Below are 110,890 nucleotides of genomic sequence, written 5' to 3'. Positions count from 1 at the left end.
GAGCGGGAAAACGGTAGCGGCGACGTCAGCGCGAAGTCTCGTATCCTCACACTAAAGTGCCGAAAATGGCCAGTATAAACGGTCCTGAACGGTTCGAAGGGAGTGTATATTATATGTCCAGACTTCCCGTCACGCTCTAGTAGTGATGGTCGAGACAGTCGGAACGGTGCTGGTGGTCGACGACGAATCGGACTGTCGAGCGCTCTACCGCATCTGGTTACGGGAGGCGTTCGACGTAATGACGGCGAAAGACGGCGTCGAGGCGCTCGATCAGTTCGACGAGACCGTAGACGTCGTGATCCTGGACCGAGAGATGTCTCGGAAAGACGGAACCGAAGTGGCGACCGAACTCGCCGCGCGCGACGCCGACGCCTTCGTCGCCATGGTGAGCGGCGTCGAGCCGGGAACGGATCTCCTGGAAATTCCCGTAGACGAGTACCTACAGAAACCGGTCGGTCGGGAGGACGTGCTCGGCCTCGTCGACCGGGCGATGGCGCTCGGTCAGTATCGGGACCGCTTCCGCCGTTTCTGCTCGCTCGCCGCCCGGGTCGCGACCGTCGAGCAACGCGTCCACCGGACCGAACTCGACGGGGACGCGACGTACCGCGAGGCGGTCGCCCGCCTCGAACGGGAGCGGCGGACGGTCGAAGCCGCTTCGCTCCCCGGCGACGCGGTCGACGAACTGCTGCCGAGCTCCGGAGACGCCCCGACCGCGCAGGAATCGCTCTAACGCGACGGAACGAGACGAACAGGTTTTAGCCGTCGGGGTGGCACCGTAGCGCGTATGGAACACGTAGACGTGGCAATCGTCGGCGGCGGCCCCGCGGGGTCGTCGGCCGCCGAAGCTGTCGCCTCCCGCGGTGCCGACGCGGTCGTCCTGGAGAAGGGGGTTCCCCGGGCCGACCGCGCGGCCACCGGCCCGGATTCGACGGACGCCGCCGGCCTCCTCGACTACTGGCTCGACATCATGGAGTTCGACTTCGAGGAGTTCCCCGACGACGTGGTCCTCAGCGAACTCGACGGCGCGAAGTTCTACGGACCCGACAGCGAACTCGCGCTGACGGAGACGGGGATCGACGCGAGCTACGACGGCTTCGGCTTCACGATGCACCGCGCGAGGTTCGACGACTGGCTCCGCGAGCGGGCCGAAGACGCCGGTGCCGACTACCGAGTGGGCGTCAGCGTCACCGGCGTCGAGACGGCCCTCGCCGGCGACCCGCGACACACCGTCCAATTGGCCGGCGGCGAAAACATCGAGACCGACCACCTGATCCTGGCCGACGGCCCACAGCGGACCGTCACCGGCGGCGCGCTCGACCAGTTCCTCCCCGCCGGGCGGAAACTGAGCGACCGGATGCCCTCGACGGAGGCCAACCACATCGCCTATCAGGAACACCGCCGGATGCCCGAGGAGCTGTTCGACCCCGACTTCATCGAGTTCTGGTGGGGTATCATGCCCGGCCACACGGCCTATCCGTGGATCTTCCCGAACGACGCGCCGGTCGCCCGCATCGGCCTGACCATGCCCATCGGGCTGGACATCGCCGACTACGACAAGCGCGAGTGGGCGCTGCTGCGCGACGACGACGAGGGGATACCCCGCGGCCGCGAGTACGTCGAGCGATTGCTCGAACGCCAGTTCCCCGACTACGAACTAGAGGACTTCCCGCTCGTCACCGACCGCGGGAAGTCCGGCGGCACCGAGACCTACCCCATCTCTTCGACGCGCCCCATCGAATCGCCGGTCCGGGCGGGCATCGCCGTCACCGGCGGCGCGATGGGCGCGACTTCCGCGTTCCACGAGGGCGGCGACCACGTCGCCGTCAGGACCGGACGGATCGCCGGCCGCCTCGCCGCCGAGGACCGCCTCGAACGCTACAACGACGAGTGGCAGGCCGCCATCGGCGACGAGGTCCTGCGCAACGTCACCTTCGCCGATCTGGTTCGGGACTGGGGGCCGACCGACTGGGACCGCGCGTTCTCCACCGCGAAGGACCTGATGGACGCCCGCGGCATCAAGGCCGACGCCGCGCTCAAGGGCGGCCTTCACGGCCTCGATCTGGTCGCCAGCTACAAGTGGGGGAAGTTCAACAACCGCAAGGCCCGCTACGTCCAGTTGCGCGAGGACGACTACGCCGTCTGAACGCCACCCTTAGATACGAGCGCCGACTAGCGCCGCTGCGTGCCTTCAATCCCCGGCCGAGGCCCGTCACCGGGACGATGACAGTCCGGAGAACCCGGGCGCGCGACATCCGGCGGCTCACGCCGCCCGGTTGGCGGTCGTAAACCGCCTCGGTAATCGTCGTCCTGACGGACGACCGCTCGACGGCTAGCGCCGTCTTAGCGATCGGTGACCTGACGGTCACCCGCCCGGCACGAGGGTTTGCCGGCTGACGTGGCACACGGCCGAGGATGACGCCGGTCGTTAGTGTTCCGGGCGCACATTTTCGACGGCGAAGATCGCCGTCACCCGTCTCCCGTTCGTAGAGAGAAATCTCGAAGCGGATCCGACCCTCACTCGACGCGGTCGTCGGCCCATCTCGAAGGGAGGACGCGCAGTAGGCCGTCGGCCGCGAGACTGTCGGTAGTGACGAACAGAACGTCGTCGCCGCCGGTGACGGACGTCTCCTCGTCGAGCACGTCATTCCAGTGGTTGAGGATGGCGTCGGGGATCGGGAGCTCGCGGACGTCCGCCCCGATCTCGCTGCTGGCGACGTAGTGGACGCCGTCCCGCTCCTCGACGGCATCGTAGTCCTGAGAGACGAATACCGCGTTATCGCCCGAACGGATCCCCCAGAACGCCTCGGCCGAATGCGCGAGGAAACCCCGGTCGAACGCGCTCTGGGGGGCCGGCACCTCCCGGCTCTGTCCGTCGAGGGCCGCCTCTCCCAAGCGGTCGACGTCCTCCGTCTCGCTGTCGTCGGCGTCTTCCGACCCGGACTCCGTCGCCTCCCGCAAGTCCTCGCTGTCGACGCCGGTGTCGGCGACCTCGCGCTGGCCGACTGCCGCCGATTCGGCGTCGCTCTCGGATTCGGACTCGGCGTTCGATACCGCTCCCTCGACGTCCGGAGACGTATCGACGGCTTCCGCGACCGCCTCGTCGGTAGCGCCGTCTCCCCCACCGACGCCGCCGGCCTCGTCGGCGACCGCCTCGACGTCCGGGCCGGTGTCGGTCACGTCGGTCTCCTCGATGGCTTGTTCCTCGCCGCGGTCGCGGAACCGCCGCCGGGCGAGCGTGAGCGCGACGAACCCGGTACCGACGACGAACCCGACGAGCCCGCGGCCCCGGTCGCCGTTCCGGAGCGCTCTGAGGCCGCCGAGTAGACTCGTCCCGCCGACGGTCGCGGTCACCGCGTCCGATTCGACGCCGCGCCGGAGATACGGCGCGGCCTTCGAGAGGAACTCCCGGCCGCGTTTCGCCGCGGTCCGCGCGGAGTCGACGCTCGGCTGGTCCGACTGCGCGCTGGTATCGGTCTGGTTCACGTCGGGCCGTTCGGTCCCGACGCACAAACTTCCACTGCCGGCTCTCTCGTCGTTCGAACCGCGCTCGCCTCGGCGACGTCCTCCGGACGTATCTGCCCGATTCGTGTCGGTTTCATATTACGTAGATTCGCGAATACCTTATTTCAGCCGGCGCGGTGACGTATCGGTCATGGAAAAGAGAGCAGAGAGGAGTTCTGGCGACGATACGGCCACTCGATCGCGACGGCGATTCCTCGAGACCGTCGGAGCGACGGGGGGTCTCCTCGCAGTCGGCAGCGGGCAGGGCGTCGCGAGTACCGACCCGTCCGCGGAAGAGGCGTCGCTCGAGGCCGTCGGGAGGGACGGGACCGGCGGCGACGCCGTCGGGTCGCTCACCGGCCACGAGATATCCTCCTGTACGACTATCACGTCGCCCGGCACGTACGACGTCGTCGACGACATCTCCTCGGCGGGGAGCGGCGTCTGCATCGACGTGCGGGCCGACGACGTGACGATCCGGGGTAACGGTTACGCGCTCAGCGGCGACGGAGGCGGGACCGGCGTCGGCGCGAACCTCGGCGCGACGAGCGGCGGGCCGATCACCATCCGCGAGAATGTCGAGGTCGAGGACCTCACCGTGAACGGCTTCGAGACCGCGGTCGGCTACGAGGAGGTCACCGGCGGCCGGGTCGAAGGCGTCACCGCCCGCGGGAACGGGACCGGCGTCTCGCTCCGATATGGCGTCACGGATGTGACCGTCCGAAACTCGACGCTCGCCGATTCGGGCGTCGGGTTCAGGACCGTCGGCAGCCCGAACGTCTACGGCGGCCCCGAGAACAACACGTTCGAGTACAACGACGTCGAGTCCAACGACCGGGGTATCTGGCTGGGGCTCATCACTACCGACCACGACATCTCCTGCAATCGAATCGTCGGTAATCGCGGCGGTGCCTTCCACAGCGGCGGCGAGACGCGCGGGCACGTCTACGACGGGAACGTTATCTGTAGCAACAGCGAGTACGGGTTACGCAACGTGGACAACCCGCCCGAAGACGGCATTCCGGCCTTCGAGGACGTCGTCGAGGCGACGGGCAACTACTGGGGCGCGTCGGACGGCCCGTCGAGCGTCGGCGACCCGGCGACGCCGTACGAGGACCCGGTGACCGGTGCCCTCGCCGACGGCGGCGGCGACGGCGTCAGCGAGTCCCTCGACGCCGGGATCGCGAACGTCCACTTCGACCCGTTCGAGGCGTCGCAGCCCGCGGGTGCCGGACGGCGGTGAGCCGCGGGTAGCCGCGGCTACGTCGGTTTCAGTACCCGCCACGCGATTCCCGGCCGCAGGAGCGACGTCGGCGGCACCTCCATCATGATGACGCGATAGAGCGCGTCCCGGAGCACGCCGTCGGTGTGAGCTTTGCGAGTGAGACGGGAGAGATACCGGTTGAAGAGTTCGGACCCCCGCGGTTTCCGTCCGTCGGTCGCCGGGAACTGGAAGTCGGCGCCGACCGCCAGCAGCCACGCGTCGTCGATCACGCTCTCGGCCCGTTCGAAGAACCGGGGGGCGAGGTCGGTTCGGCCGCCCGCGGCGAGGGCGTGGTGGAGCACGAGCGCTTCGAGCGCCGCCACGGACATCCCCTGGCCGTAGATCGGGTTGAAACTCGCGATCGCGTCGCCCAGCACGAGAAGGCCGTCCGGGAACTGATCGAGCGCTTCGTAGTGGTAGCGGCGGTTCGACGGGAACGGGTACTGCGCCACCTCGTCGGAGACCATCGGGTGCGTCTCGAGGAGGTCCCGAAATTCGGACGTCGATAGGCCCGCGGCGAAGTCCCGGACGCCCGCTACGTCCGCTGGCGGGTTGTCGCCGTGTACCCCGTGGAGCGTCACCAGCCAGCGGTCCCCCTCGACCGGTAACGCCACGCCGCCGCGAGTGTGGGGCGGCGAGGCGGGCGCGAAGACGGCGCGCCGGTCGTCGGGCGGCCGCCGAACGTCGACGGTGGTGTAGCGGACGTCTACCTCGACTTCCTCCCTCGGCGGCTTCTCGAAGCCGTGTTCGTCCAACCACGTCGGCGTCCGACTCGTCCGGCCCGTGGCGTCGACCACCAGATCGGCGGGAACCGTCGTCTCCTCGTCTCCCGAACCCCGAGCCCGTATCCCGGTCACGGCGGTCGCGTCGCTCTCCGTGAGGTACTCGACGCACTGACACTCAGAGCGCAGGGTCACGCCGTCGAACTCGGCGAGCCGCCGTCGGGCGACGTACTCGATGAGCGGCCGCGTCGCGATGTACTGGGGGATCCGCTCGGGACCGTCCGCGAGGAAGCCGCCCTCGTCGTAGAACTCGACGTCGCTGGCACCGTCTATCAGCACGCCGCCCTCCGAGAGCAACTCCTCGCAGTAGCCGGGAAAGAGGTCCTCGATCGTCGCGCGGCCGGCCTCCAACAGCGCGTGGGGATGTTTCGACTGCGGGACCCCCTTCCGCGGGGTCGAGTCGTCCGAGAGCGAGTCGCGCTCGACGACGGTGACTCGCTCGAAGCCGTCCGAGAGCACGCGAGCGGCGAGGAGGCCGGCCACGCTCGCGCCGACGACGACGGCGCGGTCGCCGACGGCGGCGACCCGCCCGCGCTCGTATCGCGGCACGCTCGACAGCGTCATGGTACTCGGGTCGCGTATCTGCTTCGTTTGCCGTCGCTGTTCGGTCCGGCGACCGCGTCGTCGGTAGGTGATATGTCCATCGTATCTCCTCGTCTACCACTCGTCTCCTCCGGCGTCGCATCGGGTCGCCGATGCGACCGCGGCGAACGCGCACTGACCGATGGGTCGGTTATTGCAATCCCAGCGCCGAACGAATAAATATCCTCCGCGTAGCGGTCGGATACGAGCCCCGGTCGGACGCTCCCGGGCGTTGCCCGGTGGAGCCGCCGTCAGTCCGCCGCGTGCGCGTGTCCGCCCTGTTCGCTTCCCGCCGAATCCGAGCTGTGGAGCCAGTAAAGGAACAGGAACAGCCCGGTAGCGAGGACGTTCAGCACCATCTTGTAGTTCATCTCGATCTCGATCTCGGCGACCTGGACCGAGGACGGGTCGGGGATGAGCCCCATCCCGAGGAACAGGAAGTGGATGATGATGCCCGTCAGCACGGCGGTGACGAATATCATCCCCGAGAGCAACGCCGCGAATTTCGTCCCGTAGTAATCCCGGTAGGCGTCCATGATGGGCGGGACGATGAGGTCCGCGTAGATGTAGCTCAGGACGCTCCCGAACGGCAGGCCGTTGGAGAACAGGACCGCGCCGAACGGCACGTTCCCGACCGAGCAGACGAACGTGGCGACCCCGATGAGCGCGCCGACGACGGCGGTCCAGAAGACGTACACCGGCAGGCCGAACGTCGCGCCGGAGAACACCGTCGTCCACACCTGTTCGGGGATGAATCCGGCGATGAGGCCCGCGAAGATGAAGCCGATAGCGATCTCGTCCCAGAGCATGCCCCACTCCTTCCACTGCTTGTCCGCGAGCGCCTTCCAGCCCGACATCGAGGTGGCCTGCTCGCGGATGGTCGTGTTGGCCTCCTCGGGATCGAAGCTCTCCTTACACGACTCCGAGCAGAAGTAGTAGGTCTCGCTATCGTGTTCGATGGAGTGGTCGGCGTCGTCGGGGTTCACTTCCATCCCGCAGACCGGGTCTTGCACCGTCCGCTCGGCGTCGTCGAGGACGTTCTCCCGGGCCTCCTCGACGACGTCGTCGGGGACGAGATAGGTGAACGCGAACGCCATCATCCCGATGAGGATGAACCCGCCGACGACGTCGGCGAGCAGGAACTGCCACCCGAGCAGAATCCAGATGACCGCGCCGATCTCGATGACGAGGTTCGTCGAGGCGAACATGAACGCTCCGATGGTGGCCGCCGCGGACCTGCCCTTCTTGAAGAGGTTCTTCGCCGTGGCGATGGCGCTGTAGGAACACGACGAGGAGACGAACCCGAACAGCGTCCCGTAGCCGATCTCACGGGGACCGTGACCCTCCAACAGGTCCGAGACCTTCTCGTCGGAGGTCCACGCCTCGACGCCGCCGGCGATGGCGAACCCGACGACCAGCGCCCACCACGTGATCCACGCCATCGCGGCGGTGGTCGTGAGAAACTCGCGCGTGCTCTCGACGAAGAACGTCGAGAGCGGTTACGAGGTGGTGAATACGCCGACCGCGACCGTCGCGAGTGCGATGACCGCCAAGATCGCGTATTCTTTCTTTTCCATGGACGGGGGATACGCCTTCCAGTTTTAACCGGATTTTGTCTAGCGAACCAAATCCCCTCTCGACCCATCGATCGTTCCGGCGTCAGGGCCGAAATGCGCCGTCGACTGCGGGGATTCAGCCGGTCGGCTAACCGGTTTGATGTGGCGGTTCGTCCGGTGACGAGACCTTGTCTTCGAAAGTCGGCCGGCGAAGTAGCGAGAGAAGCCCCGAGACCGACATTCTGCTCCGACGATCACGACCACCTGCTCAGGGTTCGGGAGGCACTCGGAGACGAGGTGGTTCGAACGGTACCACGGACCGTACGCTTCGGGTAACCACTGCCGAGAAGCGGGGTTCGGAATGTTAGCGGAAAGACATGAAAACCCCCCGGTCGAACTACGAGACGCATGTCCCTGTCAGAGACAGTGTCCGAGATCGACCGGCTGAGCGAGGAACAGCGCGAGTGCATCGAACTCTGTACGCGGGCCGCCGAGGTCTGTGAGTGGTGCGCCGACGAGTGCCTCGGGAGCGAGGACATGGAGGAGTGCGCCCGGCTCTGTCGGGACGTCGCCGACATCGCGTCGCTGCACGCCCGGTTCATGGCCCGCGATTCGCAGTTCAGTTCCCATCTCGCCGAGGCCTGCGCGGACGCCTGCGAGGCGTGTGCCGACGAGTGCGAGCAACACGACGCCGACCACTGTCAGGCCTGCGCGGAGATCCTGCCGGAGTGCGCCGAGAGCTGCCGGAACATGGCCTGAGACCTCACGGCGCTCACCGGGGAACAGAACCCGAGTCGCCGACACTCCAGTCACCTCACTTTTTCCCGACGCGCCGCCTCCGCCGTCGTATGACAGAGGACGCCGACCCCGAAGCGAACCTCCGGGAGTGGAAGGAGGCGATGCGGGCCGAACACGACGACGCCATCGAGAACCCCGCGCCCGACGAGCGACACCGGATCGAGGGCGTGGCGCAGGTCAGCTACCGCGTCTACTTCGAGTACGACGAGGAGAGCGACGCGCTCTCGCGCACGCGGCGCGAGCAGGTCGAGGACTTCTCGGACCCCGAACTGCTCTCCTGTGCCTGCGGCGTCCGGGGGATGACGCCCGAGGAGGCCAGACGGCACGTCCGCGCGGCCCGGGAAGCCCGCGACGGGGAGTAGCGCCGCCGATCAGACCCGCTCGAACACGTCCTCGGCCAGTTCTGTGAGTTCGCGCTCCGGGTCCTCGCCCGGCGTCGAGACCACGACGTGGTCGACGCCCATCGAGTCGAGCGTCCGGAAGTACTCGACGAACCACTCGCTGCCGGCCCGATACCCCTGATGGACCGGTTCTGCCGCGGCAGTCGGGTCGTCGGCGAGGACCGTCCGGACGACCATCGCGTAGGGTTTCTCGCCCGCGGCCTCGCGCCACTCGTCGAGATAGGATTCGAGCGTCCCCTCGGGCAGGTGATAGAAAAGCCAGCCGTCGCCGTTGTCGGCGATCCACTCGACGGACTGACGGGCGTTCCCGGTCGGTAACAGTGGTATCGTCCCCGCGGTCGGCTTCGGCACGAGGTCGAGGTCGCCGTCGAGACGGCCCCACCGACCGTCGGCCTCGGGGAACTCCTCGCGCCAGACCGTTCGGAGGAGTTCCACCGACTCGCGGAACAGCGCGCCGCGGTCGTCGGCCTCGACGTCGAAGGCCGGGTACTCCGGGTCGCGGTCGCCGGTGGCGACGCCGAGCACGAGGCGGCCGTCGGAGAGGCGGTCCACGGACGCGGCCGATTTAGCGACGTGGAGCGGGTGTCGCAGCGGCAGAACGACGCTCGCGGTCCCCAGCGCGATTTTCTCGGTGTGGGTCGCGGCGGCCGTGAGCCACGTCCAGGGGTCGAACGTCTGGCCCGCGTCGCCGAATCGTGGCCAGTACAGCGGCACGTCTCTGGCCCAGAGCGCGTCGAAGCCGAGGTCCTCGGCGCGGCCGGCGAGACGCAGCTCCGCCTCGTGGTCGGGGCGGGATTCGCTCGCGTCGGTCAGCGGGAAGCCGACGCCGACGGTGAGGTCGTCAGTGCCGAAAATACGCTCGTAGCCGGCGTTCGCGTGGTCCATCACGGTCTCAGAACGGGGCGGTCAGTAGCGCTTGCTGGGCCGCTGCGAACTGGTCGCTGTACTTCACGGTGACGTACAGGATCGTGAACAGCGTCGCGTTGTAGACCCCGTGAATCAGCGACGGGACGACGATGTTGTCGGTGTACTCGTAGCTGACTCCGAAGACCAGCGCCGGGACGAGGAGGACGCCGAGCGCCACGAAGTTCCCGCTCGCCGACCCGCCGGTGAGCGCGAACCAGTGGAGGCCGGCGAAGATGGCGCTCGGGACGAGGATGCCCGGAACCGGGCTGAACACCTCGCGGATGCGCCCCTGCACGACGCCGCGGAACAGCAGTTCCTCGCTGGGACCGATGACGAGGATCGACGCCGGAATCAACAGGAGCAACACCTCTGGATTCTCCATCCCTATCTGAGCGGCCTGATTCGTGCCCGTCTCCAACTCCGTTCCGGTGAGTTGCTGTGCGAGCGTGATGAGAACCGAGCCCAGGATCGCGCCGCCGAGCGCGACGCAGTACCCGACGCCGACCGTTATCGCGTCACGGAGGTCGGGGATCTCGGCGGGGATGTCGAATACCGACGACTCCGCGACGATGCCGAGTTTCGACCGAATCCACGGAGCGACGGCCGGGCGAGCTTTCACGTAACTGAACGCGACGCCCGCACAGCCGACCCCCTGGATGAACAGCAGACTGAGGACGATGTTCAGTGACGGCGTGAGTTCGAGACCGACGAGCGTGAGCGCGATGACGGCCGGAATCATCAGCCCGAAGCCCAACAGCAGGCCGCCGGCCCCGAGAAGGAGGGCAGACAACAACGCCACGGCCGATTGGAGGAGCGGGCGGTTGCTAGACGCGGTGGACATACGCCCCCGTAGCAGCGTCACGGTGAAAACAGTTCGCTCGTGGGTCAGGGCGTCCGCTCGCCGGCCTCGATCGCCACGTCCAGCCAGTTGGTCTCGGGCGGGAGCGGACAGTCGAAGGTGTCGCTGTAGGCGCAAAACGGGGAGTACGCGAGGTTGAAATCCAGCGTGAGGGCCTCGCCGTCCTCGAGGTCGTCGGTCGCTTCCAGTTCCATGTAGCGGCCGCCGTCGTAGGTCTGCTGGCCGGTCGTCTTATCGCGGAACGGGACGAACAGCGTCCTCGACTCGTCGGCCGCCTGCCGGTATCCCGCCAGTTCGTACGCCTCGCCGTCGAGTTCGAACGAGAGCGTGGCGAGGTGGAGGTACCGGACGGTGCGGCCCTCAGTCGTCTCCATCTCCACCGGGTCCGGTTCCTCGTGGCGCGAAACGGTCGCCTCGACGCGGTAGGTCCCGTCGGGGTCGAAGTAATCCAGCCCGTCGAAGGCGTCGCGATCCTCGGGCGGGATCGGCGACTGCTGGTGCTCGGCGAAGAAGTCGTCTTTCTCGGCCCGCTTCCGTCGAAGCCGCTCGGCCCAGTCGTCGGTCATACGTCCGATAGCGGGCCGTCGCGTTTGAGTCCGGCGACTCGACCGCGGCTAACAGCGTATCTCGAACCGCGCGCCGCCCGCCTCGCTCTCGGCGACGCGGATCTCCCAGCCGTGGGCCTCGATTATCTGGTGGACGATGGCGAGGCCGAACCCGGTGCCGCTCGCCGAGAGGGTGTAGCCGAAGTCGAAGACGTTCTCCCGTTCTCCTTCGGGGATGCCGGGGCCGTCGTCCGCGACGTACACGCCCGAACCGTCGTCTAAGTCGCCGACGCGGACGCTGGGGGCGTCACCACCGTGAGTGAGGGCGTCGTCCAGCAGGTTCTCGGCGACTCGCCGCAGACGCTCCCTGTCGGCCTCGACCGCGCGCTCGGTCGTCACCGTGAGGTCGGCGTCGCCGGTCTGCAGCGCCTCCCAGCACCCCGAGACGAGCGAGCGAACCGACACGGTCTCCGTCGCGTCGACCGCCTCCCCGTCGCGGGCCCACGTCAGGACGTCGTCGATGAGCCGCGACATCCGGTCGTGGGCCGCTTCGACGCGTTCGAGGTGGTCCTCCTCGTCGTGGCCCTCGACGGCGAGTTCGAGGTGGACGGACGCCAGGTCCAGCGGCGTCCGCAGGTCGTGGCTGACGATGGACGCGAACTCGTCGAGTCGCTCGTTCTGCCGGGCCAGCGCCCGTTCTCGCTCGCGGAGGGTCTGCTCGCGTTCGACCTGCTGAAGCGCCGACTGGATGGTCGCGGCGAGGACGCTACCCAGCGAGACGTCGGCGTCGTCGAAGGCGTCTACCTCCGTCGAGGAGAGGAGCAAGACGCCGCGCTCGCCCAGCGGCAGGACCATCTCCGAGCGGAGGGGCGTCTCCGGGTTGAGGACGTCGGGGTCATCCCGAACGTCGGGACAGACTCGCGCCTCGCCGCGCTCGTAGGCGTTCCACGCGATGCTCTCGCCGTCTTCGGTGAACGTCGGCACGTCGTCGAGGAGGGATTCGATTGCCTCGGTCGTCACCGCCGGGGCCAGTCCCCCCGCGGTCTCGTCGTAGAGGTGTATCGCGTTGAGGTCGTGACCGAGGATATCGCGGGCGGCCGCGAGCCCGACGTCGAGCACCGCGTCGCCGGACTCGGCGGCCATCAGCCGACGGGCGGTCTCGTGCAGTTCGGTCAGGCGGCGGTCGTAGTTCATCCGCTCGGTGATGTCGGTGTAGATGCCGTACGCGAGCGGGTCGCCGTCCGGTCGGTCGACCCGGACGTTCCGGAACAGGAAGTCGCGCCACTCCCCGTCGGCGGTCCGTCGGCGCACCTCGCGACAGCCGTCCGTACCGTCCGCGAGCGCGGTATCGAGCGAAGTCGCTTCTGCGTCTCGCTCCGGTGAGGGGAGCAACTCGGTGACCGACGCCCCGACGGCGGTCTCGCCGTCGTATCCGAAGACGCGTTCGAAGGCGTCGTTGACCCGTCGAATCCGCGAATCGCCGTCCTCGACGTCGAGGACGACGGTCGGGTCCGGGAGATCGTCGAACAGCGCTCCGGCGCACTCGTCGGCGGCGTCGTCGGAGCGGCGCGGGCGACGGCTACTGGTCAGGCTCCGGATACGCGCCGCCAGCGCGTCGTACTGATCCTGACCCCCCTTCCGAAGATAGCCGGTGACGCCCGCGTTCAGCGCGTCCGCCGCGACGCGTTCGCTACCCTGCTCGACGAAGAGGATGAACGGGAAATCCGGGCGGTCGAACTGCGAGGAGAGCCGGTCGTACAGTTCCAGCCCGTCGATTCGGGGCATCTCGTAGCCGCTCACGACGCAGTCGTACGTCGTCGGGTCGAACCGGTCGAGCGCGTCGGTCGGCGAGTTGCTGCTGGTGACGCGGAACTCGCCGTCCCGTTCGAGTTCTCTCGCCGCGCTGTCGGTGACGGCTTCGTCGTCGACGTGGAGGACGTGGATGTCACCGGCGGCCATTGGTCACGCTACTCCGACTAAGCACTTGAACGCGGTGGGCCAGTTATCAAAATCCATATGCAGCCGCTGTCGGGGGCCGCGGGCGGTACTCGACCGCTCAGTTCCCGGCGTTGTATTCGTCGCCGTAGATCGACCGCAGCTTCGCCTCGAACTCGCCTCTGATGTTGCGCCGCTTCTTCTTCATCGACGGCGTCAACAGGTCGTTCTCCGCCGTCCACTCGGCGGGCACCAGTTCGAACCGCTTGATCCGCTCGACCTTCTCCAGCTCCTCGTTCGTCTCGTCGACGGCCGACTGCACCCACGCCCGCACGCGGTCGTCCTCGCACTTCGCGTAGTCGTCCTCGGGGAGATCGATGCCCTCGGCGTCGGCCCACCGTTCGAGCTCCTCGAAGTTCGGGACCACCAGCGCGGCGACGAACTTCTGGTCGTCGCCGACGACCATTATCTGCTCGACGCGGTCGCTCGTCGAGAACATGTCCTCGATGGGCTGTGGCGCGACGTTCTTCCCCGTCGAGAGGACGAGCAGTTCCTTCAGGCGGTCGTGATAGACCAGGAAGTCGTCGGGCGTCCGTTCGACGATGTCTCCGGTTCGGAACCAGCGCGTCCCGCCGATCTCGGTGAACGCCCGCTGGGTCGCGCCGGGTTCCTCCCAGTAGCCGGTGGTCACGTTCGGCCCGTCCACGAGCAGTTCGCCGAGCGGGCCGGTCACGTCCTCGAACTCCGAGGCGTCGACCACGCTCTCGTCGATGCGGACGTCCACGTCGGCGACGGGGATTCCGAGCGTTCCCGGGCGGATATCTTCGGGCGGATTGACCGAGATGACCGGGGCCGTCTCGGTGAGGCCGTACCCCTCGACGATGGTCAGCCCCATCCCGAGGAACGTCTCACAGAGGGTCTTCGAGAGGCTGCCGCCGCCGCTGACCATGAACTCGATCTCGCCGCCGAGCTTCTCCTTCACCGTCGAGTAGACGAGTCGGTCGGCCAACCCGCGCTTGGCGTTCAGCACGGGACCGGGATCCTCGGCGCGAGCGTACTCGCGGGCGACGTCCATCGCCCACTCGAAGATGCGCTGTTTGACGGGCGACTCGCTGGCCTGCTCGCGCATGTTGCCGAAGATGCGCTCGTACACCCGCGGGACGCTCGCGCCGGTGTTCGGCTGAATCTTCTGGATGTCGTCGGCGAGCGTATCGGGGTGTTCCACGTAGCCGACGGCCGCTCCGGAGCCGTACATGAAGAAGTGACCGGCCAGTCGTTCGAAGACGTGCGCGAGCGGGAGGAACGCGATCGAGGTCGTCTCGGACGTGACCGCCGGCAGGTCCGGGTGTTTGTCCGCCCGCGGCGCGAGGCGCTTTCTGGTCTGGTTGACGTTCGCCCGGAAGTTGCGGTGGGTCAACTGGACGCCCTTCGGCTGGCCGGTCGTCCCCGACGTGTAGATGAGGCTGGCGAGGTCGTCCGGGTCGCGCTCGTCGAGCCACGAGCGGTAAGCGTCCTCCTCGAAGGTCGCCTCGCCGCGTTCGTACACGTCGGCGAGCGAGTGGACGTCCTCTCGGTCGGTGTCGCACTCGTCCATCACGACGATGAAGGAGAGCGAAAGCTCGTCCTCGACCGACAGCACGCGCTCTAAGAGTTCCGCGTTCTCGACGACGACGGCCTCGGCACCGGGGTCCGAGAGGAGGTACTCGACCTGTTTGGGCGAGGATTCGGTGTACACCGTCGTCACGACGCCGCCGGCCGACAGCAGCGCGAAGTCCGACAGCGCCCACTCCATGCGCGTGTTCGAGAACAGCCCGACGCGCGTGTCCGGTTCGACGCCGAGTTCGCGGAACCCCGCGGCGAGGCGCTTGACGAGCTCGTGCATCCGCCCGTAGGTAATGCTCGCGTACTCGCCTGGCGGCGCGGCAGACAGGATCTCGTCGGTCAGTGACCGGTCGTAGACGCCGCCCTTGTACAGCTGAGCGTCGCTCTCGGCGTTCCGCTCGGCGCTCGCCGCGAACAACTCTCCAAGCGTGTCGTCACCGATCACCTCGTCGGTGTAGGTCGCCTCCGCCTCGCGCCAGCTCGGTGTCCCTGCCATGCCACTCGCTATTGCCGGCGAGGGCAAATACATAAGGGATGTTCATGCTCGACCCGTTTCGAAAAGTTTTCTCGGAGAGCATGGCCGCGCCGGCCACGCTTCGCTCACTCGATGTCGATGCTGTTGCCCTCGTCGGACTCCGCTTCGACGGTGAACCGGACTTCGAGCACGCCGTTGCGGTAGGTGGCGCTCGCGTCCTCGGCGTCGACGTGCGTCGGGAGGTCGATCGTCTCGGAGACGGTCCGCCGGCGGTAGGTGGACCCCTCGCCGACCTCGTGCTCGCCGCTGAGGTGGAGTCGGTCGTCGCGGACCGTCAGCGATAGCTCGTCGCGTTCGAACCCCGGGAGGTCAGCGAGCACCACGAAGCCGTCGTCCGTCTCCTCGATGGAGACCCCGGCGTCCCAGCCGCTGGAGTCTTCGAGAGCCGGACCGCTCGCACCGCCGAACATCTCTCGGCGCATCTGGTCGAACAGTCGGTCCATGCCGTCGAAGGGGTATCGTTGTCCTCTCATAACAATCACATATACGCGGTGGTAGAATATAAACGCGTATGGATACGTGATAGCAATGGGTAACCTACGACGTGTATTCTACGCTGCGGACGGCGAAGGATGACACCTATACCCGTCTGCCCACTCATCCCACGACCGAAAACACGGGAGCCCGGTTCGCGGGGCCCAACCCCGACGACCGAACACTCCGCCTGAGCACCCAGAAACAAGGAGGGCAGGCAGTTCAGGCGCGTAAGGTCGATATCGGTTCGAGGCGGCTGAGGCGCCAGCCAGCGGCGATCGCGCCCGCGACGCTCGTTCCCAGAGCGATACCGAAGCCGACCGGCAGCAGTAGCGGTGGCGTGTGAACGAGATTTTCGAACCCCACGATAGCTTCGGTCACGTAGTTGAGGCCGACCACGACCGGGTACGTCGTCAGCAGACCGACGACACTGCCGACGGTGCCCAGCAGGATTGCCTGTGAAACGACGACGCCCGTTAACGTCGTCGATGAACAGCCCAGCGCGTTGAGCGCGGCGAGCTCACGTCGTTGCTGATAGACGAACGAGAGCAGCAGATTCACCGTGAGGGCCGTCCCGGCGAGCACCGCGAGCACCACGAGGCTGATACCGCTGGCCACGACGAGCGCTTGCCGTTCGAGCGTCGCTTGCAGTTGCTCGCGGTTCGTTCGAACCGTGTATGTCGGGTACTGTTGCTGGAGCGTCTGTTTGACCGGGCCAGCGCTGACGCCATCTTCGAGGCGGATCGTCACGAGGGTCGCTCGGTCAGCACCTGCGGTCCCGGTAAGGGACTGTAACTCGCTTAGGTGCATCGTCGCCGTGCCGGTCCCGAGGAATCGAGAGTAGGTGGGCGAGATGCCGACCACCGTGAACGCGTTCTCCTTTGCGCCTGCAACCGTGCCCCCGACGTACAGTGTGTCACCGGGTTCGACACCGAATCGCTGTGCAGTCTGTGGGTCGAGAACGACCGCGCGAGTCATCGGCCCGTCGTAGGTGCCGTTCGCGTAGTGAACGTCGTCTCGTTCGAATCCCGGCCCCTCCGTGATGTCGACCGAGGGTCCACCCCCTGGCACCCCTGCGGCGACCACCGTCTCGAACTCAGAGGTGTTTGTCCCGACGTACACTGTCTGAAAGGCAAGTGGGACGGCTGCCCGCACTTCCTTTCGCGACTCGATTTCAGCCGATACCTGATGGGCATCCACAATGCCGTTTTCGACGCCACCAACGCTCCCCGGAGCGAATCGAATCGGTCCTCCGGTGACCCAGAGATCCCGATCCGCGGCGTCGAACTTCTCCGTGCCGGTATCGATGACGCCGACACCGACGCTCGCTAAGACAGTCGTAGCGAGGACTGCAACGGCGACGCCGATCACAGCGAGGAGAGTCCGTCCACGGTCGTGGCGAAGGTGTGCAACCCCGAGTCCGAGCATTGCTCTGAGACGATGGAGTATGCGGGTCATTGGAGGAGATCCTCCTTCCCCAGTGTCCGATGCGAGAGGAACACGGGATAGGGAGCAGCAAAGAGGCCGATAAGAATCGCGATGCCGATGCCGTAGGCGATGAGTGCGGGGTGGAACCGAGCGACTGCCGGGACCGGGAGATACTGTTCGGCGAGGAGGTTCGTCACCGCGATGCCCCCGCTTCCGAGCAGCACGCCACAGCAGCCACCACAGACGGTAATCGAGAGCGTCTCAGCGAGGATGACCTGCGCACGCGACCACGGTGAAAACCCGATCGCGTCGAGGACAGCGAGTTGTCGTCGGTCGGCGGTGATCTCCAGCCCCATCATCGTCGCGACGAAGAGCACGCCGATGACGAACACGACGAGAAACGCGGCGACACCAACGGCTAGCGCGAGGTTGGACGTGCCGAGTCTGCGAGCGGAGAGGTCGCCTTTCGAGACGACCGTCGTCCGCGGATAGGTCCGTGCGAGCCGGCTCTCGACGCCCGGTGCGTCAGTGCGGACGAGAATCTGATTCGCCTGGTCGGACGCCTCCGCTCCGGTGAGTGACTGGAGTTCGCTCAGATGGACGAGCATTACCGGCACTGACCCACCACCTGTCGAGAGGCCTGCACCATCGACATGCGTGACAGTGAATGAACGCGACTGCTCGTCCGTTTGCGGGTGGATCGAGTCTCCCTCGGCAACACCGAGGAGTTCGGCAGCCGCGTCACTGACGACCGCTTCGCCGGTCCAGGGGCCGTCGTACTGGCCATCGGCGTAGTGCGGATCGGCCGGTTGTAGCGGCCGCGTCGAGAGGCCCGCGATACGCGCGGCGTTCTCGTCTGGCACGACGCCCACCGCGAGGACGTACTCCTCACCCTCTGTCGCGGGTGTTTGGACCGGAAGCAGCGACATCTGGACCGGCGTCGCGTGATCGATGCGGTCGTCCGTCGAGAGACTCGCTGCGGTCTCGTGGACGGCACCGAGTTTCGGCCCGTCGACGGCGACAGCAGTCGTCGTGCCACCGTCTTCGGGGACGATCCAGTAGTCGACCGCGTCACTCTGGACCGTCGACTGTGAGGCGAGTCCGAGCGCGATTCCGCTGACAGTGACCACGAAGCCGATCGCGACGGCGACTGCGAGGACACTGAGAGCAACGCGTCGGGGCGAGACGCCGGTAGCGCGGCCAACGACGCGCCGAACGCCGAGGCCGACGAGTGCGAGGCGGCGCCGACCCCGCTCACGCATCGACGACCTCGCCGTCGCGCAACCGAATCACTCGGTCGGTCCGATCCAGGGCGCGCTCGTCGTGGGAGGCGAGCACCACAGCTCGATCCCCGTCAGCAGCGAGCGATTCGAACTGGTCGAGGATCCGTTCACCGGTCGCCGTGTCGAGTTCGCCAGTGGGTTCGTCGGCGACGAGGAGCGACGGCTCGGTCGCCAGCGCCCGTGCGACGGCCACCCGTTGTTGCTCGCCGCCGCTCAGTGCGCCGGGTTTGTGTGTGGTTCGCTCACCGAGGCCGACTCGGTCGAGTAACGCTCTCGAGCGCTCCCGCCGAGTCGCCTTCGGCACACCACGTTCGATGAGCGGCAGCGCCACGTTTGCCTGTGCCGACAGCGCTGGGAGGAGGTGGAACCGTTGGAAGACGATACCGACGTGATCGAGTCGGAGTCGCGTTCGCTCCCGTTTCGTGAGGCTCCCGACGTCGGTCGCCGCGAGCGAGACGGTCCCGGAGGTCGGCGCGTCGAGTCCCGCGAGAAGGTGTAAGAGCGTCGACTTCCCGCTCCCGCTGGGACCGGCGATACCGACGAACTCCCCGGGCGTTATTTGCAGCGTCACGTCGTCCAGGGCGGTAACTGTGTGTGCTTCAGACTCGCCGCCAAATCTGCTATTGCTCCGGCGATAGACGCGTCCGGCACCGTCACAGCCGACCACCGTCGTCTCGGCAGTGGTTTGGCCCGGATGCTCACCGTTCCCCCGTTCCAGCGGCAGCTGATCCCCGTCCGACATTGATATCGCGGTCTGCTCTCGGGGGCGGGAATAGTATACTCGGTATAACGCGCGCGGTCGGGTCGCTGCGCGACGGTAGATACCGTCTACGTTCCAAGTAGCTAGACTATTCCAACAACCGACTGCGCTGTAGTCGCTTTCATGCGCCTCGCGTGGACTATCATCCTCACTCTGGCACTCCTGAGTGCTACGCTGCCGATGGCTATTGCAACGCCAGAGGCAGCGTACGATCTCTCACTTGGGGAGAGCACCGACGTCCCGGAACGGACGGTTCCAATCGGTGATACGCGATTCACTGTGTCAGAACTCACTCGGACGACGCCCGGCGAGCCACTCACTGTCGCCGTAACTGTACCGGACGACACTAACGCGTCGCTCACCCTCTATACCTCTGACCGGCAGATTTATCGGCAGGTCACCGCCCCGGAGAGCGGGACTCGAACGCTCTCGACTACTGGTCTCGAACCGGGGTCGTATCTACTGGTACTCGCGTCAGACGACACTGCTCGGGCGATTCACCCGGTTATCGTCAGTGGATACTCGGTAGCCATTGATGCGCCGACCAGCGCTAAGGCAGGGGGACAGACGAGGGTCGCAGTAACCGTCACTCGAACGGCCAGCGAAGACGCTCCTGCGGGCGTCAGTGCAGTGGTGTTCAACGACACCGAGATGGTATCGGCGACGGGCGAGCGCACCGGTGCTGAGAGGTACGAGGTGACGGTCCCGCTTCACGAACTGTCCCCAGGAAACTATACTGTGTCTGCAACTGTGCACGGCGAGGAAACGCTCTATGGAGAGCCGGTTTCACTCGGAATGAGCGACGGAGATCGTATCCGTCTTACCGAGAGTAACGGTACGGGCGATGCTACCGCTGGTGCGGCGGTGACTAGTGAGGCTGATGACGCCACACACTCTGTAGGACGGACTTCGACAGACGACGCCGTAATCACTCCGAACGGGACTGTCGATTCCGCTCGGTCGCCTAACGGGCTGGCCGTGTATCTTCTGGGGGCTGGGATGCTTGTAGTAGTGCTCGCCGGGTTCTACCTACGGCCGCGGTAGTGGCTCTCCTGATCGCGCGACCGCCGTTTCCGTTGGGTCACAGGGGAAACGTGCCACAGCGTGACGCGACCGCCTCGGAAAGAATCTCCGCGCGCGCCGTCTTCGACAACTGGAAAAATCGGGAGTCGTACCGCCGCGCTATCCGACGCGGTCAGTCGTCGAAGAACGACTGGCAGCCGCGCACGGTTAGCGTGGTTCCATCGGCTAACGTGGCGACGACGGTTCCCTTCTCCGAGATAGAAACGTCGTCCAGTTCCACGTCGACTTCGTCGTCACCGATTGTGACCGTCGCACTCTCGAAGTGTTCCGCGGTGTGCTTATCGAAGGTCACGTCGAGGTCCTTACAGTTCTTGACCGTCAGAACGGTGTCCTTGATGAGGTCGACGATCGAGTCGGCAGCGCCGGTGTCGTTCACGACGATATCGACCTTCGGATCACCGTCATTGGGTTCAGCGACGACCCGGATGTCGGCGTCCGAGAGATCCGTGATCTCCGATTTCTCGACCGGGCCGAAGAACAGGTAGGCCGCGCCGGCCTCTTTGCTCCCGAACACGCTGTTGGGGACGCCGACGACGAGATCCTTCGTCCCGTCACCGTCGATATCCCCGGTCGCGACGACCCACTCCGGACGCTTCCGCAGTGGGATATTATGTGCTTGGTCGGGGAGCGGTTGAACTGGTTTACCGAACTGTCGCAGCTTATCGCGAACGCGGAAGATTCCCCAGTAGCCCGCTTCGAGCTTGCGGCGCTCCCGCGTCTCCTGGTAGATGAAGTCACCGGTGCTATTGGTGTATCCGCCCGCATCGTAGAGCGGCTCGATGTTATCGGCCTTGCCGACCGTAACTCGGTCGTCCACGCCGATAGTCGCCGAGTTCTCGACGCCGCGGAACCGCTTCCACATGTGATCCGAGAGGTGGAACACGAGTCCGTCGGCTTTGTCCGCTGTCTTGTGCACGCGGAACGTCACGGGATCACCGAGTAGAGCTCGGAGAACCGGTGTCGCTGGGTCGCCGTGCGTGTCGGAGTCATAGACGTCAGGAGGGTCGGGATCCTCGTCGAACCGCCGGGTGAACGGTTCGTTCCGGTAGTTGATCGCCTGGTAGCCGTGGTCCTCCGGATCACCCAGCTGGTTGCAGGGGTCATCGGGGTCCTCGATATCGGGGCCCGGCGGCACCACGCAGTCGTCGGGGTCGTCTTCGTTGAGAATGAACTGGCCGTCGGCGAACGCGAGCGAGTAGTTCCGCCTGTCGGGGCCGTCGGGTACCTTCAGCATCGTCGAGTCGCCGATCCCCTGCCGGGCGGGTTCGGCAGTGTGCGGGTCGAGATATTTGACGCCCTCGTCTTCGACAAGTATTCGACCGTACGCGCCGTGGTGGCGGTTGCTTCGGAGGTCCGCGTGATCGAACAGAACGGACGTTCCGACCTCCCCGTTGGCGAACCACCTGTAGGTAATGCTCTCACCCGGCCCGATCGTCTGGTCCCAGTTGAACCCCGCGGTTACACCGTCGGAGGCGAGTACGTCGTAGTCTAACCGCTGTGGGTGAAGGGAGATGCGCTCGGAGCGCTCCCACGGCCGGCTCGTCTGCATCCGCGGGTGGGCGTGGCCCTCGCCGTCTTGGCTATCCTGGAGGTCCTCTTCGATCTCCTCGATTTCGTCGAAGTCGACGTCGTTCGTCAGGGTCACCTCGATACAGTCGCCGACGTTCGTGCGAAGGGTCAGCGGTGTGAGCGGGAGACAACCGTCTTCGATGCCCTCGATGTTCTCTTCGAGCGCGTAGACGATTCCGATCGGGTCGTGGTCGTCGTATTCGTTGTACGTGATCTCCGTGTTGAACGCGCTCACGTCGAACGACCGCTTTCTGGCGTCCGCGGGGCAGGGGTCGCCCGGACGCGGTGCGATGTCCGGCGGGTCCCCATCGATGGAGTCGTTCTGTCGGGCGTCCTTGTCGGGCGGGAACTCGCAATCGTCGTCTTCGTCGTAGAGCAAGCGAGCGAGCTGTCCCTTCTCGCTCCAGTCGAAGTCGCTCCACGGTGCGGGATGGCCCATCTCTTTGAGATCCTTTTCCTTGATCTTCTTCTTGGGCGTCCCCTGTCCAGGGACGGGATAGAGATGATCGACCTCGCCGCCGAACTCACGGTAGAGTCCCCACATCCCGTCCCAGCGGTCGTCGACGATTGTCGAGCCATAGACGTAGTCCCGGATCGGGAGTCCGGACGGATTCTTCCGTAGCTCTTCGAATCCGTCGTGGTCGGTACCATAGTCGTCTTTCACAATATCGAACGTGAACGCCTCGGACGTGCCGATGATCTGGGAGATAGTATCCTGCGGGTCCAATCCGACTGGGTTGATCTGTTTGCCGTGGATGCTGAAGTTGTGTTGTTCCTCGTAGCACGCTTGCCAGAGTCGGAAGCGAACGTTATCGTCCTCGTACGCTTCGAACACCGGTGTCGAGGGATCGCCGTGGACGTACGAGGAGTGGACGTACGCCGGATCGCAGTCGTCGCGGATGTAGTAGGGGGTATTGCGGTAGTTGAGCGACATCACCCCCGAGTTCTCGTTGTGCTCCGCATCCTTATTGATCAGTTCGCCGTCGCGATTCAGCAGCTGCGCGAAGTCCTGGTAGGCGACGCAGAACTCGCGGTAGGCCTCGCCCTCTTCCGGGTCGATGATCGCCTGCGTCCCGCTCTTGATCGGCTCGCCGTTGTAGGGATCGAGCCACTCGGAGTTCGGCGGTTCGACCACGAGCGACGCGAACGATCCGTGCATCACGTCCTCGATGCCGGTGATGTGGTCGTGGAAGAAGATTGTCCCCTCCTCGTCGGCGTACCAGCGGTAGTACGCCTCACATCCCGGTTGGGAATCCTGTCGGTAGTTAAATCCGTTCGCGAGCGAGTCCGACCCGAGCACGTCGTAGGAGACGAAGTGGATGTGATTCGACTTGCCGCCCTCCTCGATCGGGACGCTCTCGGGTTTGCCCTCCGAGTTGTCGGGGGTTCGATCGGCCGGGATCGCCGCGATGTTCTCGTCGGTGACTTCGTTCCTGAACGTTATCTCGACGCAGTCGCCGACGTTCGCGCGGATCACGAGCGGTTCGGGGTTCATCTTCCCCTCCTTCACGAGGTCGGCGTGCTCTTCGAGGACGTAGACGATGCCGTTGGGGTCGTGGTGTCCGGCGTCGTTGTAGACGATGTCCGCCGGCAGAGCGACGATAGTGTACTCGCGCGTTTCGCCCTCGTATTCGGGCTCGAAGTCCTCGATGTCCGGCTCACACGGATCGGTGTAGGGAGCGCCGGGGAGAATCTCCCCCTCGCGAGTCAGCGCCCTCTCTTCGTCGGGTTCGGGATCGCGGAACTCCTCCTTCCCGGCCGCGCCGTACGGCGGGAACGGCGGGTCCTCGTTGAACTCCCCGGGGATGAACTCGGGATAGCCGGGGATGTCCGACTCCTTCGGGATCGGCGGGTCGTTGTTCGGGAGGGGCTGCAGCTCGTCGGTCTCCTTGTCGAGGGCGCGCATCAGTCCCCACATCCCCTCGCCGTAGTGGGGGAACAGATGGCAGTGGAACAGGTAGTCACCGGGGCTCCCGTGAGCGCCGCCGGCCCCGACTTCGAACGCGTCTGTGAAGTCCATGTCGGGACGGACAGAAGTGAAATCGCGGAGTCCGGCTTGGGGCTCTCCAGCCCCGGTCACGTAAGGTGCCGTGTAAGTGGCTCCCAGACCGACCGTCTGAGAGTCGATAGTGTCGGACTCGATGTCACCGGGAACCTCTTTCCAGCGATGACCGTGCAGGTGGTGAACGTGATTTTCTTCGACGGACGCACCGACGGCGACCGCTTTGACGGGATCGCCGACGTACATCGGGTAGACGTTGTCCCCGCCGCCGGGGTCTCCGTGGAGCCAGGAGTTGTAGAAGGACTCCTTGAGTTCGCTCTCCTCGTTCTCCAGTGCCGGGATGCGATTCCCTGTCGGGTCCGCGCGATAGTTGATCGCGTGGACCGTCTGCTCCTCATCGCTGTTGGGATACGTCAGTTGGCCGCCGTCGGCCGTCTGAATCCCCTCGGGCGTATGATAATGCACGAGGAACTCCCGGTAACTCGTGCCGGATGGGAACCCCTGTTCGACCGCGTCGTCGGGGACGTCATCGGGGAGGTGAATGTCCGCTTGCACCCGCCCCTGCACTTCTTCGCCCGTCAACGGATCGGTCCAGTCGGTTCCCTGCGGGAACACCGAAACCGTGCCGAACAGACCCCGTGAGAGGAGGTTCGCCTTCTGCGGGTCCTCGTCGGCACTGTCGAACGCCTGGTTGGCGCCGTCGAGGAAGAAGTGCTGTCCGAGTTCGGCGGCGTGCCACCGATAGGTGATCGACTCGCCCGGTTCGACGGTCGTGTCGGGGTTGAAACCGACCTCCATCCCGTCGCTCTCTTTGACCTCGTACGGGAGCGACGTCTGGTGCATCGAGGAGACCCTGCAGTCGAGATCGTTGTGAAACTCGATCTCGATGATGTCCCCTCTCTCCGCGCGGAGCGTGAGCGGTTGAATCAGTCGCGTATCGCCGTCTGCCTTCTTTCCATCCGGAATGTCGTCGCAGAAGCTCTCCTCGGCTTCGTCGTCATCGTCGAAGACGACTCGCTGGTCGCAGGGGACTTTCCCGGAGAGTTCGCGTATCTCGTCGACGTCTTCCTTGAGTGCGTACATCACGCCGACGGGCTGGTGGAGGCCGTAGCGGTTGTACACGATGTCGACGTCGATCGCGTGAACGTCGAAGTGGCGAACTTTGCCACCCCCATCGGGTTCGTCCGGAACGTGGTCGGTGCGCTCGTCCTCGCCGGCGCTCGATGCCCCGGTGGGGAAGGCGGCGGCCGCAGCGAGCGAACTGCCCCCTTTGAGGAAATTCCGTCTGGTCGTGTTACCAGTCGTCCCAAGAAGTTGCGCCTCGTTATTCATTTCGTCTGGCTTATCGCTGTCACCAGTTTGTGAGTCCGCGCGTAAGGCGGGCTTATCTGATCGGTCCGTCTCCGGTTCGTCTTTCGGCATCGACTGCTTCAACAAATCCCCACTTGATTGTAGGGAAGTCTATAACAGAATTCGGTAAGCGTCTCATTCAGGTGTAGGACTCGGTTGTTAACGGTTTTACATTGGATCTGTAGTCCCCGATTTCGGCGGCTGCACGAGATTTCGGTGTATAACTGCCTTTTACTAGGTACGGAATTCGATAGCGCGAGCGAGAACTGCTGTTTCGACTTCTTGGCGATGAGCGTCGTGTCGAAACCAGTTCTATAGTGCCATCCGTGCTACGGTGGGCACGAGGCCCTCTCGCGAGTTGCTGTGAAAACCGAGTGCAGAGCGTGCCTCCGCATTTATTTCCGTCATTTTGGGTATCACAACACCGAAACCGCTGAAAGCGATAGCCTCAGCTGAAACATCCGCAGTTTAGTCGGGTTAGCTAATCCATTCTTACACACATCTCCCTTCTCTTCACCGATAATGGGTGATATTGGCAAATATGCTGCAGTGGTCGCAATCGGTGCGTTAGTCGTGTTCAATAGTATGCTGATCGCTGGTGCTACGGGTGACTCACCGACGGGGCCGGACAGAGACGACATGACAACCAAATTCGTTGCGACGCCGGTCGAAGTGTGCCCAGAGACGATGGCTCAGTCGTCATATCAGCGGGAGTCAGGAGATTGGCACAATGTCACACGTAATTTCGAAGCGCTCGATATGCCCCACGAGGTCCTCGTCTCGAACTATGTCACCGAGTACGACCACGATATGAAACGGCCGGACGGCGACACCGAGACGGTCAGTACGTCCGTCGTGATCTCGACGCCGAAAGTCGAGCGGTTCGGACAGTCGATGAACCCCATCGCTCAGTGGTCGCCAACGAAGCTCGCGCGTGAGTTCGCTGGCCGACTCGACGGATACGGCTCGCTACAGGACTTCACTCGAAATGGAACGTACTCACTCACCGTCGCCGATCGGCAGACGACGGCGACTCGTTTCGATGCGGTGAGTCAAACTGCCGACGACGACACAGAGCGCGTTGTCGTCGACGTTGCTCTTGCTTCGTATCACGATAATCTCATCGTCATGGCGACAGCTACTCGTCCGACGACCAGCACCACAGACGTTCGAACCCCGGTAGGAACCACTGCGACGTGTCTGACCCATCGCCGGTCGACCTCGTAAACCGCTTCGCGATGCTGTCGCTGCGCTGTGTTCCGAGAACGGTGGCGAGATAATAGCTGACGCTCGAATCTGGGTCGACCGTCAGATACTGCAGTCTTACTACTCTCGCGGAGTGTACGAGGCGAATAGCAGACGAACGCAGTAGGCTAATTTCCAATCTGCGTCATACTGGCAGGAAAAACTGAAAAACGAGTGTCGTGACCGGCTGTCCTCTCAGAGATACTCCTGAGCTAACGGTTTGAACTAACAACTCGGCTTATAGTGTAACAAATAAAATACTATCTCATGGACGACAAATCATCCATCGGTGGCGATCTCGATAGCTCCCGGCGAACGTTTCTGCGACTCGTCGCGGCGACCGGTGCCCTCGCCGGAACGAGCGCAACAGCGCTCGCTCAGACTCAGCCGATCTCGTTGGATGGGAGTAGAGATGGCTGGGTCGGTCGGTCACCGGCATCCATTAGCGGGACGCAGAACCCAACGCTTCAGTTGCGGGCCGGCGAGACGTACACGCTCACGTGGACGAACATCGACGGTCGCCCACATAACTTCGTCATCACGGACGGCAGCGGCTCGGAGATATTTCGGACGGATATTCTCATGACCGAAGGTGAGACCCAAACTGTCGAGATCGAAGCGACAGAGGCGATGCAGACCTACTACTGCGAAGTCCACCCGAACTCGATGCGCGGGACGATCAGTACGGGGAACTCGGGGGGCAATAGCGCACTACAAGTTTCAGAAGCGTTCAGCGCCGGGCGGTTGTCCGGTACGCAAGAGCGTCCGGACCCTGTCGAGACGGCTGCTGCGGGGGCGACGTTGCTCGGGCTCGATCAGGACGGGACCGAACTCCACTATTCGCTGCTCGTCGCGGATATCGACGCCGCCACGCAAGCACACATCCATCTGGGCGCTGCCGACGAAAACGGCCCGCCCGTCGCGTTCCTCTTTGGCGCACAGGACGAACAGGGGGCGTTCACTGGGCCGCTTGATTCCGGCATCTCCGGAACCGGTGTGTTTGGGCGTGGTTCGATTACGGACGAGAACCTGGTCGGCCCACTCGCAGGTGAGTCACTCGATGCGTTACTGTCTCGGCTTCGGGACGGAACCGCGTACGTGAACGTTCATACGGAACAGAACCCTGCCGGTGAGATCCGGGGGCAGATTCAATCGGCTGACAGCGTGCGCGTCGCTCTCCGGGAGCAGGTCGACGCGAGCCTCTCCACCGGCCAGGGATTGACAACTACGACTCAAGCAACGCTCGACGTCTCTGCGGGCGGGCAACAGGCGGCTCCGAACGCTGGGCAGTCCGGTAGTCGCAGCGGCGCGATTGACATCTCGTATGAGGGCACAGTCGGACCAGGCAACAGAATCACGATCACCGCGACTATCGACGGCGATCCGGTTACAAATGCTGACGTATACGTCAAGGATGGCAATGGTGACCGGAGACTCGTCGGGCAAACCGACCAGGACGGACAGTTCGTAGTGGTCGTTCCGGCGACCGGCGACAAAGCCGGTGAGCTGAACGTCCAAGTGCGAAAAGGCGAACTAGAAGGAGAGCTAGAGGTCGAGAACGGCCGTTGAAGCGGGCGATGGCTGGTTTCGCGGCTCGCTGACGCAAACGGTGCAAGAGTGAGAGAGAGTATTTTACCTCGCTACCACGATACCTATAGAGCGAGCGATAGCAGAACGCAGTGGTGACCAACTGCGTAGGAGCCATCTACTAATCCAGTGGGACACTGCCACTACACATAACCCAACAGGTGAAAAACCAGCACCCACTCCTTCGGCCGAGAGCACATGTAGCTGTAATTAGTAGCGTCTGGGCGCTGTTAGTGACCGTCGAGTGGATACTAGTCGCTCCGACGACCGTGGTCGACTATGCGTACTACGGTTTAGCGGCTATCGCCTTTCTTCCGTTCGCGCTGCTCCTCACGAACTTCCTGTATCATTTCGTCTATGCGGGTGAAGCTCTTCCCCGAGTCTCACGCAACGAAGAGACGCCTCGCGTCGCCGTCCTCTACACCACGTATAACGACATTGTACCCTACTGTGTCGCACAGACAGCGAACGCCGTCGAGTATCCAGTCGATTTCTGGATGCTGTCAGACAGCGACGTGCCGGAGGCAATAGCTACAGAGCTCAGCTTCGATGACTGGCGCCACTTCACACGTGAGACGACGCGTGGCGGCAAATCCGGCATTATCAACGATTGGCTCGGCGCGCATGGAGAGAAGTACGACTACTTCATCACGCTCGATGCCGATACGATGCTCGCGCCCGGGAACGTAACGCGCCTCGTTGCCCATGCAGAGCACCCTGACAACGCCGACATCGGGATCTTCCAACTGCTCAAAGAAGTGCATCCGAAGCTGGCAACGACGCCGTTCGCACGTATCATCGGTCGTGGGGTGAAATGGTCGACTCGCATCGCGCCGCCAGTCATGAAACTCGTGTATCGACAGAACACGTACTGGGGCTCTGGGGGACTGATTCGCACGGACGCAGTGCTGGATGCCGGCGGGTACGACGAGGAGTTGATCTGTGAGGATTTCGTCCTCACGGTGAAATTCGATAAGGCCGGCTGGCGGGCGGTCGTCGTGGATGACTTTTCGTACGAGGGGTTTCCGCTCGATCTCCATGCCCTCCGCGTCCGAACGATGCGCTGGGTGCGAGCGAACCGACAGATGCTCCCGATACTGACCGACAGCGATGTCTCGGCCGGCACCCGATTGAACTGTCTCACGCCGGTCATGTTCTACGCAGTGACACCGATTCTGTTGAGTATGGTGTTGCTCGCCGCTGTCGAGTCACGAGCCATGACCATCGCAGCCCCCAATATGGTCTTCGCCGGGGGTGTCTTCGCGTTCATCTTTCTCCATCGGAGCGTCGCTGCGCGGGGGGTGGTTAGGCAGTTTCTGACGACTGCCGTGCTGGAAACACTCGTCGTTCTCGGGATGAGTCTTCGAGTGACGGCTGCACTCCTCTTCGGGACGATGACCTGGACCCCATCCCGGAAGACGTCCCGGACGTTCACGTGGACCGAGAGTATCCGCAAAACCATCCCTGAGCTTGGAGTTGGACTGTTCCTGTTAGTCGCGTTGAGCTACCGGTTTAGCACCCCAAGTGGTGGATTCCTTCTCGGCCTCTGGGCAGTCTCATTTCTCTCGACACCGTTTGTTCTCCGCTACACCTCGACGAGCGCTACCGAGTCGACGCCTCGAAAAACCCCGCATAATCCGAATTCAGGTTCCAATGAGTAACTGAATTCGCGACGGTAGTAGGGCGAAGTCACGGCTCAGCCATCTAGTAGACATCTTTGGCTAGGATTTCGGTGGGCGGATCACTCGATCACCTGTCGCTCCCCAGAAATCAAGATACCCCTCGGAGATTCCATACTCGAACTCCGTACTGGTAATACGCCAGCCCGCTGCCGCATACGCTGCACTCACGAGCTCAGCCGCGCGATCGAACCGGCTGCCGATGTGGTCGGTGACGGTCCCAATATCTGTATGCGCTTGGCCTGCGACACCGACGAGGTCACCCTCAAACCTGACCGGCCAGAGATAGAGATGAAAGCCAAGCTGTGGGCCAAGTGGATCGCTTGGTTTTCGGTAGTTGCCGACCGGTGAGATGAGCTGCTGGGTATCACTATCCCATACTTCGGCTGGTTTCGCATCTCTCGTCGGCCAGTATTTGCCCACGGTCGCAACGAGCTGTGTCCAGCCAGTGTGAACATCGATCGGGGCCTGCACAGCCGTCAGGTCGTAGTCCGTATCAGTTAGGTCGATACGAATGTTCACCGGCATGGTGATGTCGTACTCACCGGTACGATCGTTGTACGTCAGCAGCGGATAGATAGATTCGCTGTCCCGTTCAGTCACGACCTCGGGCGTGACCCGGCACGAGTAATCAGTCCGCCTGGCCGTAGACGGTTTCGTAGCCGGTCGTTCAGAAGCGGTCGCCGTATCGTCCGTGATGACCTGTCCGGTCGCGCCACCGACGATAGCCGTACCGAGACACGCAAGGAACGTGCGCCGTGTATAGCTTGACCGGTCTGCCATTCTAGACCACTACGCAGAGAACGGAGATACCGATGTTGGTCAACACCCTACTCGCGGCTACCGCCGGTCGCTCCTTGAATTGGGGGCCTCCGCCTCGCTAGGGGAAACGATTCCGCTGTCGCGGTCCGCTCAGCGGTCGCTACTACTACAAGCACGCAGCTAGTCGGTTACGCCCGAAATCCTATCGTAAGAAACCAGAGGTAGTCACTCAGAGCGTCCGCTTGGCGGACTCCCCCTCAGTCTCACTTCCTGCTGTTTTTCCATCGTTGTAGGTGTTCATTCCGAGTGCGTTGTTCAGCGGGCACTTCTGGGTCAGGCCCGTGACCGTCAGGATCAGCCCTACTACCGCACTCGAGGCTATCAACAGCGGTGAGAGAGTGACGATACCCCCCGCTGCTACTGCTGCCACAACTAGGAGCGCAGGCCCAACGATGAGCCGGAGCAAACGGTCCCAACCGCCGACGTTCTTCTCAGTTGGATAGAAGTTCATTGTACTTCATCGATATGTAGTAGGGATTCTGATAATATAAATACAACAGGACATTCTGTATACAGTTGTGTGTGCCTTGAGAGCGTCTACTGCTCAGTTACAGCAGCTGATGGACAGAGCCGTATATCTGTATCTGCTCCGCGCAGGAGGACGGGGGACTGAGAGTCCAGCGGTTGAACTGAACCTGAAATCCCTTCGCTCGAGATCCCTCGCCAGTTACGTCGAGAAAGAGAGTAATATCTGATTGTCAATCTGACAGTTGTCCTTACTGGACCGAGTTCTGACCGTCGGTGAGAGTGGCCAGCGCCTACTAAAGTTGCTTGCCCACGTACGATCGTCGACGACACCATGAGATACACTGCAACTGACTTTGGCCACCTCATCGTCCGCATCGCGCTCGGCCTGGTCATCTTCGTCCACGGCATCGGGAAATTGAACCTCGGCCCATTCGCGAGCGGCGGAGGGGTCGAGGGGTTCGCCGGTTTCTTGGCCTCGCTCGGCGTTCCTGCCCCGTTGCTGTTCGCCTGGCTCGTCACGGCGGTCGAGGTGGGTGGCGGACTCCTGGTGTTGCTTGGCTTGTTCGCTCGGTACGCCGGCGTCCTGATCGCCGCCGACATGTTCACTGCTATGTTCTTGGTGCATCTCCCGAACGGGTTCGCCGTCAGTAACGGCGGGTACGAACTAGTCCTCTTGCTCGGCCTCCTCGGCATCGGGATCTCCCTTTCGGGACCCGGGGCTCTCTCACTGGAGCACGCCCTCTTCGACCGAGAACTGCTCCCGCCCCGGGCGGCGGTGTTTCTCGAGACCGATTCGGCGAGTGGTGAATCGGAGCGAGCGACCTGAGACTCCCGTCGGTCACCGGGGCGCATCGGAGAGACGATACCAAGAGGGACGGCCGGGCGCTATGGGCGCGGACCACGTCACGCGCTCTTGTGTCCCCCCACGAGCCGAGACCGGGGACGCTGTGATGACGGGGGTGTTACTGGTGGTAGCGTCCCCTGAGCGCTCCGCGTGTGAGTCGGATGACCCACGGCGAGTGAGACGTACAGCAGCCAATTTGTTATATCGACCGTGTGAATCGTATGCCTCTGCTACGATAATTATAAGATCCCCCTCTCGAAGCGATAAGCACTGACGATACGAGGAGGGGAATCACGTCCTCCTCGGTACTACTCCCCCCGAGAACGCGAGTCGCTACTAGGGCCGTGTTATCGGTTGGCTGACTCGACCGATTCGAACCGGGCTGACAGCGGGGTCGAGGTATCGGCTTACTCCGTCTCATCCTCTGAGACCGACCGGCCGTCCCGCGAGGCGGGCACGGCGTCGAGACGGTCTCGAACCTTCGAAGCAGAGCAGGACGATCCGTCTGTGGAGTGTGCCGCCTCTTCGAGACCTTCAGAGAGTGACGAGCGGTAGCTCGGCGGGCCAAGTGATACGCTCGTTCCACGGACCAGAGTAACCGCGGTCTCGGGAGGGTCTGCTCTCAGTCGCACTCCGGGCGTACCTGTGACCCTCTGGGGATTTCAACAGAGCCATAGACCGCTATATCCACAGTTACTATGAGGACATAGGACCGCTGTATCGAGAACGGATCTGCAAATTCGTGTCTAAGATGAACGAGAACTCAGGAGACGACGATCACGGGTGGTTCGAGGGCGTGGGTCGTGGCGACCTCGACGCCGCCAGGAACGCTATTGAATCGGGATCCGCGGAGGCCCCGGCGGACTGGCCGGAAAGAGCGGTCGGAACGGGGTTCGCAGAAGACGAGGACGACTATTACGAGGCCCTGCATGAGGCGACAGTCTACGCGACACGGGAGGAAGTCCGGGAACGCGAACTATCAGACGATAAACAGCTGATACATAGTATTCGGGCCATGGCCGACTGCGAGCGAACGGCCAACGAACTGGCCGAGCGGGTCGCCGAGTGGGGCGGCAGCCGCCACGGCGAGAGCGGGAGCGGCGTCGAGTACGCCCGCGAGTTGGCCGAGCGAGCGCCGGAGAACCGCGGCGACGAGGCGCTGCAGTCGCTGGCCGAGCGGACCGTCGGGCTCGCGGATGAGGCCGACGAACTGCGGACGTTCATCGAACGGACCGCTCCTGCCGTCGCGCCGAACCTCTCGGCGCTGGCCGGGCCGGTGCTGGCCGCGCGGCTGATCTCGCTGGCCGGCGGTCTCGAACCGCTCGCTAAGCAACCCAGCGGCACCGTCCAGGTCTTGGGCGCTGAAGACGCGCTGTTCGCCCACCTCAAGGGCAACGCGCCGTCGCCGAAACACGGCATCATCTTCACCCACGAGTACGTCAGCGGGACCCGCCGCGAGGAGCGCGGGTCCGCCGCTCGGGCGCTCGCGGGGAAGTTGAGCATCGCCGCGCGAGTGGACCATTACAGCGGCGAGCGAAAACCCGAACTCGACGCGGAACTGGACGAGCGAATCGAGCGCATCCGCTCGCGCGGGGGTGACGCGGAATGAGCCTCCCCGACGGCGTCGAGCGTCACGAGTTCGACGGGACGGCGAGCATCGCCACGCGGGGCCACCCCGAGTACGGCGAGCGCACCGACGGCGAGTGGCGGCGCTGGGACCCCCACCGCTCGAAGCTCGGCGCGATGCTCGAACTGGGGATGGACACGGGCCTCGGCGGCGGCGAGACGACGCTGTATCTGGGCGCGGCGGCCGGGACCACGGTGAGCCACGTCGCCGACTTCGGCGGGCCGACCTACGCCGTCGAGTTCGCGCCGCGGCCGGCGCGGGACCTGGTCGGCGTCGCCGAGCGCCGGCCGAACCTCTTCCCGCTGCTGAAAGACGCCCGCAAACCCGAGACGTACGCCCACGTCGTCGAACCGGTGGACGTGCTCGTCCAGGACGTCGCCACGCGCGGGCAGGGCCGCGTGGCGGGGTTGAACCGGCGCTTCCTCGACGACGACGGCCGGCTGCTGGCGGCCGTCAAGGCTCGGAGCGAGGACGTGACCGCCGACCCCGAGGACGTCTTCGCCGAGGTGCTGGATGACATCGAAGCCGAGTACGAGGTGCTCGAAACCGAACGCCTGTCGCCCTACCACGAGGACCACCTCGGCGTCGTCGCCCGCCCGCGACCGGAGTGACGGTCTCCCGGACAGACGGCCATCGGAGGCGGACGGAAGTCTTTAACGGGTCGCTTCCGATTCCCAAGTCGATGGACAAGACGGGGTCTCCAGAGAGCTTCACCCGGATGGGTACGCTCGGTATCGAGGAGGAGTTCTACGTCGTCGACGAGTTCGGTCGCCCCACGTCCGGGACGGACGAACTGGTCTACGAGACCGACCCGCCGGAGATTCTAGCGGAGCGGCTCGACCACGAACTGTTCAAGTGCATCATCGAGACGCAGACGCCGCTCATCGAGGCACCGAGTCGGGCGGGCGAGCAGTTGCTCGCGGTGCGTGAAGCGCTCGCCGACCACGCCGAACGTAACGGCTTCCAGATCGCCGCAGCCGGGCTTCACCCGCTCGCGAAGTGGCGCGAACTCGAGCACGCCGAGAAGCCCCGCTATCGGGCGCAGTTAGACCGCATCCAGTACCCCCAGCACCGGAACACGACCGCGGGCCTGCACGTCCACGTCGGCGTCGACGACCCCGACAAGGCCGTCTGGATCGCCAACGAACTCCGCTGGCACGTCCCGGTGATGCTGGCGCTGTCGGCGAACTCGCCGTACTGGAACGGCTTCGACACCGGCCTGCAGTCGGCCCGGGCGAAGATCTTCGAGGCGCTCCCGAACACCGGGATGCCGACCGAATTCGCGGACTACGAGGCGTTCCAGCGTTACGAACGACGGATGGTCGAGAGCGGGAGCATCGACGACCGGGGCGAACTCTGGTTCGACGTGCGCCCTCACTCCGGCCACGGCACCGTCGAGGTGCGCGCCCCCGACGGGCAGGCCGACCCCGACCGGGTACTGGCTTTCGTGGAGTACGTCCACGCGCTCGTCGAGGACTACGCCGCGCGTTACGAGGACGGCGAGTCGGGAACCGACATCCGTCGAGAACTCCTCGATGAGAACAAGTGGCGCGCGATTCGTCACGGCCAGTCCGCAGAGCTGCTCGCCAAGGATTCGGCGGAGACGCGGCCGCTCGCGGAGATCGTCGAACGGGAGTGCGAGCGACTCGACGTCTCCGGCCTTCGGACGCTGTTCGACGGCGAGAGCGGTGCGACGCGCCAGCGGCGGATTCGACGCGAAGAGGGCGTCCAGTCGCTGTGCGAGTCGCTCTTACTCGAACACTGACCGGCCGAATGTCGTGCCGAACGAGCGACCGATACCGAGGCTGTATCGGGTCGAAGGGCTCTGGCTGCCACCACACGGTGTCCCCACACCTGTTCGTACCCCACTGCGAGCGCGTCGGTCGCGCTCGGTCCACCACTGCACGACGTCCCCGTACCCCACTACGGATGGACGCCGGCCGCCACATCACCGTGGGAACCGGTGAGAGCGGCGCGCCGTGGACGGAGAAAACTATTGAGTACAGTAGTAAAATACTATAGGGTCACTCTCATGTACGATAGTCGGGACACATTTCCAGTATCTTTTAAGTCTATATCGGACAGGTCCACGGTTTCGAAGATCGTTTCTGCTCGTAGTGGCTGAAACGTTCGGATCTCTGCAGTCGTCACTCGACTCGTCGCCGAGTCGAAGAAGTGGAGCCAAGGTTTTTATCCGGCACTCGCTTTCGTCCCCACAGAGACGACGCATGGCTAGTGACGACACACCCGACGACGGAGAGGAGACCGGTGACGTGCGCGAGCGCATCGAGCAGGAGGCCGACCGCGCCGTTTCACAGTTCGACGAGGGCATCGTGGACTTGCTGGCGTGGATACTCGATACCGACACTCGCGCGCGCATCTACGTCAGCCTCCGGAAGAACCCCGAGAGCACGAGCGACGAGATCTCCGCGGCCACCGGGCTCTATCCGAGCACCGTCCGCGAGGCGCTGGCCGAACTCCACGACGAGGGGACAGTGACCCGGAAGAAACGCGAGAGCGACGGCGCGGGCAACAACCCCTACGAGTACAGCGCGATTCCGCCGAGCGAACTCGTCAACAACATCGTCGGGGAGGTTCAGACCGAGCTGAACACGGTGTTCCATCTCGACGACCATCTGGACGAGAGCAACGACTCGGTGTCGGACAGCGAACCGGTCACCATCTCCGTCGAGGAAGTAGACGACGAGGACGAGGAAGACGACGAGTAGTCCATCGGGAAGCCGAGAGCGGGAGATCCCCGAGACCGGGACACAATTCCGTGTGACGCTCTCTCGGGGGTTCGCGAAGACGACACCACTAAATCAAACCCCGCCGTTGCCCGGACCATGAAGGTCGCGCTCGGTGGAACGTTCGACCCAATTCACGACGGGCATCGCGCGCTGTTCGAGCGCGCGTTCGAACTCGGTGACGTAACTGTCGGACTCACCAGCGACGACCTCGCGCCGAAGACGCGCCACGACGAGCGACACGTCCGCTCGTTCGAGGACCGGCGGGATAACCTCGCGGCCGAACTATCGGCGTTCGCCGACGGGAGCGACCGGGACTGGCAGATCCGTAAGCTCACGGAACCGACCGGCATCGCCACCGAGGCTCAGTTCGACGTGCTCGTCGTCTCGCCGGAGACCGAGACCGGCGGCAAGCGAATCAACGAGATTCGCCGCGAGCGCGGCCACGACCCGCTGGAGATCGCGGTCGTCCCCCACGTCTACGCCGACGACGGCGACATCATCTCCTCTACTCGCATCGTCAACGGCGAAATCGACCAACACGGCAACCTCACGCCCGAACGCGAGGGGCGCGGTCAGCCGTCGTGATCACCAGTCCGGCGCTTCCAGCCCGACGCTCTCGATGAGTTCTTTCCAGCGTTTCTGGACGGTCAGTCGAGAGACGTCCGCCGCGTCGGCGACGGCCGTCTGCGAGCGTTCCTCGCCGGCGACCAGCGCGCCGACGTAGAGGCTCGCCGCCATCGACGCCCGCTTCGAGCGCTCCTCGTCGGGCAGCGTCGAGAGAAACAGATCCACCGCGTGCGAACGCGCCTGCGTCCCGAGGTCGAGCGTCTCGGCGGTCGCCTCGATCTCCGAGAGCCACTCGTCATGTTCGACTCGGTCGCTCGCGCGATACATGCACTCCGGTTGGCGACCGACCCACCTAAAGCTCTCGCCCCGGAACGAAGGCTTCTTGATGACTACGCGGGAACGATGGACCGCGCGCGGGTTGCCGAGCCAGGAAAAGGCGTAGCGCTTAGGACGCTATCCCGTAGGGGTCCGCCGGTTCAAATCCGGTCCCGCGCATATTCTGTCCGAACGACAGCGAGGACGAATAGCGGATGGAGCGGATTCTGAACTCTAGAAGACGAGCGAACGGAGTGAGCGAAGTTCGGGCGGTTCCAATCCGGTCTCGCACGCATCAGTTCCCCTCTCGTCGTACGACTCTTGACGGTCCAACGATCCGTGTCGCCACTCGATGCAGACAGAAAGCGACGGGGCCAGCTGATATAGCAGCCTTCGCAGCGGATTTGGCCGGCCTAAAGCTCGAAAGCTATATAAGCCGATTAGGCGAGCCTAAAACAATGGAACGCGATTCCGAGACGACGAGCGAACAGACTCGGCGGGAGTACCTGAGATACGGCGGAGCAGTGATCGTCGGTGGCCTGCTCGCCGGCTGTTCGAGCGACTCGGACGGCGGGTCGACGGCGGAAGAAGCGAGTACAGGCGGGAACACGGGGCCGACCGAAACGGCCTCGAACGCGGACACGGCGACCGACGACGGTTCGTACTCCGTGACGATGTCGCCGGTCGGGACGGTTACGTTCGAGTCGCCGCCGGAGACGGTGTTCACGCGGCTCACCCACCACGCGGACATGGCGTTCGCGCTCGGCCGCGGCGACGGCATCACCGCGATGCACGCCCCGGATTACTACGACGGACTGTGGAACCAGTACGTCGAGCGGCTCCCCGGCGTCTCCCTCGACTGGACGGGCCTGTACTCGTCGTGGAAGCCCTCGAAGGAGAAGCTGTACGAACTCGACAGCGACGTCCACCTCGCCGACCCCGCGTGGATCACGCAACTCGAGAAGTGGAGCCAGTCGGATATCCGAGAGATCGCCGAGAACATCTCGCCGTGGTTCGGGAACTCCCTCAGCGACATCCACCGGGAGCCGACCGGCGAGTGGGCCGACGACTACGAGTACTACGGGCTGTGGGAACAGTTCGAACTCGTCGCCGAGGCGTTCCGCGAGCGAGCGCGCTACGAGGAACTCGCCGCGGTAAACGAGCAGTTGCGTTCGACGATCGAAGCGGACCTCCCGCCCGAGTCCGAGCGACCGACCGCGGTCATGATCGCCGCCGCCGACATCGAGGAGATCTACACGTACACGATGAACACGCCGGGGTTCCTGACGGCGCACACTCGCCCGCTCGGCCCCCGTGACGCCTTCGAGGGAAGCGTCGAGAGCAACTCCGTGATCGACTTCGAGACGCTCCTGGAGGCCGACCCCGACGTCATCCTCCACCTCGGCGGGATGGAACCGGAGACGGACATGGCCGAACGCCGAGCGGCGTTCGAAGAGGACCCGGTCACGTCGGAGATCGCCGCCGTGAGAAACGACCGCGTCTACGCGCAAGGCGCCCGGTACCAGGGGCCGATCCTCAACCTGTTCCAGCTCGAGATGACCGCCAAGCAGCTGTACCCCGACGTCTTCGGCGAGTGGCCGACCTACGAGGAGGGACCGTATCCGGAGATTCCCGCAGCGGAGCGGCTATTCGACCGGCAGCGAGTTTCGGACGCCATTCGCGGGACCGTCTGAAGTGACGACAGTCGAACCGAGAACGAACGCGGCCGACGCCGAGCTGTGGACCGCCGCTCGTGGCCGAAAGATAGAAGCGGCTCTTTCCCGGCGTCTCAGCGGTCGTCAACGCGGAGCAGCTGGAGCGTCTCGCGGATGAGATAGTCCTTCTTGGTGGAGTCTTCGGCTTCGAGCGCCTCCGTCAGTCGCTCGCGGGCGTTCTGCTGTGCGATGCTCTCTGCGGTGACGTCGCCGGTGGGTGGTTTTGCCGATGTCATGTCGTGATCTCTCGAACGTGTATAGACGGGCTCTATGATGCGCCGTATACGGGCTCTCAGACGGAAACGGCTTCATCGCTCGGCCTGTATATTCCAGTTCTCGCGGAGCCGTATCGCCGAGATGGAACGCGCAGTGCGTTCGATTCTATGGTACGAGTTGTCACCAACTACCTAAGACGATCGTGACGGACCGTTCGAACAGAGTGGATTCGCGCGAGACGCCGGACGGACGTATCCCCGAGCCGGAACGCCATCGCTCGGCGCTCCTACCACCGAGAGGCCGTGACGGCGTTATTTGTGGGTGAACAACACGACGTTCCCGTCGTGGGTGGTCGTACACAGGTCCATCTCGAAGTCGAGGTTCAGCGAGGTGAGCTCTCGCTTGCAGACGACCATATCGTCGAACGGCTTCTCGCAGGCCGGACAGGCGACGGCGGTCGTGTTCTGGTACGATTTGATGGCGTCGTTGTCCTCGCGCGGCGTCAGCGACGAGACGAGGTCGTCGAAATCCTCCATACCCGGAGTGACGGGCGGGATCGCTTAAATCATGTGCCCAGCGCGGGTCTCCAACGAACGGAAGCGACGAGAACCGAAGTCAGCGACGGCGGTCGGCGCGAACCCCGGCCGCTCGTACCGGTGCGTTAAAGTCCGGTTGCAGTAACACAAACCAGTATGGAACATTCGGGCGACGGGAGTCGATTCGTCCTCGTCGCGGGGACGACGGAGACGGCACGGCGAGACGGTATCAGCGCCGCTGGAGCCGATCCCGAACTGATGGTCGAGACGCCCGCGGCGGACGCCGAACTGCTCGCGTACGGACGGCCGGTGCGAACGGAGCACGTCCCGGTCAGTCCCAGCGGCTGTCCGACCCCCGCGCTGGTCACGCGCGCGGTGCGGGAGCTACTGGGGTTCGAAGCGACCGTCGTCGACGGCGGGCTGGCGGAACCGACCGCCGCACCGACGGTGACGGTCGGCGCTAGTGTCGGGCGCGACATCGCGGAGCAGGACCCGGTGCCGACCGCTCACGGCGCGTTCGAGGCCGCGCGGCGGTTCGGCCGAAAGCTCCCGGCGGACGAACTGTGGCTGGCGGAGTCGATCCCCGGCGGGACGACGACGGCGCTCGGCGTCTTGCGCGCGCTGGGCGAGGACGCGATGGTCTCCTCGTCGCTCCCGGCGAACCCGACCGAACAGAAACGGGCGGTGGTCGAAGCGGCGCTCGAAGCGAGCTCGCTCGCACCGGGCGACGCCGCCGGCGATCCCAAACGGGCCGTCCGACGGACCGGCGACCCGGTACTGGCGACGCTCGCCGGACTTACTACGGGAGCCGTCGAGTCCGATACTCCCGTGACGCTCGCCGGCGGGACGCAGCAACTCGCCGTCGCGGCGCTGGTGCGCCACGGCGGCTACGAGGGGCGACTGGGACTGGCGACGACAAAGTTCGTCGCCGCCGACGAGACGGCGGACCTCCGAGCGAGCGCGGATGCGCTCTCGGTCGATCTGACCGTGACCGACCCCGGATTCGACGAGAGCGACCGCGTCGCGATGGAGCGCTTCGTCGCGGGCGAGGCCAAGGAGGGCGTCGGCATGGGCGGTGCGCTGGCGCTGGCCGACCGGGCGGGCATCTCGATGAGCGAGGTCCGCGAACGGTTCGCCGCGGTGTACGACGACCTGCTCGACGGAGGGGCCGGTGAGTCGCCGTGAAGGGTGTCGTCCTCGCGGGGACGGCCTCCGGCGTCGGCAAGACCGTGGCGACGCTGGCCGCGCTGACCGCCCTCGACGCGGCGGGCTACGACCCGCAACCGGCGAAGGCCGGGCCGGACTTCATCGACCCGAGCCACCACGAGGCCATCGCGGAAAAACCGTCGCGCTCGCTGGACCCGTGGCTGGCCGGCGAAGAGGGAATGCGACGAACCTACTGGCGCGGCGAGGGCGACGTCTGCGTCGTCGAGGGGATGATGGGCCTCTACGACGGGTCCGCTGCCTCGACGGCTCGCGTCGCGGAAGTCCTCGACCTCCCGGTGGTGCTGGTCGTCGACGCGAGCGCCGGGATGGAGAGCGTCGGCGCGACGGCGCTCGGGTTTCAGGCGTACGCGGACCGCATCGGCCGAGACGTGGACGTGGTCGGCGTCCTCGCCCAGCGCGCCCACGGCGGGCGGCACGCCGAGGGTATCCGTGAGGCACTTCCCGACGAACTGGCGTATATGGGACGGATTCCGCCGACCGCCGATCTCGAAATTCCGGAGCGACATCTCGGCCTCCACATGGGCGAGGAATCACCCGTCGACGGGGACGCGCTCGCGGCAGCGGCGGCACACGTCGACGCCGATGGGCTCGTAGACGCGGCCCGCGAACCGTCGACGGCGTCGCCGTCCCCGTCGAAACCGACAGGAAATCGAATCGCAGTCGCCCGCGACGCCGCCTTCTGTTTCGTCTATCCGAGCACCGTCGAACGCCTCCGTGAACTGGGCGAGGTGACTTCGTTCTCGCCGCTCGCCGGCGACTCGATTCCCGACGCGGACGCCGTCTACCTGCCCGGCGGCTACCCGGAACTGCACGCCGCGGAGTTGGCGGAGTCACCGACGCTCGACGAGATCGGGGAGCGGGCGGCGGAGGGACTCCCCATCTACGGCGAGTGCGGCGGGCTGATGGCGCTCTCGGAGTCGCTCACGACTACAGAGGAGGATACCTACGAGATGGCGGGCGTGTTGCCCGCGACCGTCGAGATGCGCGAGCGCTATCAGGCGCTCGACCACGTCGAACTGACCGCGAGGCGGACGACGCCGGTCGCCGAGGAGGGAACGACCCGCCGCGGCCACGAGTTTCACTACTCCGCGGCCACCGTCGAATCGGACGCGAGGTTCGCCTTCGACGTCGAACGCGGGACCGGCATCGACGGCGACCGCGACGGTCTCACGGAGTACGCCACCGTCGGGACGTACTGTCACGCTCACGCGGCCAGCGGTGCCTTCGATCGGTTGCTGACCGGTCGTTGAGCGACTGCCCGACCGACCGCGGGCCGACCAGCGGCCAACCGAGCGCTCGGCGACCCGGACCGTCTGACAGGAGACAGACGGTCGGCAGACCGCCCATAAACTTTTTTCCTGTCTGCCATCGTGATACGTACAATGAACGAGTTGCGCGACCTGCTCGCCGACGTGGTCGCAGACGCCGATGCCGTCTCGCTGTTCTCTCCGAACGCCGCCGCCTTCGAGCGGTTCGAGGACGCGGATCTCCCCGTCGTCGTCGTCGGCCCGGAGAACGCCGTGGACGCGGAGAAATTCGTCGAACTGCCGATAGACTTCATCGACCTCGAAGGCAGGATTCGCTTCGGTATCGAGGGGGCGCTCGAAAAGGAGTTCTTCGAGGAGGGCGACGAAGTCGTCTGCGTGGCCGACTTCCTGGGCGGGGTCGGGAACACCGTCGCCCGAATCGAGACCAGCGACTTCTCGCCGTCGGGCGTCTACGACCTGTTCGTCAACTCCCGGGCCGAGCCCGGCGTCGTCCGCGACGTCTTCGAGGTGGCCATCGAACTCGGGAAGAAGGGCCAGAAGGGCAAACCGGTCGGCGCGCTGTTCGTCGTCGGCGACGCCGGCAAGGTGATGAACAAGTCCCGGCCGCTCTCGTACAACCCCTTCGAGAAGTCCCACGTCCACGTCGGCGACCCCATCGTCAACGTCATGCTGAAGGAGTTCTCGCGGCTGGACGGCGCGTTCGTCATCTCCGACGCCGGGAAGATCGTCTCCGCGTATCGCTACCTCGAACCCTCGGCCGAAGGGGTGGACATCCCGAAGGGATTGGGTGCGAGACACATGGCCGGTGGGGCCATCTCTCGGGACACGAACGCGACCGCGATCGTCCTCTCGGAGAGCGACGGGCTCGTACGGGCGTTCAAGGGCGGGGAGATCGTCCTCGAAATCGACCCCGAGGAGTACTGACGATGCAACTGGGATTCGACTGGCCGGACCTCATCCGGACGCTGTTCTCGCCGGAGAACGCCGTGTTGCTCTCGATCATCGTCCTCTTCGTCGGCCTGGTGCTCGGCGTGCTGGTCTGGCGGGCCTCGCGACAGTTCATGCGGGAACTGGGCGTTCCCGAAGCCGTCGAGGGCACCCCGTTCGAGCGGACCGCTCGGGGTCTGGGTACGTCCACGGTCGGCATCGTCTCGAACCTCACGGCGCTGTTCGTCTACATCATCACCGTCACGGTGGCGCTGAACATCGCCCAACTGGGCAATCCGGAGGCGTACTGGACGCAGTTCACCGACTTCCTCCCGGACCTCTTCATCGCCGCCTTCGCGCTCATCATCGGTCTCATCGCCGGCGACAAGGCGCGGCTCGTCGTCTCGGAACGCCTCCGAAGCGTGAAGCTCCCCGAGGCGACGCTCGTGCCGGAACTCGTCAAGTACAGCATCTTCTACCTGGCCGTCCTCATCGCGCTCGGTCAGCTGGGCGTCGATACGATGGCGCTGCTCATCCTGCTGGCGGCGTACTCCTTCGGGCTCGTCTTCATCACCGGGCTGGCGCTGAAAGACCTGCTGGCCGCGAGCGCCGCCGGGCTCTACCTCCTGCTTTCGGAACCGTACAGCATCGGCGACGAGGTCGTCATCGGCGACCGACAGGGGATCGTCCAGGAGGTCGATATGTTCGTCACGCACGTCGAGAGCGAGGGGAAAGAGCACATCATCCCGAACCAGTTGGTCATTCGGTCGGGTATCGTCCGCGTGCGGAACTAGCCGTCGGCGCTACCCGTCGGCGTCGTCGCCCCGTTCTATCGGTTCCGCCGGGACGCCGGCGACGGTCGTCTCCGGCGGGACGTCGTCCGTGACGAGGGAGTTCGCGGCCACCTGCGCGTCCGCGCCGATCGTCACGCCCGGGAGGACGACCGCGCCCGCGCCGATCATCGCCCGTTCGCCGACGACGACTTCGCCGGTCCGATACTCCGTCTGGAGGAACTCGTGACAGAGCAGCGTCGCGTCGTAGCCGACGATGGCGTCGTCTCCGACGGTGATGAGTTCCGGCCAGAAGACGTCCGGCGTCGATTCGAGGCCCCACGCGACGCCGGTGCCGACGGTGACGCCGAGGCGACGCAACAGCCAGTTCTTGAGTTGCAGGCTCGGCGAGACGCGACAGAGGAGGATGACGGCGTAGTTGACCGTCACGCGCAGCGGGTGTTTCGCGTCGGGCCACGAGAACAGGGAGTTGCGTGGACCGGGAGTCGGATGACGGTCGAGGTCGTCGTGTCGTTGGCCGCTCACGGGAACCGATAGCGGGCCGGAGGTAATCAAACCACTCGGACCGTGGCGGCGGTGCCACACCATCCGTGTCTCGAAAGCAGTACGGCCGCCGTCGTCGGCAGGCGATTCAGTCCCGTTGGAACGTCGCTTTGCAGTCCTCGCCACAGAAGAGGTAGACGGTGACGCCGTCCTCCATCGTCGCCACCGTCGGCGTTCGCTCTCTGGGGTCGAGTTCGCCGTCGCACGCCGCACAGATCGTCACGACGTCGCCGTCCCCCGTGTCGCCGAGCGAGGCCTCGGCGATCGTTTCGTCTACGTGTGGAACCATCACGTTCTCCCGAGCGTGCCGTCACAGACGTCGATACGCTCCGGCCGTCGCGGTCCGTCGGCTGTGGATGCCACCACGAGGTCCCCCACCCTCTGACTGCGAGCGCGACTGGTGGCTCGTGACCCCGCCCCCACCGTCCGAGTCTGCGTCCGTTCGCTCATACACTGATCCTGCCATCTACGGGTACATCTTCCATCGTCATGTCGCTGGTCCGTATACTCGTACGCTTAGCGGAGACGCCCTCCGAATATTGATGCGCACCCGGTAGGTGGGTTCGCGCGGCGAAGAACCCGGTTCGTCGGACCGCTCGGACGAAACCGATGCTCGGACGACGCCGTCGACTCACGGTTCCCGCTCGGTCGCCGGCTGGTCGCCGAAGACGATGTCGAAGAGCTTGCCCTCCCCCTTCCGAATGTGCCGGCTCACGGTCGGTTGGGAGATGCCGAGGATCTCCGCGATATCGCTGCCGGAGCTATCCCGCGGGAAGTTAAAGAACCCGGCGTGGTAGGCGGTTCGCAGCACCTCCTCTTCGCGGTCGGTCAACTGCTCCAGGTAGATGGCCTCGAACTCCTCTTCGGTGAGGACCGGTCGGTCGAGCTCTCGTCTGGCGGTCAGTTCCGCGTCGTACCGACTCAGGAACATCTCTAAGAACGCCTTGATGTCGCCCGAACTGGGGAGTTCGACCAGCAGCTCCGCGCCGTCCGGCGTCGAGGTGAGCGCGGTCGGGTGCGCCCCGGCCCCGAGTAACGTCGCGAAGAAACTCGTCTCGTTGAGCGTCGCCTCGTAGAAGTAGCCGCTCTCGCGCTCCGCGATCAGCCGAATGTCCCTGATCTCCGTCGAGCGGTCGGCGAACGCTCGGATGGCGTCGGGGCTGCTGCCGTCGATGGTGAAGAAGGCCCGCAGCGTCCCGTCGGTCTGATTGACCAGCGCCTCGAACTCGAACCGACTGCCGGTTTCTCGCGTGAACTCGATCGCCGCGATGTCGGGGTCGGTCACCCGGAACTCCAGTTCGACGGCCGTCTCGCTCACGAGCATCTTCTTCCGTTCGAGGGCGTTGATCGCGTAGCCGATCATCCGCCCCAGCTCCGCCAGCACGGTCTCCTCTAACTCGTCGAAGATTTCGGGAGTCTCCGCGTACAGGTTCAACACGCCGTAGAGGATCTCGTCGTGGACGAGAGGCACGGAGATACTCGCGCGATAGCCGCGCTGGAGGGCGGCTTGCCGCCACGGCTCGAAGGGCGGGTCGCTGTGGAGGTTGTTCTGGACCTGCGATTCGTGCGTCTTGACGGCTCGTCCCGTCGGTCCCTTCGCCGACGACGATTCGTCGGCCGTGATCTCGATGTCGTCCAGATAGCCCTTCTCGGTGCCGGCGGACGTTCGGGGCACGACGCGTCCGCCGACCGTCTCCTGTTCGCCGATCCACGCGAAGCGGTAGGACTCGGCGTTCGCCAGCTTCGTACACACCGTCTGCTCTATCTCTTCGCGAGTGGTCGCCTCGGTCAGCACCTGCGTGATATCGCGGATGACCGAGTTGAGACGGTTGACCCGGTCTAACGTCTCCGTGCGCGCTTCGAGTTCCGCGGTTCGCTCTCGCAGTTGCTCCTCGCGTTCGACCCGATCGAGGGCCGCCCGGACGTTCGCCACGAACAGCGTCACGAGCGTGATCTCGTGCTGGGAGAACGTCCTCGGCTCCGTCGCGCCGCTCACGAACACGCCGTAACTCCCGATGGGAAAGAGGACGACGCTCTGGAGCGGCGTCTCCGACGCGGAGAGGTCCGACGCCGCCGAAACGTCCGGGATCACCCGCCGCTCCTGTTCGAGGTAGACCTCCCACGGGAGGTCACGGTCCGAGGCGAACAGGTCCGTCTCGTCGGTGAGCGCGTCGGCGGCGACCGTCCGGGCCATCGGCTGGAGCGTCCCGGTCTGTTCGTCGTAGTACGCGATCGTGGAAATCGGCAGACCGAGCGTGTCCTGTGCGGTTCGAACCGCGATGTTACAGGCCTCCTCGACCGTCTCGGCCGCCGAGAGGGCCTGTGCTCCCTCGTTCAACTGCCGCAGCCGCTGCTCCCGTCGCTTCTGTTCGCTGATATCTCTGATGATGCCGGTGAAGAACCGCTCGCCCTCGTGGGTGATCTCGCTGAACGAGATACTGAGAGCCACCTCGGTGCCGTCGCTGTGTTGGCCCGGGAGTTCGACGTTGTCCCAGTCGAGTCGGCGCTCGCCGGTGTCGAGGTACCGCTGGAAGCCCGCGTCGTGCTGCGAAGCGAGTCGGTCGCTCATCAGGACGGTCAGCGATTCGCCGAGCAGTTCCGACGGCGCGTATCCCAAGATGTCCTCTATCGCCGGGTTCACGAAGCGAATCGTGCTGTCGGTGTCGATGGTGATGATGCCGTCGTTGGCGATTCGAGCGACCGCTTCGAGCAGTTGCGCCGGGTCCTGTAGGTCCGACTCGGGCGAGGGCTCTTCGTCGGTCGTCGCGTCGACTCTCGTCTCCGGCGTCGAGGACCGAGCCGTCTCGAGACGGGCGCGGAGTCGGTGGGCCAGCGTCGACTCGTCGGCCGGTGCCACGGAGAGCGGGACGACTTCGTCGATGCCGACTGCCGACGCCTCTCGGAGCAGGTCGGTCGTGACCTCGTTCGCGAGGAGTATCGTCTGCATTTCGGGGGTCCGCTCGGCAACGGCGGCGAGAAACGAGAGTCCGTCCGCCGTCTGAAGGTCCTCGCGGGCGAGGAGAACGTCGTACCCGGTCGTCTCGAGCAGTTCGGCGGCGTCGTCAGTAGTCTCTGCCACGTCGACGTTCGCCGCGGACGGCACGTCCCGCAACGCCTCGACGTGGACCGACGACTCCGCCGAGTCTCGATCGACGAGCAAGATGTGGAGTGGAGATGGAGACATAGTATCTCGACCGGCGTGTCACTGGCTACCTCCATATTGGGCAGGACAACTCAAAAATCAGGGGGACAGACGTAATCTTTCTAATAATTCGTGATACCGAGAGAATTCGAACCGGTCCGCCGTCAGTCGCCGCGGATCTCCTCCATGTGGTCGACCCGCTGCTGGACGAGGTCGGGCTTGCCGATGTCGTGGCGCACCCGCAAGCCCTCGGTTCCGGCCCGTTCGAGGGCACCTTCGGCGATCTCCTCGGCGTCCGTGATGGAGTCTGCGACGCCGACGACGGCGTAGGACCGAGACGTCGTCGTGTAGATGCCGTCCTCTCGCTGGTCGACGCTGGCGTAGTACAGGATCGCTTCGCCGGCGCTGCTCTCGTCGATCGTGACTTTCGCCCCCGATTCGGGGTCGGTGGGATAGCCGTCGGGGACGGCGTACTTACAGACGGTGGCCTTCGGTCGGAAAGACAACTGCGGGAGCGACACGTCGTCGCGGGCGGCCGTCAGCACGTCGAGGAAGTCCGTGTTCAACACCGGCAGCGTGTTCATCGCCTCGGGGTCGCCGAAGCGGGCGTTGAACTCCACGACGCGGGGACCGGTCTCGGTCAGCATGAACTGGCCGTAGAGGACGCCCTTGTACCCGTCGAGTGCCTCGACGGTGGCCTTGAGCACGTCGACGGCGTCGCCGTAGTCCTCCTCGGTCATGAACGGCAGTTCGAGGGTCGAATCGGAGTAACTGCCCATCCCGCCGGTGTTCGGTCCCTCGTCGCCCTCGTAGGCGCGCTTGTGGTCCTGCACCGCCGGCGTCACGCGGAGGTCGCCGTTGGCGACGAACGCCTGCACCGTGAACTCCTCGCCGACGAGGCGCTCTTCGAGCACCACGCGGTCGTAGTCCGAATCCCGGAGGTACTCCTTCGCTTCCTCGGCGGTGCACTGATCACCGATGACGCGGACGCCCTTGCCGCCGGTCAGCCCCGCCGGCTTGACCGCGAGGTCGCCGTCGTACTCGTCGATGTAGTCGCAGGCGGCCTCCATGTCCTCGAAGGTCTCGAAGTCCGGACAGCCGGGGATGTCGTGCTCGCGCATGAAGCGGCGCTGGAAGGCCTTGTCCGTCTCGATGCGGGCCTCCTGTTCCCGCGGCCCGAAGGCGTAGATGCCCGCGTCGTCCAGCGCGTCGGCGACGCCCGCCGCGAGCGGTGCCTCGGGACCGACGACGGCCAGCGTCGCGTCCACCTCGCGGGCGTAGGTCGTGACGGCCTTCGGGTTCGTGGCGTCGAGCGTCTCGAAGCCCTCGGCCAGCGAAGCGATGCCGGGATTCTTGTTCCCGGCACAGGCGTACAGGTCCGCGTCGGAGTCGGCGAGTGCGCGGGCGACGGCGTGTTCGCGGCCGCCACCGCCCACCAGCAGCACAGTCTCGGTCATACCCGAACGCCGGATGGGCGTCACCGTAAGTATTGCTCTCTCGCGCTGCGGACGCACTTCTTTTCCCGCCGGCCGACCGAGTGTCGAGTATGAGCGACAGCGCGGACCCGACGGCCCGAAACCGTCTCGACGAGGAGGAGAGTCCGTACCTCCGACAGCACGCCGACAACCCGGTGAACTGGCAGCCGTGGGACGAGCAGGCGCTCGAAGCCGCGAAGGAGCGCGACGTGCCCATCTTCCTCTCGATCGGCTACGCGGCCTGTCACTGGTGTCACGTCATGGAGGAGGAGAGCTTTCAGGACGAGGCCGTCGCGGAGACGCTGAACGAGAACTTCGTCCCCGTGAAGGTCGATCGGGAGGAACGCCCCGACGTCGATTCGGTGTACATGAGCATCTGCCAGCAGGTGACCGGTCGGGGCGGGTGGCCGCTGTCGGCGTGGCTCACGCCCGAGGGCAAGCCGTTCTACGTCGGGACGTACTTCCCGCCCGAGGAGAAGCGCGGGATGCCCGGCTTCCGGGACTTACTGCGTGACCTCTCGAACTCGTGGGCCGACCCCGACCAGCGCGAGGAGATGGAGAACCGCGCCGAGCAGTGGACCGACGCCATCGAGAGCGACTTGGAAGCGACGAGCGGGCAGCCCGGCGACCCCGACGAGGACATCGTTCAGACGGCGGCCACCGTCGCCCACCGCGGCGCGGACCGGGACAACGGCGGGTGGGGGTCTGGCGGCCCGAAGTTCCCGCAGACCGGCCGCATCCACGCGCTCTTGCGCGCCTCGGCGGACAACGAAGCCCGGAGCGCCTCGGACGACTCTATCGACGGCGGCGGGACGCGAGAGGGCACGGACGGCGACTACCTCGCCGTCGTCGAGGAGACGCTGAACGCGATGGCCGACCGGGGACTGTACGACCACGTCGGCGGCGGCTTCCACCGCTACTCGACGGACCCCCAGTGGGGGGTGCCCCACTTCGAGAAGATGCTGTACGACAACGCCGAGATCCCGCGGGCCGTCCTCGCCGGCTATCAGGCTCTCGGCAACGAGCGGTACGCCTCGGTCGTCAGAGAGACGTTCGAGTTCGTCCAGCGCGAACTCCAGCACGAGGACGGCGGGTTCTTCAGCACGCTGGACGCGGTGAGTCGCCCTCCCAGCGACCCCGACGGGGAGACCGAAGAGGGGGCGTTCTACGTCTGGACGCCCGAGCAGGTCCGCGACGCCGTGGACGACGAGGCGGCCGCCGAGATATTCTGCGAGTACTACGGCGTCACCGACCGCGGCAACTTCGAGGGGAAGACGGTGCTGGGCGTGCGGAAACCGCTGCACGCCATCGCCGAGGAGCGCGACCTGACGGAGGAGGAGGCGACCGAGAAGCTACAGCGCGCGCTCGACGCGGCGTTCGCCGCCCGCGAGGAGCGACCGCGACCGGCCCGCGACGAGAAGATCCTGGCCGGCTGGAACGGCCTGATGATCTCGACGCTGGCCGAGGGGGCGATCGTCCTCGACGACGAGTACGCCGAGGTAGCGGCAGATGCACTGGAATTCGTCCGCGAACGCCTCTGGGACGCCGACGAGGGGCGGCTCTCGCGCCGGTACAAGGACGGCGACGTAGCCATCGACGGCTACCTCGAAGACTACGCGTTCCTCGCTCGCGGCGCGCTGAACCTCTTCGAGGCGACGGGCGACGTGGCTCACCTCGACTTCGCGATGGACCTCGCCGACGCTATCACCGAGGCGTTCTGGGACGACGAGGCGGAGACGCTCTACTTCACGCCGACCGGCGGCGAGTCGCTCGTCGCCCGCCCGCAGGAACTCACCGACCAGTCCACGCCGTCGAGTACCGGCGTCGCCGTCTCCTTACTGCTCTCGCTGTCGCACTTCCGAGACGACGACCGCTTCGGCGACGTGGCGGAGAAAGTCGTCCGCACGCACGCCGACCGCATCTCCTCGAACCCGCTCGAACACGCGTCGCTGACGCTCGCGACCGACGAGTACGAACAGGGGGCGCTCGAACTCACGCTGGTCTGTGACCCGAGCGACCCGCCCGCGGAGTGGGCGGAGTCGCTCGCCTCGACCTACGTACCGCGTCGCCTCCTCGCGTGGCGACCCGCCGACGCCGAGTCGCTCGACGCGTGGCTGACGACGCTCGAACTGAACGACGAGCCGCCCATCTGGGCCGGCCGCGACGCCGCCGACGGCGACCCGACGGTGTACGCCTGTCGGAACTTCGCCTGCTCGCCGCCGAAACACGACCTCGGCGCGGCGCTTCAGTGGGGCCGGACGTAGAACTATTCCTCTATCTCGTCGGTCTCTTCGAACTGGTCCGCGAGGTGGACCGCGATGGGGACCGGTTCCTCCTCGACGAATCGGGCGATCTCCTCGCCTTCGTGTTCGACGACGACGGTCGGAATCAACTCGATCTGGTAGGCGTCGACCTTCGGTCCGGTCTTGGACCCGTCGTCTTCCTTCTCGACGGGGTAGTGGTGAATCCGCTCCTCGGGGACGTCCGCCGCGTCCAGCGCCGCCCCGAAGTCCGGAAGCTGCGCCCGGCAGTCCTTACACCAGTCGCCGCCCCAGATCAGGTAGTCGAACTCCTCCCTGTGCTTGCGAAGCGCGTCTACGGTGTCGTCGTAGGCGTCTTCGACCCATACCGGATTCGGTTCGAGTGTCTCGAGTGTCCCGCTCTCGCTCATGGCGAAGAATTACGGCGGCGAGTGGCTTGAATCTCCCGACTCCCGAACTTCGCCGATCCGGGAACGCAGTCGGTCGCGGAGGATGGTGCGATGACAGCGTTTGTCGTTTCCCTCGAAGCAGACGAGAGCGACGGATTCGCCGTCGAGAACCCGCTCAGCGATGGAATCGAGCGCCCGCTGTGCGGCCTCGCTCCCGTCGAGGTGCGCCCGATACCGGTCGGCGAAATCCGTCTCGTCCCAGGCCGCGTTGTGTGCGCCCTCGTCGCACAGACCTTGCATCTTCAGGTCCTCGGTGCGCTGTTTCGCCTCGGCGAGGAGGTCGCTCGGCGGGCCGAGTTCGGGGACGTTCTCGTCGACCGCGGCGTGGAACCAGCCCGTCGGCTCGCGGACGACGCCGACCAGCGTCTCCTCGCCCGAGAGGTCGGCCAGACCGTGCTGAACGGCCGCGACGTAGGTCTCGCTGACGCTCGCGCTCATGTCCGGGTAGTGGCACAGCCAGCGGAAAAGCCTGCCGGGACCCCCGATTCCCAGAGAGGATTCGTGACTCCACTAGGCGTTTAAGCGGTGACGGCGTATCCCGGCTCAATGCACGAATCTCTGCACGACTCCATCCTCGGTGCGATCGGGTCGCCGCTGGTGTCGGTCACCGCGCCGGAAGGCGCGACGGTCGCGGCGAAAGTCGAGTCGTTCAACCCGGGCGGGTCCGCGAAGGACCGCCCGGCGAAGTTCATGATCGAGGCCGCCGAGCGAGACGGGGACCTCGAACGCGGCGACACGCTGGTCGAACCGACCAGCGGCAACACCGGCATCGGGATGGCGATGGTCGGCGCGGCGAAGGGGTACGACGTCGTCCTCGTGATGCCGTCCTCGAAGTCGCCCGAGCGCCGCGAGATCATGCGGGCCTACGGAGCCGACATCGAACTCGTCGACGGCGACATCTCCGCCGCGAAGGAGCGGGCCGACGAACTCACCGACGAGAGCGGCTACGTCCAGCTGCGGCAGTTCGAGAACGCGGGCAACCCGCAGGCCCACTACGAGACGACGGGTCCCGAAGTTCTCGAACAGGTCGGCGACCGCACCGTCGACGCCCTCGTCGCCGGCGTCGGCACCGGCGGCACGATCACGGGCACCGGCCGCCGCCTCCGAGAGGAGTTCCCCGACGTCGACGTCGTCGCGGTCGAACCCGAGGAGAACGCCGTCCTCTCGGGGATGGAACCCGGGACCGGTGAGGACAGCTTTCAGGGGATGGGTCCGGGATTCGTCAGCGACAACCTCGACGTCGACCTACTGGACGACGTGAAGACGGTCACGCTCGACGACGCCGAAGAGGAGTGCCGGCGTCTCGCCCGCGAGGAGGGCATCCTCGTCGGGCAGTCCTCGGGAGCGTCGAACCTCGCCGCGCGCGAGAAGGCCGCCGAACTGCTGGACGCGGGCGTCGAGGACCCGCTGGTCGTCACCGTCTTCTGGGACAGCGGCGAGCGCTACATGTCCACCGGCATCTTCGACTGACGGCCCGTTCGCTCGACGACCCGTCCGATTGACGGCCCGCCGATCTACTCGAGCGGTCGCGCGTCGTCCTTGAACGCCTCGTAGCGGGCCTTCGCCCACTCGTTCATCGCGTCGGTGTCGTTGTTGACGACGCCGCGGACGCCGTCGTCGGTGTGGACGATGAGGCCGCTCACCGTCTCGTCGGGTTTCTCCGCGATCCAGACGATGTAGGGGATCTCTCGGTCCGTGACGTGGATAGCGAGGTTGTCGGCACCGGCGAACCGCTCGAAGGCGTCGGAGTACTCCGTCGAGAACACCTCGATCGCTTCCTCGGTCAGCACCAGCTCCGTCTCGTCGCCGTCCTCGACGAGTTCGCCGATCTCCTCGATGTAGTGCGGGAGGACCGCCGGACCGGTCCCGTAGAGCGTCGTCGCACCGTCGCCGAGGTTGGTCGCCGCCCGGAGGGGTGCCTGCGGTGCCGCCATCGACGACTCGACGATCTCGGCGTCGTCGAGTATCTCGGGGTCTACTTCGACGCCCGACGGTAGCTCCGCGAGCACCGGCTGTGCGCGGGAGAGCGAATCGAGGCGAGAGAGGAACCGCTCGTAGGCGGCCAGCGCCTCACCGCCCGCGAAGGTCGTCACGTACCGGCTACCCGTGCGTTCGACGAACGAATGCTCGATGAGCGACTCGATCGCCCGGTCGACCGTCGACCGCGACGTGTCGAGTTCCTCGACGAGTTCCGGTTTCGAGAGCGGCGTCGAGAGCGCGGCGAGGACGTCGCGTCGCTTCGCGACCACGTCGGCGGCGTCCGGAACTGAAACCATGGCCGATGATATGTCTGAACGTTGAAAAGCGTTCTTTTAGAACCGGCACACCGGAGGCGGACGCTCACTCTCCGGGAGTTTTCCCGGGAGGTTGGTATATCTCGGATGGAAATGCTGAGTGTAGGTGTGGGCTCGCCACTGCCCGGTGGTGAGTGCCCACCGGAGTGTCCACTCGGTCGCGAGACCGTGCCTCTGACAACGGGGGCACTCCCCATGCCTTTCGCGTCTCCTACGCGCCGAACTCGGCTTCCGTGACCCGAACGACCAGCGTCTCGTCGACTTCCTGGAGGTCGTACTCCGGAATCACGTCGCCGGTGCGGGTGAGCAACATCGGGTCGACCAGCCGCGGCGGCCGTTCCTGCGCCGGCGGTGCCGCCGCCTCGTCGCTCCCGTCGGCGTCGCTCTCGGCGCCGTCGTCCGTCTCTGCGTCGACGACGCCGTACACTTTGAGGAATCGGCCGGTCTCGTCCGGGGCGACCTCGTCGTCCCGGACCGCCGCCGCAAGCTCCCGAGAGAGCCACTCCGTCTCGCTGATAGAAGGTTCCTTGATCAGCGCGGCGTCCACGAAGCGGACGAGATACCAGTTCAGGTCGTTGAGTAGGGCGACCGCCGCCCCGAGGCTCACCGTCTCCAGGCGAAGCGCGTTCTCGAACGGTTCCCGCAGGTCGTACGTCGACAGCGCGTTCCGCGCGGTCTCCCGGGAGAGCAGTTCGTACCGTAGGTTCACGTCCTCGCTCCCGACGAGACAGACCTGCGTCATGGGTCATCCGTCAGCCGCCCCGGAGATTTAGCTTTCGATAGCGACGACCTCGCGCTCGCTGGCGCAGTCGCGGGCGCGCTCGAACAGGTCGTCGGGTTCGGCCGCCCGGAGCGCCGACAGCGACGCGTTCGTCTCCGGGAGTTCGGGCGCGACGCGGTTACACCCGGCGTCGATGGTCGAGTCCTCGAACGTCCCGATGTCGCGCGCGAGATCGGTTATCTCCGTCTTGTCCAGCGCGAGGTTCGGGCGGTGGACCGGCAGCGTCGCGACGGCGTCCGTGACCGCGAGGTTCGCCGCGGTCTGACTGGACTTCTGGCCGATAGCCTCGCCGGTTACGACGCCGACGCAGCCCTCGTCCCCGGCGACGGCTTCGGCGGCGGCGAGCATGAACCGACGCAGGGAGAGCATCCGAAGGTCGCCCATCTCCTCGGCCAGCGCCGCGACGACCGACCCGGCGTCGACGACGTGTGCGTCCATCGGCTCCGTCGGGGCGTAGGTAGCGAGCGTCTCGATAGTTGCCAGCGCCCGCGCCCGGTGGTCCGGGCCGCCGTAGTCGCCCAGGTCGACGTACACCGGGACCACCGGACAGCCCCGCCGCATCAGTTTCCACGCGGCGACCGGCGAGTCGATGCCGCCGCTGAGCAGCGCGACGACGGGACGCTGAGTGCCCAGCGGCATCCCGCCGGGACCCGCACGCTTCTCCAAGAAGACGTACGCCTCGTCGGCGCGGCACTCGACGAACAGGCGGAACTCCGGGTCCGCTAAGTCCACCGTCGGCTCGTGACCCAGCGATTCGATAGCTTCCCACACCGCCGATCCGCCGTCCGACTCGATGTCGGTGCTGGCGAAGGGGTGGGCGTCCGACGGACCGGCCCGCCGCGCGTCGACGGCGAAGGAGCCGCCGTCGTAGCGGGCTTCGGTGGCCGCCGCCAGCGCCTCTCCGATGGCGTCGAGCGTCGGGTCCACGACCGCGGCCGGCGACGCCGAGACGACGCCGAAGGTGTCCGCCGCCGCGCTGGTGACGCCCTCGGGGTCGTCGGTGTGGACGAACAGGCGGTTCCGCCGCTGTTCGACGGTCCCGTCGAGGCCGCGAACGTCGAGCATCGCGCGGAGGTTCTCCGCCAGTCTGGTCTCCATCTTCCGGCGGACCTGCTCGCTCTTGACGCCCACCTCGCCGTGGCGAACGAGGACGGCGTCGGCGTCGGGCGGGTGCATACCGCTCCTTGCCGAATGGCGGATAAATGGGTGTCGTTCGGGGGCGTCTCGACGCCGGCCGGATACGCCACTCTCTCGGTTCGCGTACCTCTCTGGGAGTTCGCCCCTCCCCGAGACTGCTCACGAGGAACGGACGACACCGCCTCTGGTCGTACGACGGTTACTCTGCCGTCCCGTCGTCGTCTCGATCCTCGTTCGGGGGGTCCGGCCGCGTGGCGGAGACGACGTTCTGGATGTAGCGCATCCCCGAGGCGATCGCCATCACGCTGTCCATCAGGGCCTGCTGCGTCGTCTCCTCGGAATAGAGCCGATGCTCCATCTGTATCAACTCGGCGTCCCGGAGCTCGCAGGCGTCGTCGTTCTCGTCGAGGAACGTGTAGAACCCCGGCGTCGTCGCGAGTATCGGCCCGATTCGGTCGAGTAACTGTCCCCGCGCCTCGTCGTCCGCTAAGAGCTCTCTGGACCGTTCGGTGTCGAACGCGTTGCGTCCCACGACCCGGAGCGGCCCCTGCTCGTATTCTTTTATCAGGTGAATCGGTAGCCGGGAGAGCGTCACCCGGAGGTTGAACTCGGTCTCCTCCTCGTCCTCCGCCGTCACGCTCTGGACGGCGGTGTCGTCGAGCCACCACTGTACCTGATCCGTGGTAACGTGTGTGGTCATGGCCGGGGCTTCGATACGAGACCGAAAAAGCGGTCTGCCTGCGAGAGTCGCCGGGGAAGCGACGAGGCGTTCGAACGATAGTCGGAGAAGCAGAGCCGTCCTCGGAAGCGAGACGGCGGGGCTCGCTTCGCGTTCGAGAACGTGACCGAGGCGAAGCGCGTCGCCGAATAATCTCTCGGCCCACCCAGCGCATCCACCCGACGCTGCCGCAGAGGTCTGTGGTGCGGTAGCGGAAACCGATACCGTACCGAATTCGCGGCGTCGCCGCGAATTCGGCCTTTTTCGCCCACGTTTTTGCCGGGAGGGTTCCCGCAGCGCCGAAGGCGCGAGGAAACCCGACCGGGAAAAAGGTGGTCAGCCGAAGTTCTCGACTTTCGCCTCGTCGCTGTCGATACCGGCGGCCTCCAGCGCGGCCATCGCGTCGTCTAGGAAGTCCGCGAAGCCGTAGACGAACACCTGGCCGCCGTCGTCGGTCGCCTCGGCGACGGCGTCGGTCAGGTCGGCGTCGTCTCCGAGCACGGTGACGAACGCGCCGTCCGCTTCGAGGGCGTCCAGTCGCTCCTCGTGGATGGGGTCGTCGTCCCGGTAGACGAGGGCGGCGTCGTTGCCCTCCTGGAGCGCGCGCTCGGCGATGCCGATCGCGGGACCGATTCCCGGTCCGCCGGCCAAGAGGACCGCGCGCGACTCGCCCTCGTAGTAGTCGGACCCGAACGGGCCGGAGACGCGGACCTCGTCGCCGGCTTCGAGGTCCGCGAGGTGGGGCGCGACGTCGCCGTCGGGGTCGATGCCGACGGTGATCTCGAACTCGTCGGCCACGTCGGGCGAGGAGATCGTGTAGAAGCGCGACTCGTCCTCGCCGTCGATAGCGAGGGTGAGCTTGACGAACTGACCGGGCTGGGCGTCGAACTCGTCGGGCGTCTCGATGTCGATGGCGACGGAGGCCGGGCCCACCGATCGGACGGCGACGACAGAAAGTGAACGTTCGTCCATATCGGCTACGTCGGCCGACGCTGACAAGGGAATTTCGATTGATTCTCCCGCTTGCTGAACATATTTATTCAATTCCGAGTATCCCGCGCGCGGGCGCACACAGAAGCCTTTTCTTCCCCCACTTGCTACCTCTCCGATAGTATGCCAGAGGACCTCAATTGGGCCATCGGCGGGGAAGCCGGCGATGGCATCGACTCTACCGGGAAGATCTTCGCGCAGGCGCTCTCCCGGGCGGGTCGGCACGTCTTCACCTCCAAAGACTTCGCCTCCAGAATACGCGGCGGTTACACCGCCTACAAAGTTCGAACGTCGGTCGACCGCGTCGAGAGCGTCGTCGACCGGCTGGACATCCTCATCGCGCTGACCGAGCGCACCATCCACGAGAACGAGGACGAACTCCACGACGACTCCGTCGTCATCTACGACGGCGAGCGCTCGACGATGCAGGACGTCGAGGTGCCCGGCGACGCAATCGCGCTCGAAGTGCCGCTGAAACGGCTCGCCGAGGACGCCGGCGGGGCGATCATGCTCAACGTCGTCGCGCTCGGCGCGGCGTGCGAGGTGACGAACTTCCCGATCGAGAACCTAGACGAGAGCCTCCAGAAGCGATTCGGCGACAAGGGCGAGGCCATCGTCGAGAACAACAAGGAAGCCGCCCGAATGGGTCAGGAGTACGTCCAGGAGGAGTACGACCACGACTTCGGCTACGACGTGGAGACCACCGACGAGGACTACGTCCTGCTCAACGGCGACGAGGCCATCGGCATGGGTGCGATCGCCGCCGGCTGCCGGTTCTACGCCGGCTACCCCATCACACCGGCCACGGACGTGATGGAGTACCTCACCGGTCGCATCGACCAGTTCGGCGGGAAGGTCGTCCAGGCCGAAGACGAGCTCTCGGCGATCAACATGGCGCTGGGCGCGGCCCGCGCGGGCGCTCGGTCGATGACCGCCACCTCGGGTCCCGGTATCGACCTGATGACCGAGACGTTCGGGCTGGTGGCGACCAGCGAGACGCCGCTGGTCATCTGTGACGTGATGCGTTCGGGTCCCTCGACGGGGATGCCGACCAAGCAGGAACAGGGCGACCTCAACATGACGCTGTACGGCGGCCACGGTGAGATCCCGCGCTTCGTCGTCGCGCCGACCACGATCTCGGAGTGCTTCTGGAAGACCGTCGAGGCGTTCAACTTGGCCGAGAAGTACCAGACGCCGGTGTTCCTGGTCTCGGACCTCGCGCTCGCGGTCACCGAACAGACGTTCTCTCCCGAGACGTTCGACATGGACGAGGTGGAGGTCGACCGCGGCAACGTCGTCGACGAGGAGGACATCGACGCGTACTTAGACGAACAGGGTCGCTTCCAGGCGCACTTCCCGGCCGCCGACGGCGTCTCGCCGCGGGCGTTCCCCGGCACCGCCGACGGCGCGCACATGACGACCGGGCTGGAACACGACGAGCTCGGCCGCCGGACCGAGGACACCGAGGTCCGCATCGAACAGGTCGACAAGCGCCAGCGGAAGGTCGAGACCGCCCGCGAGCAGGAGGAGTTCGACTACCGCGAGTACGGCGACCCCGACGCCGACACGCTGATCATCTCGTGGGGTTCGAACGAGGGCGCGATGCGCGAGGGCCTCTCCTTCCTCGAAGAGGAGGGCTACGACATCCGCTTCATCTCGGTGCCGTACATCTTCCCGCGTCCGGACCTGACCGAGGAAGTCGAGGCGGCCGAGGAAGTCATCGTCGTGGAGTGTAACGCCACCGGACAGTTCGCCGACGTCATCGAACACGACGTGCTCGAACGCGTCGAGCGGGTCAACAAGTACAACGGCGTGCGGTTCAAAGCGGACGAGCTGGCGACGGAGATCAAGGAAACGCTTGACGGCGACACCAGCACACAGGAGGTCGAAGCAGAATGAGCTCAGACATCAGATTCACGGACTTCAAGTCCGACAAGCAACCGACGTGGTGTCCCGGCTGCGGTGACTTCGGGACGATGAACGGTATGATGAAAGCACTGGCCGAGACGGGCAACTCCCCCGACGACACGTTCGTCGTCGCGGGTATCGGCTGTTCCGGGAAGATCGGGACGTACATGCACAGCTACGCGCTGCACGGCGTCCACGGCCGCGCCCTGCCGGTCGGCATCGGCGTGAAGATGGCCAACCCTGACCTCGAAGTGATGGTCGCGGGCGGCGACGGCGACGGCTACTCCATCGGTGCCGGCCACTTCATCCACGCGGTGCGCCGGAACGTGGACATGAGCTACGTGGTGATGGACAACCGCATCTACGGCCTGACGAAGGGACAGGCCTCCCCGACCTCGCGCGAGGACTTCGAGACGTCGACCTCGCCGGACGGCCCGAACCAGCCGCCGGTCAACCCGAAGGCGCTGGCGCTCTCTGCCGGCGCGACGTTCATCGCGCAGTCCTTCTCCTCGAACTCCCAGCGCCACGCCGAGATCGTCCGGAAGGCCATCGAGCACGACGGCTTCGGCTTCGTCAACGTCTACTCGCCCTGCGTGACGTTCAACGACGTGGACACGTACGACTACTTCCGCGACTCCATCGTGGACTTAGACGAGACGGACCACGACTCGACGGACCGCGACCAGGCCAAGGACAAGATCATGGAGAGCGACAAGGAGTACATGGGCGTCCTCTATCAGGACGAGAACTCAGTGGGCTTCGAGGAGCGCGAGGGCGTCGAGGGGTCGATGGCGGAGATTCCCGACGGCGCGCCCGACGGCGCGACGGACCTCGTCCGCGAGTTCTACTGAGACTGCCGACGTCGCATCGGTCGAGACCGATTCGACGCGCGATTTTCACCCGACCGCGACGGGTAGTCCCCTGGCACGTGCAAGCCCGTCGCTTAGACGGGTGGCCGGAGTACGTACGGGTATGCGACTTGCCAATCCGCACCACCCAGTGGCGTCGTGGACAGCGACCGATCCCGTCGTCCCGGTCCGGACCGGGTGACGAGGGTGTCGCTATCCGACCGTCCAAGCGGCACGTGGCTCGACTTCGCGGTGAATCTCATCCCGCTGTGTATTCTCGTCGGACTCGTAGCGGTGTTCTTACCGGTCGTCCCCTGGGAATTGAACCGCTGGCTCGTGTTCTGGGAGCGGTTCCTAGCGGTGTTCGCCGTCGTCCTGTTGCTGCTGGTGGTCGCCGTGGGAAGTCGGGTGTTCTTCGGTGCCGGCGACCCGTCCGTGGAAGAGTCGTGACGGATTCCTCGGTGTGCTCGCAAGCAGACGATACGAACGTCGTCCGCGGCTTCGCCGGACCCCGTGCGATTCCTCTCAGTGGTGGCCGGGCAACACGCCCGGGTCGCCGGAGCGATAAATGTACTCGACGGCGATGCCGGTCAGCGGCGAGTCGGCGGCCGTGGCTGACTCCTTCGCGAGGTCGAGATACCGCTCGGTGACGTCGACGACGCGGTTGTACGCCGCCCGGTCGTCGGGGGCGAGCAGGTACTCCGCGGTGACGGGCGTCAGCTGCCCCTCGGCGCGGTCGTCGGCGTAGTCGTCCACGTCGTCCAGCCACACCTGCGCGCCGATGATGGCGAGGACGATGGACCGGGCGAACTCGTCGTCGACGTCGAGTCCGGCGAGCCGATAGAGGTCGAGCATGCCGTCGTAGAGGACGCCGACGCGGGCGTACTGGGTCTTGCTGTAGGGGAGGTCCTTCTCGACGGCGGTGAAGGTGGCCGGCTCCTCCTCGTAGTCGGCGAACTTGTACTCCTCGCGGATGGCGTCGACGGCGTCTTCGTCGCCGTCCTCGGCCCGCGTCATCAACTCGCGGAAGTGGTCGTCGCGCGCCTGATGGGCCTCGGAGTAATCGACGGCCCACTGGTAGGCGTCGGCGACGACCGACGGCATCTCGTCTAAGAGGCCGTCGAGGTGCGACTGCAGCGCCGCCTGTGCCGTCTCGGCGACGCGCCGGGGGTCGGCGTCGACGTCGGTCTCGAAGTCCTCGAACTCGTCGTCGTTGATGGCGTCGCGCATGTCGCCGTCGATCAGCGCCTCGATGGAGAGGCGGGTCATCTGCTCGGCGCGGACGACCCGCTCTCGGGGGGAGAGGGCCGGCACGTCGCCGCCGAGCGCCCCGGTCTCGACCGGCGGGACGCCGGTCGCGATCTCCTCGGTCACCGGGTCCTCGGCGGCGTCCTTGCGGGCGTCCCGGTAGACGTACCCGAGCGTCAGCGTCGCCGGGAGGATCAGTTTGGTGTCGTAGCTGAAGGACACCGGGCGGCCGAACTCGGCTTCGAGGGCCGCCTCGACGCGCTCGTAGACGTCCGCGACCATCCGGTCGGTCCGGTCGTCGATCGTGGATTTGAGCGAGAGACTGCTGTAGTCGAAGACGCCGGTGTCGGCGTAGTACCCGAGCACCGATCGGAGCGCCGTCGGGAGTCTGTGGCTGTCTGCGAGTGCTGAAGCGCCTGTCTTGAGAACCATCTGTGTCTCCCCGCGTGGCAACTGCTGTGACTGGCGGCTTCTTTACCCTTTCGAGAGGCGGTTCCGAGGCCGGGCCGGAGAAAGCAAGACTGATAACCGAGACGGGAAACCCACAACCATGCGCGACCGCTTTGACGTGGTGATAGCCGGGGCTGGTCCAGCGGGCGGCCAGTGTGCCCGCGACCTGGCCGAGCGGAACTACGACGTGCTGGTACTCGAGACGGAGTCGGAATCGGAGTTCCCGCGTCAGAGCAACAAGTCCACCGCCGGGACCTTCCCCTCCGCGATGACCGCCTTCGCCATCCCGGACGACGTGGTGATGAACTACACGAACGACGTCGTCCTCGAATCGCCCAACAACCACTACGTCCGAGAGCAGACCGGGGCGGTGCTGGAGTTCGCCGAGTTCAAGCGGTTCCTCGTCCGCGACAGCCGCGAGAAGGGCGCGACCTATCGGTTCGACTCGCGCGTCTCCGGGCCGATCATGGAAGACGGCGAGATCGTCGGCGTCCGCTACGACGGCGACGAGGAGGTGTACGCCGACATCGTCATCGACGCCACCGGTCCCGCCGCGCCGCTGGCGAAGGAACTCGACGTGACCGGCCTCAAACGGGAGCAACAGGCCATCGGCATCGAGTACGAGTTCGAGAACGTCGACGTGAACCACCCCGAGTACGCCGACCTGCGGGACTCGATGATGCTCCGACTCGACCACGACCTCGCGCCCGGCGGCTACTCGTGGATCTTCCACACCGGCGGCGACACGGCGAAGGTCGGGCTCTGTTACATCCAGAACGAGTCGCACAACGAGTACGCCAAGGAGGGGATGGGCATCGACGGCTACCTGGACTACTGGCTGGAGTCGGACCCGCGCTTCGAGGACGCCGAGCGAATCGAGGGCACGCAGGCCCACCGCGGGTCGGCCCACATTCAGCCGCCCAAGTCCATGAGCACGGACAACTTCATGGCCATCGGTGACACCGTCCCCTCGATCGACCCGCTGTGGGGCGAGGGTATCCACAAGGGCATGAAATCGGCCCGCGCCGCCGCCGCGACGGTGGACGCGGCGCTCACCCCCGAGGAACCCCAGACCGACGCGGAGACGCTCGCGGTGTACGACCGCCTCTGGCACAGCGACGTCGCACCGAAGCAGCGCGCCCGCCTGATGATGACCGAGATACTGTATCTCGTCCCGAACGAGCGCTACGACCGGTTGATGGCCGACTTACAGGGGACGACAGAGGACACGCTCACGCAGATAAACAACGGCGACCGACGCGCGATCGCCAAGCTCGCTCACCTCTCCGACGTCCCGATGCTGGCGAAGTACGCCCGCCGCCGCCTCCTGGATTAGCGCGGTCTGCCGGAGAGCGACGGCGGTGCGGCAAGTTTTTCTCCGGCCGGCCGGGATCCTCACACGATGAGCGACAGCGTTGGCGTCCTCGGAGACGAGGCGGTCGCCGAGCGACTTCGAGAGCGCGGCGTCTCCGTCGTGACCGGCCGCACCGACGACGTTCCGATGACCGACCGGGTCGTCGCCGTCGGTCGGGCGGCGGCGAGCGCCGTGGCCGCCGCCGACGCCGACCCGCTCGTGTTGCCCGTCGATGCCGGCCGGGGCGTTCGGTCGGTCGCCCGCGACGAGGTCACAGACGCCGTCGCCGCTTTGAGCGACGCCGACATCGAGCGCCACCCCGTGCTGTCGGTCTCCGCGGCGGGGTCGTCGGCGGGAACGGCCCTCTTCGACGTGACGCTCGTCGCCGCCGAGGCCGCCCGCATCTCCGAGTACACCGTCACGACGCCGACCGACGCCGTCGGGCAGTTCCGCGCCGACGGGGTCACGGTGGCGACGGCGGCCGGGTCGCCGGGATACGCCCGCCGGATCGGTGGCCCGATCCTCGCCCCGACGGACACCGTCGGCGTCGCCGCACCCATCGCACCGTTCGCGACGAACCCCGACCACTGGGTGCTCCCGCTCTCCGGGCTCTCGCTATCGGTCGAACGGGACGAGGCGACCGTCGCGCTGTTCGTCGACGGCGACCCCGAGGGGACCGTCGCCTGCGAGGAGTCGGTGAGCCTCTCCCGGGCCGGTACGCTTCGGGTCGCCGTCGTCCCGGAGAGTCGGTCACGGTTCGGCTGAGGTGGTGCAACTCCGCTACGGGGTCGCGAAAATTGGAAAGACACTAATGGGTGTCGGACACAGTTCCGCGTATGCAGCCATCCGCACCCCTCTTCGGGCCACTGGACGCCGTCATGGGGAGTACCGGTCCCGGCGGGGCGCTCGTCATCGAGTACGTCCTGCTCGTGCTGGTGCTGGCCAACTTCGCGACGCGTCTGTTGGCTCACCGGCGGTACACCTCCGAGTACGACGACGAGGGCGCCGAGGGCATCGACCGCTACCCGATACACGTAGCCAGTAACGTGGTGCTGATCCTGACGTCGTTTTACTACACGACGCTCGCCCAGCACGGCGGGGTCGTCATGTCGGTGCTCGTCCTCGGGCTAGTCATCACTGACTTCTTCGAGTTCGAGTCCCGCCTCGTCGAAGCGCGCAGGGAACTCCGCCTCGAACGACCGAAGGGCGCGATGGTCGCCGCGCTCCTCCTCTTCATGTACGCCGCCTACCAGAGCGTGTTCTGGATTATCAAGGGCCCCTGGTCGGCGATCATCTGAAACGTCTCGCCTTTTTCGCCGCTACGCAGTTCACTCGAAGCGTCGCTTGCCGTACCGATAGCCTCGCGCTACCTCGCTACCGGCGTTAGCTATCGCTCGCAGTCACGAACGCAGAGGGGAGAAGGACCGCTCAGGTCGACCGCTCGTTCATGTACGCGCGGGCGTTGCTGATCAGCGGCAGAACGACCCAGAAGGTCAGCGCGCCGATGATCGCGAACCAGAAGAAGACGTCCATCAGTCCCAGCGCGATGGTGTCGAACACCGTCGGTTCCTCGATGGTCACCTCGCCGGTGAGTTGTGCCCCCTCGAAACTCGGCGTCCGATACCAGCCAGCGATAGTCATCCAGCCGAGACCGCCGACCATGAGGCAACCGAACCCCTTGATGAACTCGTCAGCCATTATCGGAAGGTTCGTCAGCGTCGTCTTTAGACTTTCCCATCTCCGCGGTGCGAAAGCGCGTCGAAAAAGCGTACACCACGGTGCCCGCGAGGATGAGTCCGATCCCGCCGATAGCGACCGGGACGTCGATCTCCGAGGCCGGTGCCGAGGCCCGATCGGTCGCCACGTCGACGAGTACGAACCCGCCGACGACGCAGGCGACGGCGATGAGCGTCGAGAACACCGTCACGGTCTTGTAGACGCGCAGCGGGACGACCACGTCGCGACGGTCGCCGCCGCCGTCGGTGGTCGCGCCCGACTGGTCTTCGGTCATCGTCGACCGTAGGGACGCGAGCTACTTTACTGCGGCGAGAGCCCTCTCTCCCGAGAGGAACCGGTCTCCGCCGAAGCGAGCCTCGATACCGCTACTCTCCGTCAGTCGCGCTTCGCAACTGTTCGATTGCGGGCTCTAACCGGCGTACCACCGCGTCGGCGTCCGTGTAGCCTCGCTCGTACTCCTCGTAGGCCGTATCGGCTTCCGAGAGGAACGTCTCCACCGCGTCCGTCAGCGAGTCGGCGTCGGGGTCATCAGTGTCGGGATCGGTCATACGTCGATACTCGGCCGTCGGCCCGGAAAAGCTTCCTCATACGGCCGGTCGGCCGTCACTGGGTCACGTCGTAGTCCACGCTCGCGTCCCGCAGCGCGTCGGTGACGCGGCCGACGGTGTCCTGCGTGGCGACGACGACGGCGTCGAGCCCCCGCGCGGCGGCGTCGGCGGCCACCTCCCCCGCCGCGAAGTACGTCGTCGGTTCGACGCCGGCGTCCCGGAGCGCGACGACCGCCTCGACGCCCGCGGCGGTGACGATGGACGCCCCCTCACAGGCGGCCGCGACGTCCGCCGTCTCCTCGACGGGGCCCGAACGCACGGGCGGTACTTGGACGACGCTGACGTGACCGGGGTCGAGCGCGATGACGCCCTCGAACCCCGTGACGCCGACGACCGATCCCGCCTCGGCGCTGGTCGTCGCCACGCCCGTCGCGCCGCCGCTGTCGCCGGGCGTGGCGCGGAGGAGTCCCTCGGCGACCGAGAGCGAGACGGTCTCTCCCTCCTCGACGTCGGCCTCGGCGATGGCGGCGTCCTCCTGAACGCTTCCCAGTACGTCGTCGGTGACGTGGTCGACGAACCGGCGCACGTCGGAGGCGGACTGGAACACCCAGTCGACGCCCTCCTTGGTGACGCGGTAGCGCGAGCGCCCCTCCTTCTCGACGAGCCCCTCGTCAACCAGCTCGCGGATGTACTCGCTGACTGCCTGACTCGTCACGCCGACGGCCTCGGCTATCTCGCCCTGACTGACCGCCGGCTGGCGCTCTGCGATCTCGACGAGAATGCGAAACCGCGTCGCAGCACGCTTGTTCTCGAGGACGTCGACCATACGGGTTCCTCGGGAGTCCCCCGATAAAAATACCACCGTCCGAGGTGCGTCACGGCTTTGTGCCCGTAGGGCCGACTCGGAGGCGATGACGCTCTCCTACGACGACCGCGCGCTGGTGCTCGACGACGTCCTCGTCGTCGCGGACCTCCACGTCGGCCGCGGCACCGGCGGGAACCTCGCGTTTCCGGTCGGGTCGAACGCCGACCTGGTCGAGCGGTTCCGGTCGCTGACCGGGCGTCACGACCCGCGCGAGGTCGTCGTCGCCGGGGACTTACTCCACTCCTTCCAGACCGTTCCGCGAACCGTCGAGGACACCGTGGCGGGACTCCGCGCCGCCTGCCGCGAGGCGGGGGCGCGCCTCGTCGTCACGCCGGGGAATCACGACACGATGCTCGAGTCGGTCTGGGACGGCCCGACCGAACGGGAGTACCGCCTCGGCGACACCGTCGTCTGTCACGGCCACGAGACGCCCGAGCGCGAGGCCGACCGCTACGTCGTCGGCCACGACCACCCGACCATCGAGATCGAGGGTCAGCGCCGTCCCTGTTATCTCGTCGGCCCCGGTCAGTACGGCGATAGCGAGGTGGTGATGCTCCCGTCGTTCAACAAACTCAACGCGGGCGTCGTCGTCAATCGGATGTCCGCGGCGGACTTCCAGTCGCCGCTCGTCACCGACGCCGACCGACTCGAACCGGTCGTCTGGGACGAGAGCCGACGGGAGACGCTTTCGTTCCCGGCACTCGGGGAGTTCCGGCGGATGCTGTAATCGAGGGCGTCGACGGCCGGGAGACGCTCCTCGAACCGAAGCGGTGACGGGCGGAACCGCGGTGGAGAGCGGTAGGTATTTGGCCTATGGCGGTGGAAACGCGGATATGGTTCAGACAGGTGCCGCGCTCGCGATTATCGCGATCACGCTACTGGCGGGAACCGCGCTGTTCTTCGCGACGATCAAGTACGTCTCCGAGGTGCTCGAAGAGGGGGACCACGAGGAGGGAAACGCGAGTAGCGGCGGCCGGGCCGCGTAGACCGTCGCTCTCTCTATCGCAGCAGATCGGCGGCGATTTTCCCGCTCTCTAACGCGCCCTGTATCGACGACCAGCGGGTGTAATCGCCGGCCAGCGCCACCGGTCCCGTCGGTGCGTCGGGGTCGGGGAGCCGCCGTCGGAACCCCGGCGGTTGCGCGAACTGCGAGAACGGCACGCGGTCGGTCCGCAGGAGGCGGAGATCGTCGAACCCCGCCGCCGGGTACCACGACCCCAGCGCCTCGTGGACGGCGGCCGCCAGCGTCTCGTCGTCGTCCTCGGGCTCTCCGAGGAACGTCGCGCTGTACAGTTCCATCCCCTCGGGAGCGTACTCGGAGGCGACGGCCGACATCGGCGCGACGGTGTTGGGTCGTTCGTTGGCGGCGTTGAGGACGATGCGTTTGCCCGTGCTCGGGGCCTTGCTCGTCGGCAGCGAGAAGTACTGCGTGACACAGCCGAGCCCCTCGGTGGGAACCGCGTCGATGCCGGTCAGTTCGACGGCGGTCTTCGGGTCCGTGGCGACGACCGCGCCGTCCGCCGTCACCGTTTCGGAGCCGACCTCGACGGTTGCCTCGTCGTCTCCCGCCGCGCTCTGAATCCCGGTGACCGCTCGCCCCGTTTCGACGGTCGCGCCCGCCTCGACGGCCGCGTCGGCCAACTGCTCGGGCATCGCCTGCATCCCGGCGGCGGGGACGAATATCTCGCCCTCGCTCAGCATCTTGTAGGTGTACTCGAAGATCGCGCTGTCGGTGCCGAGCGTGCGGTCGAGCGTGATGCCGCCGTAGAAGGGCGCGGCGAAGCGCCTGATGAATCGCTGTGAGAACCCTTCCGATTCGAGGAACGCCGAGATGGTCGAGCCGCCGCCGTCGAGAATCGACTCGGGGTCTCGACCGGCGAGTTCGCGCTGGAGCGCGAACAGCCGAACCTTGTCGCCCGTCCGTACGTCCCGGTTGAACAGCGTCTGGGGGGCCGCCGTCGGGTTCCGAAGCGGGTCCGAGAGCACCGATCGATGGTGCGGGCGGGCGATCGTCGCGCCGGGCGTGAACGGCCGCGGCGACAGCGCCTCCACGTCGAGTTCGCGCTGCACCGCGGGATAGGCCGAGAAGAGGACCTGAAACCCGCGGTCGAAGGTGTAGCCGTCCTCGTGTGCGGTGCGGACCCGACCGCCCACCTCGTCTCGCGCTTCGAAAACCGTCACGTCCTGTCCCGATTCGGCGAGGTGGCGGGCCGCGACCAGTCCGGCGAGTCCGGCACCCGCGACGACGACGTCTGTCATGGGCGTGGCTTCGAGCGCGTTCGCAAAGAGGGTGCTGGACCGCGACCGAGTGACACTTGTCGGTGCCGTCGAGAGTGGTTGGTATGGAGACGACAGCGGCGTTTCGCGGCCTCGTGTGTACGGTGTGTGAGGAAGCGGCCGACCCCGGAGAGGAGCGCTGTCCCGAGTGTGGCGGCGTCCTCGTCGCGGCCTACGGGACAGACGCGGTCGAGTCGACCGCCGACCTCCGACCGTTTCCCGCCGAGGTACGAATCAGCATCGACGAGGGCGAGACGCCGTCGGTCTCGATGCCCGCCCTCGCGGACGAGCTCGGCGCGGCGAGCGTCGCGCTCAAGGACGAGGGCCGCAATCCGACGGGGTCGCTGGCCGACCGGAAGCTCGCGCCGGCTGTCACCGCTGCCGTCCAGCGAGACGCGGAACGCGTCGCCACGCCCTCGACGGGCAACGGCGCGCAGTCGGCGGCGGCCCACGCCGCCCGGGCCGGCGTCGACTCGAAGGGGTTCGTCCCCTCGCGCTGTCCGTTCCTCAACAAGGCGATGGTGAACGTCCACGGCGGGGACATGCGCGTCGTCGAGGGCCGCTACGGCGACGCAGTCGCGGTCTTCGAGGACAGCGACGACGAGTTCGCGCCGCTCGCGCCCGGCCACCCGTTCCGCATCGCGGGCGGGACCGCCCTCGCGCTGGAGATACTCGGCGACCGGAACGCGGCCCCCGACGCCGTCGTCCACCCGACCGGCCACGGCGAGACCGTCGTCGGCCTGGAACGGGGCTTCGCGCTCGCCGTCGAGGCGGGGCTGGCCGAGACGGTTCCGCGGCTCTACGCCGCTCAGCCGGCCGACTGTGCGCCCATCGCGGACGCCGTCGCCGACGGGGCGAACGACCCGACTCCGGTCGAGCACCCGGACACCATCGTCGGCCCGCTGGAAGTCCCCGACCCCGCGGCCGGAACCGCCGCGATCGCGGCCCTCGGCGCGACCGACGGCGGCGCCGTCGCCGTCTCCGACGAGGCAGTTCTGGAGGGCGCGGTCGACGGCTGCGAGCTGGGGCCCGAAATCGGCGCGACCGGCGGCACCGCCGTCGCGGGCGCGCGAGCGCTGGCCGATCGAGGCGCGTTCGACGCCGCGGACGACGTCGTCCTCGTCAACCCCGTCGCCGGGAGCAAGGAGGCCGACCTGCTCCGCTCGCACCTCATGAGCCAGGGGCTGTGAGCCGCCGATAGGAATTTGTCGCGGGCGGGCGTCTCTCGGTCACCATGAGCGACGAACTGCCGGATTCCGCGGGAACCGCGCTCGACCGCTACTTCTGGGCGCGTCACGCCAACCCCAAGAGCGGGTGGACCCGCGTCGCCGCCTACCCGCTGCTGGTCGCCTGCATCTATCGCCGGGACTGGCGCGGCGTCGCGCTGACGCTCGCGTTCGTCGCGCTCAACCCGTTCCTGTTCGCCCCGCCGAAAGACGACGACTCGTGGATGACGCGGGGCGTCTACGGCGAGCGGCTCTGGACGAGAGCCGACTACGACCGGTTCGGCTATCCGGAGGTACTGAACTACGCCAACGGCGTCGCGTCGGTGTACGTCCTCTACGCCGCGCTCCGCCGCCGTCCCCGAGAGACGGCGCTGGCGACGGCGCTGTCGATGGCGCTGAAGTTCTGGTTCGTCGCGGAGATGGTGCACCGCTACGAGGCCGAAGCGGAACGCGACGCCTGAGAAACGCACTCAGTCCCGATCAAGAAGCGTGCTGTTTGGCCATCGTGTAGGCCTCCCGCACCCGCTTGAACTCGTCTTCGTCGCCGCCGTGGTCCGGATGGACCTCCTTGACCCGCTCGCGGTAGGCCGACTTCACCTCGTCGACCGTCGCCCCCTGTCGGAGACCGAGTTCCGCGTACGCCTGTACCGCGGGGTCGGGCGACCGCTGGGGGTCCGGGCCGAGTGACACCTCCGGCGTCTCGAAAGGGAGGCGAGCGCCCAGGTGGACGCCCGGCATCTCGTGTTCGACCAGCACCGGTCTCGTCCGCGAGCGCTCGATCCGGTAGTACGCCCGGGCGTCGAACGTGATGGCGACGTCGCGTTTCGGGAGGTAGAAGGCGACGTGTTGGCCCTCGACGAAGTGGTTCTCGGCGTACTGCTCGTCGATGGCCCGGAGGTACTCCCGGAGTTCGGCGCGGCGGCGCTCCTCGCCGCCGTCGCCCAGTTTGCGGGCCTGCTGCTGGGGAGGGAACCATCTGTCCGCGACGACGAAGACAGCCGCGACGACGAGGCTCCCGCCGACGCCGAGGACGACGCCCAGAGCCAGCCACGCCGGTACCGTACCCGGGTCTACCTGCACGGACAGGGGTTAGGCGCGCGCGGTAAAGAAATTCTCGCTCTAGCCGATATAGCGGAGGTCTTCGTCGGCCGGCGACGGGGCGTTCTGCTGTTCCATCTCCTGGATCTTCCGGACGACTTCCTCCATCTCGTCGGCGCGCTCTTCGAGCGATTCGTAATCGACGTCGAAGTCCACGACCGACTGGAGGATCTCGAGGACGGCCTGCGCGCTCTTCGGGTCGACCAGATAGCCCGAAGTCTCGCCCATCAGGCAGGCGGCGGGGACGCCCCGTCGCTCGCCCAGCCCGAGCAGGAGACCGGAGACGCCGACGATGCCGCCCGCGGGTTCGTCCTCGCGGAAGGCGACGCCGGCGTCTTCGAGCGTCTCGACGAGGTGGTCGGTGGTCGTCGCCCCGAGGACGTCGTACTCCTCGATGAGTTCGCCGGTCGGGACGCCGCCGAGGGCGAACACCGTTTCGACGCCGAAGTCCTCGGCGACGTCGAGGAACGTATCGGTGAGGCCGTAGTGACCCTCGCTGTCCTGTGCCTGGTGGTTACCGGAGAGGACGAGCATGTCCTGGCCGTCCTCGGGCGTGACGGCGTGGAACTCCGCACAGGCCAGTTGCGTGCGTCCCTCGTCGATGCTGACCTGCGGCGGGAAGTGCGTGGAGTACACTCGGCGGACGAGTTCGCTCTCGAGTTCCTCCAGGAGGTGTTCCGCGGCGAGTTTCCCCACGTGGCCGACGCCCGGGAGCCCCTCGACGAGAACCGGCTCGTCGAGCTCCGGGTCGGCGAGTACTTCGATGTCGAATTCGTCCATACGCCCTACTGCCGGCGTCGGCGCTTAAGTGAACGTCGATACTCGCCGTGAGGGTCGGCGGGGTCGAAGGGAGCCGGGGCGCTGTTGACGGCCTCGGCACCGCAGTCGGGACACGTCGCAGAAAGCGTGTACACCGGGCGGTCGTGTTCGGACTGCCACGCCGAACACACCCGGATATCGGACCTCATCCGCTATTCGTCGTCTTCGGTTCGCTCGCGGTGGTACTTCCCGGACCCACCGTGCTCCTCCGCCACCTTTCGGGCGCGAGCGGCGCTCTCTTCGAGCGCGCCTTCCGCCGTTTTGTAGTCGGGGGCCTGCACCTGGATGCGGTACTCGGGCGACCCGACGTAGGTGACTTCCAGTTGGATCTCCTCGGGCACTTCGCCGTTGCCCTCGGCGGCCTTCAGCGCCTCCTTGATGACGTCGACGCCCTCCTCGCTCGGGCAGGTCAGGTCGACGTAGCCCGTGACGTTGACGTAGGGCACCGAGACGTTGTTTCGGGCGGTCTCGACGATGGCCTCGATCTCGTCGTCGTCGAGGTCGGTCTCGTCTAGGGCTTCCTCGCCGTGGATGGCCGCCTCCTCGAAGCCGTCGTACAGCGACCCGAACTCCGCTAAGAGCTCGTTGGCGATAGCGCCGTAGACCTCGTCGTCGATGTCCTCGCCGAAGGCCAGTTCCATCCAGTTGTCGGCCTTCTGCTCGTTCTTCCACTCCTGGATCTTCTCCTTTCGCTGGTGGTCGTTGACGTCCTTGATCGAGAGGTCGATCTGCTGAGAGCTCTCGTCGACGTCCAGGACCTTCGCAACGACCGTCTGGCCCTCGTTAACGTGGTCGCGGACGTTCTTTATCCACCCGCTGGCCACTTCGGAGATGTGACAGAGGCCGCGCTTGCCCTCGTACTCTTCGAGGTCGACGAAGACGCCGAAGTCCTCGATCTCGTCGACCTTGCCGACGACGAGTTCGCTCGGTTCTGGCCAGCCGCTGTATTTCATCCTATCGGGCCTCGACGACGGCGGTCACTTCGCCTTCGATGTCGGCCTTCCCGCCCGTCGGACGGGCGAGCGTGTGGCCGCAGACGGCACACGACACTTCGGTCGAGGCCTTCTCGAAGAGGCTCTGTTCGTTCTCGCAGTCCGGACAGGTGACGGTGATGAATGCTCCGGCCATGCTTACTCCTGGAACTCCAGTCGGCCGGCGCGCCATCCCTCGCGGAGGTGGGCCTTGCCGCAGTCGCCACAGCGGTACTTCAGGTCCGTCTTCTTGGTGGGCTTGTCCCCACCGGGGACCTTCGAGAACTTCCCGTCGTTCCCGATCCCAGAGTTGCGCTCGCGCTGGCGGTCGATCCACTTCATTCCGGTTTCGCGCCCGGAGCGGACCTTCTCGACTTCGTGTTCGTTGTGTTCGTTACAGTGCGGACAGTACGTATTGAACCGTCGTGGCATCTCCATAGATATCGACCTTACGGGGCGATTGGAAGTGGCCGCTTAAAACCCGTTTGGTTCCGAGTCGGGCCGCCCTCTCGCTGTGTGGCCCGTTGACGCGCTTCCTTCGAAGTCACTAAGTACGCCGTTTGCCAAGGTGCGCGTATGAAGAAGCTCATCATCCGCGGGAACCCGGGCCTCCGGAAGGGCGGCCGCATCGAGTACGACGACGAGGAGTACGAGGTGTTCTCGGTCGCTCGGCAGGGCGACTGGCACGGCCCCGACCGCCCGCAGCTGTGGTGTACCATCGGCAAGGAGGACGAAGAGGAGACGTTCAAGACCCAGGAGTACATCCCCATCCACCTCGATACCGAGAACGTCGACGCCGAGGCCGTCACCGTCCTCCGCGAGCGCGCACCGCCGAGCACCGAAACCTGACTTCCGCTCTGTCTCTCTCGGCCTTCTCAGATCCGCTTCGGGTCGACGCGGTAGATCACCACGTCACCCGCTCGCTTCGCTTCGGTCACGCCGGAGACCTGTCCGATCGTTATCTCGCCGTAGCGCGCCCGCTCGGCGGGACCGACGTAGACGTAGCGCACGTCGTACTCCCGGAGTAGCGCCCGCTGTTCGGTGGCACTCCCGGTGTAGATGGTCTCCACGTCGCTCACGCGCCGGTCGTACACCGTGTCGTTGCGGTACTGTGCCTCGTGGTACCACCCGGCGACGGTCGGGAGTCCGGTCAGGCTCGCCGGGGCGCTGGCCCCGTCGCCGTCTTCGGGATTCCACCGGTACCCCGCGGGGGCGGCCGTGACGATCGTCGGCTGGCCCTCTGCGGTCCGGTCGAGCCACCGGATCGCCTCGGCCTCCCCGGGGTGGGTTCGGTCGAGGTGGTCGGTGCCGTTCAGCGTGGGTTCGCCGGCCGCCCCGACGTGGTTCGTGAGCGCGAGCGCGCCGTACACCGACGTCGAGAGTAAGAGGACGACGACGAACGCCGTCGTCCCGGTTCTCGTCACCAGTCGGCGCGTCTCGCTCCCGGGTCGCCAGCGGGTGAGCAGCCACGCCAGCACCGGGCCGACGGCGGCGGCCCACAGCACCCACACCTGCATGTAGGTCTTGAACACCGTGTTCATCCGACCGACGTTCTCCTTCACGAAGACGAACTCGACGAGGAGGACGAGGCCGGCCCCGGCCAGCACGAGGACGGCCTCGAAGCCCACGGGCCGGTCGCCGCCGTCGGCGAGCGTGGGGATCGACCGAACGGACCGGCCCACCGACGGCGAACGCGCGAACAGCCACGCCCCGACGAGGAGGGGGGAGAGCAGCCCGACCGCGGCGAGGTCCACCGTCGCGACCAGAAAGACCACGCCGACCGTCGCCAGGCCAGCGATTCGCGCGCGCTCGGTCCCGAGCGTCCGGCCGGCCCGCGCGTAGAGGTACAGTCCGAACGGCAGGACGAACAGGCCGTGGACCGCGAGCAGTTCCAGGATGCCCGAGCGGTCCGGGAGGAACGCCACCTCGCGACCGCTGGCCGCGCCGAGCCAGAACGGGAGCGACCACAGCAGCCCCAACGCGAGGACGGCGACGGCGACCGCGACTGCGACGCCGATGCGGGCGACTTCGTGGCTCGGCCCGGCAGTTGGGAGCCGTCCTTCGACGCTTTCGGGGAAGAGCGTTCTCGGGTCCGCGGGGGCGACGGCGACGGTCAGCATCGTCAGCCCGGCGACCGAGGGGAACGACCAGGTGTTCGTCACCGCCATCAGGCCAGCGAGCGCGGGCAGCGCGCCGAACAGCAGCGCGATTCGCCGCCGCCGCTCGACGGCCGGCGTCTGGTAGTAACTGAAACACAGCGCGGCCGCCAGCAGGAGAAAGCCCGTGCTCATCATGTGGGCGTGGAGGTCGCCGTTGAGCCACGCGAACAGCGGGAACTCGTCGATGACGAGCGCCGCGCCGGGTTCGTAGGTGGCGAAGTCGCCCGCCTCGTCGCTGATGACGCGGCTGGCGTCCCAGTAACTGAAGGAGCCGGGACCCGCGGCGAGCCCGGATATCTCGTAGCCCGCGCTCTCGGCGAGCGAGGTGGCGAGGTCCTCGGGCAGGAGCCAGATGAGCAGCCGGACGGGCGTCGAGAGGTTGCTGGCGAGGCCGACGCAGAACGCCGAGAGGCCGCCGGCGAGTCGCCGGGAGACCCCGCGGTCGGCGGCGACGGCACCGGCCAGCCCGTACGTCGCGGTCACCAGCGTCGCGTAGAAGCCCGCGAGCGCGAGGTTGTAGGCGTACTGGCTCGCGGTCCCCGTGATGCGAGTGAGGACCGCGGCGAGCAGGTGGCCGCCGTAGTAGTACGCGACCGGTTCGCCGGCGAACCACATGTCCTCGGGCGGGAGCCGATCGCCGCGAAGCAACGAGTTCAACAGCCCGAAGTCGAGGAACTTCTCGCCGCCGAGGGGGACGATAACGGGGTCCAGTGCCCGGACGGCGACCAAGAAGAGGAAGGCGAGCGTGAACACGCCGGCGACCTCCGCGTACGCGCGGCCGTCCACGGAGGTTCCGCGGCCGGCGACGACCGCCGCCCCCGCGACGAGGGCGAGGAGACCCAGCCAGACGCCGGCGGTCAGCGAGACCCGACCGACGAGGTACGCGACGAGCCACAGTATCGAAAAGGCGACCGGGAGCCCGAAGGCGACGCCGCGGTCGGCAAACCGCGGGAACAGCGCGGTGGCGACGGTCGCTCCGACGTAGGTCAACAGGAGATAGAGGGCGAGCCAGAGGACGACGAGACCGTACTCCATCAGTCGAGAGAGCGCGTCGCTCGGGCATACGTCTTTTGCACTCTCCTCCGAGCGCCGACGTGCCCGAGCGCGCGTCTTCGAACTGTTTTTACTCACCGCCGGCCGAAGGTGACACAATGTCGCGTTCCGTCGGCGTCGTCGTCCCCGCTTACCGTCCTGACGTCGCCCAACTGCGGACCTACCTCACGGCCATCGACGAAGCGCTCGCCCCCGACACCGTCGTCGTCGAACTCGACTCGCCGAAGCCCGGCGTCCCCGAGCAACTGGCCGACCTCCCCGTCACCGTCGAGACGGTGCCGTACCGCCGCGGGAAGGGCGCTGCCATCACCGCCGGGTTCGAGCGGCTCTCGACGGACGTGCTCGTCTTCGCCGACGCCGACGGCTCGACGCCCGTCGATTCGCTCGGCGAGGTCGTCGACCCGGTGGTCGCCGGCGAGACCGACCTCGCCGTCGGGTCGCGCCGCCACCCCGCCGCCGACGTAGCCAGCCACCAGACGTTCGCCCGACGCTTCCTCGGCGACGGGTTCGCGTGGCTGGCCGGCCGGCTGCTCGACGTCTCGCTGTACGACTACCAGTGCGGGGCGAAGGCTATCGACGCCGCCGCCTGGAAGCGGGTCCGCGCGCACCTCTACGAACCCGGCTTCGCGTGGGACGTGGAACTGGTCGCGATGGCCGGCGCGTTAGGCCTCCGGGTCAGCGAGATCCCCATCGAGTGGGAAGACTGCCCCGGCTCGACCGTCTCGCCGGTCAGGGACTCCTTCGCGCTCCTTCGGGCGCTGCTCGCGGCGCGTCACCGCGCGAAGCAACTCAGCGACGACCGACTCCACTCCGCCATCGCCGCCCGCCGGGACGAACCGACCGCACTCGTCGAACGAGACCGATGACGAGCCTGCGCGACCGACTTTTCGGCGCCGTCCCCGACCGGTTCCAGTCGCTGCTGTCGGGCGTGCGGTTCAGCCAGTTCGTCTCCGTCGGCGTCATCGGTGCGATCAGCGACAACACCGTGCTCGCAGTACTCCGACTCGGCTTCGGCGTCCCCGAACTCTGGGCGAAGGCCGCCGGCATCGAGACGGCCATCCTCGTGATGTTCCTCGTCAACGAACACTGGACGTTCTCCTCGGTCGGTGCCGCCGGGCGCATCCCGTTCCTGAAGCGACTGGGGAAGTCCCACCTCGTCCGCGCCGGCGGGTCGTCGGTGCAACTGGTCATCTACTGGTTCCTCACGCAGTGGCTGACCATCCAGCTCGTCGTCTACGGCACCGACCTCTGGTTCCTCGCGGCCAGCCCCATCGCCATCGGCGTCGCCATGTTCGTCAACTACGTCTTCGAGAGCCTCTTCACCTGGCAGGTCCACCAGGACGGTGCCACGTAGCGCGTCACAAACTCACGGACGGCGAGCGAATCACAACCCTTAATGAGGGGACGGGGATATGAAGAGGTAGCGGGATGGGATAGCCAGGAGATTCCGGCGGGCTCATAACCCGCAGATCGGTAGTTCAAATCTACCTCCCGCTATTAGAATTTTGCCGCCTCAAGCGTTCTAAAACCTGTATTCGGTAAATTCTGGGTTTTAAATTCAAACACGAAGCGGCGCGCTTGCGTTTAAATACGATAAGGTGTGTCAAGGTAATCCACGGGAAGTCCCGGGCTATAATTCGGGGCAGTTCACCTCCCGCTACTTTTGTACGATGGCTGATTCTGGCGAGTCCGCTTCCTCCCTCGTATTATCGCTAATAGCTGTCTCTCTCTTTATCCAACCTTCCGAGATTCCCCGCTAGTAGAGAATTGAAGACAGCGTATCGAAGGTGGATTCTCGATATCGGTGAAGAGACGAGCATGATGATATCGTCGGCAGCAAACGAGTGTCTCGAGAGCGGAACGCGACATCGCGTCTCTCGGAGAAGGCTATCCCCCAGATACTGGACACGTTCCAAGGTTAGGCAAACCGCCACACCGTGCCAAGGTTGGAGACGGCTTTCAACCAACATCTCTGAAATCAGTCTCGTTCTACTCGGTGTGAATCGCGTAGCTACGAGCGAGAACTGCACTTAGCACGCACTATAGCCCTTCAGTCGAGGGTTCGTCAAATATCATGACGAGTCTCGTTTCTCAGAAGTCACCTCTCCTAGTCGCAGATTTGCTCCTGGAATGCTCTTTGGCGGGGCGAATCTCCAAGGTTGGGACGGACGAGCGGTCACGATAGACTATCTTCGCAGGTTGTAGCTGATAGCGAGCGAGAGACGCACCTTTAGGGAAACTTAGGTACACTGGTCGGCCACGCTCGGACTTCAATGAGCGTCGTATCAATCGCGGTTGCCGGAGTCAGAGCGAGTGAACAGCAGGTGACGGATTCGTCCGGAGTAGTTCGAACGAGAGAACACCAAGTGGTAGGTGGCGTTCCCGAAGTTCCGATCTATCCCGTCATTGGATGTGAATCGCCGTCCGTCGGGGCGAAGATTCACGTCCCACTCCTTCGACACGTCAATAGACCGATGTCCTCCGCAGATACTGCCGCCCTCTCTAACGCAGCGACAACGACGCGACGGAAATTCCTCGCTGCCCTCGGCGTCGGTGCCACAAGTGCGACCGCCGGCTGTGGTCTCTTCTCCGAGACGAACTCGGGCGGCGAAGGTGACACCATCGAGATTATCCCCGTCAACGAGACAGAGCGGCCGGTGACCGTCGCCATTAGAATCGAAGATTCGGACGGTGCAGTCCTGTTCAGTCGCGTTTACGAACTCGATGCGGGTCACGCCGACGAGTCGGCGGGTATCGATACGCGGCCGGCGACCATCCTCGCCTTCACTCCCGACGGGCGCAGCAATTCCTGGGAGTACGACCCTGATACGGACTTGCAGTGTGAGGGAAAAGACGTCGGACTCTGGGTCCGCGAGACCAGCATCGACCCGTGGTACAACTGTTGACGGTCGACGAAGGAGCCGAAACGGGCCGTCTGTTCAGTCGTCGCCGTGTTCGTCGACGATGACGACCTCGCCGTCCTCGACGCGGACGTTGATGAGCGTCTTAGCGTGATAGCCCGCCTCGTCGAGTTTGTTCTCGCCGTCGGCCTTCTTGATGACGCAGACGATATCGCGGATGTCAGCGCCGATGTCTTCGAGCGCGCCGGTCAGCGCGGCGAGCGTGCCGCCCGTCGAGAGCACGTCGTCGAGGACGAGCACGCGGTCGCCCTCGTAGACGTCGTTGACGTACATCTCGTTCTCGGAGTAGCCGGTGACCTGCGAGAGCGCGACCTCGCCCTCTAGGCCGTACTGGCGCTTGCGGACGACGACCAGCGGGATGTCGGTCATCAGCGAGACGGCCGTCGAGAGGTGGATGCCCATCGCCGCCGGCGTGACGATCTTGTCGACGTCTTCGAGCTCCGCCTTGCGGATGATCTTGATGACGATCTCCCGCAGCAGTTCGGGGCGCAGCATCGGCACGCCGTCGCTGATGGGGTGGACGAAGTAGTGATAGCCGTCCTTTTCGATGATCGGCGCATCGAGCAAGGACTCCTTGAGCAGGTCCATGCTGTCGGTACTGCCAGGTGCTACAAAAAATCGTCGTCAAGGAGTCACAGCAGTTCGAGTACGTCAGCAACGGTTCGAATCAGGGGGAGAACGTGTGAGTTCCCCAGCGGGTAATACTCTAGAACGGTCAGGACGCCGAACAACAAGGCCGCAGTCGTAGCGAGACCCAGAAGTACTGCACCGAGGCGTCCGACCCAGCCTTCGGTTCGACCCGTAGCGGCCCAAAGTGCAAGCGGTAGAGCCGTCGAGAGCGACAGCAACGCGTGCAACTGAAACGCTTCACCGATGCCGTTGATCCAGAGTGCAACGGCGACGACGACGAACTGGCCGCCGACGAGCGTCGCGACAGCGACCGTCCAGCAGAACGTTCGCCAGTGATCGTCGAGCGTGGTTCGAACCGCGGGTAGGCGGACGAGGAGATAGATGCCGAGCGGGAACAGCGGGAAGATGTAGCGCACAGTCACCTGTGCGTGAATGGGAAGCCGACTCGCGTAGAAGAGCAGGCTGGCGAGAACGGTGAGCGCCGCGAAGAGGTCAGCAACGCCGGTGGCTGAGCGAATCCGATACGCCGACTGGGACCGTCGCCACCGACGTATTGCCGGGACGACGGCTGTGAGCCCCGCCAAGACGGGCGCTGATTCGAGCAGCGAGAGATTGACGGCCTCTTCGTTCGCGAGGTCGAGCGTCCCGCTGTTGTATCCCGAGCGGACGACCGTCTGGTAGAGGGCGTCGGGATTCAGGAGCGCCGTCTCGACGCCCACTCGGAATTCTCCGAACAACAGCGCGATCGGAAGCATCGCCGTCGAGACGATGTTGGTGACTCGGTCGAGCGCCGAGGGGCCGCCACTTGGACTAGCGGCGGGTGCGCTACTGGAACCGGTAGTCCCGCTCGCCGTCGAACTCGCCTCCACCGCAGATTGCGCCCCTGCGAGGAGTCGCGGCGGCGTGATCGGCGACCCCGCGACGAGGACGTTCGTCACGAAGAAGGGGAGCAGCGAGAGCAGAAAGACCACGGTGAGGACGAGGAGCGGACGTAAGCGGTTGTCCGTAGCCGTCGAGACGTCTACGACGACGAGGACCGCTCCAAGGAGGAGCGCTTCGGGGGCGTGGACCCACGCGTAGAGGCCGACGAGGGCATACGCGAGTGCGCGGAACGTCAGCGGTCGACTCACCAGCGGTCCGTCAACGGGCTCGCGACTCCGATAGAGAGCGTAGGCGATACCGAGAACGACGGTCGCCGTGAGGACGTGGCGCTTGGGCACGGTTGCCCACAGCGCCAGCGGCGTCCCGACGAGAAGGAGGACGCCCCCGATAACGGCGATGCGAGTCGACTCCTGGCGAGCGAGAAGCCTATACAGGAGCACCGGCGCGAAGGCGGCGACGGTCGCGTGAAAGAGCTGGAGGGCGTAGAGGTGTGTTTTCGCCTCCAGCGGCCGAGCGACGGCGACGTTCAGAACGAACAGGCAGAGAACGACTATCGCGCCACCGCTCGCGATCCTCGGTCGTCCAGTATACCGAGCGACCTGCACGAACAACGCCAGTAGCGCCAGCGACCAGAGCGCTACGAACGCGATGCGGAGCGACGCGACAGCGTCGATGGCTTCGATAAGGAAGACGAACGGCAGCGAGAGGATTAGCGCTCCGTAGTTCCGCGACAGGAGGTCGCCGCCGTAGGGATGCGCGCCCGGCGTCTCCAGTCCCGAGCCGTAGGCGGCGTCGGTCAGCACCACCTGGCCGTTCGAAAGACTGTACAGCCCGTTTGCGAGCGCATAGGAATCGGTGATGAAGAAGGATGCGCGCCAGAACAGGCCGAACAGACAGAGGCTGGCGAGGAAAAACGATAGACCGAGACGGTCCCCGAACAGGACCGTCCGAAGCGTCGGCCAGAGGTGCGCCGTCGCCTTCCCAGTTAAGCGGTCGGCGACGGTGTCGGTACTCATGCCCGCACCTCGATAGTGACGTTTTGCGTTGCAACGGTTCGCCGACCAGCGTCGTCCTCTACGTGGACGCTGAGGACTCCGATGTACGAATCGCACGGTCGCTCCCCGAGGTCGACGTTGTCGGATTCCATCGTCGCTTCGTAGCGCTCCGTCGGGGACTGCAGGAAGTGAACCGTCGACCGCGTGTAGTTCAGCTCGCCGATCTGGAGACGATAGGTGAGAATCGGCGATCCCGAAAGCTCTGAGAACTGCACCGTACTTGGCGGTACGGTGAGGTAGTGTCCCTGCTGTCCGAACGAGCCCGCTTCTAGCGTCACTGTCTCGGGGAGCGTCACTGACTCCACTGTCGCGTTCCCCTCGCCGTAGGTCGTCTCGCGCGCGCTCGTTATCGAGACGCCAGGAACGAGCGGACCGGAGGCAACGGCCGTCACGAGGACGATCCCCGTCACGCCGAAGAGAAGAGCACGCAGATAACCCATAGTTACCGTCAGGTTCTCAATTTGAGATAAAGTTACCGCCACAGTGCTGCCGCTTGATAATCGGAAATACGAGAAAGTGGTTAGTCAGTTATGCTCCAGGACCGGAGTCCTGCGAGAGCGTTGCGGAGTTGTCGCCTTCGGCAGATTGGTAGACAACACGTAGTTCGTAGCTATCTTCAACAGCGGCAACAAGGGAGTTCCCTGCAGCGACTTCGGAATCTCCCGCAGTGTTTTTCCACGTTGGGGTGGACGTGTCAGAATCAAGGTCAATATTACCAGATGTGAAGCCATTAGAACCATCTTTGTCTGCTAATCCGCTCCCTCGAACATATACTTCACCGCCGTTGAGAGTGTCACCACCATCGTGAGTGATAGTGAGCTCGCCGTATCCATCAGCTGTAGCACCGCTTTCGTCGTAATCCCATGAGAAGCTGGCTTGCGGTGTCGTTTGCTGTGCCTGATCGCCAAGTCCGAGAACGAACGAGGCGATGACCGCCGCAAGGATGACCGTGATAGCCACCATTAGGATAACCCCGATAACCGGTGAGACAGCGTCGTCGTCGTTGATGAGCTGTTTTAGATCCATGTTATTCAGGCGTCAGGCCCCGAATCCTGTGAGAGGGTTGCTGAGTTGTCGCCTTCTGCGGATTGGTAGACCACACGGATGTTATAAGCACTATTCTTGACTCGTACCTCTGCAGTGTTCCCTGCCGCTACGTTAGAGTCGGTAGTGGTTCCTGCCCAACTGCCATCATTATTCAGTTGTGGATTATCAGTATCAGTATCATTTACGTCACCACGGACGTATAGTTCCGATGCTGATATCGTGTCTCCACCGTCATGAGTGATTGAAACCACGTTCTGCGTACCAGAGGAATTATAATCAAACGAGAAACTGGCTTGCGGTGTCGTTTGCTGTGCCTGGTCGCCGAGTCCGAGAACGAACGACGCGATCACGGCCGCGAGGATGACCGTGATGGCCACCATCAGGATGACCCCGATAACCGGCGAGACAGCGTCGTCGTCGTCGATGAGTTGTTTGATATCCATCGTTGTGTCCACACACCGGGTGTGTGCGAGCGGTAGGCCCCAGTTAACCCCACCTTGTGGAGCGGACCCGCGCTCGCGGAGGTGTGCTGTCTCATCTTCATGTCGTAGATATACTTATACCCATACTACGTTTTACGGCCTCAAGAACGCCTTGAAACACTACAGGACCGGGTTGTACTGCCGAAATCCGGTTCAGGAGCTAAGGGAACTCTAGATTGACAAGGATATAGTTTGAGGGCGAACAAATCAGGTCTATATCGGCAGATTGTTCGTATCACGCAGCTCAACGGCTGATCTTCTCAAAGGGAGAAAAACTGTACGCTGTATAGGATTCTCTTCGCTGATATTCCGACAGGACGGATCTATTAGTCTTCGTGGTCCCCGTCACGAGCGTTAGCGAACTCCGTGAGGGTCATCTCGCGGCCGAGGAACGTGTGATACAGCGACGAGAGAGTGAGCAGGACGGCCATCACCGTCGCCCAGACGAGCGGCGGGATGAGGGTGAACGGATAGACGCCGACCCACAGTACCACGATGACGGCGAGACTGACGGCCCCCAGCGAGAGGTAGTATTCTCGCCACGGGAACTCGCCGCTGGGAACGACCTCCAGATAGACGGTCAGCTCCTCCGTCTGTGGCGTCGTCGTGACTAACCCCTCGTCGGCGTCGTACTCGACGATGCTCGCCTCGGCCATCCGCGGCAGATGTGTCTGCTGAAGCGTCGTGTACACGCGCTTGCGCTGCGCGCTGGAGACGTCTTCGCAACAGCAGTCGTACTCCATCGCGGCCACCTCCGAAGTGAGGTCGCCGAGTTCGACCGGCCCGCCGTGTTCCCTGAGATATTGGAGGACGTAGCGGCGGCGCTCGTTCTGCAGTACGTCGAAGATCTCGCCCTTCGAGAGCGGGTCGGCTTCCTTCGTGATCGGAGAGCTCGTCTGCTGGCTCATCGGTGTGTCCTTCGACCCCACGCGCGAGCCGGTGGTGCCATGTGTCTCACAGAGATAAGCCGACCTTATTAATCGGTAGGATCGTGTAGATACTGGCCATCGTTGCGCGAAAGAAGAATTTGAGGGTCAGCTTACGCGTCGGGGCCGGACCACTCGCCGAGAGTCGCGGAACTACCCTCAGACTGGTAGACGACGCGGACCGTCGCGCTACTGAGGTCGAGGTCCTGGGGCTCGCCGCTGACAGCTGATACCTTCGTCCCGTTACTGTAGCGGAACATCGTGTTGTCGCCCTCAGCGCTAACACCAGCGGAGACAGTACTGGTGAAGAAATCGTCACCGACCGCGATATCTCCACCGTTATCGGAGGTCACACCACTTGCAGTGACGTTGAGGTCTCCCCCATCGATACTGTCACCGCCGTCGTGCGTGATCGTTAGTATTTCAGAATCGCCGCTGTTCTCGTCGTAATCGAAACTAAAGCTAGCCTGCGGGGCGGTGTTGCTGAGGTTCTCGCCGAGGCCGAGAACGAACGTTGCGATGACTGCTGCGAGGATGACCGTAATGGCCACCATCAGGATGACGCCGATGACCGGCGAGACAGCGTCGTCGTCGTTGATGAGTCGTTTGATATCCATCGTTTGTCTCCGGAACGTACCGGGGAGGGCCCGGCAGTGTCCTTAGCGAAAGAAACTCGCGCCGGTACATAAACCTACAGCACCAATTATCTGTTGTGAAAATACCCCCTGAGATAGAGGGGAGAGCTACGGTAAGATCAGTAGGGCCAGCGTAACGAACGCGGCGAGGACGAGGATGCTGAGGCCGATACCCGCTCGGAGCGGGTGGCGGACGTCTTCGTCATCGCCTCCGATAACTCGCTCGTAGAGCGCGTCGGGGTTGGCGACCGCGCTGGTGAACGCGCTCGCGGCGTTCACCGAGATCCGGTCGACGGCGGCGTACAGTTCGGTGACGCCGACGACCAGCGCCCGCATCCCGTAGAACGCTCCCGGGTTGTACAGCGAGTCGACGTCGGGGACGCGGCCGAGCTTCGAGAGGGGTTTCTTCGTCACCGCGAAGCCGATCAGGCCGAGGACGGCGAGGGCGACCCCTTCGACGACGTGGGGAACGGTGTAGGTCTTGTAGACGTGCGAGACGACGGCGCCGTCGGTCACGTCGAACGGAAGGATGGCGAACAGCGCGCTATCGAAGACGCCGTAGGCGACACACAGCGCCGCGACCGAAATCATGGCGACGCTCTGGAGGCGGTTGGCGTCGGGGACGCTGCCGTCGTACTCGCCGTGGAAGAAGGCGTAGTAGCCGAACTTGATGAACGACATGAACGTGCCGATACCACCCAGCAGGAGCAGCCATTCGAGCGTGTAGAAGTCGCCGATGGGCAGCGGCCCCTTCGAGAAGCTGTAGTGGCTCGCCGAGATGACGATGCCCTTGCTGACGAAGCCGTTGAAGCCGGGGAAGCCGGCGATGGAGAGCGCGGCGACGGTAAACGCCCCCGCGGTGAGGGGCATCTCCTTTCGGAGGCCGCCGAGTTTCTTCAGGCTCTCCTCGCCGGTGCGGTAGATGACGACGCCGGCGGTCATGAACAGCAGGCCCTTGTAGAGGATGTGGTTGAACACGTGGGCGAACGCGCCGGCCTGTGCCAGCGCGCCGCCGATGCCGACGCCGGCGATCATGTAGCCGACCTGCGACTGGATGTGATAGGAGAGCAGGCGGCGCATGTCGTTCTGGAACAGCGCGAACGTCGCGCCGAAGACGGCCATCCCGCCGCCCATGTAGGCGATGGCGACGTGGCCCTCGGGGAACGCCCGGTACATGCCGTAGACGCCGGTCTTCGTGGTGAACACGCAGAGGAAGACGCTGGCGGCGACGTGCGGGCGCGGGTAGGTGTCCGGAAGCCATGCGTGCAGGCCGATGAAGCCGACGTTGACGCCGATGCCGATTGCGGCCAGCGCCGCGGGCAGACCCGCCGCGATACCGGCCGTCTCGGGACCGCCGGGCACCGACGCGAAGAGGAACGTCCCCTTGACGACGTAGGTCTGGAGGATGGCGGCCATCAGGAGCGTCCCGCCGATGCCGTGAAAGAGCGCGTAGCGGAAGCCCGCTCGAACCGCTTTGCCGCCGTAGTACCACACCAACAGCGTGCTGGTGACGGCCATCAGCTCCCAGAAGAACAGCAGCGTGAGCCAGTCGCCGGCGAAGACGGCCCCGAAGCTCGTCGCCACGTACGAGAGCGCGAAGCCGGTCTGGACCCCGTCGGCGTCGCTGGCGTACGAATACAGCACGGCGACGGCGGCGATGAGGCCGAAGACGAGGCCCATCAGCCGCGAGAAGTCGTCAACGTTGAACAGCACCGCCTCGAACCCGAGGAACGTCGTCTGCAGGTACGCCCCGTCTGGAACGACCCACACCCACGCCGTCGCCAGCGCGGACGCGAGGACACCCAGCGCGTGCCCGCTTCGGCGGGGCAACAGGGCGACGAGTATCGCCACCGGAAGCAGGAGCGCCACCGGCGGAATCGCCGTCAGGAGGCCCGCCATCAGAGCGTCACCCCCGGGAGGTTCCCGACGACTTCGGTCACGATCTGCAGGAAGACGACGGCGTTGGGGACGATCCCCAACAGCAGCGATAGCGTCGCGGCCGTCAGGATCGGTCCGAGCATGAACCACGTGCTCTCGCCGCCCACCCAGTTACGCTGGTCCCAGCCCGTCGCCGGCGGGCCGCCGTGGTGGTCGTGGTCCTCGTGGCGCTTCCCGAGGTGGTCGACGTGTTCCGGTCTCGGCTCTTCCTCCTCTTCGTGTTCCTCGTTACCCCGCGCGTGGCGCGAATCGACCGTCTCGGCGTCGCCGCCGTCCGGCTGGAGCGCGTATCGGCCGCCGATTCCTTCCTCGACGAGCGGCTTCTCGTCGTGTTCCTCGGGCGACTCGAAGAACGCCTGATAGACGATGGGCCAGAAGTACGCGATGTTGAGCACGCCCGAGACCAGCAGCGCGCCGGCGAAAATCAGCCCGCCGCTCTCTAAGTTCAGCGCGCCGATGACGAGGTACCACTTGCTGACGAACCCCGCAACGAGCGGGATGCCGGCCATCCCGGCGGCCGCGACGCCGAAGGCGGTCATCGTCAGCGGCATCCGTCTGCCGATGCCGGCCATGTCGCTGATGTCGTCGGTGTGGGTCTCGACGTGGATCGCGCCGGCGCAGAAGAACAGCGTGAGCTTCATGAACGCGTGGGCGGGGATGTGGAGCAACCCGCCGACGAGGGCGTCGCCCTCTAGGATCGCCAGTCCGAGGACGATGTACGAGAGCTGGCTGATGGTCGAGTACGCCAGCCGCCGCTTGAGGTTGTCCTGTCTGAGCGCGATGACGCTCGCGGTCAGGAGCGTGAACGCGGCGACGGCCGCCAGCGGGAGGGCCACGCCGAGGTCCCGCATCACGTCTGGGCCGAAGACGTCGAGGACGACGCGGGCGAGCCCGAAGATGCCGCTCTTGACGACGGCGACGGCGTGGAGCAGGCCAGAGACCGGCGTCGGCGCGACCATCGCGTCGGGCAGCCAGGAGTGGGCCGGCATCAGCGCCGCCTTCACGCCGAACCCCGCGGCGAGTAACGCGAACGCGGCGCGAGCGAGCGTCGGGTCGGCCGTCGCCAGCGCCTCGATGCCGCCGGGCGCGAACGCCGTCGTCCCCGTCAGGAAGTAGACGATAGCGCTGCCCCCGAGGACTGCGACGCCCCCGGCGAAGGTGTACGCGAGGTACTTCCGACCGGCCGACCGGGCTTCGTCGGTCTCGTCGTGAGTCACCAGCGGGTACGTCGAGACCGTCAGCAGTTCGTAGAACAGGAAGAGCGTGAGCAGGTTGGCGGCGAAGGCGACGCCGACGGCGGAGGCGAGACTCGCCGCGAAGGAGGCGAAGTAGCGCGTCTGTGCGTGCTCGTCGAGGCCGCGCATGTAGCCGATGCTGTAGAAACTGGTCACGATCCACAGCAGGCTGGCGAGCAGGGCGAAGAGGATCCCCAGCGCGTCCGCTTCGAGGGCGAACGTGAGGCCGTTGCCGAACTCGCCCAGGGCGACGCGGAACTGGTCGCCGCCGAGGACGGCGGGGACCATGCTCGCGACGACGGCGAACTTCGCCAGGGCGACGGTGAGCGTCACGCCCTCGCGGACGTTTGGCCGCGATTTCAGGCCGAGGATCACCGGGATGGCGACGGCCGAGACGAGCACGGCGAGCAGCGGTCGGAGTGAGGCGACTTCGGTCATCGTTGGAGTAGTGGTGGGAGCGTCTCGTTCAGGAGGCTGTCCAACACCGGCACGCCGGCGATGAGCGCGATCGAGAGGACGGCGGCGGTGACGACGACGGCCACCATCCCAGTCGAGACGCTCTCGCCGCCGTCTGCGACGGCCGTCTCCTCGCCCTCGCGGATGGTCGGCTCGGCGAAGTAGAGCCGCTCGACCAGTCGCGCGAAGTACGCGAGCGTCAGGAGCGTGCTCGCGAGCAGCACGACGACGACCGGCCAGAGGCCCGACTCGACGGCCCCGACGACGATGTACCACTTGCCGAAGAAGCCGACGGCGGGCGGGACGCCGACCATCGCCAGCGCCAACACGGCGAAGGAGCCGGCGGCCAGCGGCGTCCGAGCGCCCATCCCGGCGTAGCTCCTGACCGACCGCGCGCCGGTCCGCCGTTCGATGATGCCGGTCGCGGCGAAGAGGCCGCCCTTCATGATGGCGTGGCCGACGAGGTGAATCGTCGCGCCGACGACGGCGACGGGCGTGGCGATGGTGAAGCCGGCGACGACGAGGCCGAACTGCGACACCGAAGAGTACGCGAGCATTCGCTGGACGTTGCTCTGAGCGACCGCCAGCGCGCTGCCGGCGATGATACTCACGCTCGCCAGCCCCAAGAGGGCCCAGCGGGCGGCCGGAACCGCGGTGAGGAAGTCGACCGTGAACACCGAGAACAGCAAGCGGGCGAGGGCGTACGCCGACACCGTCGAGACCAGCGCCGAGATGAACGCGCTGACGGTGTCGGGCGCGTTCGCGTAGGCGTCCGGTTGCCAGGTGTGCAGCGGGAACAGCGCCACCTTCACCGTCAGGCCGCCGACCACCAGGCCGAAGGCGGTCAGTACGAGCGTCGAGTCGTAGGGGGCGGCCTCGGTCCCGAGCGTCCCGGCGAGGTCCGCCATGTTCAGCGTCCCGGTCCCCGCCAAGAGATAGCCGACGCCGAGCAGGTACAGCGACGCCCCGACCGTCCCGATGATGAGGTACTTCAGCGCCGCGACGGCCGAACTCCCCTCGCGCCCGCTGGCGACGAGCCCGTAGGCGGCCAGCCCCGTGATCTCGAGGAAGACGTAGAGGTTGAACACGTCCCCCGTGACGGTCATTCCCGTCAGCCCGGTGACGAGCAGGAGGTACATGCTGGAGAACGTGTTCGAGCGCGGCCCCGCGCGGCGCGCGTACGCGAGCAGGCCGAGGGCGACGACGCTTACGAGCAGGACGACCGTCGCCGAGAGGCCGTCGACGACGAGTTCGATGCCGTAAGGCGCGGCGTAGCCGCCGACGGCGTACTCGACGACGCCGTCGGTCCAGACGGTCCACCACAACAGCCCCGCGAGGGGCGCGTGGACCAGCATCGTCACGGTCGTTATCGGCCAGCCGGCGCGGTCGGTGAGCAGCCCCGCGACGAGCGGGAGCGTCGCACCGACGATGGGCAACACGACTAGCAGCGGAGGTAGGTGGTCAATCATGGTAGAGTTGCTCCAGCGTCTCTTCGTCGAGCGTGCCGTACTCCGAGTAGATGCGGACGATGAGCGCCAGCGCCACCGCGGTGAGACTCACTCCGACGACGATGGCCGTCAGGATGAGGACGTGCGGGAGCGGGCTGACGTACGGGCCGCCGCCGTCGGTGATGACCGGCGGGTTCCCGCCCGAGCGGTAGGCCAGCGTGATGAAAAACAGGAAGATACCCGTCTGGAAGACGTTCATCCCGATGACCTTCTTCACGAGGTTCGGCGAGTCCACGAGCATGTACAGCCCGATACCGAGCAGGACGACGACGGCGTAGTAGTTGTAGTGCGTCGTCAACAGGTCCAGCTGGAGCGGGAGCGTCGCGTTCATGTCGTCTCCTCCGAGCCGTCGTCCGCGGCGTGGCTGAACCCGGCGGCCAGCAGGAAGAACAGGCCGATGACGACGCTGGCGACGACGCCGCCGATACCGAGCTCGACCAGTTCGATGCCGTACTTGATTGCGTCCTTGTACAGGAAGAGGTACTCGTCGTACTGCAGGAACTGCCCGCCCAGCGCGAGCGCGCCGAGACCGACGGCGGCGAACGTGAGGACGCCGCCGGCGGCCAGCGCCGTGACCACTCGCTCGTCCACCCACTGCCGGGTGGACTCGATGCCGTAGGCGAACGCGATCATCATCACCACCGAGCCGGCGGCGACGCCGCCCTGGAACCCGCCGCCGGGGGTGTCCGCGCCGTGGAACATGATGAACATCGCGAACGTCAACACGAACGGCGCGACGACGCGTACCGTCGTCATGATGATGGTGCTCTCGACGTAGAGGCCGGGCTGCTCGTCGGCGCTCATGCGAACACCTCCCGACGCAGGACCGAGAGGGCGACGACGCCCGCGGCGAAGACCACGACGGCCTCCCCGAGCGTGTCGAACCCGCGGTAGGCCGCGAGCACCGCGGTCACGGCGTTCTTGACCTGCGTCTCCTTGTAGGCGTTTTCGAGGTAGTACTGCGTCACGTCACCGCCGACCACCGGCGCGTTCGGGGCCCCGATGGCCGGCAGCGCCGGGACGGTCGCGCCCATCACCAGGACGAAGACGGAGACGAGAGCCACCGCCTTCAAGTCGACCGATTCGAACAGCTCGTCGGTGTCGGGCGAGACGGTGTTCGCGAGCGTCAACAGGAACAGGATGGTCATGATGCCCGCCCCCACCGCGGCCTCGGTCAGTCCCACGTCCGGCGCCTGTAAGATGAGCCAGAGGATGGAGATGCCGAGGCTGTAGGCGGCGAAGGACATCACCGCCGCGAGCGTATCGCGGAGGAGCGCCGCGCCGATGGCACAGCCGACGACGAAGACGAGCAGCGCGCCTTCGAGCAGCGTCAGCGTCATCGCTCACCCTCCCCGTCTTCGACCGTCCACGGTTCGATACCTTGTTCCTGTGCGGCGCGGGCGATGGCGTGAGCCGCCGTCGGGTTCGTCGTGAACATGAACGTGAGGAGGAAGACGGCCTTGATCGTCGAGAGGTCCGTCTGCAGGGCGAATCCGACCGCGGCGATGGTGAGGACCGCCCCGAGCGTGTCGCTCTTCGAGGCCGCGTGAGCGCGCGTGTAGATGTCCGGAAGCCGGAGGATGCCGAGCGCCGCGACGCCGCCGAAGAACGCGCCGACGAGGGCGAGGGCGACGATACCCCACTCGAGGGGCGTCACAGCACACCCCCGTGCTCGACGTTGAACTTCGAGAACGCGATCGAGAGCAGGAAGTTCAACAGGGCGTACACTAACGCCACGTCGAGGAAGACCGGCTCGTCGAACGCCGCCGAGACCAGCGCGATGGCGATGACGGTGTTGGTCCCCATGACGTTGACCGCGATGACCCGGTCGTGGATCGTCGGGCCGACGTAGACGCGGTACAGCGCCACGACGGCGAAGAGGACGAACGCCGCGGCGATGGCCAGCAGCGCCTGTTCGAACTCAACCATCCTGTCCCTCCCCGTCGTCGCCGCGTTCGCGGGGCGACGCGATGGCGGCCGCCTCGCGGCCGTAGAAGACGAACCTGACCGCGCGCTCGAGACCGCCGTCGAAGAGGTCCTCGCGGGAGCCGGCGGTCAGCGAGTGGATGTCGAACGCCCGGTCGGTGACGCTGATCGTCAGCGTGCCGGGCGTGAGCGTGATGCTGTTGGCGAGCGTCGTCACGGGTGCGTCCCCCCAGACGGCCGCTTGCAGTTGGACGACCTTCGGGTCGATCGGCAGGCTCGGGTGGAGGACGACGTACGCGATCTGGAGGTTGGCGACCGCGATCTCCTTCAGCAGATAGGGCGCGTAGATGACCATCCGAACGAGTTGCCGGCCGACTCGACGCAAGGAGGGTTGCTGGCTGAACGTAACCGGCGCGAGTAACACCGCGACGAGCGCCGCGGTGAAGGCCCCGGTCGCGAAGTCCAGCGGCTTCCACGAGGAGAGCAGCATGTAGAAGAGATACGACGCGCCGAAGACGGCGAGGTACTTCGGGAGCGACGCCGCCCGAGCGAGGACGGTCCCCTCCGCCCGTCGCTCGACGGGCGCTTCCTCTATCTCCGCGTCGCCGCGGGCGAGTTCCATCTCCAGGGGGCGCAACATCGGCGTCGCGCCGCCGGGGCTGTACTCCGGGTCGAGGACGATGCGACCGATGCCGTGTTCGTCGGCGTAAGCGAGTATCGCGTCCGCGTAGTCGCCGGGGCTGAACAGGTAGCGGTCGGCACCGAGGACGTCGGTCTCGACGGTGACGTCCGACGGGACCTCCTCGCCGAAGTCCTCTTCGACCCACACTTCGACGCGTTCGAGCAGTTCGGCGGCCTCGCCGAGCTCCTCGGGCGCGTCCGGGTCGACCGACCGAGTGCTGGCGATGGCGACGAAGTGGAGTTCGACCGGGCCGTCTGTGACCGCCGACTGGGCCTCGTCGACGACGTACGCGACAGTGTTCCGCATCGTCACGGAGTCGTCGACCGGGACCAGCAGACGGCGGGCGTCGGATGCAGTCACAATGGTTTGTTGAGAATCCTGTCTGTGGTGTTTCGCAGGCGCTACAGTCGTTGGTGTGGACGAACCGTGGGACGGAGAAAACTATTTCGCATCACGGCAGCGCGTGCCCCCTCCGGGGCGTCGGTCGCCGTCAGTTCAATCGGTCTCTCGGCCGTCGCGCGACGGCCGTCTCCCGGGCGACACGCCGATTAGCTACGCGCTCTTACCGTCCGCTATACGACGATGAATCCCCCGCAGTTCGACGATTTCGACCACAGTTCGCACATGCACAGGGCCTTCAAGCTCGCGCGCGAGGCCGCGGCCCGCGGCGACGAGCCGTTCGGGTCGGTGCTCGTCCGCGACGACGCTGTCGTCATGTCCGACTCGAACCGAGTAGTGACGGAAGCCGACATCCGACGCCACCCCGAACTCCACCTCGCCCACCGCGCGTGCCGGGAGTACGACGCCGACGAGCGCGCGGAGATGGTCATGTACACGAGCACCGAGCCGTGTCCGATGTGCGCCGGCGGGATGGCGACGGCGGGGTTCGGCCGCGTCGTCTACAGCGTCGGCCACGAGGAGATCGCGGCGTTCACCGGCGGCGAGCCGGCACCCGGCTCCGCGGAGATCCTGGACGGGATCACGGACGTCGTCGGGCCGGTCTGCAACGACGAGGGGCGACGGATTCACCGGGAGTTCGACTGGTGACGGCTTCGTCACTCACGGCGTCAGTACCCCCCGGAGACGAAGTGGAGCCCGACGATCCCGAAGACGATCACGGAGATGAAGAGGAGGCGGGCGCTCGTCGCCGGCTCGTCGAACAGGACGATACCGAGCGCCGCGGTTCCGACGGCTCCGATCCCGGTCCAGACGGCGTACGCCGTCCCGATGGGGAGGTCTTGGACGGCTCTCGCCAGTAACACCATGCTGACGGCGAGCGAGAGGACCGTGCCCGCGGTGGGGAGCGGTTTCGAGAGGCCGTCGGAGTACTCGAGGCCTATCGCCCAGCCGACTTCGAACAACCCGGCGACGAAGAGGAGGAGCCACGACATCTCGTCGCTTCTTCTTCGCTACCCGGACTATGGCTTTCGGTATCGAGCCGACCCCACCGGACGGGCCGGTATACGCCGAGCGTCGCTGCCGCTCCGACCGCGATGAGCGACCCGCGCGCCGGTCTCTCACCCGTCCAGCGTCGTTCGCAGTTCCTCGGCGACGCGCAGTCCGAGTCCCCCCTTGTCGCCGACGTACTCGCTCGCGTCGTCGTCGCGGACGAACAGCGCGCGCGTCTCGGCTCCGCCCATCACGCTCGCGTCGTTGGCGACGACGAACGCGAGGTCGACCCGGTCGCGGAGCTCGCGCGCGCGTTCGACGAGTCGCTCGTCGTCGCCGGCCGATTCGACCTTGAAGCCGACGATGGGGAGGTCGGGATGGGACTCCCGAACCGTGTCGATGAGCTTCGGCGTCGGTTCGAGTTCGAGCGTCAGGTTCTCCTGCCCGCTCTGTATCTTCTCGTCGGCTCCGGCGACGGTGTAATCGGAGATGGCGGCCGCCGAGACCAGCGCGTCGGCCTCGGACGCAAGATCGGCGACGGCGGCGGTCATCTCGGCGGCTGACTCGACCGGTTCGACGGCCGCGTAGGGTACCGCCGGGCCGTCGTGGACCAGCGTCACGTCCGCGCCGTAGACGTGACACGCCCGCGCGACCGCTCTCCCGGTCCGGCCCGAGGCGCGACTGGAGAGCGTTCGAACCGGGTCGACGGACTCCGTGGTCGCGCCGGCGGTGACGACGACGTGCTCTCCGGCGAGCGGGCGGTCTCCCGCGGCGCGCGCGACGGCCGTGACGATGGCCTCCTCGGTCGCGATCTTCGCTTTCCCCTCCTCGATTCGCGGATCGACGAACGCGACGCCCCAGGACTCGACGCGGTCGATGGCGTCGGCGACGCCGGGGTGGTCGTACATCGGCTCGTGCATCGCCGGCGCGACGACGACGGGAACGTCCGCGCCGAGCGCCGTCGTCGCACAGGTCGTCACCGGCGTGTCGTCGATGGCCGCCGCGACCTTCCCGACGGTGTTGGCCGTCGCGGGCGCGAGCAAGAGCACGTCGCCCCAGCCCTCGACGCCGCAGAGTTCGACGTGTTCGACGGCTCCGGTCAACTCCGTGACGACGTCGTTCTCGGTGGCGAACTCGACGGCCCACGGGTGGACGATGCCCGTCGCGCTGTCGGTCATGACTGCCCTGACGTTCGCCCCTTCCCGGCGCAGTTCGTGGGCCAGTTCCACCGTCTTGACCGCGGCGATGGAGCCCGAGACCCCCAACACGACGTTGACTCCCTGCAGCATGGCCCTCACTTCACCGCCGCCGCCTAAAAGTCTCCCCTCGTTCGGTTCCCGAACGACGAACGTCGTCTCGGACCGGCGACGCCCCGGAAAACGTAGGGGAGGGTTTGAGTGGTCCCTCCCCGTAGAGGGAGGTATGGACACGGATCGACTGACGAAACTCGCCCTCAACTACCTCGTGCTGTTCGTGCTGGTGTTTCTGGTCCTCGCGGCCGTCCGAGCGATCGTCGGCGACGTCGGCTTCTGGGTCGAGATGGCGATCGTCGTCGTGGTCGCCTTCGCCTATCGCCCCGTCGTGACGCGACTCGGCGTCGCTCCCAGCGGCTGGGAATAGGCGACGCTCGACAGCGCCGAGGACGACCCGGCGACAGACGAGTTCCACGTCGAGACGCGCTCGCACCCGCCGGCCGAGAAGCGCATCGAACGACTCGGGAACGTGCTCCGAGAACTGTAGCTTCGTTCCGGCTCGCCGCTCAGTCTTCGTCCTCGGCGATGCTCGGGTGCATCGTCGGTTCGCCGGGCATCGGCTGCTCGAAGTACCGCTGCATCACTTCGAGCGACTCCTCCTCGCGCCGCTTTCGCTCCGCTTCGCTTATCTCCTCACAACCCGGTGGCACATCGCGGTCGCGGTCGGTGAAGTAGCCCTCCGGGGCCGTCCAGTCGTGGTAGAAGTCCACGTCGCTGTCCTCTACGAGCGTCAGCCCGACCTGTGCGCCGTGGCCCGCGGCGACGATGGTCTGGTGGTACTGCTCGGCCAGTCGGCCGGCCGCGTAGAGGCCGTCGACGGCGGTCCGCCCGAGGTCGTCGACGCCGACGAACTCCTTGCTCCCGCGGTCTATCAGCTCCACGTCGAGCCCGGCGAGATACGAGGCGTCGGCCCATGCCGCCGCGACGACGTAGTCAGATTCGAACTCCTCGCCGTCGGCGACGGTGGTCACGAACCCGTCGTCGGTCTCCTCGACCCGCTGGACGCGGCCGTCCGTGAACCACGCGCCCGCGCGGCGGGCCTGTGCGCGGATCAGTTCGAGAAGGAGTCGCGGATTCACGCCGGCGGGAAAGCCCGGGTAGTTTTCGAGGTGTGCGTTGCGGTTCAGAATGGACTCGTCGGTCGAGACGATCCGCGTCGAGACGCCGGCCCGCGCGGTGTAGATGGCCGCCGAGAGGCCCGCGACGCCGCCGCCGACCACGACGACGGATTCCGGTTCCGTGGACATGCGCGCCGGTTACCCGCCCCGGGACAGAAATCTGCCGGTTCGACGCCAGAACGCTGGACCGCCGTCACGGGGCGGTAGGGTCCCGCTGCCCGCGATATCGAATCCTAGCGCTACCCGAAGCCTCATAATGACTCACCTACTAGAAGGGGCGTAATGACCGACACCGTCGACGAGGTGGACCTGCCCTACGACGAAGACGCCTCCCAGCAGAAGAAGATAGAGGCGCTGCAGGAACGGCTCGAGGTGCTCGAAGCACAGAACGAGGAGATGCGGGACAAACTGCTCGACGCCAACGCCGAGAACAACAAGTACCAGCAGAAACTGGAGCGGCTGACCCACGAGAACAAGAAGCTCAAGCAGTCGCCGCTGTTCGTCGCGACCGTCCAGGAGGTGGGCGAGGACGGCGTCATCATCAAACAGCACGGCAACAATCAAGAGGCGCTTACCGAGGTCACCGACGAGATGCGCGACGGCCTCGAACCGGACGACCGGGTCGCCGTCAACAACTCCCTCTCTATCGTCAAGCAACTCGACGACGAGACGGACGTCCGCGCCCGCGTGATGCAGGTCGATCAGTCGCCCGACGTCACCTTCGCCGACATCGGCGGTATCCAGGAGCAGATGGAGGAGGTCCGGGAGACGGTCGAGATGCCGCTCATCAGCCCCGAGATGTTCGAGGACGTCGGCATCGACCCGCCGAGCGGCGTCTTGCTCCACGGCCCGCCCGGTACCGGCAAAACGATGCTGGCGAAGGCCGTCGCCAACGAGACCGACGCCACCTTCATCAAGATGGCCGGCTCCGAGCTCGTCCACAAGTTCATCGGCGAGGGCGCGAAACTCGTCCGCGACCTCTTCGAACTCGCCCGACAGGAGGAACCCGCCGTGGTCTTCATCGACGAGATCGACGCCATCGCGGCGAAGCGAACCGAATCGAAGACCAGCGGCGACGCCGAGGTCCAGCGGACGATGATGCAGCTGCTCTCGGAGATGGACGGCTTCGACGACCGCGGCGAGATCCGCATCATCGCCGCCACCAACCGCTTCGACATGCTCGACCGCGCCATCCTCCGACCCGGTCGCTTCGACCGCCTCATCGAAGTCCCCAACCCGAACTTCGAGGGTCGCAAGGAGATCTTCAAGATCCACACGCGCGGCATGAACGTCGCCGACGACGTGGACTTCGAGGGCCTCGCAGAGGCCATCGACGACGCCTCCGGGGCCGACGTGAAGGCCGTCTGTACCGAGGCCGGGATGTTCGCCATCCGCGACGACCGCACCGAGGTCGAGATGGCGGACTTCGAGAACGCCTGGGAGAAGATTCAGCAGGAAGAAGACGAGGACGAAGAGGTCTCGCGAACCTTCGCCTGATTCGCACCGCCGCGTTCTCCGTCGCTCTCTTCACCGGTTTCTCCGCTGTTCTCCCGGTCGCTCGTTTCCAGAACACGGAAAGCCCTCGCTTTCTCAGTTCTCGTATGGCCGTCGCAGACAGACTCCAGTCGCGCGCTCGCGCTCGCCCGCGCCTCGTCACCGCCGTCGTCTCGCTGGTCGGTTACGCGCTGGTCTTCGGGACGTTCGGCGGCGTGCTGCCGTTCCCGACCATCAGCAACGAGACCGTTATCTTCCTCTCCGACGCGATCGCCGTCGTCAACGCCTGTGCGCTAACCGCCATCCTCGTCGGCGTCTACTTCATCAAGAACGGCGAGGTCCGCAAGCACCGAGCGGCGATGTTGACCTCGTTCGCCCTCATCATGGCCTTCCTCGTGCTGTACCTCCTGAAGGTCGGGGGCGGCTTCGAGAAGGCGATTCTCGCCGAGGGAGTCGTCTGGTGGGCGTACATCCTGATGCTCGCGGTCCACGTCCTCCTCTCGGCCGTCTCCGTCCCAGTGGTCGTCCACGCGGTCGTCCTCGGCCTCTCGCATACTCCGGCCGAACTCCGCGAGACGGCCCACGCGCGAGTGGGGCGAATCGCCGTCGCCGCGTGGGGACTGAGCCTCTTTCTCGGCTTAGTGACGTACGTGATGCTCAACCACGTCTACGGCTGGGTGCCCCGCGGCGAGGCGGCGCTGCTGCTGGCCGCCGTCGGACCGAAGCTCCCGGCGCTGGGCGAGTAGTCGAAAAAAGAGCGTCTCGAAGGTCGATTCTCCGGCCGTTCGCGCTCCTACTGTAGCGGTGTGAACGGCACCGTCGCCAGCGTCTCCGCGTCGTAGTCCAGCACCTCGCTCTGGTTGGCGCCCTCCGGCGTCAGGCAGTCGATGATGCGGGTGGCGTTGTCGCCGGCCCCGCTCTTCGCGCCGCCGAAGATGTAGCCTCCGGCGTCTTCCCGCACGTCGCGGAAGGCGCCGAAGTCCTCGGACCCGACGACGGGCGCGACGGACACCGACGAGATATCGAGACCACCCAGCGCGCTCTTCTCTACGGAGAGGATGACGCTGTTGCGGCCGAAGTCGACGAGTTTCCGCGGGGACCCGGTCTGAGTCCCGCTCGCGTCCCTGACGCTCCCACCGAAGCCACTGGCGTCGACCCGGTAGTCCCACTCGCTGCCGAAGTTGGCGGTGACGTTCAGGTCGCCCAGTTCTGTCGTCCGCCCACCTGCGCGAGACGGGTCGCTCAGGTACAGGACGAAGTAGTGCGGCGAGAAGTCCCCGCCGAAGGCGTCGTAGAGGTTCGCCACCTCGAAAGAGAAGAGATAGGCGTCCTCCGTCTCGAAGACGCTGAACGTCCGCAGGTCGAACGCGCCGTCCTGGAACGCGCCGTTGGTCGGGTAGACGTACTCGCCCGGCCCGTAGTCGTCGCCGCTCGGGTCAGTGAAGGTGGCGACGAGTTCGCCGGGCCGAATCTCCACCGTCTGCTCGGCGAGGATATCACTGTCGTCGGGGTCACGGAGCGCTACGTCGTAGGTGCCCCGCGAAGAAATGGTGTAGCCGAACTGGAACGTCTCGTCGGTCGCACCCGGTTCCAGACGGACGTTCTCCGTCGACACCACGTCGCCGTCGACGAGTATCTCGACGGTGCGCCCGCCGACGAACTCGCCGTCGTTGGACCCCGTCGCGGTGATGAAGGGAGCGTCTAGCGACGCGCTGTCCTCGATGGCGAACGTGAGGTCCTGTTCGGGCCGCTTGTACTCGACGAGGCGGTCGATCTCTCTGCCCTCGGCGGGGCGGAGTTTGACTGCCGTCCCGCCGCTACGAGCCATCGACGCGAGGAACGTCGTGCTCGGGTCGACGACGGCCTCGTCGATACGGACGTACGTCGGGTCGGCATCCACGTCGGCCCGGGCGCCGTCGGAGTAGATTTCGGCGACGTACTTCCGGCCCCGTGGCCCGTTGCCTTGTGAGTTCCCTCGGCCCTTCCCCTCGCCCGCGTTCAGGAACTCGAGGGGGACGTCTATCGCACGGCCGCCGTCGTCGGACATCGCGCCGAGATACCAGGTGTCGTCCTTCCGCCGGGCGGTCACTGAGTAGTCGCCTATCTCGCCGTCGACGGCGACGGTGTCGTCCCAGCCGCCGGCGGGCACATCCTCGACGAACGCGAACTCGGGTTCGGCGGCGACGTTCTCGTTCGCCACGTAGTCGTCGTCGAGGTCGGTGTATTCCGCCGGGAACGGGGCTGCCTCGCCCTGTTCGGTGACGCCGACCGTGTTCACGTTCAAGCCGCCGACGTCGCCGCTCTCGAAGGCGCCCTCCGAGTCGACGGCGTAGTCGAGGACGAGGCTGACGGCGTTCTCGCCGGCGTCGAGGTCCACGTCGACGGACTGGACTCCCCAGTCGTCCCAGTAGTCAGTGAACGATGGTTCGACGGTCTGTGTCGTGCCGTTGACGTCGAGCGTGAACTGTGGGTTACCGTTGTCGACGACGCGGCCGGCGTTCTCCTCGCCGTCGCTGGCGTAGCGGAGATGGAGCGTGTAGGTGCCGGCGCTCGGAACATCGGTGACGGTGAACGACACCGACGCACCCGATGGTTCGCGGTTGGGGTCCAGCGGAACGTAGTTGGTCCCGAAAGCGTCTCGCCAGTCGTCAGACGTGATGGTTCCCTCGCTGAGTGTGCCGGCGGCCGCTTGGACGAACTCGCCGACGCCCACTTCGTCGTTCACGTACGCCTCAACCCGGTCGGCGGCCATCTGGATACCCGCGTTGTACGTGGGGTACATCGCGAGTTGTTTCGCGCGCGTCGTCTGAATCTGCCCGCCGGTATCGTCGTTGAAGGTGATGTCGAAGATGCCGGGCTGATAGCTGGTCGGCCCCGCGAGCATCCGCGTGTACGGGAGCGTGACGTGGTGCTTGCGGCCGACGTTCGACCCGAGTTCACCGAACCCGTCGTACTCCTGTGCCTTGACGACTTCACGAGCGGCGACGTTGGGGTAGGTCCGGCGTTCCCCGGTGGGCTTGATACCTTCGTGAATCTCCAGCAGTTGGCGCTCGCCCGCCGCTTCTCGGATGACAGTGCGGTGGTGATTGACCGCCAGCTGGCAGTGCTGGTTGTGTGTCGCCGTCGTCCCGTCGCCCTCGAAGCCAAGACCCGGATCCGAGACGTAGCCGTTCTTGATCGAACGGATGCCGGCGCTCTCGTAGCCGTCGAAGATGTCCTCGTTCAGAATCTCGTCTTCGTAGTTCGGGATGTTCCCGGCCGTCTCGTTGTGGATGGTCATCTCCACCGACGACGGGAGGTTCGCGCCGTAGTCGGTCACTTCCGGCACGTCGAAGTCTGGATAGGAATCCCCGACGCCCATCTCCAGTCCCGACCCGTCGCCGGGGTAGGTGTCCCAGCCCTGGTTCCAGCCCTCGACGAGGACGCTGTCGATGCCGTTCTCGCTGGCGAAGTTCATGTACCGCTTCATCCGTTCGGTGCGCGCACCGTGGATGTACCCGGCCGGGTTGTTGCCGTTGCTGGCGACTTCGTCGTCAGTCTTGTACTCCCAGTTGGCGTTCCCGGCGATCATCGTCCACCAGATGCCGATGTACTTCCGGGGGGTCAGCCAACTCGTGTCGACGCCGCCTGACCCGTCGCCGGGTAGCACCTCGTCGTTCCGGTCCTCGTTCAGCAGCGGTATCAGCGAGGACTCCACGAGGTCACCGGGACTCCGGCCGAACTGGATGGTCCGCCAGGGCGTCGCGTTGGGAGCCGACAGCGACGCTTTGGTGTTGTCCGGGAGCGGTGCCAGTTGTGTGGTGAAGGCCGTCCCGCCACTGTCCGTGGCCGGGACGATAGAGGCCGTCGAGTAGTCGTCTAAGCCGGCCTCGTGGACGCTCATGTAGGCGTCCTCGTCGGCCTTGATGGTCAGCGGCGTGTGCGCGCCGGTCCGAATCGTGTTGCCGTTCGGTCGGATGCTCCGGGTCCCGGCGTCGACGTCACTCAGACTCGACTCCCGGTACTCCTGTTCGAAGCGCGGGTTGGTAAACTCGTTGCGAATCCACCACGCCGTGTAGTCGTCGGCGAAGTTGTACTGCGTGTTCTCCGAGGCGACGACGAGTTGCTCGCTGTTCACCGCGAACGAGTCGTCGAAGACGACGCGGAACCCGAGGCCGTCGTCGAACACCCTGACCTCGAGGTTCGCCGACCGGCCCGGGCCGGCCGTCTCCTCGAGGCCGAGGCGGAGATAGCTGTACTCCGCTGTGACGCTGTCGTACTGGTCCCACTCGGGGGTCCACGACTCCGTCTCGGTGCCGGAGTCACTACCGGTGATCGTGATGCCGACACCGCTACTGCCGTCGTCACTGACGCCGAACGTCGCCTGATTCTGAAAGTCGAAGCCCAGCGCCGACGATTCGACGTAGGTCGTCCCGTCGAAGGCGACGTTGTAGGTCGGTGTCCCACCAGACACGTCGACCTGCACGCCGATGCTACCGTCCGGGGAGGTGACCGTCTGCGTGTCGCTGTCGTCGCCGTCTGTGACCTGCGCTGCGACGGACTCGGGTATCTGTTGCGTGTACGCGGCCGCCGCTACCAGCGACGCGACCCCGCCGAGGAACTCTCGGCGATCGAGACGGTTCGAAGTTTGTTGTGATCTTCTTCCAGCCATTCCATTCAGGCTCCGGCGGCACTAGAATATAAATCCCAACGACTGTTCATGCACATTACGGCAACGACCAGCGAGTAGCGGCCTGAGACGTGCGTCTGTGGGCGAATCTGTCAGATATGGTTTTCCGCGTATCGGCCTACTTAGGTGGTGTCTGCGCTCGGTTCGAGAACGCATATTTATATGCCGGAACGCAGTGTCGCCCGGAATCAGGTCGCTGACGCGACCGTGGCGACCCTCAGAGCCGTTCGAGGGTCCACTTCTGGCTGCCGTAACCGTCGTAGGTGTACTGCTCGACGTTGCCGCCGTCACTCGTCGAGCCACCTTGGACGTTGAGCGCCTTCCCGCTGTGGCGGGCAATTAGCCGGTAAGAGCCGTCCGCGTTCTTGATGACGTCCCACTGTTGGTTCTCGCCACCGACGTACTCGTACTGGTGGACGTTGGCCCCGTCAGAGGTCGAGGCGTTCTCGACGTCCAGGGCCTTCCCACTGTGGACGGCCTCAAGCTTGTAGTAGCTGTTCCCGAGGTCCGTGACGACCCACTTCTGGTTGTCGCCGCTAGCGTAACTATACTGGTGGACGTTGGCCCCGTCGGAGGTCGAGGCGTTCTCGACGTCCAGGGCCTTCCCGCTGTTGACGTTCCGGAGGACGTACGTCTCCCCGGAGACGACGTCGTTAGAGTCGCTGCTGACCGCAGGCTGAATGCGCAGGGCCGCCCCGCCGCTGGCCCCCATCGAGAGGGTCACGCTGTCGCCGGCGGAGACGTCGTAGTCCGTGACGACCGTCGACGTCGGGTAGTTGTCCACGTCGGTTTCGGCGGCGTCGGCGTACTCCGTGACCGTCCAGCCGTCGGTCCGGCCGGAGAGGAAGTCCAGCGTGACAGTCACGTCTCGGGCGGTGCCGTCGGTCATCGCGCCGACGTACCACTCGTCGCCGTTACGCTTGGCGGTGACGGTGTAGTCGCCGATGGCCCCGTCGACCGCTACCGTCTCGTCCCACGTGACGGGGACGTTCTCGATGTAGTCGAACTCCGGCACGGTGTCGTAGTTCTCGTTGGCCGCGTCGCCGTCCGAGAAGTTCGTGTAGGTCGCCGGGAATGGAGCGCCGCTCCCGCTCGTGGTGACCCCAATAGTGTTGACGTTCATCCCGCCGACGTCATTCGGACCCAGCCTGAGCGCAATACGGTTGCGACCCGCGTTCAGGTCCACCGAGACGGTGTAGATGCTCCAGTCGTCCCAGTAGCTCGTGAACGAGGGCGAAATGGTCTGCTCGCTGCCGTTGACTACCAGGGTCGCCTCCGGGCCGCCGTTGTCTTGGACCGCCTGTGCGTTGTCCTCTTTGTCGGAGGCGTACCGGATGTGCAGGTCGTACGTGCCCGCGTCGGCGACGTTCTTGACTGTGAACCGCGCGGTCGCGCCGTCGGGTTCTCGGTTGGGGTCGATGGGGACGTAGTGGCCGCCGAAGCAGTTGCGCCACTTGTCCGCAGTGACCATTCCGTCGAGTTTACCGGACTGGGCCTGGACGAACTCGCCCACCTCGAAGGTGTGGTCCACGTAGGCCTCCATCCGGTCGGCGGCCATCTGGATGCCACCGAGGTAGCTCGGGTACATCGCCAACTGCTTGGCCAGCGTGGTCTGTATCTGCCCCGAGTTGTTGTCCTCGAACGTGATGTCGAAGATGCCCGGCTGGTAGCTCGTCGGCCCCGCGAGCATTCGCGTGTACGGTAGTTTGACGTGGTGGTCTCGGCCGACGTCGGCGCCGAGTTCGCCGAAGCCGTCGTACTCCTGAGCCTTCACAACCTCACGTGCGCCCACGTTCGGGTACGTCCGGATCTCGCCGGTGGGCTTGATACCCTCGTGAATCTCCAGCATCTGTCGGTTCGCGGCGGCTTCCTGTATCACCATCCGGTGGTGGTTGACCGACCGCTGGCAGTGTTGGGTGTGACTCGCCGAGGAGCCGTCACCCTCGAAGCCGAGGCCCGGGTCTTTCACGTAGCCGTTCTTGATGGAGCGGATACCGGCGCTCTCGTAGTCCGGGAAGATGTTCTCGTTGTTGATCTCGTCCTCGTGGACGACGATGTTCCCGGCCGTCTCGTTGTGCATGGTCATCTCCACCGGGTTCGAGAGGTTCGCCCCGTAGTCGGTCACTTCCGGGACATCGAAGTCCGGATAGGAGTCGTTAGTCCCCATTTTGAATCCGGTTCCGTCTCCCGGATACGTGGACCAGCCCTCGTTCCATCCCTCGGCGAGCACGCTGTCGATACCGTGCTCGTTGGCGAAGGTCATGTACCGCTTCATCCGCTCGGTCCGGGCCCCGTGGATGTACTGGGCCGGGTCGTTGCCGTTGTTCTCGATCTCGGAGTCGCTCTTGTACTCCCACTTTGCGCTGCCGGCGATCATCGTCCACCAGATGCCGACGTACTTCCGTCCCTCTTCGATCCAGCTAGTGTCCCCGTTCGGGAACGCCGACTCGTCCAGTGGCTCTGCCAACAGCGGAACGAGCTGTGACTCCACTAAGTCGCCGGGCGTGTCCCCTATCTGTACTGTCCGCCACGGCGTCATGTGCGGTGCCGATGCCTGCACCGAGGAACCGTCCGGCAGCGGTGCGAGTTCGGCCGCGAACTTCTGACTTCCCGAGTCGGACTGGGACGCCAGCGAGAGCGTCGAGTAGTCGTCGAGATTCGACTCGTGGACGCTGAGGTACGTCCCGTCGCCAGTCTCCATCGTCAGCGGCGTGTGTGCACCTTTCCGGACGTAGTTATCGTTGGGGCGGGTCGAGCCGTCGCCCGACGGAATGTTGCTCAGGCTCGACTCGGTGTACTCCTGCTCGAAGCGGGGATTGACCCACTCGTTCTCTATCCACCACGACGTGTAGTCGTTGCTGAAGTTGAACTCCGTGTTCTCCGAGTTGATAGTGAAGTCGCCGAAGTCGTCATCAAGCACCACTCGGAACCCGAGGCCGTCGTCGAACACCCTGACCTCAAGGTTCGCCGACCGGTTCGGACTGCTCGTCTCCTCGAGGCCGAGTCGGAGGTAGTTGTAGTTTTTGGAGACCGAGGCGAAGTCGCCCCACACCGGGTCCCACGACTCCGTCTTCGTCCCTGACTCGCTGCCGGTCACCGTGACGTCTGGCCCCGACCCGCTGATGGCCGTTCCGAACGCCTCCTGACCCTCGAAGTTGAACCCGACAGGCGACGGGTCGATGTACGTCGTCCCGCCGTAGGCGACGCTGTACTTCGGAACGCCTGTGGAGACGTCCAGTGTCACCTCGATACTACCGTCCGGCGACGTCACCGTTTGCGTGTCAGAATCGTCCCCGGACGTCACCTGTGCCGCCACCTCCTCGGGAACTTCGAGCGAGTACGCCGCCGCCGCCAGTAGCCCCGTCATCCCACCGAGGAAGTCTCGCCTGTCTATCGCCCTGTCCGTACCTTGGTTGTGCCAGTCTACCATGCCGCCTGTGAAAATAACAATTATAATAGTAAATCTTTCCCAAAACGTTGCAACCCGAACCTGTTACCCTTTCGTGAATTTCGACAAATACGTTCCCGAAAGTGGTGAAAATACTAAAGAGGGGTCCACTCGACGGGTAGTAGTCTCAGTGATACATTTTCGCCGCATCGTCTACTTCCGAGTGAACTCATTAAATCGCGCTACGACGGTCCTGAAAATAGGGCTCGGAGGGTGGACTAGCCCTCGCGCGACACTGGCCGCACACAATCACCTGGGGCGTCAGTCCGGGGCGACGAGGCACCGACTCAGTCCGTTCGGGGAAGGAGCCACGCCCCGACGAGGAATCCGATAATCGCACAGACCGTGAGGACGGCGAGCGGCACGAGCGCGCTCCCGTCACCCGTCGTGGCCGCACGCACGCCCCGCGAGAAGTACGTCAGCGGCGAGAGCCACGTCGGGAACCACCCCGGGAGGAGTTCCGGCGGGACGAACGTCTCCGAGAGGAACAACAGGGGGAGCGCGATGGCGTTGCTCGCCGAGATGACGCCGTCCTGTGAGTCGGCCAGACTTCCGAGCATCGCGCCAACCCCGCAGAACAGCCCCACGCCGAGGATGACGAACGGGATCAGCAACGGCGACGGCCGGATCTGCGCGCCGGTGAGACCGACCATCAGCACCAGCAGGAGTATCCCCGCCAGCCCGATGACAACGACGTTCACGAGCGTCTGGGCGAGCAGCCACTCCGGTCGGGTCAGCGGCGTCGTCGCCAGTTTCTCGAAGCGGTTGCCCGCCCGGTGGCGCGCCACCTCGCTCCCGACCCGAGAGAGCGGCGTGAACAACACGACGACGGCGAGGTAGCCGGGCACGTAGTACGCGGGCGACTCGGTGAAGAGGCCGCCCCCGCCCGGTCGCGTCTGGACCAGCACGCCGAAGATGACGACGATGATGAGCGGGAAGAAGAACGTGAAGAAGACCGCCGTCCGCCGGCGGAGGAACGCCCGCGCTGCGGCCTGCGATTCCGATCGGAGTCGACCGAGACGGCTCACTGGACACCACCCGCCGTCGCCTCCTCGCCCCGTGGGTCGCCGCTTCGACCCACGCCGGTCCCCGTCAGCTCGAGATAGACGTCTTCTAAGTCCGGCTCCTTCCACGTCAGACTGTCGTAGCCGACGCCGGCGGCGTCGAGTTCGGCGACGACCTGCCCGATGGACTCCGGCCGGACGCCGTAGACTACGAGCCGGCCGTTCCGCAGGGCGGTTCGCGCCGGGTAGTCGATGCGCTCGGGCGTCGTCTCGTCGAAGCTCCCGTCGACGAGCAGTTGGCTGTCACCGCCGTGTTCGGCCACCAGCTCCGACGGACTGTCCAGCGCGGCCAGTCGCCCGTCGGCGAGCAACCCGACGCGGTCGGCGAGTTGCTGGGCCTCCTCCATGTAATGCGTCGTGACGACGATCGTGACGCCGCGGTCGGCGAGTCCCGATAGCAGGTCCCAGAGAGCCTGCCGACCCGCCGGATCGATGCCCGTCGTCGGTTCGTCGAGCACGAGCAGGTCCGGGTCGTTGATGAGCGCCGTCGCCACGCAGGTCCGGCGCTGCTGTCCGCCCGAGAGGTTCTCGTAGTACGTCTCGGCGCTGTCGGCCAGTCCCACGTCGTCCAACACGGCCTCGACGTCTCGCGTCTCGTCGTAGAGGCCGGCGTAGTACGCGACGAGTTCGCGCGCGCTCAGGCGCTCGTGCGGGTCGAACGACTGCGGGAGGAGACCGATGCGCGAGCGGTCCACGTCTCGCGGCGACTCGCCGAACAGCTCGACGCGCCCCTCGGCGTCGGTGGTCCCTGTCAGCGCGCGAACCAGCGTCGTCTTCCCCGCCCCGTTCGGCCCGACCAGCGCCAGCACCTCGCCCGCCGTCGCGGAGAGCGACACGCCGTCGAGCGCGACGGTGTCGCCGTAGCGCCGACGGACGTCCTCGGCGACCAGTACCTCGTCCATAGTTCCCCGTCGGTCATCCCTTCCGAAAGCCGTTCCGCTCTGGCGGTACTACAGGTTGCCCCTGACTTCGCGGACGATGTCGTCCACGTCGAACTCGTCCTCGTCCTTGTCGTACACCGTCCGGCCGTCGACGCGGACGCTGAAGACGCCGTGGTCGCCCATCACCAGACTCATTCGGTCGATCTCCTGTTCCACACCGTTGAGTATCGCCCGTTCCACGTCGAGGGCGCGCTCGCGGAAGCCACACGGCACGCAGTACTCGATCTCGACTTCGGTCATGTGTAGACGTAAGTACCCGACCGTGACAAATGCTCGCCTCGGCGGACCGTCATCGATACAGCGAGAAGGATATCAGTCCCATGCCGGCGAGGACGAACCCGGTTCGAAACAGCCCGGTGTGGAGCAGGCTCGGCAGATACGTGTTCAACAGCGAGCAGTCCATCACGCCGCCGAGGCTGATACAGACGAACCCCGCCGAGATGTACAGCATCGTCACGTTCTGATGTCTGCGATACCCCCGGAACGACTGGACCGCGATGAGGAAGCCGAGCGCGATGACGAGCAAGTTGGCCGCGACGAGCAACGCGCTCATTCGTCACCCCTGCGGATGTCTTCCCAGACGCGCGTGAATCGGTCGACCGCGTCAGATTGTTGTGTAATTGTCACGTCTAGCTCACCGTCTCGAACGTCGACGTCGATGTGTTCGACCGCCGCTTCGTAGGAGGTGTAGTGGTTCCCCGATGGGTCGATCTCGTTGTTCTCGACCACGAGCCCCGCGTCGACGAGGTCGTCGACCCGGCGGTACACCGTCGGGAGCGAGAAACCGCACGCCTCTGCCAGTTCCTTCGCCGACATCGCCTCCCGACTCGCCGCCACGAATATCTCGCGGGCGTACTCGTCGTGGAGTAGCCCGAGCGCGGCGATGCCGTCGGGGTCCTCGCTCACGGACGGGCAATCAGCGCGGGCGTTGAAGTATCTCGCGGATACCGCTCTACCGTGCGGTGGGATACCACGATTTTTCCGGGTCAGAAAACGGCGACGGCCCACTATACGGGAGGCGGGCGAAAGCCGCCACGTGACTCGAAAGACACGTCGGGCGTTGTTGCGAGGCGGCGTAGCGGCGGCTATCGCCGGCCTCGCCGGGTGTAGTACCGGCGACTCACAATCGACGTCGACGCCGCAGTCGGGCGCGTCCACATCGACCGACGCGGGGACGGCGTCGCAGTCGACGGCGACCGCGGAGGCGACGGACCAGCCGACACAGACCGAGGAATCGACGCCGATCTCCTCGGAGCCCGTCTCGCCGTCGTTACACGCGGCGTCCGGAACCACCGGCTTCGACGTCGATCTCGCGGGCAATCCCATCGTCGGCTCGCCCGACGCGACTCTGGACCTCTACTACTGGAGCGATTACCTCTGTCCGTTCTGCAAGAAGTTCGAGGAGCGGACGTTCCCGAAACTCGTTCGCACCCACGTCGCAGAGGGGCGAGTCCGCGTCGTGCTCTTGCAGTTCCCGAACATCGGCGAGAACTCCATGACGGCGTCGGTCATGAGCCGGTGCGTCTGGCGACAGGTCCGCGAAGACTCGCCGGATACCTTCTGGAACTGGCACTCGACGGTGTTCGACGAGCAGGGGTTCACGCAGGGCGACTGGTCGAACCGGTCGAACCTGCTCGACCTGACCGAATCCGTCGAGGGCGTCGACGCGTCGGCCGTCGACTCCTGTATGTCTGAAAACCGCGACGGCATCGTCTCGGCGATCGAGGCGGAACGCCAGCGCGGGAAGCGGGCGGGCCTCGACGGGACTCCCTCGTTCGTCCTCTACGACCCCGACTCCGACACCGCGGCCGACCTGCAGGGCGCACAGCCGTACTCGCGATTCGACAGCAAGATCCGGTCGCTGACGGAGTGACGATGGCCGAGCGCACTACCGCCGGCTGGCGACGCCGTTTCGAACAGTTCGGCACACGGCTCGGCGCGGCGCTGACGTACCCCCTCACCTCGTGGACTCGGGTACTCGCGGCCGCCGCCCTCGCCGTCGTCACCTTCGTCCTCCTCATCCTGAGTACGTTCCCGACCTACACGATGCAGATGCTCGGGGCCGGCGTCCAGCGGTATCTGGTCCGGGCCTTCCTCGACCTACTCGATACGACGTACCGCTCCATCGGCGTCTTCGGCGTCGGCCTCATCGTCGGTTACGCCGTCCTCACCGGCGTCGCCGTCGTCAACGCCGCCGCGCAGTTGCGCGTGGCCGGCCTGTCCAGCCTCTCGGACCTGACCGGCGTCCTCCCCGGTCTCGTCGCGTCCGGTTGCGCGAGCTGCGGGGCGGGCGTCCTCGGCTTTCTCGGGTTCACGGGCGCGCTCGCGGTGCTCCCGTTCCACGGTGACCTCCTCCGCGTCGGCGGTCTCCTGCTCCTGCTATTCTTCCTCGGCCGGGCCGGCGACCCGCGCCAGTGTCGGCTGACCTGAGACGAGTGAACCGCCTCGGGGTCAAGCCCCGAGGCACTCGGCCTGCTCCGCCTGTAGAATCGGCGTCGTCTTCGGAGATTACCGCCCGATCGGTCGCCAGTACAGCAGCGCGAGCGAGACCAGATACACGACGGTCGCCGCGCCGTATGACTGCGGGACTAGCTGGCCGACGGCGGCGGCGGTCCCGCCGAGCACGCTCGATACCGTCGGCACCAGAATCCCGAGGACGCAGGAGACACAGGAGAAGAGGCCGGTCAGACTCCCGAGCGAGAGCCCCGACGTGTCCAGCACCATCACGTAGACGAGATACGAGAGCGCTCCGTAGCCGACGAGTTTGTAGGGAATGAGCGTCACGGACACGACGTTCCCGAAGTACGCCAACATCGGGTTCCACCCCGGCGGGAGCTTCAGGAGGTTGAACTGGACGTACGAGACGATGTCGGGCGACCCGGGGCGAACGATACCCCCGATGGCCGCCAGAACGAGGAAGTAGGCGACGCCGACGGCCAGCGCGCGGCGGCGCTGTTTCGTTGAGACGGGCGGCGGTGTCGTCTTCAGGACGACCAGCAGGCCGGCGTTTATCCAGACCAGCGGGTAGACGTACTGGGCGA

Annotated in this window: 110 protein-coding genes, 2 tRNA genes and 1 pseudogene (1 of these 113 cut by a window edge); 44 read left to right on the top strand and 69 right to left on the bottom strand. The window is 65.7% G+C overall.

Annotated features, from left to right (window positions below):
* Nucleotides 1-145: 145 nt before the first annotated feature.
* Both EGH23_RS03405 and EGH23_RS03400 read left to right on the top strand, forming a co-directional pair.
* Nucleotides 146-730 carry a response regulator gene (locus tag EGH23_RS03405; RefSeq protein ID WP_220578616.1) on the top strand — a complete coding sequence of 195 codons (585 nt, stop codon included), beginning with the start codon at nt 146-148 and terminating at the stop codon, nt 728-730.
* Between the two features lie 54 nt (nt 731-784).
* On the top strand, nt 785-2,143 hold the full coding sequence (locus tag EGH23_RS03400; protein WP_220578615.1) for an NAD(P)/FAD-dependent oxidoreductase: 1,359 nt from the start codon (nt 785-787) through the stop codon (nt 2,141-2,143).
* 371 nt (nt 2,144-2,514) lie between these two features.
* Here the strand turns inward: EGH23_RS03400 and EGH23_RS03395 are convergent, their stop codons facing one another.
* A complete protein-coding gene (locus EGH23_RS03395; protein ID WP_220578614.1) occupies nt 2,515-3,483 on the bottom strand; it encodes a hypothetical protein in 969 nt (322 codons plus the stop codon).
* Nucleotides 3,484-3,652: 169 nt separating this feature from the next.
* On the opposite strand from EGH23_RS03395, the gene EGH23_RS03390 reads away from it, so the two are divergent.
* A complete protein-coding gene (locus EGH23_RS03390; RefSeq protein ID WP_220578613.1) occupies nt 3,653-4,744 on the top strand; it encodes a NosD domain-containing protein in 1,092 nt (363 codons plus the stop codon).
* Between the two features lie 17 nt (nt 4,745-4,761).
* Here EGH23_RS03390 and EGH23_RS03385 read toward each other — a convergent pair whose 3' ends face one another.
* Together EGH23_RS03385 and EGH23_RS03380 are read right to left on the bottom strand one after the other, a co-directional pair.
* Nucleotides 4,762-6,111, bottom strand: coding sequence for an FAD-dependent oxidoreductase (locus tag EGH23_RS03385; protein ID WP_220578612.1), 1,350 nt, complete (start codon nt 6,109-6,111; stop codon nt 4,762-4,764).
* A gap of 269 nt (nt 6,112-6,380) precedes the next feature.
* A pseudogene (locus EGH23_RS03380) lies at nt 6,381-7,706 on the bottom strand (permease).
* A gap of 387 nt (nt 7,707-8,093) precedes the next feature.
* On the opposite strand from EGH23_RS03380, the gene EGH23_RS03375 reads away from it, so the two are divergent.
* Together EGH23_RS03375 and EGH23_RS03370 are read left to right on the top strand one after the other, a co-directional pair.
* A complete protein-coding gene (locus tag EGH23_RS03375) occupies nt 8,094-8,444 on the top strand; it encodes a four-helix bundle copper-binding protein (RefSeq protein ID WP_220578611.1) in 351 nt (116 codons plus the stop codon).
* An 89-nt stretch (nt 8,445-8,533) separates the two neighbouring features.
* A complete protein-coding gene (locus EGH23_RS03370) occupies nt 8,534-8,845 on the top strand; it encodes a hypothetical protein (RefSeq protein ID WP_220578610.1) in 312 nt (103 codons plus the stop codon).
* A 9-nt stretch (nt 8,846-8,854) separates the two neighbouring features.
* Here the strand turns inward: EGH23_RS03370 and EGH23_RS03365 are convergent, their stop codons facing one another.
* The 9 genes from EGH23_RS03365 to EGH23_RS03325 all read right to left on the bottom strand — a co-directional run bounded on the left by EGH23_RS03365 (nt 8,855) and on the right by EGH23_RS03325 (nt 19,169).
* On the bottom strand, nt 8,855-9,769 hold the full coding sequence (locus tag EGH23_RS03365; protein WP_220578609.1) for an LLM class oxidoreductase: 915 nt from the start codon (nt 9,767-9,769) through the stop codon (nt 8,855-8,857).
* Between the two features lie 7 nt (nt 9,770-9,776).
* Nucleotides 9,777-10,631, bottom strand: a complete 855-nt coding sequence (locus EGH23_RS03360) for a CPBP family intramembrane glutamic endopeptidase (protein ID WP_220578608.1) — start codon at nt 10,629-10,631, stop codon at nt 9,777-9,779.
* A gap of 44 nt (nt 10,632-10,675) precedes the next feature.
* On the bottom strand, nt 10,676-11,215 hold the full coding sequence (locus tag EGH23_RS03355; RefSeq protein WP_236044595.1) for a DUF1684 domain-containing protein: 540 nt from the start codon (nt 11,213-11,215) through the stop codon (nt 10,676-10,678).
* Nucleotides 11,216-11,263: 48 nt separating this feature from the next.
* Nucleotides 11,264-13,153 carry a receiver/sensor box histidine kinase gene (locus EGH23_RS03350; protein WP_220578607.1) on the bottom strand — a complete coding sequence of 630 codons (1,890 nt, stop codon included), beginning with the start codon at nt 13,151-13,153 and terminating at the stop codon, nt 11,264-11,266.
* A gap of 97 nt (nt 13,154-13,250) precedes the next feature.
* Nucleotides 13,251-15,227, bottom strand: coding sequence for an AMP-dependent synthetase/ligase (locus tag EGH23_RS03345; RefSeq protein ID WP_220578606.1), 1,977 nt, complete (start codon nt 15,225-15,227; stop codon nt 13,251-13,253).
* A 104-nt stretch (nt 15,228-15,331) separates the two neighbouring features.
* The gene (locus EGH23_RS03340) at nt 15,332-15,739 is read right to left on the bottom strand and encodes an Hsp20/alpha crystallin family protein (protein WP_220578605.1); all 408 of its coding nucleotides are present in this window, start codon (nt 15,737-15,739) and stop codon (nt 15,332-15,334) included.
* Nucleotides 15,740-15,962: 223 nt separating this feature from the next.
* A complete protein-coding gene (locus EGH23_RS03335) occupies nt 15,963-17,198 on the bottom strand; it encodes an ABC transporter permease (protein ID WP_220578604.1) in 1,236 nt (411 codons plus the stop codon).
* Nucleotides 17,195-18,430, bottom strand: a complete 1,236-nt coding sequence (locus EGH23_RS03330; RefSeq protein WP_220578603.1) for an ABC transporter permease — start codon at nt 18,428-18,430, stop codon at nt 17,195-17,197. Before EGH23_RS03330 ends, EGH23_RS03335 begins: the two co-directional genes overlap by 4 nt.
* Complete coding sequence (locus EGH23_RS03325; RefSeq protein WP_425433199.1) at nt 18,423-19,169, bottom strand: ABC transporter ATP-binding protein; 747 nt, start codon at nt 19,167-19,169, stop codon at nt 18,423-18,425. Before EGH23_RS03325 ends, EGH23_RS03330 begins: the two co-directional genes overlap by 8 nt.
* A gap of 165 nt (nt 19,170-19,334) precedes the next feature.
* On the opposite strand from EGH23_RS03325, the gene EGH23_RS03320 reads away from it, so the two are divergent.
* On the top strand, nt 19,335-20,255 hold the full coding sequence (locus tag EGH23_RS03320) for a hypothetical protein (protein WP_220578601.1): 921 nt from the start codon (nt 19,335-19,337) through the stop codon (nt 20,253-20,255).
* A 151-nt stretch (nt 20,256-20,406) separates the two neighbouring features.
* On the opposite strand, the gene EGH23_RS03315 is transcribed toward EGH23_RS03320, so the two are convergent.
* Nucleotides 20,407-25,197 (bottom strand): multicopper oxidase domain-containing protein, encoded by a 4,791-nt coding sequence (locus EGH23_RS03315; protein ID WP_220578600.1) that lies wholly within the window; start codon nt 25,195-25,197, stop codon nt 20,407-20,409.
* Nucleotides 25,198-25,737: 540 nt separating this feature from the next.
* On the opposite strand from EGH23_RS03315, the gene EGH23_RS03310 reads away from it, so the two are divergent.
* The 3 genes from EGH23_RS03310 (at nt 25,738) to EGH23_RS03300 (ending at nt 29,708) form a co-directional block, all read left to right on the top strand.
* On the top strand, nt 25,738-26,442 hold the full coding sequence (locus tag EGH23_RS03310) for a DUF6517 family protein (RefSeq protein ID WP_328765784.1): 705 nt from the start codon (nt 25,738-25,740) through the stop codon (nt 26,440-26,442).
* Between the two features lie 285 nt (nt 26,443-26,727).
* On the top strand, nt 26,728-28,029 hold the full coding sequence (locus tag EGH23_RS03305) for a CHRD domain-containing protein (RefSeq protein WP_220578598.1): 1,302 nt from the start codon (nt 26,728-26,730) through the stop codon (nt 28,027-28,029).
* Nucleotides 28,030-28,280: 251 nt separating this feature from the next.
* The gene (locus EGH23_RS03300; protein ID WP_220578597.1) at nt 28,281-29,708 is read left to right on the top strand and encodes a glycosyltransferase family 2 protein; all 1,428 of its coding nucleotides are present in this window, start codon (nt 28,281-28,283) and stop codon (nt 29,706-29,708) included.
* Nucleotides 29,709-29,768: 60 nt separating this feature from the next.
* Here the strand turns inward: EGH23_RS03300 and EGH23_RS03295 are convergent, their stop codons facing one another.
* Complete coding sequence (locus tag EGH23_RS03295) at nt 29,769-30,329, bottom strand: hypothetical protein (protein WP_220578596.1); 561 nt, start codon at nt 30,327-30,329, stop codon at nt 29,769-29,771.
* Nucleotides 30,330-30,717: 388 nt separating this feature from the next.
* The gene (locus EGH23_RS03290; protein WP_220578595.1) at nt 30,718-30,999 is read right to left on the bottom strand and encodes a YgaP family membrane protein; all 282 of its coding nucleotides are present in this window, start codon (nt 30,997-30,999) and stop codon (nt 30,718-30,720) included.
* Between the two features lie 348 nt (nt 31,000-31,347).
* Between EGH23_RS03290 and EGH23_RS03285 the strand changes: the two genes are divergently transcribed.
* The 6 genes from EGH23_RS03285 to EGH23_RS03260 all read left to right on the top strand — a co-directional run bounded on the left by EGH23_RS03285 (nt 31,348) and on the right by EGH23_RS03260 (nt 36,822).
* Nucleotides 31,348-31,842 (top strand): DoxX family protein, encoded by a 495-nt coding sequence (locus EGH23_RS03285; RefSeq protein WP_220578594.1) that lies wholly within the window; start codon nt 31,348-31,350, stop codon nt 31,840-31,842.
* A gap of 769 nt (nt 31,843-32,611) precedes the next feature.
* A complete protein-coding gene (locus EGH23_RS03280) occupies nt 32,612-33,469 on the top strand; it encodes an NOP5/NOP56 family protein (protein WP_220578593.1) in 858 nt (285 codons plus the stop codon).
* Entirely contained in the window at nt 33,466-34,098 is a 633-nt protein-coding gene (locus EGH23_RS03275; protein WP_220578592.1) for a fibrillarin-like rRNA/tRNA 2'-O-methyltransferase, read from the top strand. Before EGH23_RS03280 ends, EGH23_RS03275 begins: the two co-directional genes overlap by 4 nt.
* 71 nt (nt 34,099-34,169) lie before the next feature.
* Nucleotides 34,170-35,252 carry a glutamate--cysteine ligase gene (locus EGH23_RS03270; protein WP_220578591.1) on the top strand — a complete coding sequence of 361 codons (1,083 nt, stop codon included), beginning with the start codon at nt 34,170-34,172 and terminating at the stop codon, nt 35,250-35,252.
* A gap of 463 nt (nt 35,253-35,715) precedes the next feature.
* Nucleotides 35,716-36,216, top strand: coding sequence for a helix-turn-helix domain-containing protein (locus tag EGH23_RS03265; protein ID WP_220578590.1), 501 nt, complete (start codon nt 35,716-35,718; stop codon nt 36,214-36,216).
* 117 nt (nt 36,217-36,333) lie between these two features.
* Entirely contained in the window at nt 36,334-36,822 is a 489-nt protein-coding gene (locus EGH23_RS03260) for a phosphopantetheine adenylyltransferase (RefSeq protein WP_220578589.1), read from the top strand.
* On the opposite strand, the gene EGH23_RS03255 is transcribed toward EGH23_RS03260, so the two are convergent.
* Nucleotides 36,823-37,131, bottom strand: coding sequence for a cyclin family protein (locus tag EGH23_RS03255; protein WP_220578588.1), 309 nt, complete (start codon nt 37,129-37,131; stop codon nt 36,823-36,825).
* A gap of 84 nt (nt 37,132-37,215) precedes the next feature.
* On the opposite strand from EGH23_RS03255, the gene EGH23_RS03250 reads away from it, so the two are divergent.
* Both EGH23_RS03250 and EGH23_RS03245 read left to right on the top strand, forming a co-directional pair.
* Nucleotides 37,216-37,299: transfer RNA gene (locus EGH23_RS03250), tRNA-Leu, on the top strand.
* Nucleotides 37,300-37,577: 278 nt separating this feature from the next.
* Nucleotides 37,578-38,813, top strand: coding sequence for an ABC transporter substrate-binding protein (locus EGH23_RS03245; RefSeq protein ID WP_220578587.1), 1,236 nt, complete (start codon nt 37,578-37,580; stop codon nt 38,811-38,813).
* A gap of 95 nt (nt 38,814-38,908) precedes the next feature.
* Here the strand turns inward: EGH23_RS03245 and EGH23_RS03240 are convergent, their stop codons facing one another.
* Both EGH23_RS03240 and EGH23_RS03235 read right to left on the bottom strand, forming a co-directional pair.
* A complete protein-coding gene (locus tag EGH23_RS03240; protein WP_220578586.1) occupies nt 38,909-39,070 on the bottom strand; it encodes a hypothetical protein in 162 nt (53 codons plus the stop codon).
* Between the two features lie 291 nt (nt 39,071-39,361).
* Nucleotides 39,362-39,586, bottom strand: coding sequence for a DUF7385 family protein (locus EGH23_RS03235; RefSeq protein WP_220578585.1), 225 nt, complete (start codon nt 39,584-39,586; stop codon nt 39,362-39,364).
* 156 nt (nt 39,587-39,742) lie between these two features.
* Between EGH23_RS03235 and cobT the strand changes: the two genes are divergently transcribed.
* The 4 genes from cobT (at nt 39,743) to EGH23_RS03215 (ending at nt 43,802) form a co-directional block, all read left to right on the top strand.
* Nucleotides 39,743-40,771 (top strand): nicotinate mononucleotide-dependent phosphoribosyltransferase CobT, encoded by a 1,029-nt coding sequence (cobT, locus tag EGH23_RS03230; RefSeq protein ID WP_220578584.1) that lies wholly within the window; start codon nt 39,743-39,745, stop codon nt 40,769-40,771.
* Nucleotides 40,768-42,063 carry a cobyrinic acid a,c-diamide synthase gene (locus EGH23_RS03225; RefSeq protein WP_220578583.1) on the top strand — a complete coding sequence of 432 codons (1,296 nt, stop codon included), beginning with the start codon at nt 40,768-40,770 and terminating at the stop codon, nt 42,061-42,063. Before cobT ends, EGH23_RS03225 begins: the two co-directional genes overlap by 4 nt.
* A gap of 132 nt (nt 42,064-42,195) precedes the next feature.
* Complete coding sequence (dacZ, locus tag EGH23_RS03220; RefSeq protein ID WP_220578582.1) at nt 42,196-43,005, top strand: diadenylate cyclase DacZ; 810 nt, start codon at nt 42,196-42,198, stop codon at nt 43,003-43,005.
* 2 nt (nt 43,006-43,007) lie between these two features.
* Nucleotides 43,008-43,802 carry a mechanosensitive ion channel domain-containing protein gene (locus EGH23_RS03215; protein WP_220578581.1) on the top strand — a complete coding sequence of 265 codons (795 nt, stop codon included), beginning with the start codon at nt 43,008-43,010 and terminating at the stop codon, nt 43,800-43,802.
* A 9-nt stretch (nt 43,803-43,811) separates the two neighbouring features.
* Here the strand turns inward: EGH23_RS03215 and EGH23_RS03210 are convergent, their stop codons facing one another.
* From EGH23_RS03210 to purD, 4 genes are all read right to left on the bottom strand, one after another.
* The gene (locus tag EGH23_RS03210; protein WP_220578580.1) at nt 43,812-44,387 is read right to left on the bottom strand and encodes an acyltransferase; all 576 of its coding nucleotides are present in this window, start codon (nt 44,385-44,387) and stop codon (nt 43,812-43,814) included.
* Between the two features lie 43 nt (nt 44,388-44,430).
* Complete coding sequence (locus tag EGH23_RS03205; RefSeq protein WP_220578579.1) at nt 44,431-44,631, bottom strand: DUF7576 family protein; 201 nt, start codon at nt 44,629-44,631, stop codon at nt 44,431-44,433.
* Between the two features lie 342 nt (nt 44,632-44,973).
* On the bottom strand, nt 44,974-47,526 hold the full coding sequence (locus EGH23_RS03200; protein WP_220578578.1) for a bacterio-opsin activator domain-containing protein: 2,553 nt from the start codon (nt 47,524-47,526) through the stop codon (nt 44,974-44,976).
* A gap of 122 nt (nt 47,527-47,648) precedes the next feature.
* Complete coding sequence (gene purD / locus EGH23_RS03195) at nt 47,649-48,941, bottom strand: phosphoribosylamine--glycine ligase (RefSeq protein ID WP_220578577.1); 1,293 nt, start codon at nt 48,939-48,941, stop codon at nt 47,649-47,651.
* Nucleotides 48,942-49,030: 89 nt separating this feature from the next.
* Here purD and EGH23_RS03190 point away from each other — a divergent pair, with 89 nt between their 5' ends.
* The gene (locus EGH23_RS03190; protein ID WP_220578576.1) at nt 49,031-51,223 is read left to right on the top strand and encodes a thioredoxin domain-containing protein; all 2,193 of its coding nucleotides are present in this window, start codon (nt 49,031-49,033) and stop codon (nt 51,221-51,223) included.
* A 2-nt stretch (nt 51,224-51,225) separates the two neighbouring features.
* Here EGH23_RS03190 and EGH23_RS03185 read toward each other — a convergent pair whose 3' ends face one another.
* Together EGH23_RS03185 and EGH23_RS03180 are read right to left on the bottom strand one after the other, a co-directional pair.
* A complete protein-coding gene (locus EGH23_RS03185) occupies nt 51,226-51,630 on the bottom strand; it encodes a YbbN family protein (protein WP_220578575.1) in 405 nt (134 codons plus the stop codon).
* Between the two features lie 9 nt (nt 51,631-51,639).
* Complete coding sequence (locus tag EGH23_RS03180) at nt 51,640-52,107, bottom strand: DUF488 domain-containing protein (protein ID WP_220578574.1); 468 nt, start codon at nt 52,105-52,107, stop codon at nt 51,640-51,642.
* 120 nt (nt 52,108-52,227) lie between these two features.
* On the opposite strand from EGH23_RS03180, the gene EGH23_RS03175 reads away from it, so the two are divergent.
* Nucleotides 52,228-53,139 (top strand): PLP-dependent cysteine synthase family protein, encoded by a 912-nt coding sequence (locus EGH23_RS03175; RefSeq protein ID WP_220579212.1) that lies wholly within the window; start codon nt 52,228-52,230, stop codon nt 53,137-53,139.
* A gap of 44 nt (nt 53,140-53,183) precedes the next feature.
* Here the strand turns inward: EGH23_RS03175 and EGH23_RS03170 are convergent, their stop codons facing one another.
* From EGH23_RS03170 to EGH23_RS03150, 5 genes are all read right to left on the bottom strand, one after another.
* Nucleotides 53,184-53,945, bottom strand: a complete 762-nt coding sequence (locus EGH23_RS03170) for a helix-turn-helix transcriptional regulator (protein WP_220578573.1) — start codon at nt 53,943-53,945, stop codon at nt 53,184-53,186.
* Between the two features lie 229 nt (nt 53,946-54,174).
* Nucleotides 54,175-54,705, bottom strand: coding sequence for a DUF5804 family protein (locus EGH23_RS03165; protein ID WP_220578572.1), 531 nt, complete (start codon nt 54,703-54,705; stop codon nt 54,175-54,177).
* A gap of 27 nt (nt 54,706-54,732) precedes the next feature.
* Entirely contained in the window at nt 54,733-55,920 is a 1,188-nt protein-coding gene (locus EGH23_RS03160; RefSeq protein ID WP_220578571.1) for a tRNA sulfurtransferase, read from the bottom strand.
* Between the two features lie 160 nt (nt 55,921-56,080).
* Nucleotides 56,081-56,581, bottom strand: coding sequence for a hypothetical protein (locus tag EGH23_RS03155; protein ID WP_220578570.1), 501 nt, complete (start codon nt 56,579-56,581; stop codon nt 56,081-56,083).
* Nucleotides 56,582-56,935: 354 nt separating this feature from the next.
* Complete coding sequence (locus EGH23_RS03150) at nt 56,936-57,571, bottom strand: FAD-dependent oxidoreductase (RefSeq protein WP_220578569.1); 636 nt, start codon at nt 57,569-57,571, stop codon at nt 56,936-56,938.
* A 141-nt stretch (nt 57,572-57,712) separates the two neighbouring features.
* On the opposite strand from EGH23_RS03150, the gene EGH23_RS03145 reads away from it, so the two are divergent.
* The 3 genes from EGH23_RS03145 to EGH23_RS03135 all read left to right on the top strand — a co-directional run bounded on the left by EGH23_RS03145 (nt 57,713) and on the right by EGH23_RS03135 (nt 60,795).
* Nucleotides 57,713-59,488, top strand: coding sequence for a 2-oxoacid:acceptor oxidoreductase subunit alpha (locus EGH23_RS03145; protein ID WP_220578568.1), 1,776 nt, complete (start codon nt 57,713-57,715; stop codon nt 59,486-59,488).
* Nucleotides 59,485-60,348, top strand: a complete 864-nt coding sequence (locus tag EGH23_RS03140) for a 2-oxoacid:ferredoxin oxidoreductase subunit beta (RefSeq protein ID WP_220578567.1) — start codon at nt 59,485-59,487, stop codon at nt 60,346-60,348. The genes EGH23_RS03145 and EGH23_RS03140 overlap by 4 nt, the downstream gene beginning before the upstream one ends.
* A gap of 204 nt (nt 60,349-60,552) precedes the next feature.
* Entirely contained in the window at nt 60,553-60,795 is a 243-nt protein-coding gene (locus EGH23_RS03135) for a DUF6684 family protein (protein ID WP_220578566.1), read from the top strand.
* Nucleotides 60,796-60,870: 75 nt separating this feature from the next.
* On the opposite strand, the gene EGH23_RS03130 is transcribed toward EGH23_RS03135, so the two are convergent.
* Complete coding sequence (locus tag EGH23_RS03130; protein ID WP_220578565.1) at nt 60,871-62,025, bottom strand: hypothetical protein; 1,155 nt, start codon at nt 62,023-62,025, stop codon at nt 60,871-60,873.
* Nucleotides 62,026-62,143: 118 nt separating this feature from the next.
* On the opposite strand from EGH23_RS03130, the gene EGH23_RS03125 reads away from it, so the two are divergent.
* The 3 genes from EGH23_RS03125 to EGH23_RS03115 all read left to right on the top strand — a co-directional run bounded on the left by EGH23_RS03125 (nt 62,144) and on the right by EGH23_RS03115 (nt 64,695).
* On the top strand, nt 62,144-63,379 hold the full coding sequence (locus tag EGH23_RS03125; RefSeq protein ID WP_220578564.1) for a digeranylgeranylglycerophospholipid reductase: 1,236 nt from the start codon (nt 62,144-62,146) through the stop codon (nt 63,377-63,379).
* Nucleotides 63,380-63,445: 66 nt separating this feature from the next.
* Complete coding sequence (locus tag EGH23_RS03120) at nt 63,446-64,162, top strand: diacylglycerol kinase catalytic domain-containing protein (RefSeq protein ID WP_220578563.1); 717 nt, start codon at nt 63,446-63,448, stop codon at nt 64,160-64,162.
* 71 nt (nt 64,163-64,233) lie between these two features.
* Nucleotides 64,234-64,695 carry a DUF7313 family protein gene (locus tag EGH23_RS03115; protein ID WP_220578562.1) on the top strand — a complete coding sequence of 154 codons (462 nt, stop codon included), beginning with the start codon at nt 64,234-64,236 and terminating at the stop codon, nt 64,693-64,695.
* 130 nt (nt 64,696-64,825) lie between these two features.
* On the opposite strand, the gene EGH23_RS03110 is transcribed toward EGH23_RS03115, so the two are convergent.
* From EGH23_RS03110 to EGH23_RS03095, 4 genes are all read right to left on the bottom strand, one after another.
* Entirely contained in the window at nt 64,826-65,095 is a 270-nt protein-coding gene (locus tag EGH23_RS03110) for a DUF7314 family protein (RefSeq protein WP_220578561.1), read from the bottom strand.
* Entirely contained in the window at nt 65,088-65,408 is a 321-nt protein-coding gene (locus EGH23_RS03105) for a DUF7315 family membrane protein (protein WP_220578560.1), read from the bottom strand. Before EGH23_RS03105 ends, EGH23_RS03110 begins: the two co-directional genes overlap by 8 nt.
* Before the next feature lie 91 nt (nt 65,409-65,499).
* Nucleotides 65,500-65,682, bottom strand: a complete 183-nt coding sequence (locus tag EGH23_RS03100) for a hypothetical protein (RefSeq protein WP_220578559.1) — start codon at nt 65,680-65,682, stop codon at nt 65,500-65,502.
* 55 nt (nt 65,683-65,737) lie between these two features.
* Nucleotides 65,738-66,508, bottom strand: a complete 771-nt coding sequence (locus tag EGH23_RS03095) for a DUF7839 domain-containing protein (protein ID WP_220578558.1) — start codon at nt 66,506-66,508, stop codon at nt 65,738-65,740.
* Nucleotides 66,509-66,593: 85 nt separating this feature from the next.
* Here EGH23_RS03095 and EGH23_RS03090 point away from each other — a divergent pair, with 85 nt between their 5' ends.
* Nucleotides 66,594-67,274 (top strand): metallophosphoesterase, encoded by a 681-nt coding sequence (locus EGH23_RS03090; protein WP_220578557.1) that lies wholly within the window; start codon nt 66,594-66,596, stop codon nt 67,272-67,274.
* 106 nt (nt 67,275-67,380) lie between these two features.
* Nucleotides 67,381-67,533: a hypothetical protein gene (locus tag EGH23_RS03085; protein ID WP_220578556.1), complete on the top strand. Its 153-nt coding sequence runs from the start codon at nt 67,381-67,383 to the stop codon at nt 67,531-67,533.
* A gap of 13 nt (nt 67,534-67,546) precedes the next feature.
* On the opposite strand, the gene EGH23_RS03080 is transcribed toward EGH23_RS03085, so the two are convergent.
* Nucleotides 67,547-68,806, bottom strand: coding sequence for an NAD(P)/FAD-dependent oxidoreductase (locus EGH23_RS03080; protein WP_220578555.1), 1,260 nt, complete (start codon nt 68,804-68,806; stop codon nt 67,547-67,549).
* Nucleotides 68,807-68,889: 83 nt separating this feature from the next.
* Here EGH23_RS03080 and EGH23_RS03075 point away from each other — a divergent pair, with 83 nt between their 5' ends.
* Together EGH23_RS03075 and EGH23_RS03070 are read left to right on the top strand one after the other, a co-directional pair.
* Nucleotides 68,890-70,014, top strand: a complete 1,125-nt coding sequence (locus EGH23_RS03075; protein WP_220578554.1) for a threonine synthase — start codon at nt 68,890-68,892, stop codon at nt 70,012-70,014.
* 44 nt (nt 70,015-70,058) lie between these two features.
* Nucleotides 70,059-70,511 carry a DUF6653 family protein gene (locus EGH23_RS03070; RefSeq protein ID WP_220578553.1) on the top strand — a complete coding sequence of 151 codons (453 nt, stop codon included), beginning with the start codon at nt 70,059-70,061 and terminating at the stop codon, nt 70,509-70,511.
* A gap of 19 nt (nt 70,512-70,530) precedes the next feature.
* On the opposite strand, the gene EGH23_RS03065 is transcribed toward EGH23_RS03070, so the two are convergent.
* From EGH23_RS03065 to EGH23_RS03040, 6 genes are read right to left on the bottom strand one after another with little or no spacing between them, the layout of a single operon-like run.
* A complete protein-coding gene (locus EGH23_RS03065) occupies nt 70,531-71,130 on the bottom strand; it encodes a J domain-containing protein (RefSeq protein ID WP_220578552.1) in 600 nt (199 codons plus the stop codon).
* Between the two features lie 39 nt (nt 71,131-71,169).
* Complete coding sequence (locus EGH23_RS03060; RefSeq protein WP_220578551.1) at nt 71,170-71,928, bottom strand: proteasome assembly chaperone family protein; 759 nt, start codon at nt 71,926-71,928, stop codon at nt 71,170-71,172.
* A 5-nt stretch (nt 71,929-71,933) separates the two neighbouring features.
* Complete coding sequence (locus EGH23_RS03055) at nt 71,934-72,116, bottom strand: RNA-protein complex protein Nop10 (RefSeq protein WP_220578550.1); 183 nt, start codon at nt 72,114-72,116, stop codon at nt 71,934-71,936.
* 3 nt (nt 72,117-72,119) lie between these two features.
* Nucleotides 72,120-72,920 (bottom strand): translation initiation factor IF-2 subunit alpha, encoded by an 801-nt coding sequence (locus EGH23_RS03050; protein WP_220578549.1) that lies wholly within the window; start codon nt 72,918-72,920, stop codon nt 72,120-72,122.
* Nucleotide 72,921: 1 nt separating this feature from the next.
* Complete coding sequence (locus tag EGH23_RS03045; protein WP_162316415.1) at nt 72,922-73,095, bottom strand: 30S ribosomal protein S27e; 174 nt, start codon at nt 73,093-73,095, stop codon at nt 72,922-72,924.
* A 2-nt stretch (nt 73,096-73,097) separates the two neighbouring features.
* The gene (locus EGH23_RS03040; RefSeq protein ID WP_162316416.1) at nt 73,098-73,376 is read right to left on the bottom strand and encodes a 50S ribosomal protein L44e; all 279 of its coding nucleotides are present in this window, start codon (nt 73,374-73,376) and stop codon (nt 73,098-73,100) included.
* Between the two features lie 138 nt (nt 73,377-73,514).
* Here EGH23_RS03040 and EGH23_RS03035 point away from each other — a divergent pair, with 138 nt between their 5' ends.
* Entirely contained in the window at nt 73,515-73,787 is a 273-nt protein-coding gene (locus tag EGH23_RS03035) for an HAH_0734 family protein (protein ID WP_220578548.1), read from the top strand.
* Between the two features lie 26 nt (nt 73,788-73,813).
* On the opposite strand, the gene EGH23_RS03030 is transcribed toward EGH23_RS03035, so the two are convergent.
* A complete protein-coding gene (locus EGH23_RS03030) occupies nt 73,814-76,132 on the bottom strand; it encodes a DUF2298 domain-containing protein (protein ID WP_220578547.1) in 2,319 nt (772 codons plus the stop codon).
* Nucleotides 76,133-76,248: 116 nt separating this feature from the next.
* On the opposite strand from EGH23_RS03030, the gene EGH23_RS03025 reads away from it, so the two are divergent.
* The 4 genes from EGH23_RS03025 to EGH23_RS03010 all read left to right on the top strand — a co-directional run bounded on the left by EGH23_RS03025 (nt 76,249) and on the right by EGH23_RS03010 (nt 79,056).
* A complete protein-coding gene (locus tag EGH23_RS03025; protein WP_220578546.1) occupies nt 76,249-77,016 on the top strand; it encodes a glycosyltransferase in 768 nt (255 codons plus the stop codon).
* Entirely contained in the window at nt 77,013-77,504 is a 492-nt protein-coding gene (locus EGH23_RS03020; RefSeq protein ID WP_220578545.1) for a GtrA family protein, read from the top strand. The genes EGH23_RS03025 and EGH23_RS03020 overlap by 4 nt, the downstream gene beginning before the upstream one ends.
* Nucleotides 77,505-77,572: 68 nt before the next feature.
* Nucleotides 77,573-77,647: transfer RNA gene (locus EGH23_RS03015), tRNA-Met, on the top strand.
* Nucleotides 77,648-78,624: 977 nt separating this feature from the next.
* Nucleotides 78,625-79,056 carry a hypothetical protein gene (locus tag EGH23_RS03010; RefSeq protein ID WP_220578544.1) on the top strand — a complete coding sequence of 144 codons (432 nt, stop codon included), beginning with the start codon at nt 78,625-78,627 and terminating at the stop codon, nt 79,054-79,056.
* Between the two features lie 33 nt (nt 79,057-79,089).
* On the opposite strand, the gene hpt is transcribed toward EGH23_RS03010, so the two are convergent.
* The 16 genes from hpt to EGH23_RS02930 all read right to left on the bottom strand — a co-directional run bounded on the left by hpt (nt 79,090) and on the right by EGH23_RS02930 (nt 92,833).
* On the bottom strand, nt 79,090-79,659 hold the full coding sequence (hpt, locus tag EGH23_RS03005) for a hypoxanthine/guanine phosphoribosyltransferase (RefSeq protein ID WP_135302536.1): 570 nt from the start codon (nt 79,657-79,659) through the stop codon (nt 79,090-79,092).
* Between the two features lie 44 nt (nt 79,660-79,703).
* A complete protein-coding gene (locus EGH23_RS03000) occupies nt 79,704-81,599 on the bottom strand; it encodes a hypothetical protein (protein WP_220578543.1) in 1,896 nt (631 codons plus the stop codon).
* Nucleotides 81,596-82,078 carry a hypothetical protein gene (locus EGH23_RS02995; RefSeq protein ID WP_220578542.1) on the bottom strand — a complete coding sequence of 161 codons (483 nt, stop codon included), beginning with the start codon at nt 82,076-82,078 and terminating at the stop codon, nt 81,596-81,598. The genes EGH23_RS03000 and EGH23_RS02995 overlap by 4 nt, the downstream gene beginning before the upstream one ends.
* A gap of 88 nt (nt 82,079-82,166) precedes the next feature.
* Nucleotides 82,167-82,664, bottom strand: coding sequence for a type IV pilin domain-containing protein (locus tag EGH23_RS02990; RefSeq protein WP_220578541.1), 498 nt, complete (start codon nt 82,662-82,664; stop codon nt 82,167-82,169).
* Nucleotides 82,665-82,669: 5 nt separating this feature from the next.
* Nucleotides 82,670-83,128 (bottom strand): type IV pilin domain-containing protein, encoded by a 459-nt coding sequence (locus EGH23_RS02985; protein WP_220578540.1) that lies wholly within the window; start codon nt 83,126-83,128, stop codon nt 82,670-82,672.
* Nucleotides 83,129-83,493: 365 nt separating this feature from the next.
* Nucleotides 83,494-84,075, bottom strand: coding sequence for a DUF7344 domain-containing protein (locus EGH23_RS02980; protein ID WP_220578539.1), 582 nt, complete (start codon nt 84,073-84,075; stop codon nt 83,494-83,496).
* A gap of 131 nt (nt 84,076-84,206) precedes the next feature.
* Nucleotides 84,207-84,710, bottom strand: a complete 504-nt coding sequence (locus EGH23_RS02975; protein WP_220578538.1) for a type IV pilin domain-containing protein — start codon at nt 84,708-84,710, stop codon at nt 84,207-84,209.
* A 126-nt stretch (nt 84,711-84,836) separates the two neighbouring features.
* Nucleotides 84,837-86,627, bottom strand: a complete 1,791-nt coding sequence (locus EGH23_RS02970; protein WP_220578537.1) for a Na(+)/H(+) antiporter subunit D — start codon at nt 86,625-86,627, stop codon at nt 84,837-84,839.
* Nucleotides 86,627-88,339 (bottom strand): cation:proton antiporter, encoded by a 1,713-nt coding sequence (locus EGH23_RS02965; RefSeq protein WP_220578536.1) that lies wholly within the window; start codon nt 88,337-88,339, stop codon nt 86,627-86,629. The genes EGH23_RS02970 and EGH23_RS02965 overlap by 1 nt, the downstream gene beginning before the upstream one ends.
* Nucleotides 88,336-89,826 carry a monovalent cation/H+ antiporter subunit D family protein gene (locus tag EGH23_RS02960; protein WP_220578535.1) on the bottom strand — a complete coding sequence of 497 codons (1,491 nt, stop codon included), beginning with the start codon at nt 89,824-89,826 and terminating at the stop codon, nt 88,336-88,338. The genes EGH23_RS02965 and EGH23_RS02960 overlap by 4 nt, the downstream gene beginning before the upstream one ends.
* The gene (locus EGH23_RS02955; protein ID WP_220578534.1) at nt 89,819-90,196 is read right to left on the bottom strand and encodes a cation:proton antiporter subunit C; all 378 of its coding nucleotides are present in this window, start codon (nt 90,194-90,196) and stop codon (nt 89,819-89,821) included. Before EGH23_RS02955 ends, EGH23_RS02960 begins: the two co-directional genes overlap by 8 nt.
* Nucleotides 90,193-90,669 carry a Na(+)/H(+) antiporter subunit B gene (locus EGH23_RS02950; protein ID WP_220578533.1) on the bottom strand — a complete coding sequence of 159 codons (477 nt, stop codon included), beginning with the start codon at nt 90,667-90,669 and terminating at the stop codon, nt 90,193-90,195. Before EGH23_RS02950 ends, EGH23_RS02955 begins: the two co-directional genes overlap by 4 nt.
* Complete coding sequence (locus tag EGH23_RS02945) at nt 90,666-91,205, bottom strand: DUF4040 domain-containing protein (RefSeq protein ID WP_220578532.1); 540 nt, start codon at nt 91,203-91,205, stop codon at nt 90,666-90,668. The genes EGH23_RS02950 and EGH23_RS02945 overlap by 4 nt, the downstream gene beginning before the upstream one ends.
* A complete protein-coding gene (mnhG, locus tag EGH23_RS02940; RefSeq protein ID WP_220578531.1) occupies nt 91,202-91,522 on the bottom strand; it encodes a monovalent cation/H(+) antiporter subunit G in 321 nt (106 codons plus the stop codon). The genes EGH23_RS02945 and mnhG overlap by 4 nt, the downstream gene beginning before the upstream one ends.
* A complete protein-coding gene (locus EGH23_RS02935; RefSeq protein WP_220578530.1) occupies nt 91,519-91,794 on the bottom strand; it encodes a cation:proton antiporter in 276 nt (91 codons plus the stop codon). The genes mnhG and EGH23_RS02935 overlap by 4 nt, the downstream gene beginning before the upstream one ends.
* Nucleotides 91,787-92,833 (bottom strand): monovalent cation/H+ antiporter subunit E, encoded by a 1,047-nt coding sequence (locus tag EGH23_RS02930; RefSeq protein ID WP_328765779.1) that lies wholly within the window; start codon nt 92,831-92,833, stop codon nt 91,787-91,789. Before EGH23_RS02930 ends, EGH23_RS02935 begins: the two co-directional genes overlap by 8 nt.
* Before the next feature lie 222 nt (nt 92,834-93,055).
* On the opposite strand from EGH23_RS02930, the gene EGH23_RS02925 reads away from it, so the two are divergent.
* Nucleotides 93,056-93,520, top strand: a complete 465-nt coding sequence (locus EGH23_RS02925; protein WP_220578529.1) for a nucleoside deaminase — start codon at nt 93,056-93,058, stop codon at nt 93,518-93,520.
* Nucleotides 93,521-93,540: 20 nt separating this feature from the next.
* Here EGH23_RS02925 and EGH23_RS02920 read toward each other — a convergent pair whose 3' ends face one another.
* Complete coding sequence (locus tag EGH23_RS02920; protein ID WP_220578528.1) at nt 93,541-93,864, bottom strand: DMT family transporter; 324 nt, start codon at nt 93,862-93,864, stop codon at nt 93,541-93,543.
* Nucleotides 93,865-93,990: 126 nt separating this feature from the next.
* On the bottom strand, nt 93,991-95,151 hold the full coding sequence (coaBC, locus tag EGH23_RS02915) for a bifunctional phosphopantothenoylcysteine decarboxylase/phosphopantothenate--cysteine ligase CoaBC (RefSeq protein ID WP_220578527.1): 1,161 nt from the start codon (nt 95,149-95,151) through the stop codon (nt 93,991-93,993).
* Between the two features lie 133 nt (nt 95,152-95,284).
* Between coaBC and EGH23_RS02910 the strand changes: the two genes are divergently transcribed.
* Nucleotides 95,285-95,482, top strand: coding sequence for a hypothetical protein (locus tag EGH23_RS02910; protein ID WP_220578526.1), 198 nt, complete (start codon nt 95,285-95,287; stop codon nt 95,480-95,482).
* Between the two features lie 139 nt (nt 95,483-95,621).
* Here EGH23_RS02910 and EGH23_RS02905 read toward each other — a convergent pair whose 3' ends face one another.
* A complete protein-coding gene (locus tag EGH23_RS02905) occupies nt 95,622-96,362 on the bottom strand; it encodes an NAD(P)/FAD-dependent oxidoreductase (RefSeq protein WP_220578525.1) in 741 nt (246 codons plus the stop codon).
* A gap of 153 nt (nt 96,363-96,515) precedes the next feature.
* Here EGH23_RS02905 and pan1 point away from each other — a divergent pair, with 153 nt between their 5' ends.
* Together pan1 and EGH23_RS02895 are read left to right on the top strand one after the other, a co-directional pair.
* On the top strand, nt 96,516-97,730 hold the full coding sequence (pan1, locus tag EGH23_RS02900) for a proteasome-activating nucleotidase Pan1 (protein ID WP_220578524.1): 1,215 nt from the start codon (nt 96,516-96,518) through the stop codon (nt 97,728-97,730).
* Between the two features lie 104 nt (nt 97,731-97,834).
* Nucleotides 97,835-98,473, top strand: coding sequence for a DUF420 domain-containing protein (locus EGH23_RS02895; protein ID WP_220578523.1), 639 nt, complete (start codon nt 97,835-97,837; stop codon nt 98,471-98,473).
* Between the two features lie 47 nt (nt 98,474-98,520).
* On the opposite strand, the gene EGH23_RS02890 is transcribed toward EGH23_RS02895, so the two are convergent.
* The 7 genes from EGH23_RS02890 to EGH23_RS26790 form a co-directional block, all read right to left on the bottom strand.
* The gene (locus EGH23_RS02890; RefSeq protein WP_220578522.1) at nt 98,521-102,378 is read right to left on the bottom strand and encodes a glycoside hydrolase family 97 N-terminal domain-containing protein; all 3,858 of its coding nucleotides are present in this window, start codon (nt 102,376-102,378) and stop codon (nt 98,521-98,523) included.
* A gap of 235 nt (nt 102,379-102,613) precedes the next feature.
* Nucleotides 102,614-105,826, bottom strand: a complete 3,213-nt coding sequence (locus EGH23_RS02885; RefSeq protein WP_220578521.1) for a glycoside hydrolase family 97 N-terminal domain-containing protein — start codon at nt 105,824-105,826, stop codon at nt 102,614-102,616.
* A gap of 305 nt (nt 105,827-106,131) precedes the next feature.
* The gene (locus tag EGH23_RS02880; RefSeq protein ID WP_220578520.1) at nt 106,132-106,872 is read right to left on the bottom strand and encodes an ABC transporter permease; all 741 of its coding nucleotides are present in this window, start codon (nt 106,870-106,872) and stop codon (nt 106,132-106,134) included.
* Entirely contained in the window at nt 106,869-107,810 is a 942-nt protein-coding gene (locus EGH23_RS02875) for an ABC transporter ATP-binding protein (RefSeq protein ID WP_220578519.1), read from the bottom strand. The genes EGH23_RS02880 and EGH23_RS02875 overlap by 4 nt, the downstream gene beginning before the upstream one ends.
* Before the next feature lie 48 nt (nt 107,811-107,858).
* On the bottom strand, nt 107,859-108,089 hold the full coding sequence (locus EGH23_RS02870) for a SelT/SelW/SelH family protein (RefSeq protein WP_220578518.1): 231 nt from the start codon (nt 108,087-108,089) through the stop codon (nt 107,859-107,861).
* A gap of 49 nt (nt 108,090-108,138) precedes the next feature.
* Nucleotides 108,139-108,402 (bottom strand): DUF7521 family protein, encoded by a 264-nt coding sequence (locus EGH23_RS02865; protein ID WP_220578517.1) that lies wholly within the window; start codon nt 108,400-108,402, stop codon nt 108,139-108,141.
* Nucleotides 108,399-108,755, bottom strand: coding sequence for an ArsR/SmtB family transcription factor (locus EGH23_RS26790; protein WP_220579236.1), 357 nt, complete (start codon nt 108,753-108,755; stop codon nt 108,399-108,401). Before EGH23_RS26790 ends, EGH23_RS02865 begins: the two co-directional genes overlap by 4 nt.
* 130 nt (nt 108,756-108,885) lie before the next feature.
* Between EGH23_RS26790 and EGH23_RS02855 the strand changes: the two genes are divergently transcribed.
* Both EGH23_RS02855 and EGH23_RS02850 read left to right on the top strand, forming a co-directional pair.
* Nucleotides 108,886-109,722, top strand: coding sequence for a DsbA family protein (locus tag EGH23_RS02855; RefSeq protein WP_328765778.1), 837 nt, complete (start codon nt 108,886-108,888; stop codon nt 109,720-109,722).
* A 2-nt stretch (nt 109,723-109,724) separates the two neighbouring features.
* Nucleotides 109,725-110,279, top strand: a complete 555-nt coding sequence (locus tag EGH23_RS02850) for a hypothetical protein (RefSeq protein ID WP_220578516.1) — start codon at nt 109,725-109,727, stop codon at nt 110,277-110,279.
* A gap of 78 nt (nt 110,280-110,357) precedes the next feature.
* Here the strand turns inward: EGH23_RS02850 and EGH23_RS02845 are convergent, their stop codons facing one another.
* Nucleotides 110,358-110,890: the 3' portion of a DUF7546 family protein gene (locus EGH23_RS02845; RefSeq protein ID WP_220578515.1), read on the bottom strand. The gene runs 142 nt beyond the window's last position; 533 of the gene's 675 nt are visible here — the last part of the coding sequence; its start codon lies beyond the right edge, outside the window — the gene reads right to left on this strand; it ends in the stop codon at nt 110,358-110,360.

Source organism: Haloarcula nitratireducens (assembly GCF_019599505.1).
Note: the sequence above shows the minus strand (reverse complement) of the source record. Positions and strands in the feature narration are given on the sequence as shown.

What these genes read in the sequence shown, in the direction of transcription:
- EGH23_RS03405 (WP_220578616.1), top strand. Translation starts at nt 146, where the DNA reads ATGGTCGAGACAGTCGGAACGGTGCTGGTGGTCGACGACGAATCGGAC.
- EGH23_RS03400 (WP_220578615.1), top strand. Translation starts at nt 785, where the DNA reads ATGGAACACGTAGACGTGGCAATCGTCGGCGGCGGCCCCGCGGGGTCG.
- EGH23_RS03390 (WP_220578613.1), top strand. Translation starts at nt 3,653, where the DNA reads ATGGAAAAGAGAGCAGAGAGGAGTTCTGGCGACGATACGGCCACTCGA.
- EGH23_RS03385 (WP_220578612.1), bottom strand. Translation starts at nt 6,111, where the DNA reads ATGACGCTGTCGAGCGTGCCGCGATACGAGCGCGGGCGGGTCGCCGCC.
- EGH23_RS03375 (WP_220578611.1), top strand. Translation starts at nt 8,094, where the DNA reads ATGTCCCTGTCAGAGACAGTGTCCGAGATCGACCGGCTGAGCGAGGAA.
- EGH23_RS03370 (WP_220578610.1), top strand. Translation starts at nt 8,534, where the DNA reads ATGACAGAGGACGCCGACCCCGAAGCGAACCTCCGGGAGTGGAAGGAG.
- EGH23_RS03365 (WP_220578609.1), bottom strand. Translation starts at nt 9,769, where the DNA reads ATGGACCACGCGAACGCCGGCTACGAGCGTATTTTCGGCACTGACGAC.
- EGH23_RS03360 (WP_220578608.1), bottom strand. Translation starts at nt 10,631, where the DNA reads ATGTCCACCGCGTCTAGCAACCGCCCGCTCCTCCAATCGGCCGTGGCG.
- EGH23_RS03355 (WP_236044595.1), bottom strand. Translation starts at nt 11,215, where the DNA reads ATGACCGACGACTGGGCCGAGCGGCTTCGACGGAAGCGGGCCGAGAAA.
- EGH23_RS03350 (WP_220578607.1), bottom strand. Translation starts at nt 13,153, where the DNA reads ATGGCCGCCGGTGACATCCACGTCCTCCACGTCGACGACGAAGCCGTC.
- EGH23_RS03345 (WP_220578606.1), bottom strand. Translation starts at nt 15,227, where the DNA reads ATGGCAGGGACACCGAGCTGGCGCGAGGCGGAGGCGACCTACACCGAC.
- EGH23_RS03340 (WP_220578605.1), bottom strand. Translation starts at nt 15,739, where the DNA reads ATGAGAGGACAACGATACCCCTTCGACGGCATGGACCGACTGTTCGAC.
- EGH23_RS03335 (WP_220578604.1), bottom strand. Translation starts at nt 17,198, where the DNA reads ATGACCCGCATACTCCATCGTCTCAGAGCAATGCTCGGACTCGGGGTT.
- EGH23_RS03330 (WP_220578603.1), bottom strand. Translation starts at nt 18,430, where the DNA reads ATGCGTGAGCGGGGTCGGCGCCGCCTCGCACTCGTCGGCCTCGGCGTT.
- EGH23_RS03320 (WP_220578601.1), top strand. Translation starts at nt 19,335, where the DNA reads ATGCGCCTCGCGTGGACTATCATCCTCACTCTGGCACTCCTGAGTGCT.
- EGH23_RS03315 (WP_220578600.1), bottom strand. Translation starts at nt 25,197, where the DNA reads ATGAATAACGAGGCGCAACTTCTTGGGACGACTGGTAACACGACCAGA.
- EGH23_RS03310 (WP_328765784.1), top strand. Translation starts at nt 25,738, where the DNA reads ATGGGTGATATTGGCAAATATGCTGCAGTGGTCGCAATCGGTGCGTTA.
- EGH23_RS03305 (WP_220578598.1), top strand. Translation starts at nt 26,728, where the DNA reads ATGGACGACAAATCATCCATCGGTGGCGATCTCGATAGCTCCCGGCGA.
- EGH23_RS03290 (WP_220578595.1), bottom strand. Translation starts at nt 30,999, where the DNA reads ATGAACTTCTATCCAACTGAGAAGAACGTCGGCGGTTGGGACCGTTTG.
- EGH23_RS03285 (WP_220578594.1), top strand. Translation starts at nt 31,348, where the DNA reads ATGAGATACACTGCAACTGACTTTGGCCACCTCATCGTCCGCATCGCG.
- EGH23_RS03280 (WP_220578593.1), top strand. Translation starts at nt 32,612, where the DNA reads ATGAACGAGAACTCAGGAGACGACGATCACGGGTGGTTCGAGGGCGTG.
- EGH23_RS03275 (WP_220578592.1), top strand. Translation starts at nt 33,466, where the DNA reads ATGAGCCTCCCCGACGGCGTCGAGCGTCACGAGTTCGACGGGACGGCG.
- EGH23_RS03270 (WP_220578591.1), top strand. Translation starts at nt 34,170, where the DNA reads ATGGACAAGACGGGGTCTCCAGAGAGCTTCACCCGGATGGGTACGCTC.
- EGH23_RS03265 (WP_220578590.1), top strand. Translation starts at nt 35,716, where the DNA reads ATGGCTAGTGACGACACACCCGACGACGGAGAGGAGACCGGTGACGTG.
- EGH23_RS03260 (WP_220578589.1), top strand. Translation starts at nt 36,334, where the DNA reads ATGAAGGTCGCGCTCGGTGGAACGTTCGACCCAATTCACGACGGGCAT.
- EGH23_RS03255 (WP_220578588.1), bottom strand. Translation starts at nt 37,131, where the DNA reads ATGTATCGCGCGAGCGACCGAGTCGAACATGACGAGTGGCTCTCGGAG.
- EGH23_RS03245 (WP_220578587.1), top strand. Translation starts at nt 37,578, where the DNA reads ATGGAACGCGATTCCGAGACGACGAGCGAACAGACTCGGCGGGAGTAC.
- EGH23_RS03240 (WP_220578586.1), bottom strand. Translation starts at nt 39,070, where the DNA reads ATGACATCGGCAAAACCACCCACCGGCGACGTCACCGCAGAGAGCATC.
- EGH23_RS03235 (WP_220578585.1), bottom strand. Translation starts at nt 39,586, where the DNA reads ATGGAGGATTTCGACGACCTCGTCTCGTCGCTGACGCCGCGCGAGGAC.
- cobT (WP_220578584.1), top strand. Translation starts at nt 39,743, where the DNA reads ATGGAACATTCGGGCGACGGGAGTCGATTCGTCCTCGTCGCGGGGACG.
- dacZ (WP_220578582.1), top strand. Translation starts at nt 42,196, where the DNA reads ATGAACGAGTTGCGCGACCTGCTCGCCGACGTGGTCGCAGACGCCGAT.
- EGH23_RS03215 (WP_220578581.1), top strand. Translation starts at nt 43,008, where the DNA reads ATGCAACTGGGATTCGACTGGCCGGACCTCATCCGGACGCTGTTCTCG.
- EGH23_RS03210 (WP_220578580.1), bottom strand. Translation starts at nt 44,387, where the DNA reads ATGGTGTGGCACCGCCGCCACGGTCCGAGTGGTTTGATTACCTCCGGC.
- EGH23_RS03205 (WP_220578579.1), bottom strand. Translation starts at nt 44,631, where the DNA reads ATGGTTCCACACGTAGACGAAACGATCGCCGAGGCCTCGCTCGGCGAC.
- EGH23_RS03200 (WP_220578578.1), bottom strand. Translation starts at nt 47,526, where the DNA reads ATGTCTCCATCTCCACTCCACATCTTGCTCGTCGATCGAGACTCGGCG.
- purD (WP_220578577.1), bottom strand. Translation starts at nt 48,941, where the DNA reads ATGACCGAGACTGTGCTGCTGGTGGGCGGTGGCGGCCGCGAACACGCC.
- EGH23_RS03190 (WP_220578576.1), top strand. Translation starts at nt 49,031, where the DNA reads ATGAGCGACAGCGCGGACCCGACGGCCCGAAACCGTCTCGACGAGGAG.
- EGH23_RS03185 (WP_220578575.1), bottom strand. Translation starts at nt 51,630, where the DNA reads ATGAGCGAGAGCGGGACACTCGAGACACTCGAACCGAATCCGGTATGG.
- EGH23_RS03180 (WP_220578574.1), bottom strand. Translation starts at nt 52,107, where the DNA reads ATGAGCGCGAGCGTCAGCGAGACCTACGTCGCGGCCGTTCAGCACGGT.
- EGH23_RS03170 (WP_220578573.1), bottom strand. Translation starts at nt 53,945, where the DNA reads ATGGTTTCAGTTCCGGACGCCGCCGACGTGGTCGCGAAGCGACGCGAC.
- EGH23_RS03165 (WP_220578572.1), bottom strand. Translation starts at nt 54,705, where the DNA reads ATGACGCAGGTCTGTCTCGTCGGGAGCGAGGACGTGAACCTACGGTAC.
- EGH23_RS03160 (WP_220578571.1), bottom strand. Translation starts at nt 55,920, where the DNA reads ATGCACCCGCCCGACGCCGACGCCGTCCTCGTTCGCCACGGCGAGGTG.
- EGH23_RS03155 (WP_220578570.1), bottom strand. Translation starts at nt 56,581, where the DNA reads ATGACCACACACGTTACCACGGATCAGGTACAGTGGTGGCTCGACGAC.
- EGH23_RS03150 (WP_220578569.1), bottom strand. Translation starts at nt 57,571, where the DNA reads ATGGACGAACGTTCACTTTCTGTCGTCGCCGTCCGATCGGTGGGCCCG.
- EGH23_RS03145 (WP_220578568.1), top strand. Translation starts at nt 57,713, where the DNA reads ATGCCAGAGGACCTCAATTGGGCCATCGGCGGGGAAGCCGGCGATGGC.
- EGH23_RS03140 (WP_220578567.1), top strand. Translation starts at nt 59,485, where the DNA reads ATGAGCTCAGACATCAGATTCACGGACTTCAAGTCCGACAAGCAACCG.
- EGH23_RS03130 (WP_220578565.1), bottom strand. Translation starts at nt 62,025, where the DNA reads ATGGTTCTCAAGACAGGCGCTTCAGCACTCGCAGACAGCCACAGACTC.
- EGH23_RS03125 (WP_220578564.1), top strand. Translation starts at nt 62,144, where the DNA reads ATGCGCGACCGCTTTGACGTGGTGATAGCCGGGGCTGGTCCAGCGGGC.
- EGH23_RS03120 (WP_220578563.1), top strand. Translation starts at nt 63,446, where the DNA reads ATGAGCGACAGCGTTGGCGTCCTCGGAGACGAGGCGGTCGCCGAGCGA.
- EGH23_RS03115 (WP_220578562.1), top strand. Translation starts at nt 64,234, where the DNA reads ATGCAGCCATCCGCACCCCTCTTCGGGCCACTGGACGCCGTCATGGGG.
- EGH23_RS03110 (WP_220578561.1), bottom strand. Translation starts at nt 65,095, where the DNA reads ATGGCTGACGAGTTCATCAAGGGGTTCGGTTGCCTCATGGTCGGCGGT.
- EGH23_RS03105 (WP_220578560.1), bottom strand. Translation starts at nt 65,408, where the DNA reads ATGACCGAAGACCAGTCGGGCGCGACCACCGACGGCGGCGGCGACCGT.
- EGH23_RS03100 (WP_220578559.1), bottom strand. Translation starts at nt 65,682, where the DNA reads ATGACCGATCCCGACACTGATGACCCCGACGCCGACTCGCTGACGGAC.
- EGH23_RS03095 (WP_220578558.1), bottom strand. Translation starts at nt 66,508, where the DNA reads ATGGTCGACGTCCTCGAGAACAAGCGTGCTGCGACGCGGTTTCGCATT.
- EGH23_RS03090 (WP_220578557.1), top strand. Translation starts at nt 66,594, where the DNA reads ATGACGCTCTCCTACGACGACCGCGCGCTGGTGCTCGACGACGTCCTC.
- EGH23_RS03085 (WP_220578556.1), top strand. Translation starts at nt 67,381, where the DNA reads ATGGTTCAGACAGGTGCCGCGCTCGCGATTATCGCGATCACGCTACTG.
- EGH23_RS03080 (WP_220578555.1), bottom strand. Translation starts at nt 68,806, where the DNA reads ATGACAGACGTCGTCGTCGCGGGTGCCGGACTCGCCGGACTGGTCGCG.
- EGH23_RS03075 (WP_220578554.1), top strand. Translation starts at nt 68,890, where the DNA reads ATGGAGACGACAGCGGCGTTTCGCGGCCTCGTGTGTACGGTGTGTGAG.
- EGH23_RS03070 (WP_220578553.1), top strand. Translation starts at nt 70,059, where the DNA reads ATGAGCGACGAACTGCCGGATTCCGCGGGAACCGCGCTCGACCGCTAC.
- EGH23_RS03060 (WP_220578551.1), bottom strand. Translation starts at nt 71,928, where the DNA reads ATGGACGAATTCGACATCGAAGTACTCGCCGACCCGGAGCTCGACGAG.
- EGH23_RS03055 (WP_220578550.1), bottom strand. Translation starts at nt 72,116, where the DNA reads ATGAGGTCCGATATCCGGGTGTGTTCGGCGTGGCAGTCCGAACACGAC.
- EGH23_RS03050 (WP_220578549.1), bottom strand. Translation starts at nt 72,920, where the DNA reads ATGAAATACAGCGGCTGGCCAGAACCGAGCGAACTCGTCGTCGGCAAG.
- EGH23_RS03045 (WP_162316415.1), bottom strand. Translation starts at nt 73,095, where the DNA reads ATGGCCGGAGCATTCATCACCGTCACCTGTCCGGACTGCGAGAACGAA.
- EGH23_RS03040 (WP_162316416.1), bottom strand. Translation starts at nt 73,376, where the DNA reads ATGGAGATGCCACGACGGTTCAATACGTACTGTCCGCACTGTAACGAA.
- EGH23_RS03035 (WP_220578548.1), top strand. Translation starts at nt 73,515, where the DNA reads ATGAAGAAGCTCATCATCCGCGGGAACCCGGGCCTCCGGAAGGGCGGC.
- EGH23_RS03030 (WP_220578547.1), bottom strand. Translation starts at nt 76,132, where the DNA reads ATGGAGTACGGTCTCGTCGTCCTCTGGCTCGCCCTCTATCTCCTGTTG.
- EGH23_RS03025 (WP_220578546.1), top strand. Translation starts at nt 76,249, where the DNA reads ATGTCGCGTTCCGTCGGCGTCGTCGTCCCCGCTTACCGTCCTGACGTC.
- EGH23_RS03020 (WP_220578545.1), top strand. Translation starts at nt 77,013, where the DNA reads ATGACGAGCCTGCGCGACCGACTTTTCGGCGCCGTCCCCGACCGGTTC.
- EGH23_RS03010 (WP_220578544.1), top strand. Translation starts at nt 78,625, where the DNA reads ATGTCCTCCGCAGATACTGCCGCCCTCTCTAACGCAGCGACAACGACG.
- hpt (WP_135302536.1), bottom strand. Translation starts at nt 79,659, where the DNA reads ATGGACCTGCTCAAGGAGTCCTTGCTCGATGCGCCGATCATCGAAAAG.
- EGH23_RS03000 (WP_220578543.1), bottom strand. Translation starts at nt 81,599, where the DNA reads ATGAGTACCGACACCGTCGCCGACCGCTTAACTGGGAAGGCGACGGCG.
- EGH23_RS02995 (WP_220578542.1), bottom strand. Translation starts at nt 82,078, where the DNA reads ATGGGTTATCTGCGTGCTCTTCTCTTCGGCGTGACGGGGATCGTCCTC.
- EGH23_RS02990 (WP_220578541.1), bottom strand. Translation starts at nt 82,664, where the DNA reads ATGGATCTAAAACAGCTCATCAACGACGACGACGCTGTCTCACCGGTT.
- EGH23_RS02985 (WP_220578540.1), bottom strand. Translation starts at nt 83,128, where the DNA reads ATGGATATCAAACAACTCATCGACGACGACGACGCTGTCTCGCCGGTT.
- EGH23_RS02980 (WP_220578539.1), bottom strand. Translation starts at nt 84,075, where the DNA reads ATGAGCCAGCAGACGAGCTCTCCGATCACGAAGGAAGCCGACCCGCTC.
- EGH23_RS02975 (WP_220578538.1), bottom strand. Translation starts at nt 84,710, where the DNA reads ATGGATATCAAACGACTCATCAACGACGACGACGCTGTCTCGCCGGTC.
- EGH23_RS02970 (WP_220578537.1), bottom strand. Translation starts at nt 86,627, where the DNA reads ATGGCGGGCCTCCTGACGGCGATTCCGCCGGTGGCGCTCCTGCTTCCG.
- EGH23_RS02965 (WP_220578536.1), bottom strand. Translation starts at nt 88,339, where the DNA reads ATGACCGAAGTCGCCTCACTCCGACCGCTGCTCGCCGTGCTCGTCTCG.
- EGH23_RS02960 (WP_220578535.1), bottom strand. Translation starts at nt 89,826, where the DNA reads ATGATTGACCACCTACCTCCGCTGCTAGTCGTGTTGCCCATCGTCGGT.
- EGH23_RS02955 (WP_220578534.1), bottom strand. Translation starts at nt 90,196, where the DNA reads ATGAACGCGACGCTCCCGCTCCAGCTGGACCTGTTGACGACGCACTAC.
- EGH23_RS02950 (WP_220578533.1), bottom strand. Translation starts at nt 90,669, where the DNA reads ATGAGCGCCGACGAGCAGCCCGGCCTCTACGTCGAGAGCACCATCATC.
- EGH23_RS02945 (WP_220578532.1), bottom strand. Translation starts at nt 91,205, where the DNA reads ATGACGCTGACGCTGCTCGAAGGCGCGCTGCTCGTCTTCGTCGTCGGC.
- EGH23_RS02935 (WP_220578530.1), bottom strand. Translation starts at nt 91,794, where the DNA reads ATGGTTGAGTTCGAACAGGCGCTGCTGGCCATCGCCGCGGCGTTCGTC.
- EGH23_RS02925 (WP_220578529.1), top strand. Translation starts at nt 93,056, where the DNA reads ATGAATCCCCCGCAGTTCGACGATTTCGACCACAGTTCGCACATGCAC.
- EGH23_RS02920 (WP_220578528.1), bottom strand. Translation starts at nt 93,864, where the DNA reads ATGTCGTGGCTCCTCCTCTTCGTCGCCGGGTTGTTCGAAGTCGGCTGG.
- coaBC (WP_220578527.1), bottom strand. Translation starts at nt 95,151, where the DNA reads ATGCTGCAGGGAGTCAACGTCGTGTTGGGGGTCTCGGGCTCCATCGCC.
- EGH23_RS02910 (WP_220578526.1), top strand. Translation starts at nt 95,285, where the DNA reads ATGGACACGGATCGACTGACGAAACTCGCCCTCAACTACCTCGTGCTG.
- EGH23_RS02905 (WP_220578525.1), bottom strand. Translation starts at nt 96,362, where the DNA reads ATGTCCACGGAACCGGAATCCGTCGTCGTGGTCGGCGGCGGCGTCGCG.
- pan1 (WP_220578524.1), top strand. Translation starts at nt 96,516, where the DNA reads ATGACCGACACCGTCGACGAGGTGGACCTGCCCTACGACGAAGACGCC.
- EGH23_RS02895 (WP_220578523.1), top strand. Translation starts at nt 97,835, where the DNA reads ATGGCCGTCGCAGACAGACTCCAGTCGCGCGCTCGCGCTCGCCCGCGC.
- EGH23_RS02890 (WP_220578522.1), bottom strand. Translation starts at nt 102,378, where the DNA reads ATGGCTGGAAGAAGATCACAACAAACTTCGAACCGTCTCGATCGCCGA.
- EGH23_RS02885 (WP_220578521.1), bottom strand. Translation starts at nt 105,826, where the DNA reads ATGGTAGACTGGCACAACCAAGGTACGGACAGGGCGATAGACAGGCGA.
- EGH23_RS02875 (WP_220578519.1), bottom strand. Translation starts at nt 107,810, where the DNA reads ATGGACGAGGTACTGGTCGCCGAGGACGTCCGTCGGCGCTACGGCGAC.
- EGH23_RS02870 (WP_220578518.1), bottom strand. Translation starts at nt 108,089, where the DNA reads ATGACCGAAGTCGAGATCGAGTACTGCGTGCCGTGTGGCTTCCGCGAG.
- EGH23_RS02865 (WP_220578517.1), bottom strand. Translation starts at nt 108,402, where the DNA reads ATGAGCGCGTTGCTCGTCGCGGCCAACTTGCTCGTCATCGCGCTCGGC.
- EGH23_RS02850 (WP_220578516.1), top strand. Translation starts at nt 109,725, where the DNA reads ATGGCCGAGCGCACTACCGCCGGCTGGCGACGCCGTTTCGAACAGTTC.